This is a genomic window from Coprococcus eutactus, assembly GCF_001404675.1.
In the GTDB taxonomy this organism is placed as follows: domain Bacteria; phylum Bacillota; class Clostridia; order Lachnospirales; family Lachnospiraceae; genus Coprococcus; species Coprococcus aceti.
Window position 1 is genome coordinate 115,344 of the sequence record NZ_CYXU01000003.1, and the last position, 115,343, is coordinate 230,686.

Consider the following 115,343-nt stretch of genomic DNA (forward strand, 5'->3'; position numbering starts at 1 on the left):
GGACATCTCATGTACATCCTCCTTTGAATCAGCGATCTCGTTCATCAGATCGTCCAGGAATCCGGCCGGCATACCGCGCTTTCTTATCTCCCTCTGGAGTGTCGCCGTGTCCACCGTCACCGCCATTACACAGAAGTATTCTATCAATGACTCATTGTTCTTATTCAGCGCAAATGCTCTGATGAAAGCATCCTTTGCCTCCTCAAGCTGAAGATTGCCCGCCAGCGCAACGCCTTTGTTGTGATATATATTTCCAAGGAACTCATCGTACTCACCATGTGACTCCTTGTACTCTATGATGTCATCGTATATGGCGTCAGCCTTGATGTAATGCTTGTACATCATGTAGCTGTCAGCTCTCTTCTTGTCCAGCTCATACGGCTTGAGAGTCCTGATTCTCTTGCACTCGTCCATGAATTCCTTCACTTCATCCTTGCTGTAGAACTCACCAAATGTAAGTATCTCCACCATGATATCCTGGATATACGCATTCTTGGCATTGAGCGCGTCTATCTTGTCTGCAAGATCCTCCATGTCTATGGCCGTTCTCAGCCAGGTGCTGAGTCTGTCCGCAAGGTCGTCTTTACCTATGAGCACCATATTGTTGAATATGTAGTAGCACAGCTCCTCATATGAATATATGGTTATCTTCGTATTGAGGAATGTGTACGGATTGTCCGCTGTCTTTGTCTTACAAATAATAATTCCACTCATATGTGTATCACTCTCCCGGATCAAAATGCTGTCCTCTGAGGTATGACGGGATGCTGAACGCACTCTGCTCATACTCATCGGAATCTTCGTCATCCAGATCCTCTTCATCTATGGTTTCTTCATCGTCCGGCTCTGACTCGTCGATCTCAATCTCGCTGTCATCTGCATCGTCTGTAATGTCATCTGATTCTGATTCGTCATCATCTACCTCATATGCAGCATCCACTGATTCCGTTTCGTCATCATCTACCTCATATGCAGCATCCACTGATTCCGTTTCGTCATCATCAATTTCATCTGAAATGTTCTCAGGATCAGAGACCGCATCATCTTCTAACTCTTCAGCCTCCGTCATATCCCCCGCATCGTCGTCAATCTCTTCCACAACATCCTCTGCTTCCGTTCCGAAATCATCCGGCTCTTCCACAGTCTCCGGCTCCACAGGTGACGCTGTTCCGTAATATACCACAGGCTCTTCATGTACCTCCGGCTCGGCTTCCACCGTCTTTGCATTACCATGCTCCACCGCCGGATCTTCGCCTCTCAGTTCCTCGGTGTCACCCATGCGTATCCTGAGCTCCTCTTCCCTTCGCGCCGCCTCAAGCTTCTCCGCATGCTTTCTCCTGATGGCTCCTATGTCAAATTCTTTTCTGTATATCTTATTTGTGGTAGGATACAAACTTCCAAATCCAAGATCACGGATGACTATCGCGCCCTTATCCGCACCATAATACTCCACGGATATCGACAGCTTTGTCGTCTTCTTTGGTCTCGCCGGAAGTCCGTATATCTCCACAGTCTCCCGCCATTCTTCCTCAGTCAGTATATCCTGGTATACGATCTGTATCCTTCTTGTGTTGTCGAGGAATACCTCTATGCTTCCGCGGGTGTTGAACCACTCAAGCCCGCCGTATGCTATCGGCCAGAACGTCTTCTTCTCATCCATGAGATTTATGCCGATATTTGTCTTGACCGTCTGCTCCGTATCTATAAAATATCTGCTGAGCGCCTCCGTGTACACACCGCCAAGCGATCTGTAACATGCACCCTTTGTATATATATTCTGTCCAACAAATACCCTTCTGCCCTGACACAGGACCGACGCCGACTGCTTCATCCAGTTGTCAGCAAATCCTATTCCCGTGAGGAATACAGAGGATATAAACACCTGTGACATACATTCCTTAACTATATCCGCAAATGCCTCATCCATATCCTCATGGTATTTTCCAAATCTTTTCATGTTCATCCTGTCATGGAAGTTCACATGCTCAACGGTCACTATCAAAGGATATTTCCTTGTCATATCTATCCTGTAAAAATCCAGCCCGCTCCTGCCGAAATCAAACAGTCCCACGCTGTTATTCCTGAGCGGCTCAGGCTGTGCAAATATATAGCACAGGCCACTGTCAAGGTGGCTCACTATATTAAACTGGTCATGGGTCAGACGGAGTGCCGACTTAAGTCCTCTGACTGCAGCTATGATGCGCGGATCTGTGTCAGCCACTGTGACTGTCAGTTTCTTTATCACAAAACTCTCAAACTGCTCGGTAAACTGTCTTATATGCAGTATCATCATCTTCACAAGAAGATCTCCCGCCTTATAATTACGCCCCGCAACTTCTATATTCTCATTTCTCAGGGTACGCTCATACACCTGATCCACAACCGTTCCATTTTCCTCGAACCTGCAGGCTGAAGCCTTCGCCCCTGCACACCAGCCAGCCAGATCTATGAACTTGTAAGCTTCACTCTGTCCGTCATCCGACTTTTTGTTGTACGCGCTGTAGAACATGATGTTAGGGAGCATATATGTATCCCTCGCCTCCTTGTGGTACACCGATTCCGGCTCCCGCGTGTCAACATTATAATAACTAAGCTGTGTATATTCCGGGCCAAGATCCAGACCCAGATATAACTGTGTGTCAGACATAAATTATGCCCCTCCTTGTGAAAAATCAAAAAGTTAAAGCAACATCAAATTGGCGTCGAAGAAATGGCTGTTGTACAGATATGTGTCCATTGCCTGTATGAGCTCATGGTCATTTCTTGTCTCCTGGCTAACCAGCATGCTATTGATAAGTTCAAAGCTGCTGCTTCCATCCTTATGGAATGTCTCATTTTTGAGTATGTCGCTCTCAACCACGACTGAAGTTCCAACCACTCCATCGATGGAGTAGACAAGCGACTCTCCGTGGAATACGACAACTTCCTTAACATACACTCCCGGAATTATCTCATTCATCCTCTCGGATTTGTAGTTTGCCATACTGCTGCTCTCCTGTCCAAAGCTGTAGCTGACCCATACCTGCTTTCCGCTTTCACCCTTGAATATGACATATGTCTTGAATCTCATATCCCCTGGCAGCTTTACGATCGACTCAAATTTTCTGAAGAACGGAAGTATCTTGCTGTATTCTATAAACTGTTTTACATTTGCCTTGATCCATTCCTGCTGCTCCTCAGTGTATCGTCCACTTCGGTTGCTAAAATAATACAGCAGGCTCATTCTGGATATCTCGTCCTTTATATTGCCCTTGGCGATCTCCTTGTACAGATCCTCCATTATATATGAAGGGATCTTCTGATCCTTTATAAAATACTGGTGCGCGCAATATCTGAGGAAAGCTTTCACCACCATGCCTCGGCTGCGGCCGCGATAGTACACCTCAAATATATCGTATATGGACTCTATATATCCGTCCGCGAACATCATCTGTGCGAGTATGTTCTCAGACAGCATATCAATATTTCTGTAATTTGAATTGACCGACTTGAAGAGATTTGCCATCTCCTCGAGTGATCCGTTGTAATTGTTGATGAGATATGACAGTATCTTCTGTCCGGCGTACCCTCTCCTGTATATATACACGCATATGGATATGAGCAGCCTGCTCTCATCGTATCTCTTGTCATCGATTCCAAACTCGGCTATCTTGATCAGCTCATCTATATCCACATCCACATAGCCAAATCTGTACATTCCCTCAAATGCATTCTCATACATATCCAGAGCTATATAATATGTATTTATCCTGGAAGCATATGAAGGATCCACGTAATCCAGATCTATCTTGGACAAATATTTTCCGAGAATGTCCGCATCGAAATTCTCATGATAATACTCAACCATATGGGTAAGCGCTTCCTGTCTCACCCTGTAGCTCACCTCAGGGCAGAGTGCGATATCTCTGGCAAGATTTATCTCCTTTGCATCCCTGTGTGTAAATATATCTATATCGTTGTAGAGGAACAACAGGTATCTGTAATCCCTTGGACTGTACTCGTGACAAATGTCCAGATAGCTCCTCTCGTCTACGATTCTCTCCATTCTGTACTGTACGGTGCTCACATATCTGCCGCCGTTGTCATCCAGAAGTGTGACTATGGCAGACGGCGATATTATCTCTACATATGCCTCACCATTAACCACCGGAACCTTGACCTCTCCGCCAAGCTCACTGTGGGATACCAGTATGTGTGTTATATTCTCATTATCACACACGAACTTTCTCTTGAATATTATGTTGATGAGCTTTGTGGCAAATTCCGGTTTCACCGTATCAGGATCAAGGAATTCATCGTATATGACTGTCAGGTCATCGCTCACATTTCCCTGAAGTATCATCTTCTCCATGAAACGCTCAATGGCAGGGACAAAATCTCTGTACACCGACTTCTGGTTCTCCTTGTTCATGATGACATTTGCATATATATATGCCAGCTCCTCGTCCGTCAAAACGTTCTTGTAACTGAAATATCTGAGTATAGCCTCCGGTATCTCATCGTAGTGGTTTTTGTCCATGCTCCTGATAAAGCATTCATTCAGGCCAACATACTTGAGATCCTTGTCCGATGCGTCACTGTAATATCTGTGATAACACGGATCGTACATCTTATTCTTGATCAGTATTCCACAAATGGCATCCAGAGTCGTCCTGTCATGCCTCATATCGTATATCTGCTCAAGCATCTTAAATGCCTGCTCGTCAAAATCCTTCTGTCTCGAAGCAGTCTTGACAAACTCCACGATGACATCCTCTGAGACAAATTCATTTCTCATGCCCCATCTGAGGGCTGCGATCTCAAGCGGTGCGATCTTCTTCATCATGAGAGGCTGCTTGTTGAACATGTCGCATATCTCAAAGTATATTACCGGACTGTTTACACCTGAGTTAAACAGCTTCTGTATATCCTCGTAGAGAACCCATTTGTCCTCTGTATAATTCACATCCACAAATAACAGTATCCAGAAATAGAACAGCCTGTTCTTGTCATTTGCCTCAAATCTTTCTCTGACCATTGCAGCAGTTCTGTCTATGATGAACTTCTCCCTGCGCAGAAGCGACTTCAGGTAACTGAGATAACACTTCTCCATGTCCTCCATGCTTGTGAAATTGGCATCCGCATCTATTCTCAGAAATTCCTGCTCGACAAATTCCGTGTGTCCCTCCAGGATCTGCATATGGAGCAGTCCCAGCCTGTACATGCCATACTCCGGTCTGTATTTTATAAGGGTGTTCAGGGCATCCCTGGTCTCCGCTATGTACTTCTTCAGATCGATCTTGTCCGTTCTGAAGTCAATATATGCACGGATCAGAGCCTCCTCCGCCCTCTTGATGGTGAATCTCGTCTGCCTGCTCTTTGGAGTCATCTTGATGACCTCAGGCTTTCTGATGCTCACCTGTATTCTCATATTCTGATAAGTGTTCCATATATAAATGTAACCCGATGACTCCCCGTCGTGGATCTTCTGCGGATCTATGAGGAAACTGAGGTCAAATGTGTTGCCATCGAAGCTGTTCCACTTCAGCACGCTGGTCTCCGGTATGAGGAAATCGCAGTCCGATGCTATCTTGGTATTCGTGTAGCCCCAGGTGTTCTTGGTGATTGTAACCGATGCCCTGACCAATTCGGATGGCATCTCAACCAGCAGATCGTTCTGAGCCACGGACAGTGTGAGTGCCCTCTTCTTGTGTGTATACACAAGGAATTCCTCCATGGCCTGTCCTATGGACAGTGACATTCCCAGTGTGTCATACACCCTCTGAAGCTTTTCATCCCTGCCTATAAAAGTGCGCACAAAATCCTCGCTTCCGAATATCCTTATGGCATCCTCCCAGTTCTCCTCTGCATATGCTGCAAACTGGAACAGATCCTCGAGCTTCTTACCCTCGACCTGAATATATGGAGCGACTATAGCTATATGATAAGGGATGATAAACTCTCCCCCATCAGTGATTATATTTATATGACCCTTGAAGGATTTGCCTTGCTCGATTCCTCGGGCGTCAAATGAATAGCTGACTCTGTTCTTCCTGCCCACAAATGTGTGACTCTTGAAATCCAGTATATAGCGGCTGTCGTATACCATCAGTTTCACTGCACAACCGTTTGAAGAATCCACTGTAAACTCTCCATCATACACAGTTCCCGCCTCGATATTCAATTCTATCTTGCTGACTGATATGGCTACCGCTGGTCTGTCAACCTTAAACTCACCACGAGCATACTGTTCAACTATTCCCTTCATCGTCTGGTCTCCTGTATCTATTTCTATTGTCTTTTTGTCAAAAATCACTCATAGTGGTTGTATTTGAAGCTTCCAATCGGTATAATTGACAAAAAGACATATATTCAGATTATAACAAAATATTGTCTCTTTTTAAACAATATATACAGAAAAATAACTTAAAACAACTGAAAAAGGGGTTTTTTTATGAAAAATGGGGTTATCAATCTAAAAACAGAGAATCTCCTCAGTCAGGTCGAAACTGTTCGTGCAGATCTTAACATGAATCCACTGGGAGTTCCCGAATCTGTTACTAAAGCTATTGCGGACAACATGAGTCAGTTATCAGTATACCCTGATCACACCACAAAGAAATTAAAGGAGGCCATATCCGCATACTCCGGAGCAAAGACAGACGACATAATCGTCGGCGGTAGCTCCTATGAATTTGTCAAAATACTGTGCGAATTTACCTCGCCTAAGAAAGCTATTCTGATAACACCTGGAGCACAGAATTACGAAAAGCTGCTCTCTATGAACGGCTGTGAGATAATCTACTACTCCACACCTGAGGAGGAGGATTTCACCCTCGACATCGCAGATTTTATATCGAAGTTGTCAGAGGACATCGATATTATATTTATATCGAATCCTAATGGTACAACATCACAGATAATCGATGCAGAGTCTTTGGAATTTATAGCCAAGATATGCGATGGCAATAACATAACCATGGTCGTTGACGAGGAATACATGGATTTTGTTGATGATCTGGAGAGTAATTCTGCCATTCCTCTCACATCGGAATACGAGAATGTTATCGTGCTGCGAAACACAACGAAATTTTTTGCAGTTCCCGGACTCAGGCTGGCATATATGATCACATCGAATCCTGTTCTCAAGAAAACACTTGAGATCACCGGACTGCCATTTGCGATAGGCAAGCTTGTGGAGGCCGCCGGAGTCGCCATGTTCACCGACGAAAAATACATTGCCGAATCAAGAGAGCTCATCAGAACCGAGCGCAACCTTGTGTACTCGGCACTGTCCACCCACAAGTCGATCAAGCTGTACAAACCGGCCGCCAACTTCATACTGATCCGTATCCTGAGGGATGCTATTTCCGCGGGTGATGTGGTGGATTACTGCATGCCAAAGGGTCTTTATATACGAAGCTGTGCTGATATAGGCGGACTTGACAACAAATACATAAGATTCTGTTTTATGAATCCAAAACAGGATGACCTGCTGGTCAACACCGTGCTGGAAATAGTCTAGGAAATTACTGTTTTATTTACAGACAACATAATAATAGAAAAGGAGAATTTAAACTATGGAAAACATGACAACCAAGATCACATCGTCTTATAATAATGCACTGGACATCAAGGTAGTTGACGGACATTTTGCAACTAACCATTCCCACATCAACAGATACATCGATATGACAACCATCAAAAGCAGAAGAAAGATGGCTCTCGCTGCTGCCAAATCCATGGCTACAGAGTATGTTGCAACAACGATCGTTGACACCATCGTCTGCATGGACGGAACAGAGGTTATCGGTGCTTACCTCGCAAATGCCCTCACAGAGAACGGTATCGTGTCCATGAACCAGCACCAGACCATATACATCATGACACCTGAGGTTCATTCTTCAGGCCAGCTCATATTCCGTGATAACCTTCAGCCAATGATCAAGAACAAGAACGTTCTCCTTCTCCTTGCATCGGCAACCACCGGCAAGACAATCAAGCAGAGCATCGAATGTATTGAATACTACGGTGGAAGCATCTCAGGAATATCAGCTATCTTCTCAGCTACAGACGAGGTTGCAGGCCACGAGGTTCACTCTCTGTTCAGCAAGAAGGATATCGACGACTATGCTTCTTATTCCGTTGACGAGTGCCCTATGTGTAAGGCCGGCAAGAAGATAGAAGCCATTGTCAACAGCTATGGTTATTCGATGCTGTAATACCACAGAAACAACGCAGCCTTTCCCTTGCCACTCACATAAACTAAAACGGCTGCCTCGATGGCATATGGCCTTTCTTACCGAAAACCACATACCATCAAGGCAGCCGTTTATTTTATATTATTCTATTTTCCAAGATAAAATTTCTTTGACCTTTTATGATATACGATCACTCCGGCCAGTGCACCGATCACCGCTGCCACAATAAACCATGCCCATGTCGGCACATCTTTGATATTGTAGCATCTGATGTTGATCCACATCTGGTTGATATCCTTGGTGGCATCCTCATCGAAATACTCCATGACCGCACTTCTCTCTATGGCGTCCTGTGACGGATACTGAGCCCCAAGCTGTCTGTTGACCTGTTCCGCAGGAGCTCTGAGAACGTAGTCAGGATCTGAGTTGTCCCCTGTGAAGAAATATCCAAGTGGATAATCAACAACATCCTCCTCGTCATCCTCTGCACCATAAGTGTAATCCAGATAAGAATATACCGTATCGTCATCCCCACCTGCTATGACTGAGGTATAACCAATGTAATACATGTTGCGGACTGCATTGTCAGGTCTTGACACGAAGTTGATAAACGCCTCGGCCGCCTGCTTTCTGTCAGCGTCACCGTCTATTCCATTTTTCAGCATGACCCATCCGTCAAAGTACAGATTTGTGCACTCCTCAGGGACCGCAAAGTCAAGCTTCACACCATCCTCCTCAGCCTGATCCATGGCATAAACTGCATCTCCTGACCACTGGTAATTCGCAACAACCTTTCCTGTTATCATGTCTGCCTTACCGCTGTCAGTCTCAAATGAATACACATTATCCTTTATGTCCTGAAGAAGATCCTGTGACTTTGCTATAGTCTCAGGACTGACATCGTTCATGATATCCTTGAGCTGCTCTGAGTAATCATCCTGAGCCCTGAATTCAGTGTCCATCAGCTTGTCCCTCTGCAGTGCTCCGACTGCGGCAAAGTAGGAATCTCTGACATTGTCTTTTATGGTGATCTGTTTTGCAAACTTAGGGTTGTTGAGGACTGTCCATGTTCCCGCCTCGTCAGCGGTCATCTTCTCCGGATTGTACAGAATTCCCGTAATTCCAAACATGAAGCCAGCTGCATATTTGCTCCAGGTCTCTCCATTTATCTCATGCGTCTCAAATGTATCTCTGATGTATGGCGACACACCATTTATATAATAATTCTTGTCGTTGTTCTCATCGAAAAAGTCATCGGACAAAGGCTCAAGCTTGTTCTCAGACATAAGCTTCATGATCATGTACTCCGAAGGACATACAAGATCATACACATCGCCGAGAGTCAGCATATTATAGAGATCCTCATTGGTGCCGAAGCACGAATACTGAACATTCACCTTCACACCATAATTCTCGTAATACCAGTTCTCGAAATCCTCCACCATGGAATTCTCACCAAATATAGTTGTTCCATTGTCCAGTTCCAGGGCTTCGTCTTCATCCCAACCACCCTCGTCAATGTACTCTTCCCAGCTGCACACCCTGAGAGTGACCTCTTTTTCAGTAGCAGATGCGCCGTCACTCTTGACAGAAGCAGCATCTCCTGTATCCTCCGCTGCCATTACCGGCAGCATCTGTCCGGCAAGCAAAGAAACAGCCATGACTGCTGCCGCCAGCTTTCTGGAAATCGAACGTCCAAAACATCTATGTCTTATCATCGCTCCACCTCTTTCTTTCTTCCGGCCACATTCATAGCCACAACGATTATGACAACCAGTGCAAAAATGACTGTTGAGAGCGCCCACAGGGCTGTCTTAACTTCCGTCTGTGAACCCTTTGTCGCATTTACAACGTAAGTACTTATGGTGTCAAATGTCGCAGGCTTGGTGTATGTCGCGATGAAGTAATCATCCAGTGACAGTGTAACAGCCAGCGCAAATCCCGAAATAATACCCGGAAGTATCTGAGGTATCACTACCTTTGTGAGTCCCTGGAAAGGTGTAGCTCCCAGATCTAACGCAGCCTCATACAGACTGCTGTCCATCTGCTTGAGCTTTGGCACCACTGACAGATATACGAAAGGTGCCGACAAAACCACATGGCCGATGACAAGTGGAACATAGCTGTCCTTGCTCATGCCAAATGCAACTATGAGCAGTATACATATAGAGAAACCTGTCACAACATCTGCATTTACAACAGGCACCTCATTCATGGCATTTATCGATGCTGAAGCCCATTTTTTTGAATAAAAAGCACCTATGGCACCGAGTGTTCCGAGTATGGTTGCTATCAGTGCTGAACCTGCAGCCAGAAACACAGTTCCAACGATCATTGACCTCAGCTCGTCCTTGGTGAACAAAGTCACATAATTGTGAAGCGACCATCCGTGAATGCTTCCGATATTTGCCGATGTTGTAAAGCTGTAAACAGCCAGTATCAATATAGGCATATATATGAGAAGAAGCATAATGCATATAAATATAATCTTAGACCATTTCTTCATTATAACAACGCACCTCCTCTGCTTCCGCCGTCATCATCCGTGTACTTGTTTGTCACAAGTGTGAATACAAGTATTATCACAAGAAGGACGAGTGCTATCATGGAACCGCCGTTCCAGTTGTATGCTGAGAAGTAGCTTCCTATCAGACTACCCATGATGTATGTGCTGTTGTAAAGCATGTCAAGCACAACATAGTTAGTCATAGATGGCAAAAATACCATAACTATTCCGCTGACGATTCCCGGAACGGTGAGCGGAAGTGTGACCTTGACAAATGTCTGGAAGCTATTTGCCCCAAGATCCACAGCGGCCTCCATAAGGCTGCCGTCAAGCTTCAATATGGTTGTGTATATAGGAAGTATCATAAATGGCAGAAAATCATATGTCATTCCTATAACCGAATTGAGAAACGGGTGGAATGCCAGATTGCCCTCTATAACCGTGAGTACCTCCTTGAGTGCTGTGATCCTCAGTGTGAAGTTGATCCACATCGGGAGCACGAACATCATGACAATTACCGATTTCCTTTTCATCTCACTTCTCGCAAGTATATATGCGATCGGATATGCCAGCAGCAGACACACCAGAGTAGTCACTATGGCAAGCAGAAAGCTGTACGCCAGAGTACCTATGGTGTTCGGGCTGGTAAAGAATCCCGTCAGATTGTCAAATGTAAACCTGCCCTCGCCGTTGGTGAAGGCATAATAAATAATTACAAACAGTGGTGCAACTACAAAGCATATGAGAAATAATGCGTATGGGATGCCCAGCTGTTTTCTTGAAAAACGTAAGCCGTTCATGTTCATCCCTCCATCTATTTCTTAAGTGAAAACTTCATCTTATCCTCTGGAATTATCAGGCTGACTCTGTCCTCCATGTTCCACAGGTACTCGTCATCCACGATAAAGTCCTCCTCATTGTCAGTTCTCACCACATAGCTGTAGTGGTCTCCCTTATATATAAGATTGATGATATGTCCGCAGATTATACCAGCTTCCTCGTCATCACTCATGTCGATATCCTCTGGAAGTATAGATACTATTACCTTGATCTTCTCACGATCTATCGCCTCACCATTTGCATCCACCAGCACGCCATCCTTCATGGCTGAACCCGGAACGATCTCCGTGAGGTCGCATGATACCTTACCGTCAAATACGCCGAGGGCATAATTTCTATTGACTGAGCTCTCAATCTTGTTGATTGCAGTCTCTGATATCATGATGTGGATTCCATCAGGCTCAACATTGAGACCAACCTTATCTCCAACCTTGGCGGACTTTGTGGTCTGAATAACTATCTCATTCCTTCCGGACTCAACGGTGATCTCATAGTGTACACCCTTGAACACAACAGATGTCACAACTCCCTTTACAGCGCCCTGTTCAGGTGTAGTGATCATCACATCCTCCGGTCTTACTACAGCGTCCACCTTTGTTCCGATCTCCACGTCATCCAGACAGACAAATTCTGCACCACAGAATCTTACCTTTAACTTGCCCGTCATAATTCCGTTGAAGATGTTACTCTCGCCTATGAAATCCGCAACAAATGCATTCTTTGGCTCATTATATATATCTTCAGGAGTTCCTATCTGCTGTATCTCACCCTCGCTCATGACAACTATCTTGTCTGACATGGTGAGTGCTTCCTCCTGGTCATGTGTTACATAGATAAAAGTGATTCCCAGCCTGTCATGCATTCCCTTGAGCTCTATCTGCATCTCTTTTCTCATCTTGAGATCCAGTGCGCCAAGAGGCTCATCCAGAAGAAGTATCTCCGGCTCATTGACAAGAGCTCTCGCTATAGCTATTCTCTGCTGCTGTCCACCCGAAAGCGTGGCGACTTTTCTGTCCTCAAAGCCCTCAAGGTCAACCATTTCAAGGACCTTCTTGACCTTCTTCACGATCTCTGCCTTAGGAAGCTTCTTGAGCTTGAGGCCAAATGCTATGTTGTCAAAGATATTCAGATGTGGGAACAGCGCATACCTCTGAAAGACCGTGTTGATAGGTCTCTTATTTGGTGGAAGCTTGCTGATATCCTGTCCATTCAGTAATATCTCTCCTGAAGTAGGAATCTCGAATCCTGCTATCATTCTAAGTGTCGTGGTTTTTCCGCAGCCTGAAGGGCCTAAGAACGTGACGAACTCGCCTCTCTTCACTTCGAGGTTAAAGCCGTCAACTGCTGTGAATCCATTGTCATAGGTCTTGACAATGTTTTTCAATTCAATGATATTGTTGGAATTATTGTTGTTTTTTTCCATTTATTTCCTCCTTAAGTATCGTGACATACTCCGTCACTTACTTACAGTGCCCCAACAAAGCGCATTTGTCATCTGCCATTCCAAATGGACGACAAGAGCGACCGCCCCGCCGTCAGCGGACAACAAATCCACGCTCCATGTATCACTGCTGTATATCTCACCAGCCCGGGGAGCAAATAACGAAAAGCCTATCTGATAGCTCTCCTCGCATGAGCACAACTTTATCTTGCCCTCATACTGTCGGGGAATCAAAAACATGTTAAGAAAAAACCCCTTTATGATACCGGGTGATGGCATGGATCATGGTTAGTAGCCCTATCCTCCTGCCTCTCCATGTCGAGATACATTTTAAGGCACGGTATCCAGGGTAAAATAGCTAACAGACTTCCTATTTTTCCCAAAATCCATGAAGATCATTCTGCATTTTATGCAGAAAAATCGACCCTGTCTCCAAACATTCCGCATATTCGCGGCTGCATCCCTGCAATTTGAAACAAAGTCGATTTATTCTAACATATAATCATTGGTAATGATATATATTTTCATTTAATTCTTTAACAAAACAGGTCGTTACCTGTTATTTCATTCTGAACAATTCCGGAATGACTCAAGAGGCAGTCACATTTTACTGAATCCGTCAAATCCGAATCGCTATTCAAATAATAGCTAATAAATTCTAGATCAGAAGTACCGCCAACTGCACCAGTGCTGACAGCCATATGAGAACCACCAGATATATCTTTGCCGCTTTTGTCATGTCGAACCTCCACACACAATAATCCATCACTCTTCAGGACATGCTATGCAAAACCTCAGAATATTCTGCAACACATTCTATATTTATTTTGTTCAATAAGAGTATTTTTATGCCTGAGTTCGGAAGTTTCCACAGTATCATCTGATAATCCTTCTTTCCGTTTTCCCATATTTCCATGTATATACATACGTAAGCTTCATCTGCCCGTGCTCTGACTGCCATTCAAGATGTCCGTCTTTCATCCGAAAATCTATGCCCAGCTTGTCCGTGTCTATCTCTCCTGGCTGGTATGTTCCATCTTGACCGTCACTAGATACATCGCTGATACCAGCGACCTCGTATCTCACCTTCTCAACATCCGCCTCCACCTGCGCTTTGGCCATGTAACCAGCCGCAGAAAACATAGCCAGATCAAAAATCACGGATACAAAGCCAGCCAAAAGTACAGTCATTATCTTCTTAAACAGATAGGTTCTTATCTTTCTGTCATCGACTGGTTCAAGCCTTCCTCTATATCTTCTATTGTCAGACTGTCTATAATATACAACTGCCCCAGCCACCCAGAATACAACAACAATACACAGGCATATTCCAGGAAGCGACACTCCGGGGAGCCAGCGCCACCACCCTACATAATACTTTATGACCACCACTGCAAAACAAAGTGCACATGCAGCCGTGATACATGCTGATATCACGCTATCCCTGTCCCTTCCATCAACGATGCAATAATCTTCTCGTTCTCTCGGCAGATTTTCCAGCACACAATTATATTTCCTTCTGTCATCTGGAACCTCATATCCGGCCTTGATCAGTTCTCTCAGGTACAGCCATGCGTCTAGGTAGGCAAGCCACAAACCAACCATAGGGCAAAATGTAATAACGCTGATCACCATCATAACATCGCAAAATGTACTGACAATATCATCAAAAAACACACCACAGATCATTCCTGCAAGTGTAGGAACAGATACCACCACCGCGGTGATCAGAATTATACGCATTACGCGCCTGTCATATTTTATCTTCATACGTCTTTACCCCATTTTTGAACATAAAATAACTTACTATCTCTTACATGCACTACATCAATGCCAGCCCCACAAACATCTTAACTGCTGTCTCTATGATCTCATCCGGGAACTCGAATCCCGCCGTATGGAGCTGGGCATGATCCTCACCATCGCCTACGCCGAAGAATGCTCCCTTTGTCTCCTGCAGATAGTATCCGAAGTCCTCCGACCACCTCATCGGCTCAGCAAGTTCTGTGACCACAATATTCTGGTCAGCAGCACATTTTCTAAGTTTGTCCACATTCACAGCATGATTTTCCGTTGCCGGGAACCGCTCTATCTCCTGTATATCAAGGGTGAAGCCCCCATCGTCCGCAGTATTTTGTGCAATCTGCTTTATCTCATCCACATACACGGCAAATACCTTTTCTCTCTCAGCCCTCACCGTCATGCGCAGCGTTCCTTCTGATGCAGCCACACCGTAATTGGCACTTCCAATATCCATTCCGATGAGCGTCATCCTGACAAATTCCCTGCTGCGGTTGTACTCCTCAGTAAGCTTCTCTATCTCCAGCAGCAGCCTGGCAAGCGCAGGCCCCGGATTCTTTCCCGCCTCAGGATATGCCGCATGGCTGGCTGTCCCTATCATATGTATCTCAAGCCCCGTTGATGCGCATGCAAATGTTCCATCTATCGTCAGCACATGATTTCTCGGATATCCCGGTATGTTATGAAGTCCATAAATCTCACCTATATTCTTTTCAATTATAAGATCTCTGCACAGCCTTGCCCCGGCACCGATCTCCTCTCCGGGCTGAAAGATAAAATAGACATCCCTGTTAATTATCTGATTCTGGCAAATTGCCCCGGAATCGTTATTTCTATCACACACATGCGTATTTTCGCATTTCTCCATTGCACGGGACAGCCAGACCGCAGCCCCACATAATATACTGCTATGTCCATCATGCCCGCAGTAATGTCCCGGCTTTCCATCCTGCCCACACACTGCATCCATGTCTGCCCTGAACGCGATCGGTGTTCTTTCTTCATCCCATATTCTGTCATCAGAAGATTTCAGCACCGCATAAAACCAAGCACCTCTATCCACGATCTCAAGGTCAGTATTCTCCCTGAGAAACGACATGAGCACCGCCTTAGTCTGCATCTCATGCATCGAAGCCTCAGGAATGCTGTGAAGCCTGCGCCTGAGGTCATATATCTTTGTCATCAGCTCTTTGTCAATTTCCATAACGCCTCCGTGCTCCTTCTCATCTATCACAGCCCAAGACACATCCTTATAATACCGAGTATCAGCATATGCACTGGATAGAACAGGTAATTCACCAGCTTATTCTGCCTGCCGCGCTTGCCATTGTATGTCAAAGTCAGTCCAAACCCCAACAGTGCCCACGGTTCCTTGAACATCGCCAGGTAGCAGAACGGTATTGCAATTGCGGACTTTTCATGAAATATATACAGGAAATATCCTATAAGTATGGCATGGTAGTCATAATCAACCGCAAGATTCATCGATATAAGACACACTATGGCAACTATCGGTATCGTTGCTATAAACCATACTGCCTTGGGAAGCTTCTCCATTTTTTTCCTCAGCACATCAATGATCCATATCATTGCCAGCACCATCGCCAATGTAAACATAATATTATTTGCATTCCATTCAAAGAATACGCCACTGGAGAACATGTCATAAGGGATCTCAGATATCACGCCAAATATAAGCAGCATTCCAAGATACTTCCACTTGTTTCTCGTATGAAAATATCCTTCCACCAACATATATATGAATATCGGGAAAGCTATCCGCCCCAGGACATCAAATACATCACTTACAGCCGATATTATTCCACCATCCAGATACGGATACAGCAATGTCTTATTCGTATGATCTATGAGCATTGAAATGAACGCTATATACTTAAGCTGTGCTCCGGAAAGCAGACCTATTCCGTTCAATGTTATTTTTCTGCACGTTTCACAAGTTGCACCCTCTGCCTGCTCAGAGTTATTTTTTATTTTATAATTATGAACTTTCATGCAATTTCTCCTTTGTTTTCCCAACATTTACTGATGTTTTAGTCCTAATAAGTACAGTAGTCGTTTTTAGGCCCCCGCACTGATGCACTACCACACTTTTCAACAGTGTTTTCACTATAAGTATAACATAACTGCATTGAATAACAGAGCTTAACTTTTTCTCAATACGCTTAAATTTATGACATTGCACATTTACATGTAGTCAGCATATTTGCTGGATAAATAAACAAAATACCAGTCTGCAAAATCAGATGTTTTTCTAATCTTTGCAAGCTGGTATTCGATCACCCTCTGTGTCAATCAGAGCATATGACCTATATGTTCAGATCGTATTTCTCCACCTCAAGTTCCACACATCCGTCAGTTTCAAATACAATATCCTGAGCATTGCGCGGTGTATATATAACTGTAGACAGCACCTGTTCTCCATCATTTACAAATATCTCTATGGAATTCCAATCCATCACTATTCTCATTTTTGAAAGTCCATTGCCATTCTTGATTTTGACCTTGCGCACACAGTTTGTATCACGTATCCATCCCGCAAATGTTCTGTCTATCTCAAGCATTTGTGCTCCCGGGGTATAGCTGACATTGGTTTCATGAATCTCATTCTTTGCAAAGTGCATTGTAAAATGTCCGCATTCAGCTTTCTTTATATCAACTGTCATATCGATAACTCTGCCGTTAATGCCTTCATATGTCTTCTCACCACGCAAAGTATCATTAACTACCAGCTTGTTCTGCCTGTATCCACAAAGCTCTCTGACCGGAGTCTGAATCAGCTTGCCGTCAGAGATCATTAGTTCTCTTGGAACTGACATCATACATGCCCACTTCTGTCCACGTGGCAGCGTATTTACGCTGTCCCAAGACTGCATCCAGCCAATCATCACTCTTCGTCCATCAGGTGTTCTTATAGTCTGTGGTGCATAAAAATCAAATCCACTGTCCACAGATACCGCTTTTTCATACTTGAAAATATGTTTCTCTTCATCCACATCGCCTGTGAAGAATACCACGTTATTTCCATTGTGAAACTCTCCATCTGCTGACATGTCCTGTGGGGATACTATAAGCACCTTATGTCCATCCATCTCAAAATAGTCTGGGCACTCCCACACTGCGCCAAATCTGCCTGTTTCATCCTTTGCAAATACTGATTCAAATTTCCAGTTGTACATATCATCTGAAGAGAACAGTACAACCTGAGGGATTCCATCATATGTCCGGTTTCCAGCCAGCATATAGTACCTGCCGTCCGCATCCTTCCAGACCTTCGGATCTCTGAAATCAGCACGGCTGCAGTCCTCCGGCATGATCTTCCCATCAACAACAGGATTGCTGGATATTTTTTCATAACTAATTCCATCGCCTACAGCCATACACTGGTTTTGTATAACATTCTTAGTTCCATCAGCCAGTTTTTCCTCAACTACTCCTGTATAGAACAATACATGCTTCCCGTCATTCTCTATTGCAGTTCCTGAAAAGCAGCCAAATGCATCATAATCCGAGTCAGGTGCCAGTGCTGTTGGAAGCTCCTCCCATCTTATAAAATCATCTGAGGTGGAATGTCCCCAGTGCATAGGTCCCCACTCCGTGCTGTATGGATGGAACTGATAAAACAAATGTGCCTTTCCCCCATATATGGAAAATCCATTAGGGTCGTTTAACCAGCCCACCGGAGTTGTAAGATGGAACTCCGGCTTGTCTGCTCTGTCTACTCTGTTCTTTTCTATATATTCATCTGCCTTCTGGCATGTATACATACTGTGACCTCCTTCTGTTTGATTAGATTGTTTTTTCGGTTGTGCTGTCAAAGAAGTGCAGCTTATGTGGCATGAATACGAACGAAACCTTGTCGCCTATCTGGCTTATCTCATACTTTGATACTCTTGCAACAGTCTTGCTTCCCGCAAACTGGAAATACAGATTATTTTCATTTCCCGTCCACAAGAAGATCAAACCGCCCACACCCTTTTATTTATCTGAGGTGTGGGCGGTTTTTATCAAAACTTTTGTCCTATAAATTTAAATATCATTCTGTCTACTGCACATGCTCAAACTGATGCTCTTTGTAGTGATGAGCCTCCTCCAGCATCATGTCCTTGACCTTCATAAGTCTGACCTGGGTGCTTCGCTCATTCTCATCAAGCTTCATGCTTATATACTTTATTCCCTCCCGGGTCTCCGGGATGATGACATGCTCAAGAGCATTTACACGCCTTCTGGTCTTCTCTATCTCCGCTGCGAGCATCTGGCAGGACTTCTCCACCTCCGCAAGTCTCAGCATATCAGGAAGTATATCCGAGAGGGACTTCACTGCATCGTCCAGCTCTCCGGATGTAAATGCAAATCCATACGAATAGATGTCATTTGAATTTGCGCTTTTCGTCTTATAGTCGTACACAGGAATGTCAACACTCATTACATTCCTGTCGCCAAGGGCGATCCGCACCTCCTGCTTCGGAGCCATGAGCGCCGTACTCAATGTCTGCTCATTCATACCCGCCTTCGCTATTACAAAGCCTGTGTTGGCAGCTTTGATGCCAGCCTCAACCTTCTTTCTCAGTTCCATATTCTCTCTTGCCATGTCAAGGAACTGCCTCATCAGCTCATCTCTTTTATCTTTCAGGAGCTTATGGCCTCTGGATGCCGTGACCAGCTTCTTCTTAAGCCTTGTCAGCTCCATTCTGGTTGGATTAACCACAACATTAGCCATCTGTCTTCTCCTTTCTTCCAAATATATTCTCAAGCTACTTGACATGTATTACAAAGACAACGTGTATATGGCAATTTTGAATGTCGTACATTTAATTGTGTCCCCATTGCGGCATATATTGCCAACCGGGGGTCGCTTCCGCTTATTTCGGTCTGCAGCGGTACTAAGGTGCCGCTTGAGGCGCCACCTAAGAACCGGCGACCTCAAACTCCCCCTATTGGCAATATATGCCGCAATGGGGACGAACACAATCTACATCTTTCAAAATTGCCTACCCACTACTTTCCGTAATACATGTCAAGCCACTTGTCGTCGATACGTTTCAGCTCGGCTCTAGGAAGAATGGAGAGAAGCTTCCAGCCTATGGCAAGTGTCTCCTCAATACTTCTGTCGGTGCCGTACCCCTGGGATACATACTCCTTCTCAAATGCCTCTGCAAACTTTGCATATATGATATCTATATCCGAAAGTGCCGACTCACCCAGGATAGTCATGAGTTCCTTGGCATCCTTTCCTCTTGAATAAGCTGCAAATAACTGGTTCATGGTGCTGGCGTGATCTCCTCTGGTCTTGCCCTCACCGGTTCCCTTATCCTTAAGTCTGGACAGTGACGGAAGTACATCGATAGGCGGTGTGACTCCCTTTCTGTACAGCTCTCTTGAGAGAATGATCTGTCCCTCTGTGATATATCCCGTAAGGTCTGGTATAGGATGAGTCTTGTCATCCTCAGGCATGGTCAGGATCGGTATCATGGTTATACTTCCATTCTTACCCTTCTGTCTTCCGGCTCTCTCATACAGAGTTGCCAGGTCAGTGTACATGTATCCAGGATAACCACGGCGTCCCGGAACCTCTTTTCTTGCGGCTGATACCTCACGAAGTGCATCCGCATAGTTCGTGATATCCGTGAGGATTACCAGAACGTGCATGTTCTTCTCAAATGCAAGATACTCAGCGGCGGTAAGTGCCATTCTAGGTGTGGCGATACGCTCAACCGCAGGATCATTTGCCAGGTTGATGAAGAGGACTGTTCTGTCTATGGCACCAGTCTCCTTGAAGCTCTCTGTGAAGAAGTTTGCCTCCTCAAACGTGATACCCATGGCTGCAAATACAACGGCGAATGGCTCATCTGTTCCGCGCACCTTTGCCTGTCTTGCTATCTGTGCTGCAAGCTGGCTGTGCGGAAGTCCTGAAGCCGAGAATATCGGCAGCTTCTGTCCTCTTACCAGTGTGTTCAGTCCGTCTATGGCTGATATACCTGTCTGAATGAACTCAGACGGATAGTTCCTGGCAGCCGGATTCATCGGCAGACCATTGATATCTCTTCTCTCATCAGGAAGTATCTCAGGGCCGCCATCTATAGGTCTTCCAAGTCCGTCAAATACACGGCCAAGCATATCTTCTGATACGCCGAGCTCCATACTCCTTCCAAGGAATCTTACTTTGCTGTTTGAAAGATTGATACCTGTCGAGTTCTCAAAGAGCTGTACCAGGGCGTCCTCACCATTTATCTCAAGGACCTTGCATCGTCTGATCTCGCCGTCCGCCAGCTCGATCTCACCCAGCTCATCATAAGCTACATTCTCAACTCCGTGCACCAGCATCAGAGGACCCGCAACTTCCTGTATAGTTCTATATTCCTTTGGCATAGTCTTAGTCCTCCTTCTCTATAGCTTCCTGAAGCTCCTTGTCAAGCTCCCTGGATATCTTCTCGTACTCTTCATCCACATTCTCAGGAAGCACATATTTGAATCGTCCGATCTTTTCTCTGATCGGCATGTTCAGAATATTTCTTATGCTTGCTCCACCGGCCAGTGCCTGCGCTGACTCCTCATAAAATGCCATGATGAGCTCCATCATCAGAAACTGCTTATGAAGCGGTGTGTATGTGTCCACATCATGGAATGAGTTCTGGTGAAGAAAATCCTCTCTGATGGATCTCGCCGCCTCCATCTTCAGTCGGTCTCCCGCTGAAAGGGCATCCATACCTACCATCTTAACGATCTCATCGAGCTCTGCCTCCTCCTGAAGCAGGGTCATCATCTTCTGTCTGTCGACCATGAACTTTTCATTTACATTTTCCTCGAACCATTTGCCCATATTGTCCACATACAGAGAGTATGAAGTCAACCAGTTGATGGCAGGAAAATGTCTCTTGTACGCAAGCGATGAATCCAGTCCCCAGAATACCTTGACGATTCGAAGTGTTGCCTGTGAAACCGGCTCGGAAATATCACCACCCGGAGGAGAAACCGCACCGATAACCGACAGTGCACCGGTTCTGCCCTCGCTGCCGAGAGTCTTGACCATTCCGGCTCTCTCGTAGAACTGTGCAAGTCTTGAACCGAGGTAAGCAGGGTAACCCTCCTCACCAGGCATCTCCTGCAGACGTCCTGACATCTCTCTGAGCGCCTCAGCCCAACGCGATGTGGAATCCGCCATGAGTGCCACCGAGTAACCCATATCACGAAAATACTCAGCTATAGTTATACCCGTATATATAGATGCCTCTCTGGCCGCAACCGGCATATCCGATGTGTTGGCTATGAGGACTGTTCTCTGCATGAGTGAATGTCCAGTCTTCGGATCCTTCAGCTCTGGGAACTCGTTCAGAACATCTGTCATCTCATTTCCACGCTCTCCGCATCCGATGTAGACAACGATATCCGCCTCAGCCCACTTTGCAAGCTGATGCTGGATAACTGTCTTGCCGCTTCCGAAAGGTCCGGGAACCGCAGCCACTCCTCCCTTTGCTATAGGGAAGAATGTATCTACAACTCTCTGTCCTGTGATAAGTGGCATGATCGGTGGTATCTTTTCCTGATATGGACGGCCCTTACGAACCGGCCACTTCTGCATGAGTGTCAGCTCCCTGTCACCCTTGTCTGTCTCAACCACACACACAGTCTCCTCAACTGTGAATTCTCCTGCCTTTATCTCTTTGATGGTTCCTGTCACACCATAAGGCACCATGATCTTCTGTGTGACGACCACAGTCTCCTGAACTGTTCCTATCACATCGCCTGCCGACACCTTATCACCCACCTTGGCAGTCGGCACAAATGTCCACTTGATATCTCTCTTCAGCGATGGGACTTCAACTCCTCGCTTCAGATTGTTACCACATATCTTCATGATATCATCCAGCGGTCTCTGGATTCCATCGTATATACTGCTTATAAGTCCCGGTCCCAGCTCAACCGACAGAGGCATTCCCGTTGACTCCACCGGTGCTCCCGGTGCAAGTCCTGATGTCTCCTCGTATACCTGAACTGATGCCTGATCTCCATGCATCTCTATGATCTCGCCGATAAGTCTGCTCTCACTTACACGCACCACGTCGTACATATTTGCATCACGCATGCCCTCAGCGATGACCAGTGGTCCGGCGACCTTCTTAATCTTTCCTGTAGCCACTTAACAGCTCACGCTCCCTTCTATACTCACTCGCTCCATAGATAATTGCGAATCCTCTTTCCGATATGATTGAGGCAGTTTAGTATATCAATCAGTGGTCGCTTCCGCTTAACTCAGCCTGCAGCGGTACTAGGATGCCGCTGACGCGCCATCTAAGGACCGGCGGCTTCGTATTCCCCTGATTTGATAATACTAAACGCCTCTATCAAAATCGAATTATACCGATTTCGCAATTACCTATATCCGCTCGTTTCACCATTATTTTCTAATCATTCTTCATTAAATAAAATATCCGAGCCTACAGCCTGCTCAACGGATTTCTTTACTCCCGCTATTCCGGCCCCTGTATTGCCAGATATCCCCGGTATGAGAATGATCGCAGGCTTCATAACCTCTCTGTATCTGTCTATCTCTTTATTGAAATCCGAAGCCAGTGCCTCGGTCATATATATGACTGCATAATTGTCCTCCGCCAGCCTTTTCAGCAACGTGACCCCATAATCCAGATTATCTACAGGGAATGTATCCAGGCCCAGAGTTGCAAATCCGTATATACTGTCATAATCGCCCATAACAGCTATCTTATACATACATCTCCCTTACCCTTTCCCTGATAGCCTCCTCCGGAAGCTGGTTCAGCTTGCATGTCAATATGATCCTGACTGTCTTTATCTCGTTGAGCCTCGCCAGAATGTACGCCACTATCGGTCCCACCGTAAATGGGTTGTACTTCTGAGGCTTTATCGTTTCTATGATACGGTTGTCACACCATCTCTCAAATGCCGATGCCGACTTAGAAAGTGCCTCTGCCCCACCGGCGTATGCTGTGTCCGCAAGGTATCTCTCTATCTCTTCCATGCCGGCCACCGCAGCCGTCGCCAGCCTGTCAATATCCAGAGTGTTGCACTCCGCCATGGCTCTCTTCATGAAATCCTTGTTTTTGCCTGTCTTCATGGATCTCACCGCTATCTTGATATCTGCAACAGCCACCGTCGTCTCTGCATAATCCCTGAGCAGGCTGTCATCTGCCTTCTTTGCAGCCTGCATGATCGCCAGCAGTGTTCCTCGGTCTATCACAGCATCGCACATCTGTCCATCTCCAGCCTGTGCCATACAGTCCCAAGCCTCCCTCGCGCAGTCTCTCATGTGTTCTGGAAGTCTGTCCCACGCCTTGTCACTTACGATGGACAGCATCTTCTGACCGTCTATCTCGGCATTGTCGAAGAACACATGGGCAGGAGTCTCCCCGGCAACCACAGTCTTGATCGCCGCCTTGAGGTTGTGATACAGATCTGGAAGTCTTATGACATCGAACACGGACATATCATCCACCATCTCAGCCACAGCAGCCCACGTCTTGTCAGTCTCCGCCCTAAGTATGTCATTTTCATCCATACTGGCTTTATCACTATCGCCCCAGCCCTTCTCTATGATGAACTGAACCGCCTTCTTGTAGGAATCCGTGGCCACGAGCTGTTCTATGACTGCCTGACTCATAAGCGTCATCTCAAGTGCCCTGATCCTGGCAACTGCATATATATATTTGTCTGCCATCTGCCTACCTCCAGCTATCTGTTATCAACAAATAATAATTCATTTACCTTGTCTGCCAAATGTTCTCTGTTCGCGTCCAGCATTGCTCTGAATGAACAGTTTTCCTCGATTCCTCCGTAGATCAGGATAAATCCTCCATCTATATCACAGTTCCCATTGGACACCTTAAGGCTTCCTCCATGAGCTGCAGCTATCTGCTCTATCTGCTTCTCAGTCTGTGGTGTAAGTCGTTTTCTGTCTTTCCCGGAGAAACATATCTCTCCGCTTTTCGGCTGTACCGACTTCTCCAGACATTTGACGATCACCTGGAAATACTCCTCATCCGGGAGCGCCACCATTGCGTCATATGCCTTATCCAGCATATTTCCAATTATTGACTGCTTTGCCGCAAGTATCGCCTGTCTCTTCTTAAGTTCTGATGAGGACTTTGCCCTGAATGATCCGGACTTTTCTGCCTGGGCAACCTTCTCTCTGGTCTCCTCATTCATCTTATCCACAGTCTTTTTGGCATTTGCAATGATGGAATCCGCGTTTCTGGCAGCCTGAGCTTTGATCTCTTCAGCTTCCTTCTGCGCTTCCTGAAGGATCTGTTCTACGATTGTTTCCAATCCCGTCATAAAGTACATCCTCCTTACAAAAAGTTATAATTTGATTCCATTTACCGCAAGAATTGATACCAGAAGTGCAAGGATCGCATATGTCTCAACCATGGCTGGGAAAAGCATCGCCTTACCAAACTGATCAGGCTTCTTTACAACTATTCCAACTGCTGCAACTGCTGTCTTGCCCTGGTGCATTGCTGATACAAGACCAACTACCGCTATTGGAAGACATGCTGCAAGCATCATAAGTCCCTGTGCTACTGTGAGCTCCTTCGGTGTTCCTGAAAGGATTCCTATGTTGGACAATGCTATGAATCCAACAAGAAGTCCGTAGATACCCTGTGTACCCGGAAGAAGCTGGATGATAAGAACTTTTGCAAATTTGCTTGGATCCTCACTTACTACACCTGCTGCCGCCTGACCAGCAACTCCTACTCCATATGCAGATCCCATGCCTGCAAGAATTACTGCAAGCGCAGCTCCCACTAATGCCAAAACCGTTCCCATTGTCATAATATTTTCTCCTCCTAAAATTGGTTTCTTATTTCTGTGTTTCTGTACCACTTACTATATCAACGTACTTCGTATTCTCTCTGAACGGCCTGAATGGATTGCCGCCGCCCTCGTAGAATTTGCCGAAGAACTCTACATACTGGAGACGGCATGTGTGCACGTATGCTCCCAGCATGTTGATCGCAAGGTTGAACAGATGTCCTACTATAAATACGATGATGAACACTATGGCTCCGAATATTCCATCGCCAGCCATGCTTCCCATCTGGTTTATTACCTGTGCTATAACTCCCGTCGCAAGTCCCAGTGCAAGAAGTCTGGAGTACGACAGCAGATCTGACAGCCAGCCTGTCAGGTTGTATATGTCATACAGTCCAAGTGCAAGTCTGAGCACCGGATTCTTGTGGTCTCTTCCCGACATGAGCACGATGATCGCAGCTCCCACAATCGCCAGTCCGTAGCTTGTATTCTTAAGCCAGCCAGGGAAATTGAACTGCATTTGTGCTATGGATGCGAACAGTTCCGTCGGCATGAGCATCAGCACAAGTCCTGTGATGAGCATGAACCACGACAGCACGTCGCATATGAATGATTTCGCATCTCCATTCTTCAGACACATATATCCCTTGAGTGCCAGTCCGCCGAACAAATGTATAAGTCCGAACAGCAAAGAGAATAACAAAAGCTTCATCGGGTCATCCAGCGGTGCAAACCATACCGGCTTGAACGTCACCTCGTGGTGGAAAAACGTCCTCGATACCACCGTTATCAGGTCTCCGAAAAAACCACCAAATAATATTCCCCATATCAGTGTGGATATACCACAGTACATGAACAGACGCAGGGACTTTTGAAGTCCGTTCTCCATCTTCGGGAATTTCCTGATCAAAATAAAACATGCCAGAAATATGATGAGTCCATACGCCGCATCGGACAACATGAGTCCGAACAGGAATATATAGAATATCGCCATCGGTGTGGTTGGATCCATCTCACCTTTTCCCGGAAGTCCAAATGACTCCAGTACGCCCTCCGCCGATGCGAACATCTTCGGATTCTGAAGCTGTATAGGTGCCGCTTCATCCTCCGGAACATCATATACATCAGCCATCAGGCTGAAATTCTCATTGAGTACAGCCACTACCCTGTCTGCATCTCTCTCCAGCACATATCCCGATATGACAAATGTGCTCTTTGACTGGAGAAGGCCTCCAAGGACCTTATATTTATCCGCCCTTATGCGGTAATAGTCAGCCAGAAGTCTCAGCTTGTCTCTGTCATCAGCCATGGATACTAGTTCATTCTTCTTGTCCTCTATCCACTGTTCGAACTCCCTTATATCCGCCCTGTACTTATCCGTCTTCTGTTCAGGTGTTCTTTTGGAGAAATACGAAATTCTTGTAAATCCATGGGATCTCAATATCTCCTCCACCCTCTGTGATACAGTTTTAATGGCTATTGCCACCATACAAGTCTGGTCCTTATCAGATCCTACAACAGTGACTGTGTATCCCGCTATCTCCGGTTCCGCAGAGCTTATATACCCCTGAATATCCGTCTCCGTGAGCCCCGGTGGCATAGTTCCGATCATCACATCCGTCTTCTCGGTCCCTGTGGTATTGATCGGTATGTCCATATTCAGCCACGGCGCCAATCCGTCTATAGCCACCTGACATTTGACTATTCCCGCCTCACAGCCGGCTATGTCCTTGCTGATCTCCTGGATCTTTTTAACCTTACGGTTATAATCCCATCTTCCAGCTATGATCTCCTGAATGTCAGCCTCTGACGCCTCCTGCCGTCCTTCCAGGCTGGCAAATATGGATTTCTCCTCCGGAGCATATTTATCAATTATCTGTAAGGCTTCATCTGTATTCTGTACTCTCTTCTCGTACTTTGCTCTCTGGCTTGTGGTACTCATCTTCCTGAAGTCATCAGTCTCTTCGTTATCAGTCTGTATCTCAACCATTCCCAGCGACTGGAGCTTCTCAAGAATTGCTTTTCTGTCCCTCTTCATGGCACAGATCTCAATCTTCTTCATAGGAAGTACCGCCATACATTTACCCCCTTTCTTAAAATGCCTGCAGGACTTTTCATCCCACCAGCTCTGCGATGATCATGGAAGTAACCTCGCCTTCCATGGACGCTGCACGTTCCCTGAGATGTGCGATCTCAGCGGTGGCAATATCCATCGCCTTCACCGTGAGCTTCTCCTCCTCAGATCTGCCGGCTCCCTCGGCACTCTTCATGCTTTCTCTCGAAGCTGATCCTGCGGCCGCGATCATATCCGCAGCCTCCTTCTTTGCAGCAGCTACTGTATAGTCGGCTTCTTCCTTGGCCTTGCGAATGATCTCGTCAGCTTCAGACTCTGCATCGGTTATCTTCTTCATAGTCTCCTGCAGCATAACATTCCTCCCTTATAAAAATTTATGAGCAGACTCAATTCCATAAACACTTCATCAAAGCATCACTTTAGATTATTATGTCAAAACTCAAGTAATATTATTTTATAATGAGTTGGCTATATTGTAAATAAACATTTTGTAAAGTTTGTACAACCCCCTTGATATTTTTTTATTGTTAATGTACAATGTGACTATGTTGATAATACTTATGTTTATCCATTAATCATTTTTCTTCCTTTTAACGCGGTTATATGTCGAACAAATGATGCAGTTTGACGAAAACCGTATAAAAAAAGATCCCATGACAGTCTTGACCATACTGTCATGGGATTCTTTTTTGAGTATGAACGGGGTCCCCCTTACGGCATAACTTATGATACTACTCAATCATTCCGATTCTTCTTACGTGACGCTCATCATTTGAGAATGGTGTGTCGAGGAATATGTCGACTATCTTAAGTGCAAGTCCAGGTCCTATGACTCTGGCACCCATAGCCAGCATATTTGCATCGTTGTGCTCTCTTGTCGCCTGTGCCGAGAAGCAGTCGTGGCAGAGTGCAGCTCTGATTCCCTTTATCTTATTCGCTGAAATCGATATTCCTATTCCTGTTCCGCAGATGATGATTCCCTTATCACACTCACCTGAGGCTACTGCCTTTGCTGCTGCCTGTCCATATACCGGGTAGTCAACTGACTCTGTGCTGTAACAGCCAAAGTTCTTGTACTCAAGGCCTCTCTCCTCAAGATGCTTTATAACCTCCTGCATAAGCTCATATCCGCCGTGGTCACATCCAAGTGCTATCATGTTCTGATTCTCCTTTTTATATAATATTTTTTTCGAAATTAACTAACAGCTTATTATCCTGTGTCCTGCAGCCTTGATGAGACGGTTCATGATGGCGTAGCCCATGTCCCCCTCCTCAAATGACTCGCTGTATATATACTGTGCACCTATGTCATCACAGGTTCTGAGCAGACTGTACAGTCCGGCAGACACAGTTATCTCGTTCTTCTTGCTTCCGGCATCGTATACGTTCTCGCATACTCCGTCATCATAAAGACTGACATTGTCAGTGTCACACAGTATCGCAGTCTTGTATCCCTGTGCCTTTTTCTCCGCAACAAGACTTCTTATCTTCTCAGCAGCAGCCAGTCTATCGCCCTCTACTATGCTGAGTTCTCCCTTTGGAGCATAGTGTGTGTACTTCATCCCCGGAGCCTTAGGTCTCAGAGCATTGTTCATACCTGTTATCGCCGGATCTATAGTCACATCGCCAACGATATCCCTTATCATCTCCGGAGTGATATATCCAGGCCGTAATATAGTCGGTCTGTCCCCGGTCATGTCCACTATCGTCGACTCTATACCGATTCCGACTGCCCCACCGTCGATGATCATATCTATCCTGCCGTCCATATCCTGCTGCACATGCTGCGCAGTGGTCGGGGATGGTCGTCCGGACAGATTGGCACTTGGAGCTGCGATATACACTCCCGAATCCTTTATGAGCCTCATGGCAACCGGATGTGATGGCATCCTGATGGCAACCGTATCAAGTCCGCCAGTGGTCGTGTGCGGAACGACCTCTTTCTTGTTGAGTATGATGGTGAGTGGTCCCGGCCAGAATGCTTCCATGAGCTTCTTCGTGTCGTCACTCACTGTCTCCGCCAGTTCATACACGCTTGATGTCTCTGCTATATGGACTATGAGCGGATTGTCCGATGGCCGGCCCTTTGCCGCATATATCCGATGTGACGCATCCGGATTCAGCGCGTCTCCTCCAAGGCCATACACTGTCTCTGTCGGAAATGCTACAAGACCACCTCTCTTAAGTATCTCCGCCGCCTGTTCATACATGCGGTCGTCATCCACTCCTGCTTTTGCAATTATAGTGTTCATCACTTTACCTTCTTCTATAATAAATTGTTATCGCTTCTATATTATTGCATATACGCCCATATTTTAGCCCAGCACCGCATGTGTGTCAAATGTTTAGGCTATATTTGGGTAACATATATCATATAACGTCCGCCGCCGTCATATAAAATAGTAATTACACTTCCCGGGTATCACCGATGCGTACTTCCACCAAATTATACATACTTGTATTTGCCATAATATTTGCAGTAATACTTCCTCCAATCCTCTGCTACATATTTATAGTCCGTCCCGCAGACCATACAGCCGGGCAGGATACTTCCACCAATACAGGAAATGGGCGCGCATCCACCGAAGGTTTGGGCACCACAGACGCGGCAAAATCATTTACGATCCTCATCGATCCGGGACACGGCGGATTTGACCCGGGTAAGGTCAGCCCGGATGGGATCATGGAAAAGGACATAAATCTGGCCATCGCCTCAAAGCTGGCATCGGCACTTACGGATCAGGGATTTTCCGTGTATCTGACCAGAGACTCCGACAAGTCCCTGAACAGTGAAAATGCATCCAGCAAGAAGACTTCAGATCTGAAAGCCCGCACCAACCTCGCCACAAATGTAAACGCTGATCTCTACATCAGCATCCACCAGAACAGCTATTCAGCCGAGTATGTCCACGGAGCGCAGGTATTTTATTACTCCACTTCCTCCGGTGGTAAAGCCTTGGCGGAGTGCATCCAGGAGCATCTCATCTCCGAAGCCGATCCATCCAACACACGGGCAGCAAAGGGCAATTCCGAATACCTTGTTTTGCGGGAAAGTCCATGCACCGCCGTCATCGTTGAGTGCGGCTTTCTGAGCAACACAAAGGAATGTTCCGATCTGTGCAATGATGAATACCAGACCGCCCTAGCAAACGCCATCTGCAATGCAGTCTGTACATGGCATGAACAGCACGCCAAATAAAACCAGGAGCTCTGCTGTGACAGCGGCAGAGCCCCCAAATAGATGTTAAGTGTAATTCTGTGCATATAATTATGTTCTATATGCTACTGCTGCCTTTTAACCCCCTATAGGCATCACCCCCAAATAGTTTATTTTTCCAGCCCTGCCATGCAATGTAAAGACAGATGTGTTGTGATGTATTATTCTCCTTTTATGTGCCATGTGTCAGTTATGGAAATGTGTGAGCACTGTCATATCACTATCTCTGGGAATTGTATCTGAGACGATAAGAATCAGACAGAATTTGTAGAAAAATAAAGAAATGAGCTCATCTAAATATCCTGAGCACGTCCCGCTCACAACTCCACAATAACGCATAAAAAGCCATTTTCCAACCCCATTTGAGCATATTTTATGAAATTTTCATAAAAGTATACATAACGTAGAATTAGGGATATTTTTTCACGGAAAATTCCAATATTTTCTCCATATATCCTATTTACTTGCTTGACAAATGTGGTAAACTATAATACACATTTTAATACCATTAAATTATTGAAGGGGGTCGATTCTATGAAGATTGAACGTCTAAGTGAAAATCAGATAAGATGCACACTCAACAAAGCCGATCTCACCGAAAAGCAGCTCAAGATCTCCGAGCTTGCCTATGGCACACCGAAGGCAAAAGAGCTCTTCAAGGATATGATGCAGCAGGCATCTGTAGAATTAGGCTTTGAGGCTGACGACACTCCACTTATGATCGAAGCCATACCGGTATCACCAGATTGTCTCATACTCATTGTGACAAAGGTTGAAGATCCGGAAGAACTGGATACCCGCTTTTCCAGATTCTCAAAGACCAGCGAATATGATATTGATGACGATGACGAATACATGGATGATGATGACATAGATGACGATCTTGACGACAACGATGAGTCCAGGGATAACAACGGAACCATCGCAAGACTTGAGATCAGTGGATCCGGTTCCGTTCCACAGGGCGTAAGAGAGGCACTTGAGGGCATTTTCAACACCATATCCGGACTTGCCGGAACCGCAGGAGATTTTGCCGCTGCGGCAAATGGCAGCAATACATCATCTGATGACAGCACCACAGGCACTGCCGCCAGTACAACAGGCAGCACAAAGGAATCAGGTTCAGCAAGGGAGAGCATGTGCTCACTGTACATCTTTGACTCACTTGCAACCATCATAAGTGCAGCAAAACAGGTTGCTTCTTTCTACTTCAGCGAGAACTGCCTGTACAAGAATCCTTCCAACGGAAGATATTATCTGGTTCTCACGAACAGCAATAACACAAGCCAGGAATTTGTGAGAGTCTGCAATATCCTTGCAGAATACGGAACAGCACAGAAGCTCACATATGCCATGCCGGCACATTTCAAGGAGCACTTCACCGCTATTATGCCGGAGGAAGCACTTCAGACACTGTCAGCATTATAAGTAATAGCCAGAGATTCCGGCGCAGCAAAAAAGACGTACCGCACAAGCGATACGTCTTTTTGTTTTATATGTCAATATCATCATTCTCGATAACTGCTTTTGGATTGGTGTAGAAGAGCTCCGTCATGTAATCCTCTCCATACTTTCGCTCTATGTACTCAGCACACTCCCTGAGGTATGGTGCTTTATCCTCTGAATCCAATGCATCACTTGCCACAAAGTGAACAAGCTCTCCCTTGAGAAGCTTTCTCGAAAAATTCTTGATGTCATGTCCAAGATCTCCAACCACAGCCGATGCACTTATCTGTACATATGCACCAAACTGAATGAGCTCCTCGACCTTGTCCTCGTCTTCCTCAAGACATTCATACTGTTCTACATTGGCAACTATCGGTATATATCCGTCCATATTGATGTCTCTTATAGCTTCAGATATCGTCTCAAAATCCACATCGTAAGGGAATCTGATCATAACATACTTGCTGTCTGCCATGGAATCCAACTGACCAGATATGATCTTCTGGTGGTTCTCATCGTTATACTCTATCTCTCTTCCAAGATAGACTCTGTAATCCGGATCTATCTTCCCAGCTTCAACGTTGAGCTGTTCCACAAGTCTGTCCAGTTTGTCTCCATCCATTATCGGATTCTTCTTGTTGTATGGCGGGGTGGCAACTATCGTCCTTATTCCCTCATCATACGCTATTCTGAGCATCTCTGCCGCTTCCCGGAAATTATCCGGTCCATCCTCTGTTCCCGGTAAAATATGACAATTAATATCTATCAGTCCAAATATTCCCTGCCCGGGAGGATTTGTTCCGTCTGTCTTCATATATCTCTCCATCCTTTATAGTACACCTGGTTACTTTGGCAAGTATACTACTCAGCCTCCTTTTTTGCAAGATAATCATTGATCTCCTGCTCAAGCTCCTCTGCATCAAGTCCGTGAACGGCTGCTGCCTCCTCAAGACTCTCTCCTGCTGCTGCAAGGCATCCTATGCAATGCATACCTGCTGCCATCAGTATTGCTGCATTTCCTGCATCAACTGCAAGAATGTCATTTATAAGCATGTCTTTACTTATCTTTACCATTATTTATATCCTCCTTAGATTGCGCTCTTACTCAGCATTCACATTATATTATACCCAATTTTAAATGTCTATCCCTTTTATTGTTACTTATTGATAAAACCCGTTGTTGATAAATATTATTATCACTTGCTAATTAATGAGTTTTGTTTTACAATAAGCGTGTGATTATTTTTACTTTATAAGGAGGAAACAATTATGGCATTCGTTATTGGCGATTCATGTATCGGTTGTGGTTCATGTGCTGGTGCTTGTCCAGTAGGTGCTATCAGCGATAATGGCGGCGTATTTGTTATCGATGGTTCACAGTGTATCTCATGTGGTGCTTGTGCTGGTTCTTGTCCAGTAGGAACAATCGCAGAGGAGTAATCTACATGATCCGTAACATTCGGATCCATGCTAAGTAACTTATACTACAACTATTATAAAGAAAACGGAGCGGTAACTCGCTCCGTTTTCTTTTTATCTTTATTCCTCAACATAAGTGTAGGATTCATTGTGCCACTGGAGCATCATATCCGTATACTCATCTCTTGACACAACTATCTCCTTGTCCTCGACAGGATCATAATATCTTATATCTGCCTCATTATAGCTCACTATGAGAACATATCTGCCATCGCTTATCCTCGATATTACCGGTATTCCCGAACTCACATAACCGAGGAGCATATCCAGCGAAAGACCTGTAACATCTATGCCCTGTCTCTTTCCAAGAGAGTTAAGAGCCTCGACAGGATCTGTATACTGTGCTATATCATCCTCTGTCACCTGTACTCCCTGATACGTCAGAACCATGTACAGACAGTCGCCGAGTGACGCATCCACACTTCGTGTACTGCGATGGAATATTCCAGAGGCAATGGTGTTGTATTCCTGGCTCTCAGCCTGCCTGTATATTACCTCGCCTTCGCTTGACACCACTATACCTGATACAGACACTGCATAATTTATCGCATCACCCGCCACGTCATATATCTTTGAAAGTCCAAGATTGTCGTACACATGATAGGTCACCTTATCACGCACTACTGTCATTATCATACTTGCAGCATCAGGATCTATCTTTTCCTTTGTTATGTTCAGCGCCGGTATATAGCTCAGATACATATTTGACGGGACCGTAAAATACAGCCTGTCATATCCGGTTATGGATGACAGATGGGTAGTTCCTATCGTCTCCTTTGTATCGTCCTCCTTGAAGGTTATGAAATCATCGTCCACAGACTTGAATCCACTGTCGGATTTCTCTCCTCTTGTCAGATACAGCAGATTCGTATCCACATCAACCTGCATCAGATAATACCCGCTCTTTGCGTATTCCTTTATCTGCTCGCCATCGCTGTTTACTATATACAATCTGGATGCAGGTATGTTATCTCTGGACTCCTCGCTGTACCTCGTACCAACAAACGACTCGGCATCCACATCAACCTGCGCATCAGATATGCTTGACACTCCGTATACCATATCTGAGTCCTTAAAGCCATAGCATATCAGACATTCCCCTGCTCCGGCGGTTATCTCATAACTCTTTCCGGTATGCATATTCATCAGAGTCAGCTTTGTATTGCTGCTCTGGTCCTCGCTCTCTCCATACGCCATAACTTCCATGTTCACCGACACCTTGACATCGCTGGCTGACAGTCCCTCCGCAATATAAGACTGCTGTCTCGTCTTCATGTCCACGGCGTTCACCTTTCCGCCGAGCATGTAATAAAACTTATCTCCGTCGTAATATGTCAGTCTGGAGGTCTCGCTCTTCATAGCCTCATAAGGCACATTGCACTCGACGAACAGAAGCTCGTCCACCTCCAGAGTCGTATAATCAAATGTATACAGCGCAACTCCGAGCTTTCCCTCATGATCTCCGCTGTTCATATATCCATACACCGCAAATGTCATATTTCCATCTTTGTCAAAGCTTATGATGTTCATGTCATGGTCGGCGTAAGTGTTTGAATCATTTGCATGGTCATCCATTCCTGATCCGTACACCAGAGTTATCTGTCCATCGCCGTAGTCATACATCCAGAGCTGTCCATTTCTCACAAATGCGATCTTCTTGTTATCCTCTGTGTAGCGGTATTCCAGATCATCCGATGACACGATACCTATCTCATACACATTGTTTATGGCATCTATGCCGTCTTTGTCAAAATACTCGTCCACATATCTGTCATAGCTGAGCATGGTGATCTTCGGCTCAGTCTCCGTAACAGTATCTGCATCCTGTTCATCCGAATAGGCCTCATCATACGAAGCTGTTTCGTCAAAATATATTCCATCAGTGCCGGCTCCGTCCGCCTCATCAGTCTGGCTGGCAACAGGCACATCCTTGTAGCTGATCTTATAGAACTCCTTAACTGTATAATAGCTCATGACATCCTGCGATGTGATGGACATGGCTTTATATTCCATCTCGATCACCGCATAGTTGACATCTATCTCCTTTATATATGTGTTTACATCGCTTATAACCGTAGGCTTAAGTCCATCCCAGAGGAGATCCGAGTATGCATTTGCAAGATTCACATGTCCCAGTCCGTAGGAATCTCCCGTTCCGCCGCCCGTGTATTCCTGCTTGTAGGTTCCTATGACAGATTCCGACTCCAGCTTGTCAAATGCAAATGTCGCATCGTGGAAATCCTTTGCGGCATTCAGCAGTTGAGACTCATGATAATTGTCATTTACGACCACTCTGGTATAGTATGAAGCACTCCTGCCATCACCGCTCTTAAGCTTGACAACCAGCATATACTCCATATCCTGCTTGAGATCCATTCTCGCACTTATATCAAGCACATCGTAGCCATCAGTTCCCGAGGCCGCCTCCAGATCACCCTTCTCTATAAGGGAATCTCCGGATATCGACCTGATCTCATACGAATACGACGCATCCTTAAATGCATCATTCTCCACCATTATCTCAAGATTCTTATTCTCATCTATCGGCGTCACAGAGTCCCTGAGAAGTGTGAGGTCGACCTCCCCTGTATAACCATGCATACAATTGAGAAGCGAATCGCCATAGCACACATAAGCTAATGGCAACTCTGCATCCTTCATCTCCGCAGCCAGATTCTTGTAACTTCTATTCTGAAATATATTGACCAAATATATTGTGACCACAAATATTGCTACCATCACAAGTATTCTTACAAGTACATTTATTTTCTTCTTCACTTAATAAAACCTTCTTCTACGTCTTCTATGCCTGTCGCGTCTCATACAGAATTCATTGCACACAAGCAGTTCGATTATATTTCTCATAACACAATTGGCGCATCCGGGTCCCTCTGGAACATATGGCGGTTCCTCGTACGAAGCTTCACCTGCCGAAGCCATTCCTGCATAACAATCCTCCGATATCTGCCCACTTTCGCTCAGATCATCGTACACCCTTCGCGCAACACGGCGCATCTCTTCTCTGTCAGGATATTGAACAAGCATCGGACTGCCCTCATACTCGAGCTTGTCACACTCCTCCTCCACGGCCATACTGACCTTTCGGAGTTCTTCCGGGTACATCTCCTTCATGTACTCAATATCCCTCATCATTTCATCTGTCCCATCATCACAGTCAGGAAGCATGATTCCTGTCGAACTCATACTGTATCCACCAGTCTCACCCATACCGGGTATCACAGGTGTCTTGATATTATAGACATTTCCATCCCTTATAAGCCCCCTGAGGTTTTCATCGTCCGGGCTGTAAGGAATATACTTAAATTCTTCACTCATACAAATCTCCCTATCTGCATTGTTGTGTGTCTATTACATAGATATGCAGATGGGGAGAATGTGTGAATATCTCTGTTACTTTTTTCAGAGCTTACTTTATCTGTCTCCGAATGAGATTCCAAGTGTTCTTGCCTCGCTGATGATGTCGTCATCAGGAGATACGTATTTGAGCTTTCCTGCACTCTCTGAGAGTGGGATAGCTGTAACCTTGTTGTCAAGGAATACAACAAGCTTTCCAAAATCCTTTGCCTTTATGAGCTCTGCTGCCTTTGCTCCAAATCTTGATGATATGACTCTGTCATATGCATCCGGACTTCCACCTCTCTGGGTATGTCCAGGTATTGCTATTCTTATATCCTGTGTTGTGTACGCCTTGAGCTTATCAGCCAGCTCATACGCAACTGATGGATATGGATTGTTGGCTATCGCTTCTTTTCTCTTCTTCTTTGGAAGCTCTGCGATCTCCTTCGGAATAGCACCTTCGGCAACTGCAACTATCGTGAAGCCCTTGTTGTCCTTTGTTCTCTTGTCTATAGCCTTATATACCTTATCGATATCGTATGGGATCTCCGGGAGCAGGATCACATCTGCGCCACCGGCGATTCCGGCGTGGAGAGTTATCCAGCCAACCTTGTGGCCCATAATCTCAACGATAAAGATTCTGTTATGCGATGCAGCGGTTGTGTGGATACAGTCTATTGTCTGGGTCGCTATATCAACAGCACTCTGGAAACCAAATGTCATGTCAGTTCCCCACAGATCATTGTCTATGGTCTTTGGCAGACCGATGACATTGAGTCCCTCCTCACTGAGGAGATTTGCGGTCTTCTGTGAACCATTTCCACCTAAAACGCACAGGCAATCCAGCTTCAGCTTCTTATAGGTATCCTTCATGGACTTTACCTTGTCCAGACCATCCTCAGTTGGCTCTCCCATGAGCTTGAATGGCTGTCTTGAACTGCCGAGGATCGTTCCACCCTTGTTGATAATACCTGAGAAATCAGCCGGCTTCATCTTGATATAGTTGCCTCTAATGAGTCCCTTGTAACCCTCAAGGAATCCATAGATCTCAACCTCGTCAAACAATTCATACAAACCCTTTGCGATTCCGCGCATAGTTGCATTTAATGCCTGACAGTCACCACCACTAGTCAAAAAGCCTACTCTTAACATACTCTGCACCTCTTTCTTTTATTTTTCTTATGTACACAGACTGTCTGTATACATTATAAGTATACTCTTCCCTCAAGAGCCCTCAGAAGCGTAACCTCATCTATACACTCCAGATCTCCGCCTACAGGCACACCGCTTGCTATACGGCTGACCTTGATACCGGCCGGCTTCACAAGCTTTGATATATACATCGCAGTCGCCTCACCCTCCGGGCCTGAACCTGTAGCGATTATGAGCTCATCCACATCTTCATTCTGAAGCCTTCTCATGAGCTCGGATATCCTGATATCCGCCGGGCCGATACCCAGGGCAGGATTTATAACTCCGTGGAGCACATGGTAAACGCCATCAAACTGTCCTGTTCTCTCATATGCCGCCAGATCCCTCGGGGTCTCCACCACCATTATCACCTTGTGATTCCTGTTTGGTGAACTGCATATAGGACATACCTCCCTGTCAGTTATCGTGTAGCAACAACTGCAGTATTTTATGTTCTTCTTTGCATTCACAATGGCATCGGATAACGCCAGCGCCCTCTCCTCAGGCATACTGATTATGTGAAACGCCAGTCTCTGAGCCGTCTTGGAGCCTATTCCTGGGAGTCTTCCCAGCTCTTCTATAAGTCTGTTTACTTCTCCTCCATAAACTTCCATTAGAACGGCAATCCTCCAAGTCCCATTCCACCTGAGATCTTGCCCATACTGCTATTGTAGTCATCCTCCTGTGCTCTCAGTGCCTCGTTCACAGCCGATATGATAAGATCCTCAAGTGTCTCTATATCATCAGGATCAACAACCTCAGGATCAAGCTTGATCTCCATGAGTTCCTTCTTACCTGACACCTTTGCAGTGACAACTCCTCCACCTACAGATGACTCATACACCTTATCCTCAAGTGTCTTAGTTGTCTCCTCCATCTGCTTCTGCATCTTCTGTGCCTGCTTCATAAGATTGTTCATATTACCAGGCATCATACCTCCTGGGAAACCGCCTCTCTTAGCCATTACAATAGTCCTCCTTATTCTGATTAAATAATTTATAATATGATATCATCATTTCTTATCTATTGGAAAGTTGATCTTGTTCAGGTTCAGTATATTCTCCGTCTCAAGCCTTCCATTATCACTGTGGGAATTCCTTGTACAAAGTATCTCAAATTCAATCTCTCTTCCAAGATATTCCTCGATCACACTCTTCACATGCTCCACATTCTCAGGCTTGTCAAAGTATAACTTCGGCATATCGTCATCCGTCAGCGGGATCATGAGCAGAAGTCTTCTGTGATCATCAGACAGTATGAGCTTCGTCCTTATGGCCGGATCAGCATCATTTCTCTTGAGATATCTTCTCGCAGGAACCGACAGCTTCTCCAGTATATCATTCCAGTTCTCCGCAGCTCTCTGCAGATCCTCGAACTCTGCCTTTGGAAGCTCATTTGCCAGCTTGTCCTGATATTCCTTCATGCCCTTCTGATCTATCACATCGTCAGCCGGGCTTACGGGGGCAGCACTTTGAACCGGCGCAGCCTGTATGCCATTTGCCTCAAGGTCATCAAGCTTCTTCTCAAGCATCCTTACCCTCTCAATCAGACTTGTGGTATCAACCTCCATCTGTGGTCTGCACAGCTTTATGACAGCCATCTCAAGCACTATCCTCTTCTGTGAGGAATACTTGATGCTGGCGGCTGTATCCGAGAACACGTTTATATATCTTACTATTGTGCTCTCCTCCATATGACCGGATATCTCTCTTATGCGTTCCAGATTCTCCTTGGTCATATCCAATCTGTCGCCCTCCGCCGAGGACAGCTTGACAACGAGTATATTCCTGAGAAACCATGTAAATTCATTTACGAAACGGCCAAGCTCACGTCCCTGCCACACAACTTCGTCAACCACATCTATGGCATGTTCAACATCAGATTCCAGCACGCACTCCAGAAGTCTTGCAAATGTATCTATGTCCACAGCTCCTATGGTCTCAAGCACATTATCATATGTAAGCTTCTGTCCGAGATTGAATGCAACGCACTGATCCAGAATAGACAAGGCATCTCTCATGGAACCATCACCGGACTTTGCGATATAATCTATCGCCTTCTTATCCGCATCAAGTCCCTCCCTGTTCATAAGCTCCTCCAGTCGATCCGAGATGACATCCACCGGGATACGTCTGAAGTCGTACTTCTGACACCTTGACGATATGGTTATAGGTATCTTGTGGGACTCCGTGGTAGCCAGTATGAATATTACATATGATGGCGGCTCCTCGAGAGTCTTTAACAGAGCGTTGAACGCTCCCGGGGACAACATATGAACCTCATCTATGATGTATACCTTATACTTGCCCTCAGTAGGAGGATATGCTACCTCCTCCCTTATCTGCCTTATATTGTCAACACCATTGTTGGAGGCTGCATCTATCTCAATGACATTAAGCGATGATCCATCCGATATGGCTCTGCAGCTTGCACATTCATTACATGGGCTTCCGTCCACCGGATGCTCACAGTTACATGCCTTGGCAAATATCTTGGCGATCGAAGTCTTACCTGTTCCTCTCGTACCGCAAAATAAAAAGGCATGACCAAGTCTATCATTCTTAATCTGGTTTCTAAGAGTGGTAACTATATGATCCTGCCCCTTTACCTCGTCAAAAGTATCAGGTCTCCATTTTCTATATAAAGCTACATACGACATCACCAATACCTACCTTTGTATCATAAAACTCACACAGACTATTATATCTGAATTTACATTTTATATCAATCAGATAAGCAATATTTGAATATGGTATTGCCTGGTGCCTATACACAGAACATCTCTGTCCGCAAGCTGCCAGCTCCTGCCCGCCGGAAGCCTGATCCCATTTATGACAGTTCCATTTGTGGAATCAAGATCTTCGACATAGATCTTCTCTGCATCCTCGTATATCCTTATGTGCCTTCTACTGACGCTGATATCCTCTATAACCTGATCCGCCTGTCGTCTGTCCCGCCCCAATACAACTCCCTCCGGCGTCACCGGAAATTCAGTAGCCACAATGCCTCCGTCTTCGATCAGTCTCACAGACAGTCTCTGCTCCTGTGCGGACTCTCTGCCATCGAGATTATGCTGTGTAAGCAGGGTTGTACAGTCATCCTCCGAGCCAAGCACCGTGGTATCGCCAGGTATTTCGTCAGCCAGACTTACATGTTCCAATGCATCAACATTCTGTTTTTTAGGTCTTCTGTTTTCATCTTCCTCCGCATATCGCAGCTCTGAGCACTCCACGCCCTCCTGTCCCCGCCGTTCATCCTCAGCAGCAGACAGCTTCCTCTTCATCTCCACATAGACAAATAACTCCACGGACAGCACGATGAGTGCCAGCATTATAAATCTCACATCCGCCGCATGCCCCTGTATATAAAATTGAACAGCCGCTATTCCCGTAAATGCCGCCACAGTAAATCCTATGAGTATGAAAAATATCCTATCATATTTGTTTTTCTCCGTTGTCGGTATCGTCAACGCCGCCGCACTGCTTTGATCCGTTCCGAACACCTCATCCATCAAAAGCTCCTGCTCACGGGCCGCAGCCAAAGATTCCACATTTCTTTTTCTATTGCCGGAGCAGCATTTTTCCTGCTCACGGGCAGAGACCTCATCCACATATTTCTGCATCCGCTCCATGTCATAATTTGCCGACACCACCATGTCATATATCTCATACATAAAATCCACAAGCTCAGTGTCCCTGTGATCTACCCTCTTTATGATCTTCTCCACAAGATTCTTTATTCCCATTCTGACATCCGTTCCCTGTCCCGGCACATACACGTATCTGAAACTCTTCTCTGCATCCGAGTAAAATATCTTGTCGGATTCTATCAGAAGATTGTCCGGCTCAAGCATGTATTCTCCCGTCTCCATGACCACACTGCACAACGATCTTATGAGAGCAACAGCCTGCTCCATGGACATTATCCCCCTGTCAGATATATCGTCCAGGCTCTTCATGCCATTTATTTTGCAGTATATGAACATATCTCCGTTGATGGCCCTGAATTCCGGCTGTATTATTCCCTCGACAAAATTATTGTACAGCATGTCCGTCTCATAGGAATTTATGGCTGCTGCACTGACCTCCACCACAAAAAAAGTGTTAATTCCCTCTACCTGGCAATAACTTACCATATTCCTGCCACCTCCTAAGTTCATTTCCTACATCCCTTATCTCCTGTCTGGCCGCAGTCTTTCTGTCACATCTGCCGTCATCTATCAATATCTGTATCCCCGGAAATGACTCTCTGTAAGTTATCTCCGCAACCAGATTCTTCCCATTCATGGCCATTTCCGCATTCACACCATCGGCACATATCACGGTCTCGGATACATTTGTGGACATCGCTTTCTCTGCACTGTCCGTATCCCCCTCACCACTCTCATTGATCCTGTATTCCTCTCGGTTGTACAGTACCAGATATGCCTCCCCCGATGCCGCCGCATGGTTAAACGCTATAAACAACATGTTCATCACCACAAACACGGCACACACAAGTATCGGTGTTATCAGGCACATCTCCAGAACTATAGATCCATTGTCATCCATATATCTGACTCCTCCTGTCTTTTCTTCTCTTCTCCTATCTTTTCCCGCACTCAGAGCACTGAGGAAGTCCCCCGCACTCTGACTTTTTCTTTCTGTATATCGTCCGCTTCAAGCCGGAGCAGCCCAGCGAATAGTGATATTTGTCTCCCTGTTCAGTGACATAGATCACACCATTGCTTTTATATCTTCCACAGATCCTGCACGCCGAAAGCCCGGAATATCTGTCATCCAGAACCTCCCCACTCACGCTTCTCACAGATATCCTGATATGGTAACAGCTCCGCGAGTTGTGGTACACCGAACCATTCTCAGCCACATACACATACTCATCATCATCGTCATCATCCTGCGACCTGTCATATCCCAGGTACGCCCTCTGTCTTATCCTGTCCACGCACCCCACGGTGGATCCTCCGGCAAATGGCAGATTGATCTTCAGCATATATCTGACCTTGAGGCACACAAATCCGTCATCCGACAGCTCTGCATTTATCACCTTAACCCCGGACATTCCGCCGTCGACATATGTGTTCACCGTGCCTTTGTCATCTATGTACTCCCTGATCTTCCTGTTCGCCAACACGAGCGACACACCATCTGCCATACCTTCAGCATACGGCCCCATGTCCGCGCCCTTTTCGGCTAGCTCATACGCATAGCTGTATTCCGCAAGATACGCAGCCGTCTCATGTAAGCCCTCATATATCACAGTCCGTGTCCGTATACATCCGGCCATGGCAAACACAGTCAGCATGGCAAATATAAACACTGGCAGCACCAGCGATGCCTCCACACTGGCACTACCACGGTCACATCCCCAAGGAGCTGTCTTATATATTCTCCTGCCATACCTGATCCGAACAAAATCTATAGTAATATGCGCTTGGAGAGGCGATTTATCTTTCATATATTTACTTTTCAACATACAACAAGAGAACATATAACACCCCCCTTCAGGATATTTTCATATCTCAATAACTCACACACTGCCTGAAGCTGTACCTGTACAGTCCGTCATCTATCTTCGATACGCCCTCGTGATCTTCTATATACGATGCAAATTTCCTGTCCTGACTGACCTCAACATCAAATGTCAGAGAATACATCATATTCTTCATCTCAAACGACTCATCCGTCTGTCTGAAATTAAGCTGTATAAGATCCGCCATCCTGTAATACATGCCTCCTTTATTCTCTATCAGAAGTATCGCCAGATAATCCCTGTAGCTCACAGCATCCACGCCTTCATAGTCCACGGAATCCAGATTCATCAGCTTGTCAAGATTATTGATGTCCGTCACCCAGTATTCGTCTGTCTTCATAAACTGAACGCTTTTGCCGTCAAGCAGCAGCCTTATATCAACAATTGTCTCAGCATAAGCCCAGCATCCGAGCAGCAGATATTTCGCCGCCCCATAGGTGACCCCCGGCACAAGAGCCAGCACCGCAGCTATGGATGACACCTCGGCCATCTTTGCGCTGTCTGAGAGCAGATATGCCAGATTGAGCGGCAGTCTGTGAAGCACTATCCTGTTCACGACCCCCTGCAGATTGTCATGGTCATTATCCTTTCCGGCGATAATGTATTCCACCTCACACTCAAATGGTCTGTCCTGTTTCCTGTCAGTAAATGTATTGAAATTCGCCAGTGCATACCCGACACCATATATGTCATCCACTATTCCGGTCTGTGATCTCTCTCCATCCAACATGAGCTGCCTCTGGAATTTATCCAGATCGTCAAATTCTATGTCCTCCCACTGTCTCGTATCCTCCGCCTGTCCGTCTGACGGAAAGCCATCCAGATCGTATGCCTGATCTGACACCACCCGCCCGGATGGCGTGACAACATTCAGAAGTCCACCTGTCAGGATGCTTTTCAGCGCTTTTCTAGGATCCGTACCGCTCCAACTGCTCTCATCCTGATTCGACTCATTCTTACCATTTTCCACAGCTCCAGAAGCATCCTCCATGGCCTTATCCCCGGATGTTATCATCTCAAGAATGTCTTCTATTCCCTTCTCCTCCATGTACACCTTCATATGGTCGGTTATCTGCAGCTTCATATTCTCGCAGTCATTCTCCAGAAGTCCCCTGCACTCTGCCAGCGCCACATCTTCAACGCTCATATTGTCGCCCTGACCATTTTCCAGAGTATATTCCAGATAATCCTGCGCCATCTGCTCAAGCTTTCCCTCACCGTGTCCGCCAAATGTGCTGTCGACTGCCAGCAGATGATACTCCTCAAACAACTCCTTGTCGTACGCCGCCTTCACATCACAGGCTGCGCCCTCGGCCGCCATTGCGGCCTTGGCACTGCCCATTCTTATCCGCGCCATCTCAAGCACGGAGAGCCCCAGAAGCAGCATGGAGATCAGGATTATACTCAGAAAAACCGTTACATGTCCCTGATTTCTCATACAGCTCCCCCTTAATATATCTTCTTTGCACTCTTGTTGATCGAGTTCCATATGTTGTTCACCAGAGAAGTTATCTGCTGCTTGAATATGACGCACATCGCGATCAAGACCACCATTATAAGGATTATTTCGACCACTCCCATACCTGACTCATCTTCCATAAAATCTTCCCATCTCTTCATACATTTTTCCTCCTTAAAACTTATTATCTTAAAAATTTATTATTGCGGGCAGCATGACTATTACCATGACCACTCCCAGCAGAACCACCATCGGAAGAAGCAGCTTTGTCCCGGCTTCCTCCCCCTTTCTCTTCGCCATCTCCTTTCTGGTCTGCATTGCGTTCTGCTCCTCGCCCGCCATCATGATCAATATATCTCTCGTGCCTTTCTTCACATTCTGTGACAAAAGCGACATGAGCTTTATATACATCGGCAGATTTATCCTGTGCCCCATGTTGTAGTAAGCCTCACTCTCGGATACTCCTGCCTGGATCTCATTTAGCGTATAAATCAGTTCCCTGGTCAGGACACTCCCGCCCTGATCCGTACCGGCACAATCTTCCCTGCCACTCTTCACTATCCTTGCAAATGCACCTCTGACCGTGACTCCTGCTCCAAGATAGAGCGTCAGCTTATCCACAAGCTCCGGGTACTCCGACATGAGCTCATCGGATCTCTTTTTTTCCATTTCCCGGATCTTCGACCTGTTTCCACCCCATATACAAATGGCTGCGAAACCACCGAGAAACAGTATCATAAGACCGCTTCCGCCTCCCGAGGTGGGCCTGACCGCATATCCGTTTATCTGCTCCGGCAGCGCCACCTCGCTCGAATCTCCACTTCCCGCCTGTATCTCCCTGATGCCTTCCCTTATATCCTTCAGAGCCTTTTCCCTGCCTGTCTCTTCCCTTCCGCACACGCGTATCTGATATGTTCTCTCCGCGCTCAGCTCCCTGTATGTAAGAACAGCCGTGATGGACACTATTCTGTCTTCTCCCTCCGCTATATCGCCGATACGTCCATCGGACGACACCAGCTCGTTGTCCTCGCTTATCCACTGCACATCGAGTCCGAGCGCATCCAGGTGATCCACAAGCTCCAGATCATATATCACTTCGTCGGGGGATTCATTTTCCCCAAGATACAGGTCTTCAATCTCACCAAATCCCTGCTCAAACACAGCTTCCATATCGTCAGGATCATATTTCAGCGGCATGACATCCACATCAAAATCAGTCTTTTCTCCATCTATGTCAGTCTCCAGAGTGACGGTGGACACATCCCCTCCGTACCCATCTCTGGTGAGCACCACCTGATGAGGCGCAAATGCTTCCTTTGCCACAAGGATCACCGCCAGAATACATGTCACCAAAAGCGCCAGCAGGATCTTCGCAATAATGTCTGTGTACATCTCCGCACATTTATCCCTCGCCGCGGCATCCGTACATATGTATACCCTCTTTATCTTCGTGAGCATCTTGTCATTGTCCATATGCGGTTCTATCCAACCGTATATTTTTCCCGCAGCCCTTTTCAGCATATCCATCCTCCTTTCACATATGTATATCTGTGATCTTTCTGCCCCATATCACCGTCGCCGCCGTGATCACCAGACACGCACTCATGGCAGCTATCCCCAGAGCATTGCCATACAGCGCATCCATATATCCGGGATTACACACCCTCAGATACAGAATGATGACAAATGGCATGGCAGACATGATATTCTGCTCCAGCCGTTTTGACGTTATCATCGTGTCTATCTCTTCCTCCACTTCCAGACGCCTGTCAATATTTTCAACCATCTTCTTCATCATCCTGATGAGATTTCCCCCGGAGCCCTTTGCAACTGCGACCACATGAGCAAATTCCTTCACATCCTGAAGTCCTGACCTGTCCGCCATATCCCTCAAAAGACTTTCAACATCAGAGCTCATCTCAAGGCCGTTTATTATGAGCAGCATTTCCTGTCTGATATAAGATTTCCCCTGATACATTCCGTCCAGCTCGTGACAAGCTGGAACAAACGCTTTTTCCAATGAATATCCCGCCGCCATATTTGCGGACAGGGACAGCAGCATTTCCTTAAATTCATTATTAAGTTTATTCTTTCTCTGCCGGCATTTACCATCGGCAATTTTCCTGAGAAATACCAGAATCCCCGGCGTGAACACCAGGCACGGTATAAGACTGTCAAAGAAGAGCACCGACACCATCACCGCTATGACTGAATACACAGCGATACCGGTTACGATTTCCCTGACACTTAGTTTATAAGAATCATAATCTATACCCTGTCTCAGCACACATCCCTCCTTGAATCACTGCTCTCATTAACGCTTATAAATCCAGCCGCCACGAGCTTTGATGTGTTGTGAAGATCATTTATCTTTCTAAGCATTCCTTCCACTCGCCCCCTGTCCTTTCCCATATTGCTCTCATGAAATTCATACAATTTATTCATGACAAATTCACCTCCTTCCAGTCCTGTGACCTCGCTTATCTCTATACATCTTCGGGATCTGTCCCTCAGTCTTCCAAGCTGGACAACTATGTCCACCGCCGACGCTATCTGCTGCCTTATCGCCAGAACAGGCATATCCGCACCCATCAGAACCATGGTCTCAAGCCTCGTCAGCATGTCCCGGGCAGAGTTTGCATGTCCTGTTGACAGGCTTCCATCGTGTCCTGTGTTCATGGCAGTAAGCATATCTATCGCCGCCGCATCCCTGACCTCACCCACTATTATCCGTGAAGGTCTCATTCTGAGGCTCGTCTTGATAAGATCCCTTATGCTCACCGCATTTTCGCCCTCGACATTTGCACTTCTCGCCTCAAGGCTCACCAGATTGTCGATGCCCGCAAGCTGAAGCTCCGCCGAATCCTCTATCGTGACAATTCTCTCATCCGCCGGTATATACCCTGACAGGGCATTCAGAAATGTCGTCTTGCCCGCGCCGGTTCCTCCCGAGATGATTATGTTGTAGCCCGCCACGACCAGATTCTTCAGGAAATCGGCAACCTCCATGGTGACTGATCCGATCTCCACCAGCTTGTCCATGGTCATCTTGTCCTTCGGAAACTTTCTTATGGTCATCACGCTGCCGCTCAGGCTCACCGGCGGCAGCACCACATTCACTCTCGAACCATCCTTAAGCCTTGCATCCACTATCGGCGACGCCTCATTTACTATCCTGTTGCACTCCGCTACGATGCCCTGGATTATGGTTTTGAGCCGTTCCTCGCTCTCAAATGCCTTGTCATACCTGTACATCCTTCCTGCCCGCTCGACAAATATATTGCTGTAGCCATTTATCATTATCTCAGTCACCGCTTCATCGTCGAGAAGCTCTGACAATATATCAAGCCTCCTCAGACTGTTGAACAGTTCCTTCTTCAGCGCAAGCTTATCCCTCACGCTCAGCACATTCCCGGACTCAGATTCGAGAATACACCTGTCGATCATATCGCTGACCTGCTCATCTCCTATGTCACCCGACATATCTATACTCTGCATGACCTTGCTTCGTATCAACTGTCTGTCATCCTGTTTCATCTTCTGCTTCCTATTTCACTTTCTATAAATCTCAGCATCTCCGCACTTCCCGGAACCGCCAGCGGCACGTTCAACCTGTGCAGCCTCCGAGCAATCTTGCCGAGCTCCCTTCTCTCCAGAACCCTCTCGAACATCCCAAGCTTGTCCTGGGACAATTCATCCTTAAGCTCCGGAACCATTATCTCGTCAAATGCCCCAAGTATCGCCAGATCCTTGAGAACCGCCTGTCCCATATCAAACACAACCGTTGTATATCTGCCCCATCTGCGGAACTCGTCTATGAGCCACACCATATCCTCCGTGTCCAGCTCCAGTGCATCTATGTACGATCCCAGATATCCAAGCACGCTGTATTCCTCAAGCTCCACGATTTTTTGCTCCATATATCCGGTCAGATCCGGTGACCTCTGTTTCACCAGATATATCACATTCGCCAGAACGTCCTCATGGTCGTGAAATGCACTGTACTCCTCCATGCCCACATACAGGCCGCCCCGCACCTCATCATTCATGCACAGGCTTACCGCAAGGTTTGTCTTACCACACCTCCCTATGGGTGATATAACTGCATACGACCTGAACAGCTTTCTTCTGCGGTCCGTATCGTCTATATTCATATATCTGAGGATCTCTGAAGAAATGTTTCGTACCCTGGAATATTTGAATATCCTGTTATGGCTGATCTCTTCTGATCCATCGACTCTATCCCTCGTCATAAATATCATCCGGCAGGCCACCGGCACTTTGCTCTCATCCAGAGGAATATTCTCATCCATCAGCAGAACATCCAGAGTCTTAGTCTCAAGATACCCATACAGTTCTCCCTCCGATGAAAATGCAAGCGCAAACAGCGGATTGTCCCTGTCCGAATTGATATGGTTCATAAGACTTATCATGTAAGCCCTGTCACCATCCAGTATTCCAATCTTGTACTGCTGAATTTTGTCACCTCCACTCTGTAGTGCACACGTAATACATGACTCCGCCCATTATGGCAGCAGAGAAATGTACCCTGGACTTCATCAGATTCCTATAAAATTGTTTTGTTGAAATTTCTTTACGATTCGTAACTGACATTAAAACTTCTTTTAAAAGAAAAAATAAAGATATAACTCCTCCGGCCAAAAAGGAGTAAACAATCACCCGGATCACATCGGTTCCTACAAATGTGCCAGCCGTCGCCAGCAGCTTGATATCACCTGCCCCCAAGGCTTTTTTATGAAATAATACAAACAAGATCACCACAGGAATAACACAGCCTGCCACACTGCTCAGAAGTCCATCACACGGTCCTCTGACAACTGCCGACATCAGGAATCCCTGTATCATGCCAACTGCGATAAGCCTGTTCGGAATCCTCCAGTCTCTGAAGTCCGATACCACCGCCATGCTCACAGTTGCGATCAATGGTATTACATAATATATGATCTCTGTCCTCCCTTCTCTCTGAGTTGTAAGCACACCTTACACCCTCTCTCAGCCTTTGTAAAGGGGGGATTTCATAAAGAAAATTTTATAAATTGCGGCAATATACAGGCTGTATATTGCCCAATTTCAATATACAAAAAGCCCGTCCTGTTACGAACGGGCTTCTGATTTTACAGCATGTATATATAATTTTTTTACTAAAATTGTCCATTTCCCATGTTCTGATTGTTATTTGGGTTCCGGTTATAGTTCTGGTTAGGACTCTGATTAGGATTCATATCAGCCTGCTTCCTTGCCGCCATGGCATTATCAATGTTCTGTATCTCGCTCCTGCTTATGGCTATACTGTCCTGAAGAACCTTTACATTGTTGAAATACTGGAGCAGCTCCTGAGGTGGATTCTCCTTGTTCTGCTCGTAGAAATACTTGCCAATCTCGACCATGTTCCTGTCGATCATCTGCACCTCATTTGATATCTTGTTGTTGAGCTTTGCCTTCTGCGCTGCGTCCTTCGTCTCATCCACCGCATTATTTGCAAACTTCTTGGTCTTGTTGAACACATCCTGGAAAAAATCTGACATATCATATACCTCCATGTAATATAGATCTTTCTTTATCTGCCTTAATATATCCATGTAAAACTAAAAAAACCGGGAATATGGGTGTTGATTCCATAATCCCCGATTTTTTATTTGACTTTGTTTCTCACTATGTCATGTATACTTATGGCCTTTCACATCAGTCGTCTATGTACTTATTCAGTGTATCAACCACATCATTGAGATTATAAGGCTTTGCGATATAATCATCAAGCTGGTTCTCAAGGATCCTCTCCTTGTCACCGAACATGGCTCTCGCCGTAACCGCAATGATCGGAAGTCTCTTTCTCTTCTCCTTGCGCTCTATCTCCCTGATCTCCTGTGTAGCTGCTATACCGTCCATAACTGGCATCTGTACGTCAAACAGTGCCGCATCATATATCTTGGTCTTGAACAGTTCAACAGCCTTCTGGCCATTCTCAGCTATATCGTATGAGAATCCTGCCATACCGAGAAGCTTACCGATAACCTGCTGGTTGACCGGCTCATCCTCTGCAACAAGTATCCTTGCCTTGCTGTGTGCATTGATGGAGAATACTGCAGGCTCCTCCTTCTCTTTGAGGAACTCATCTGCTGCATCTGCCGCTTTGATAACCTTGAGTGGTATCTCGACGATGAATGTTGAACCTATATCTTCCTTACTCTGAACTGTTATGTTACCACCCATCAGCTCAACGATCTGCTTGGTGATGACAAGTCCCAGACCTGAACCACCGTACTTTCTTGTATCTGATGCATCTACCTGGCTGAATCTTATGAACAGCTTGCTCATATTAGCCTCTGAGATACCTATACCGGTATCTGCAACTGCCATTCTGATCTTAATCTTGTTGTCCCCATCATCCATGGATGCTATCTTGACTCTTACGCTTCCCTCGGATGTAAACTTGATAGCATTTGAAAGCAGGCAGTTGAGAACCTGCTGGATTCTCTGTCCATCACCGCGGACAAGCTTTGGAATATTGCTTCCAAATGAACAGTCGAGCTGCAGTCCCTTGTTGGTTGCGATCGGAACCTGTGCAGCAACTGTGTCCTCAATGGCAGTCCTGATGTCAAATGTCTCTTCCTTGATCTTGTACTTACCAGCCTCAAGCTTGCTTATATCAAGAATATCATTGATAAGTCTGAGCAGTGTGTCTGCACAGTTCTTAGCTGTGATAAGGTTATCTCTGTAATCAGCCTGAAGATCCTCAGCCATAAGTGTGAGCTGGAGCATACCGAGAATACCGTTTATAGGTGTTCTTATCTCGTGGCTCATGTTTGCAAGGAACTCGGCCTGTGTCTTGTATGCTGCATTCGCATCCACGATGGCCTTGCTGAGCTTCTCCTCAGTCTCCTTCTGCTTGGTCACATCTATGACTACCATGTTGATGTAATCAGCCTCAGACTTATACATAACCGTGTTGAACACCTTCTGAAGTGACTCCATGGTGATCTCAACATCCATCAGATCTCCCTCTTTGGTGCCGGAGTTGTTATAAGCTGTGAACCATGCATTGATATCCTGAAGTACCTCTATCTTGCTCTCCTTCAGTATCTTGTCCTTGTAGTCAGACACATCGAGCTTGAAATACTCCCCAAATATCTCATTGGCGTCTACTATCTCGTAGTTTGTTCCGTTGACAGGATCATTAACGATCCTCGCCTGTGCAAATCCTATAGGAAGGTTCATGAAAAGCTTCTTATACTTATCAGACTTTCCTGCTGATCCCATGTTGCCATCTCCGAATACCAGTAATACCAGAACAGCAACGACCGCTGCCAGGACGCCACATATAATAGCTCCCACACCTATACCGGCGACTCCCAGCACTCCCGCCAGCAAAGCCAGAACAGCCATGGCCAGTGCAAGCGGCTTAATCCCAATTTCCTTAATTTTGTCCATTAATGCACCTCTGTTTCTATAAATATTGCGTTTGCCACATAGACACTCCTATGCATATCCACATGGATACATTATATTATAAATAATTATTAAGGTCAACGCTCATATAGTTTTTTATGCTGAATAATGTACAAATTTTCTCTGTTATTTTGTACATATTGGACTACTTTTTATGACTTTTCAGCCATTTCACCTCGTTATTATGTATATTTTATCTTTCTACAGATCTGCATTACTCTATCGCTGCTTCATCATCTGTCCGATCCTCATCCTCTGGCTTACCCTTTTTACTTCCGCGCTTCTCCTTGATGGTCTTCGCATTCATAAGCAGTGCAAACACAAGCCATCCGGCAAATGTGAATATCAGGCCGCTCTTGAGTCCTCTAGGGAAATACTTGAACTCTATCACATGGTCTCCCTTCTCGAGATCCAGTGCGATAAATGCTCCCGCAACAGTCTGTATATCGGTCTTTCTGCCATCAACATAGGCAGTCCAGCCCGAATCATATGGTATGGATGTGAACATCAGGCCAGCCTCATCGACTGATATATGTCCCTTCACATATCCATCCTCAAATTTGTTGATATTTAACTGATTGTCAGCCCATCTCTCATACGCCTGGTCAAATGCAGCACCGTTGAGAGTGGCTATCGTAAGTCTTGCAGATGTATTGTCAGGTACACCCGCAGAGAAATAATACTCGACCTCCACGTTGGTTCCCTTTATCAGATGTCCCACATGGTATGTCTGGTACTGTAGTCTCTCGTAATTCTGCTCCTCACCGTTCACATATATCCTTATCTTGGTGATTCCATTGCAGTTCGCTATGATGTACAGATCATTCTGTTCCTCTGTTATGTCAAAGCTGAGTCCAAAGCTCACGATACCCGGTGTGATATCGGAAAGTCCAAAGTATTCACTGTACGGATTGTCATGTGTTATCGTGATGTCATTTGAAGAGCCAGTTACCTCCGGATATATCTGGCTAAACGTACCAGCCACCCCAGTCGACTTTTCCACGAAATTATTTATACTGTCAAACATATTCGATGCGTCAGAAGTCCAGTCTTTCAGCTCGTTATTCACCATGAAGCCCAGCTTGAGCGCCCGGCTGTTCTGGTATACATCAACGCCATCCACTGTATCCACATAGTCCATATCGTAGGACATATGCTCATCCTGTCTCCTGAACAAATATCTTATGCCCAGAACCGAACTTGACACCGGATTTGCTCCGTCAAACAGAAACTCATTGGCACCTGTGTAGAAACCAAGTCCGTGCATGGCATTCACAAGGTCATTTGAAACCGTCGAACCAAACAGGCTGACTCCCTGCATATTGTAATAGATAGATTCATCCACCACCTTGGTGTTGTTGAGCTCCGTTCTATATGGAAAATGGCCTGTCTTAACAGAATCTATAGCGGCCTGCACACTAGCAGCATCGCCATAGTAATCCGGTATGTTCACCGTTCCGTTGCTCTCGTATCCCTTTGCCGCGCTGAACACGATCTCAGTCAGACACAACACTGAAAGTATAGCTGCCACTGCGAATCTGCCTTTGCCGCGGACAAGTCCCAGCACCAGGATTCCCGCCGAGTACACAGCAAACAGCACCCATGTGAGAATAATTACCGTCCTGTCCATATCAATATTCTTGTCTGCATAAACCAGTAAACCGAACGCCACGATGATTCCCAGGGCTATTCCCGGTATCTGCTTCTTGTCTGTATTTGCAATGGCCTCGTATCCCATGCTCAGCAGAATGAAGATGAACAGGAATGAAAATCTGTTCGGGATTCCGTACTGATCATGGAAGCCGTGCCATATATAGTTGAGCAGCGTATTGTTGAAGCTCATCATGAGAAATACGATCAGTATCACATTCTTAAGCTTCTCGTACCATTTGATCTTTGTATTGAAAATATATATTCCTATCAGCAGTATGGCAAATGTACCGCAGTACAGGTTCACACCGCCGTCAAACTGCTGGCTCTTTATCGGCTCAGTCAAGACAAACATCTGCTTTATCATATCCCATATGCTTCCGTACCACTCCCATTTAGGGAAATGTCTGGTGGCAGACGCCGTGGTGTTAATCCCGATATAAGCCGGGATCAGCAGAAACGCAGACATAGCCGCAGCCATGACAGATGTTCCCGCAAATCTCAAAGTGTCCTCTGCGCCCTTGTATATGTTCTTGTGATTGGTGAGTATAAACTGGAGAACCAGGAACACACATATCATGAAACATATATAGTAGTTACACAGAAGTCCATAGAACAGACTGAGTGTGTACAGTCTGTAGTTGCTGCCGTCCTCCATCATCTGCTCGAAGCCCTGCATGATAAGCGGAAGTATCAGTATACAGTCCATCCACATGAGATTCCATGAATATCCTATGACATAGTTGCTGAGTGCATATGCCACAGCAAATGGAATGATGAGCAGGTTGTTCTTGTTCCTGCACTTGTATCCAAGATAGCTCGCCATGGTCATACCGGACAGAGCTATCTTGATACTTATGAGCAGGCACATCGCTATGTACAGATGCTCCCTGCTGAACAGCACGATTATAAAGTTCAGAGGGCAAGCCATATAGTAGGCGATTATGTCAAGCAGATTGCTTCCCATGCCTATGTCCCACGTATAGAACAGGCTTCCCTCGTTCACCAGTTTGTCATGATAATCAGAGAAGAATGGCAGATACTGGTGAAGACTGTCCACCATGGTAAGGCTGTGTCCGCCAAATGGTCCTATCTCCGCCACCACCCACAGCACGAACATAAATATCGCCGGGATGATAAAAGCGATTATCATGATATAGTTGTCAGCAAATATATCCTTTACAGGCTTTTTATCCTTCTTAAATACGAAGCATTTGCTGAATATATAGTTTATTACAAGTACAACTACCTGAATTATTATCTTTGATATAAACTCATTGTATCTGAAGGAGTCGCACAGCAGGTTGGTTCCAACGACCTCCACCACCATGGCAAACAGACGCATGCCCACAAATGATATGAACTCCCTTATGATCCGGCCTACGCTCTTCCTCTGCTCCGACCTGAACACGTAAAATCCATTTGCAAAGTAAGCAAATAATATGGCAAGCATTATCGCTATGATATTCGCCGCACTTCGCGACAGATCCGTCACAAGTCTCAACACAAAGAATGATACAAGATTCACAGCCGTGGTCATTCCTCCGGCTATAACATATCTGACCATCTCTTTCTCCATAAGCTTTTTTATTTTGTCTACATATTCATTCATATTTCCATACCGATTCCTTACATGATATTCAATAGTTATATCAAATATGATGTACTAATTATAGTTACATATTCTTAAATATTTGCTACTTGAAGTTCGCAAGAAGATATACAAGAGGTGAATTCCAGTAGATCGTTACCTCATTACATGAATAACTCTGTGCGTTGTCGACATAGCATCTCTCCTTTGGAATCTTTGCAAGAACAGCCTTCGCATATGGATCCTCAAGGTTTCCATCGGCACCGCCCACAAGCATTCCAGGCATTGCCTTGCCCAGTGCCTCTGAAGGTCTGTGGTGTGGATTCTCAGGAGTCTGTGAACCATATCCTGTCACATAACAGTAGCTGACTGCATTTCTTCCAAGTATATAGTTGAGCTGGTCTGCCGCATAGTCCACATATGAATCGTCGCCCAGAACCTTTGATGCCATGAGCAGAAGGATTCCGTTATCCGCAACGACCATGTTGCTTCCCCATACATAAGAGCCGCCTGTTGTTGAACCGAAGCCGCTGCCGGCATAGTTATCTACAAGCTTGTCAGCACCCTTCTTAAGTATCTCCTTCTCTGCTGCGCAGTCCTTTACATTTACACAGTAGTCATATATTCCATAATATCCGACATCCGCCCATCCAAGGCCGTACTTAACGCTTCCCTCGATGGCTGTCTTCACATAATCATTGTAGCTCTCATCACCTGTTGCGATATACAGCTCCGCTGCTGCCCACAGGTACTCATCGCTGTCATTGCTGTCAGGATACTCACCTGTAACTATGCTTCCAACGTTCTTAAAGCCTGCATCTCCCTGATGCTGCTCAAGATACTTCCATGCCTTCTGAGCTGCAGCAAGACATGAATCTGCAAATGCTGCATCGTACTTTCTGTATACAACTGAAGCCTTTGCCATAACAGCCGCAAAATCGCCTGTTGCTGTGTTGGATATAGGTGAGAGTATCATCTGTGCAGTCTCCTCAACAGCAGCCACCATCTCAGGGAACACCTCTCCGGTAACCTTGTGATAAACTCCGCCGCTGGTCTCATCCTGCATCTTGAGCATCCAGTCAAGCTCGTATCTGACCTCATCCAGAACGTCAGGAACACCGTTGCCGCTCTCAGGTATTCCGATAGCGTCGTCCTTTGCCGCATACTCTGAATCCTCATATGTAAGGAGCAGATCCTGTACCGCCTTTGCGCCCGGAACAACATATCTTCCGTAGTCTCCGGCATCATGCCATCCGCCGGTCACATCCTTTGCAACATCTGAGCCGTACACTATGGCAGTTCCCGTGTGACATGCAGCGTGTGCAAAATCACCGGCTATGGCTGAATCAAGCTCTGTTCCACATCTCTGGTCATAGAACATGAGCACTGACGCCTTGTATATATCGTCATACACGCCATCCCCAACAGGGAACTCGTATGATTCTGCTCCGGTGTCGAGAACTATCTTGTATGTACCCTGATCCTTGACATCAGAGAAATCTATAACCGCACATTTGTCGCCCACAGCAGGATCGTAATCCCAGCCAGATACGTCACCCTTGCTGACTACCTTGTCATCAGCGACGCTCTTTACCTCGTAGCTCTTGGCGTCTCTGTCAGTCACTGTGGCAAGCTTCTTCGCATCCTTGCCGTAACCCATCTGGTTGATGCCAACCAGCTTTGGATCAGGAATACCCTCAACGCTCTGTGCGCTTGAGGCGTCAACTACAGTGAGCTTGATATTGTCAAAGTATACCTTGTGAGGCACGCTGTCATCACCAACGCCCTCGAAATGTCCCAGATTCATACACATTCTAGGTGCCGGATCCGATGCCTCGCTCATGGTGAACTGGTTGGATATGTGCTGTGTCTCAGTGCCTATCGTTATGTCATCCATCACATAAGCGTGGTAATCACCGCCATTTATCTGAAGTCTGTACTGAATTCCTCTCTCAATGGTGCTGTGCACGTCAAATGACAGCTCATACACACAGTCCTGGTTGAGCTCAAATCCGTCATAGTATATCTGGTTCGCATAATCTAGGCTTCCTGTTCCGGTTATATCCAGACACAGTTCTCCGTTCTCTGCTCCGAGTACGGCCTGTCCGCCATTTGAATATGTATGGCACTCGTCCGTGTCATTGTCATCAAAGTTCAGGTCTATCAGGACATCCCCTGCCTTGACCTCTGTCTTCTCCTGTTCAGCCTCCTCCGAAGCAGCCTCCTCTGTCTTCTCCTCCGAGGTCGCAGCCTCGCTGGTCTCCGCCTGGCTTGTCGCCTCTGTCACATCGTCCTTGCCCTGACCTCCGCAGCCAGCCAGCATGGACATACCCATAGCCGCAGCCATCGCAATGGCCAGTACCTTCTTCATCTTTGCCATGTTAACCCTCCATAAACCTTATAATCTTCTGAAACGCCATATGTCCCCCAAAGATATCCAGTGCACTCCCTATGGTCACGTCTATCCTGTTCCTTCCGAGACTTCTGAGCTGTTCCAGATCGTCAAATGATGCCACACCTCCGGCATATGTCATCGGCAGCTTTCCCCATCTTCCAAGCATGTCCGCAACATGGGTCTCTATGCCTGACGCCTTGCCCTCCACATCCACCGCATGAACGAGATACTCGTCGCAGTATTCTGAGAGCCGGTCAAGCGTTGCCTCCTCCACCTTTACATTTGTAAATTTCTGCCATCTGTCAGTGACAATATAATACTCTCCGTCCCTCTTCCGGCAGGACAGATCCAACACTAGATGCTCTCTGCCCACAGCCTTCTCAAGTGCCTTCAGGTTGTCGTAGTTGATCTCTCCATCCCTGAACACAAATGATGTGGCTATGACATGTGACGCACCCATATCTATGAACCGCTGTGCATTGTCAGCATTTATTCCCCCGCCTATCTGCAGTCCTCCCGGATATGCAGCCAGAGCGAGCTGTGCCTGTCTTACATCGGCGTCATAGTATTCGCTGGACGCAGGATTGAGAAGTATGATATGACCACCCTTAAGTCCATAGCTTTTGTACAGTTCAGCAAAGAAGTCTCCGTCCTTCTGTGATACAAAGTTTTCATCTGCTCTGTCACCCTCATCACAGAGACTGCCTCCAACTATCTGCTTTACCTGTCCATTGTGTATGTCTATGCATGGTCTGAATCTCATATCGTCTGTCTCCTGTCGCTTTTGTCACCTTTTGGTGTAAATTTTGCTCATATAACTGCTATTTTATCATACAAAATACAAATATGACACAATAAATGGATTAACCAGGCAAAACTTTATTTGATTACATGGGCCAAAGGCTTTACAATAGATACAATTATGTGCTTTATGGAAAGGATGGGGAACAACTTATGAATTACTCACTAAAAGCCGAACTGGACAACTGCTATTCCTATGCCGATTCGCTGGACAACGACGGCTACGGTGCGCGCCAGAAGACAGGACTCAAGACAAGAGAGATGCTTCAGTTTGACCTGCTTCAGTTTCTTGCATATCTGTCCAGCTCCGACCAGGCAGAACTTACCCTGGAGATAAAATTTGTCCGCGAATACCTGAACCAGCACTTTACAACAGACAAATTCCGCACATTCAAATATGAGAGAACAACCGGGGATTTTGCCGTGACACCACCTAGATCCCTTACATATTTTGTACAGGGCGATCTGGCCCGGGCAAAGGTAAATCCCAGATCAGTATACCGTTCCAGAGATTACGTCAGAATGTTCAAGCTCATGGGTCAGGAATTCATCGCCTGCAACAACATGACTGACGACAACGAGATAGCAAGGCTCACAGGCTACTGCCTCATGCTCGACAAATATCTCAAGTCCATGAACCTGTACGCCATAGATCCAAGCCCACTGCTCGACAAGTACAACGCACTCCCAAAGAGTGCTTCCCCAGTCTCACAGACTCCGGCTAAGTCGACAGCTTCCGAAAGGGCTGAACCCGTCAAGGATGTGGACACTCTTCTCGAGGAACTGAATTCCATGACCGGACTCGAGAGCGTGAAGAAGGACATCACCAACCTCGTAAACCTTCTGAAGATCAAGAAGCTCCGCGAGGAAAACGGCATGAAACAACCGTCCGTATCTCTCCACCTTGTATTCTCCGGCAATCCGGGAACAGGAAAGACCACGGTGGCAAGACTTCTTGCAAATATCTATAAGGGTCTGGGCATACTGTCAAGAGGACAGCTTGTCGAGGTCGACAGAGGCGGACTTGTTGTGGGATATATTGGTCAGACAGCCGTCAAGACAACCGAGGTCATAGAATCAGCCCTCGGCGGGATCTTATTTATAGATGAGGCTTATACTCTCACCGCAGGCAAAGGTGAGAATGATTTCGGCCAGGAGGCAGTGGACACGCTGCTCAAAGCTATGGAGGATCACAGAGATGATCTCATAGTCATAGTTGCCGGCTACCCGGATCTCATGGAACGGTTCCTGAGCTCCAACCCGGGACTTCGTTCCAGATTCAACAAATTCATCACATTTGAGGATTACACCGGGGACGAGCTTATGTCCATCTTCGAGAGCATGTGTTCCAAGCAGGAATACAAGCTGGACGATGATGCCCGCGCATACGCCTCAGAATACTGGCACGACAAAGCCGCACATCACGACGATACATTTGCCAACGCCCGTGAAGTCCGTAACTTTATGGAATCCGCCATATCCAGGCAGGCCACCAGAATAGTTTCCATGGACAACATTGACGTAGCCACACTTGAGACCCTTACAAAGGAAGATCTGATGGCTTAGGCTTGTAATATTTTTTGGATAAAGAAAGAGAGGTATTTTATTTTGAACAGATCATTATCGACAGATAATCCTATCATGAATTTTCTAACCATAGTGTGCGATATAGTAATATTGCATTTTCTGTGGCTGCTGACTTCCTTGCCAATCCTCACGATAGGTGCATCGACCACAGCGCTCTACTACACCACCATGAAATGCATCAGAAACGGTCAGGGCGGCGTGGTCAAGCTGTTCTTCAAGAGCTTCAGGGAGAATTTCAAACAGGCCACAGGGATAGGAGTTCTGGCTCTGCTTGCCGGTGTCCTGTGTGCATTTGACATGTGGTTCGCCGTGAGCAGGAACATCAAGAGTATGCTGGTCATATTCACCATCATGTCACTTATCTACCTGTTCACTGTACTGTATGTATTCCCACTTCAGGCGCAGTTTGAGAACACAGTCAAAGCGACCATCAAGAACGCATTCCTCATGTCCATCAAGAATCTTCCATGGACACTTCTCATGGTTGCGATAACGGCAGCGATCGCAGCGGGATGCTATTTCAGCTCCACCGTGCTCGGTCTTATGCTCATATGTGTCGCAGGACTTCACGCTTATCTGTGCTCACTGGTATTTGTACACATCTTCAACGAGTACATGCCGGAGGAGGAAGAGAAGAGCGACGAGGACTTCCATATAGTTGACGATACAGACGAGGACTAACACCCCTTGCCAACACATACAGATGAATAATATACATGGCGTGCGCCGGCTTTCTTCAGAAGGCCGGCGCACACGTCTATGGTGACACCGGTTGTATATATGTCATCCACAAGCAGGATATTTCTGTACTCCGGGTACACTCTGCCTATGTCCATGGATGTCTTTATGTTGTTTGCCCTCTCCAGGTTGTCCAATTTCTTCTGCGGTGTGGTGTACTTTCTTCTCACCAGCATATCCTCACAGAATGGAAGCCCCAGTTCATCAGCGACAACCTTCGCCAGTACAGCCGCCTGATTGTAGCCGCGCTGTCTCTGCTTTCTCCTGTGCAAAGGTACACAGGTGACCGCATCTATTCCATACCTTCTGACATACGGGCGCACCTTCTCCGCCATCTGAGCTCCGTAGAAATCACAATATTCTTTTTTGTTATGGTATTTTATCGCCAGAACACTGGCTTTGACGGGTTCCATGTAATTAAATACGGGGAAACCTCTTTCGAAATTTCTTGAATGTTTTTCACAGTCCAGACAGAGCTCCCGCTCTTCACTGTCGACCTCCTTGCCGCACACCATACATGACGGAGGCTTCACATAGGGAAGGCTGTTATGCCCTCTGCATATCAGCCCTTCTCCCATCGGAAGCACCTCGTCACATATCGCACACCGGCGGGGATACAGGAGATCCGTGAGCAGTCGTCCGAACCCGAACTTATCTGCGCATCGTTTCATCTTCTCTCCATCTCCCTGAGTCTCAGTGCAAATGAGGTGTATCTCTTCTGTTCATCCTCATTGTCTATCATCGTATTTACCAGTCCTATATTGCCCACTATGACCACGCTTCTTCTGGCTCTCGTCACCGCCGTATACAGCAGGTTTCTGTTCAAAAGCTTAGGTGGGCATCTGAGAAGCGGGATCACAACCACGGGATACTCACTTCCCTGCGACTTATGTATGGTTATCGCAAATGCATGCTCAAGCTCCTCAAGCTGGTTGTATGGATACTCAGTCTGTCTTCCATCGTCAAATTCCACCACGATCCTCTGCTCGTAGTCGTCAACAGCCTTTACAAATCCAATATCGCCGTTGAACACTCCGACTCCTTCCTCCTTGGCAAATCTGCCCGACGGATCCAGTATCTTCCACTCCTGCTTGTAATTGTTCTTGACCTGCATGACCTTATCGCCCTGTCTGAACACCACATCGCCCCGGTCATGCTCGGGTTTTCCATGTCCCTCCGGATTGAGGACATCCTGAAGCTGCTTGTTGAGGTTCTCAACACCCATATCATACTTACGCATAGGTGTCAGCACCTGTATATCCGATTTATCCACACCAAAATATGATGGAAGCTGCTTTGTCAGAAGCACCTTGAGCTCTGCCACGATCTCATTGTAGCCATTCCTTGGAACAAAGAAGAAATCCCTGCTCTTGTTCTTGATCTCCACATGCTCTCCATCCTTTATCCTGTGGGCATTGCCTATGATATCGCTGTCCTCGCCCTGTCTGTATATCCTGTCCAGCACCGACACGCTGAACACACCGGACGCTATGATATCCTTGAGCACATTTCCCGGGCCAACTGACGGAAGCTGATCCGAATCACCCACAAGCACAAGCCTTGTGCCCGGAGCCACAGCCTTGAGCAGACTGTAGAAAATGCTGCTGTCAACCATGGACATCTCATCTATTATGATAACATCGGCCTCAAGTGGATTGCTCTCATTCCGCATAAATGTATACGCAGAAGTCTCTTCTCCTTCCACTCCGCCCGTAAGCTCGAGCATTCTGTGTATGGTCTGTGCTCCGTATCCTGTGGCCTCTGTTATCCTCTTGGCTGCACGTCCTGTAGGCGCAGCGAGAACTATCTTCATCCTGAAGCTCTCGTATATCTTGATAAGTACATTTATGATCGTTGTCTTTCCGGTTCCAGGGCCTCCGGTTATGACCGCAACGCCGTGATCCACGGCATTTCTTATGGCAAGTCTCTGGGCATCAGCCAGCTTCATATTCTCTGACTTTTCTACCGTCTCAACAACCTTGTCTATCTTGAGCTTTGCCTTTGAGAAATCTATGTTGAGCTCACACAGAAGTCTTGCCGAATTGAGCTCCATATAATAATTAGGTGCTGCATACACGGCATTTGTCACGTTTGACTCTGACTCCGTATCCAGCAAATCCATGTCTATGTCAGCCACCGGATCATCAAGGCTCACATCTGGGAGCTCCCCTGAATCTGGATCGTCCTTCAACTCCTTTATGATTATCTTGCCGGCAACGCTGAGCTCAAGTATCTGATTGCATATAGACATCTCAAGCTCCGGATCATATGGCATGTACTCATTCATCAGCAATGAATATGTCTTGTCTACCAGCATCTTCTGGGGAATATACATATGGCCAAGTCCATTTGCACCGGATAGGGCATACATAATAGCGGCTCTTACCCTGAAATCCGAATCTCTTCCGATACCAAGTCTGTCCGCAATCTCGTCCGCTGTCCTGAATCCAACGCCCGTTATATCCTCTGCTATCTTATAGGGATTTGTCCTCACTATGTCGTACACTTCGTCACCGTATTCATTGTAGATCTTTACAGCGAGGTTCACCGGGATATTGAGACCGGTCAGGAACATGAGCGCATCCTGCATCTCTTTCTTCTCGTTGTATGACACGGCAATGTCTCTGGCCTTCCTCTCTGATATTCCACGTATCTCCGCAAGGCGCTCCGGCTCTTCCTCGATTATCCTGAGTGAGTCCATGCGAAACTTCTTCACTATACGTTTTGCCAGAGCCTCTCCGACACCCTTTATGATGCCCGAACCGAGGTACTTCTCAATACTGAGCACATCATCCGGCATCTTGATCTCACATGAGGTGAATTTGAACTGCAAATCATAAGTTGGATGCTCTACATAATCCCCCTCCGCCGATACATAGATTCCCTCTGCAACGCCGTGAAGATTCCCCACAAAAATATCTTCGCCGTCCTCGCCCTCAACGGCGAAGACGGCGTACCCATTGTCTTCATTCTTATATATAACTTTCTCTACGTAACCTTCTCTTACCAAGTTTTCTCTCCTCTGAAGACTGAGTCCTCAGCTCCTGTCTTAATTGTTCTTCTCGCTGAGAAGCTCGATGTACTTTCCTGTACCAATGGCCACCGCTCTGAGTGGATCCTCCGCTGTCATGGTGGTTATTCCTGTCTTCTCCTCAAGCAGCTCCTCAAGTCCGTGGAGCAGCGCACCACCACCAGTCAGAACTATACCACGATCTGCAATATCAGCAGCAAGCTCAGGAGGAGTTCTCTCCAGAACTGAATGAACAGCTTCACATATCTGGGACGCAGGCTCACGAAGTGCCTCCTCCGTCTCATCCGATGTGACCGTAACAGTCTTCGGAAGACCGGTTACAAGGTTTCTGCCTCGTATATCCAACGTTATATTCTCAGGTCTTCTGTAACATGTACCTATCTTGATCTTGATCTCCTCGGCGGTTCTCTCTCCTATGAGAAGGTTATGCTTCTTTCTCATGAATCTGACAACTGCCTCATCAAAATCATCTCCGGCCACCTTAATGGATGCACTGACAACAGGACCTCCGAGAGAGATGACTGCTATATCGGCAGTTCCACCACCTATATCAACTATCATGTTACCACATGGTCTGTATATATCTATTCCTGCGCCAATGGCTGCTGCCACAGGCTCCTCAATTATGGACACATCCCTGGCACCGGCCGCATAAGTTGCATCCTCAACTGCCTTCTTCTCAACCTCTGTAACCTGAGAAGGTACACATACGCTGATCCTAGGTCGTCTTCCAAAATAACTCCTTCCGACAGCCTTCTGTATGAAATACTTGAGCATCTTCTCTGTTATCGTATAATCAGAGATTACGCCCTGCCTGAGAGGTCTGATGGCCACTATATTACCCGGAGTTCTTCCAAGCATAAGTCTCGCCTCTTCACCAATAGCCACTATCTTATTAGTATCCCTGTCGTATGCAACTACTGAAGGCTCCTTGAGTACGACTCCTTTGCCTTTCACATACACCAGTATACTGGCTGTACCTAAATCTATACCAATATCTGCGCTTGCCATCACAAGTCTCCCTTCTATTCGTTCACGTCCCTTAATATTACAAGAGATGCATTGCTGCCGTCAAGCCATTTCATGCTAACTTCAGTCAAATCCATGATCTTGTCGAGACTTCTTATATAGCTTCTCCAGTTGACCTCCTTGCTGTCCGTAACCAGATGCTGATCCGGACCTCCCATGAGCTTGTACTTATCTCTGAGATTCTCTATAAGGAGCTTACTGTCCTTGTCTGTAAAATCATATCCAAGCATATCGTTCAGAGTCCTGTTCGAGAACAGCACTCTTCCAGTATCAACTTCTCTAATAAATATACCCTCATCAATATAGTTATATGTATCGAGGAGAACACTGTTTATGCGTTTAACGCTGTCATCGCTCTCTATCTTCTCAAGGGCACTTCTGAGTACATCACCTGTCTGTTTTACAAATTCAATCTCCTCTGTGGTCCACAATTTGTTGATAGAGGTATTCGCCAGCACAAATACCGCTCCATAATTGCCATTGACATACACAGGAACTGCGGTAAAACTCTTAACAGGACCCCCTGTCATGATCTTCTTAGCTGCTTCATCCATATGCTTTGCATCTATCACAAGGTATCCCTTGTCCACCAGCTTGCCCGAGCCCTGACCATTCTGCCATGATCTGAACTTCATGTTGGCGCGCTGCCACTCTGTCACATACTCCTCTGCAGACATGCTCTGATTCTTGGACCAGATATACTGGCAATCCAGATCTCCCTGCTTGTCCTTCACATACAGGGCTGCCACGTCAGCATTTAAGACCTCGCCCACCTGTGCTATCACGTCATTGATAACCTGCTGGGAGCTCTTATCTGAAGTGTTCAGGGCATCAAGCAGAATCTTCTGCCACTGCAGCTTGTTCTCCATTATGACCTCCTCTGACTTGGCACGGATCGCCTCCTTTGCCAGGATCTGAGAGCTGAATGCGTATTCGGAGAAAATGCGTCCAAGCTGCCACTGCACCTTGTATACGCTCTCCATTTTCTTCGCATCCTCGTCATCATATGAGCAGCATATCCATGTTGCCACATGCTTGCCATCTATCATGATTGGTGCACCACAGATCATACTTCCCGTGATGTCATCGTCCATTTCCATCATAACCGGAACATTGTTCCTGAGAACTACCTCATTTAGCTTCATATATATCTGCTTATACTGAGGCTTCTCAAACATATCATAGAAATAACCCATATGCTTCTGAGGGCCGGCCGGCTCAACCATCTTCTTGCCCACAGGATCTATGATAGTTGTATAAAGTCCTGTGAGTGCAGAGAACGCCTTCGTTATCAGAGTCCACTTCTCGGTATCTATCTGATTCCTTTCCTCATCCGACTGGGTATTTGTCTTCATAATGTATGAGAGCTTGTCATCGAACTCCTTCTTAGCGCGCTCAACACTGTTCTCAAGAGCCTTCTTGTCCGTAATATCAGATATAAAATACTCAACCGTGTATGTGTTATCAGCCGCCTGTGTCACAGAGCTCTGGGACTTCACCCAGATAACCTCGCCTCTGTCGTTGACTATCCTGAACTCTTCCTCGTAGTCCTTGTCCTCGCGCTTCGTGGCGTTTCTGACATTCGCCATAACCCTGCTTCTGTCCTTCGGATGGATATAATCCTCTATGAGTCTGTCACCAAGCTTGATGGCATCCACATTTATTCCCATCTGCTTGGCGTTCGGGGTTATATACTTGAAGATCGGTCTGCCATTCTCGTACTGCTGTACCATGACAAAGCTCTTGATCTTAGACATGGCAGATAATATATACGCCGCCTGATCCTCATTGTATCCTGTCTCCTTGTCCTTTATGAACAGGAGCTCTATTCCATCCATGTCGCCATCTGTGGTTCTCACGATGTGACACTTAAGTCTCATCTTATTTATATCTCTGTGAGCTGATACGATCCTAGTCTCCATCTCAAAATCATCCACTCCGGTATTCTGAACCTTGTAGAGCTGTCCGATCAGAAGGTCATAATCACTCTTAGGGAGCAGGTCGCTGAGTCCCACCAGCCCACTGTAGAAATTGCCATCTGTATATCCATACTCAGATATGTTCTTAGATACGTATCTCGTTCTCCATACACCCTCCGGCTTATACAGATACAGAGCTATAACGCCTATATGGTTTATAATCCTCTCAAGACTCACGCTTCCTATCGTAACGTCTGATCGAAGCTCAAACAATACCATATACGCCTTCTTGTCACCATATTCAAACTGGTTGACAAATCCACTGACTACATATCTGTCCTTGTCGTTAACTATAAGTCCAAGTCTGTGCCATATGATAGCCTTCTTGTCGTCAAGTGTCGGCCAGAACTCATCGCTGACCATAAACTTATCCGGCTCCATGGCAATGGATTCAACATCCGAACCCACGATCTTAACTGCGGCATTGTTTATGCTGAGGACTTCACCATCCTCGCAGAACACAACCGCAGGATATTCAACTATTCCCAGAAAATCTGAATAACCACTAAGTCTGTTTATCTCCATAAATATCTCTCCATATATCCACTGCACAAGTGCAGTTTTATCCCATTATTATACACCCCGTATATTATTTACCCCTTAATGCACATAAAACTTTCCTATGTCCCATCACATAGAAAAGTTTCATGTTACCATATATCATATATTACTACTGTGCATCCTCAGCATCACTAACCATAGCAGTTGCCTCGCTCTTCAGTCCGGTAAATGCCTTGTCGGCAACATCCTTTGTTGAAGCACATGCAGAAATAACATTGTCCAGTGATGACAGAAGATCTGACATATATCTGCTTACGCTCTCGCACTCCTTCTTCACATTGTTGCGAAGTCTGGTTGCATCATCTGTGGCTGCATTTCTTGTATTGGCAGCATCCTTCTGAGCTTCCTCTCTCATAACCTTGCACTCGTAATCTGTCTTTGCCGACAGAGCCTCTGCATCTGCGTGAGATTTATTTCTTGTCTTCTCTGCCTCTGAGTATGCCTCATCCTTCATGCTGTTGCACTTTGCCTCGGTCTGATCATACATCTGCTGGCACTGTATCTCTGTATCTGTCTGGAGCTTTGTGCATCTCTCCTTGACATCTGTCTCGTATGCCTCGAGCTCTGCAGTTATAGTATTCTTCTTGTCTGTGCACTCCTTCTCAGTCTGTGCGATCAGTGCGTCTGCGCTCTCACGGGCCTCAAGAAGTGTTCTTGATATTGACTCGTATCTTCCTGCATTCTCAAGCTCTCTCTGCTTGTATGCATTGATCTGCTCCTTGAGTGACTCTATCTCGCTCTCCTGCTCTGAATTGGTCTTCTTGAGAGTCTCTATGGTCTTGGAAGACTCTGTCATATTGACCTCTCTCATGGTCTTGAGACTCAGAACAGCCTCGCTGAGCTTGTTGACGTTCGCCTTAAGCTCCTCTACTTCTTTATTGTGCTTTTCCTTAAGTTCATCAATATAGTAATCAACGGATGCCTTATCATATCCACCAAACTTCACTGTCTTCAGTGATTCTACTCTATCGTCAGTTACAACATCTTCTACCTGTTTTGCCATGACCTTACCTCCGAAAAACTAATCCTATTGTAGATACTCCGTAATTATAGCACACATAATTCTGTAAGCAAAGTATTTTTACCTTTTATGATTACAAACCACTTTTTTTATGCTATATTGTAACTGCTCATTGAATTTAAATTTTACGGAGGATCATATAGATGAAACACCATTCAAAACTTGTCATATTAGGTCTCGCGGCAACCCTCGTGATGACATCACTCACAGGCTGTCTTCACCGCAAGAAGACCACCTATCAGACATACATGCAGAACATTCTCGACGTCAACTACAAAGGAAGCTTTGACGGATACGTGAAGGACAACGACGGCTCCGAGGAGGACGCCTCAGCCATGTACAGCGACAGCATAGATTATCTGGCCGGCCAGCTCATCAATCATTACTCACTGAACAACGCAGAGACAGACGAGGTGGATGCTATATTTGACGAGACCGCAAAGGTCATCTACTCCAAGGCCAAATACGAGGTGTCAAGAGCCTATAAGAGCGGAAGCGACTACTATGTGGACGTGACCGTGTATCCTATGGACATTCTCAATCAGGCATTTGACGATGTGTTCGCATATATCGACGACTATAACAAGAAGATCAGCGCCGGCGATTTCAACAACACCACAAAGGAAGATTACGAGAAAGAATTTGCCCAGGGCGTGTCGGATATCCTTCAGAATAAAGCCGCAGACATGGATTACCGCAGTCCTGTTGTGGTCTCTGTGAAGATAACCGATGACGGCGACTATTACTGTGCTGACCCGGCGGGGCTGTCCCAGGTTGATGCATCCATGCTTGCAATAGAGGGTTCCCAGCAGAGCTCAGGCTCTGACAGCTCTGACAGCTCAAGCGAGGACAGTTCAGACGAAGGCGATATCTCCTCGGGTGGCGAGACCGCCGAGTAACTATATGCATTAAGAATGTGTCTTAAGAATATACATTAAGAAAAGCTCAGCCTGTGTGATTTCTACTGAATCCATCACACAGGCTGAGCTTTATATATATGTTATCTCCGGCTACTTTCTCACCCTGACTGACTTTGTCTTGCTCCATGCTGAGTAGCATCTTGTGCCAAACTTGTTCGAAAAGCTTCTAACCCTTACATAATATGTTTTTCCGCCTTTAATCCGCTGCTTTGCTCCAAGACTCGCAGTCGTCTTGCTTCCACCGCTTAACACCGTGAATGCATATGTACCCTTTTTAAAGTTTGATGTTGTTGAATACTGGATCTGATAGCCATCTGCGCAGCTTATCTTTCCCCACTTTAATCTTACAGACGCAGCCGATGGGCTCTTTATCTGGCTTATACCTGGTATCTTCGGGCTGACAGTAACAGGTATTATCTTCTTCACCTTCACATGATTCGAATCTCCAGCATATACGGTGATGTTTGCCTTGCCTATATACCGGGCTGCGATCGTTATTGTTCCAGCAGAGTCTACCTTTACAGCTTTGTTATCCGAGCTGTAGCTGAGCTTTCCGGCACGTGCGCTCACGCTCTGTGAAATAGATATTCTCTTCGAGCCGGTTGACATCTCTATTCTGTAGCTGCGCTTTTTCAGCGTTATGCTGTTCGGCGCCTTTTTGATCGTAAAATTGATCGTCTTCTGTCCCTGATATGTGCCAGCGCCTATAATTACAGCCTCTGCTGTTCCGGCTGCTTTGTTCTTATTGTATGAAACCGTATAATCTGTATCCTTCTCCAGCGTTTTGTCGCCAAGCTTTACTGTTACAGCCGGCTTCTTCGAATTACCATCATATGTATATTCTGTCTTGTTAAGTGTAACCTTTGCTGACGATATGCTCTTACGCGTGAGCTTTGAGCCATACGCATAGCTAGTCTCACCCTTTTCTCCACAGTATACACATGCATAGTAATACTCTGCCGGAGAATCATAATCTGCTGCCTTCTTCAGATATCGTGCAGTTGTTTTCTTTGCTGTGTAGCTGTGATCGACTGGGTCTGTTGCTGTACCGGTTTCAAAAATCTCACCACACATGCTGCAGACAACATCTCCTGTATATCCGCCGCCCATACAGGTAGCTTTCTTCTCTCCTACAAGCGTTCTATCATGGTCTGTCTTTGGAAGAATCTCAGTAGTCCTGCTGAGTTCTGCCTTGCACATGGTGCAGTATATAACCTTGTCTCGGCTGCCTTCAGCCTGACATGTAGCCAGATTTACATTCTCATACACAGCCTTTCCCTGGGTATGTCCGAGTGGCTCTGTCTTCTCATCCTTTGTCTTTTGGCATCGCTCACATGTGTATCTGATCAGACCTTCTGCTGCACACAAAGCTTTTTTCTTAACCACGCCTGAATCCCATCTATGTCCCAATGCACCAATGGCTATCTTCTTGGTACTCTGATAACTCTTGCCATTCAGCGTGCATTTTGCTGTACACACCTTTGCACCATCGTTCTCGCAGGATGCCTGCGTTATCTTGCTTGTTACAGTCATCGGTTCACTGATCACATGACTCGAATCTCTGGTACAGGTGAGAACCAGCTTGCAAGTGTTGCCATTTGCTGACCACTCATACTTTGGGGCGTAATCATGTCCCAGGCTATCCCCGTGTGTAAATGTCTTTTTGCGATTCACTCTTCCACAGTTATCACAGGAATAATAATATTTCGCAGCAGTTGTACAGGTCGCAGCCTGTGCAAGAGTTTCATCATTTACTATTTCCGCAGTGTATGAATGTCCGCCTATCTCTGTTATATCAAGTTCATACTCAGCCTTCACCCACGGATTATATTTACTGGCAACCGTAATCGTTACAACGCCGTTGCCGATTGCCGAAAGTGATGCCGCAGTCCTAGACACTTCATTCACCTTTACAACAGTCTCATCCGACGATGTAACCGCATACTCATGTATGTCCGCTCTCGTTGGCCAATCCATTATATTTATACTCAGTTCCGCTCCAATTTCATACTCACTTGGTGAAGTAGTCCTGTTATCGCTGTCCTTCTCCTGCCAATACACATATCTGATACTGGTAGGAAGTGACACGATCTTCTCATATCCGCACTTTGAACACGTCTCTACTGTCTGGCTTTCACCCTCATCTGCCTCTGATATGACATACTCATGTCCCCCCTGATCTGCCACATTGAACGTGTATTCCTGACAAATTGAGCTGTCATATTTATGAACTATTCTTATGGTTACATCACCTGTTCCGACCGCCGTAAGCTTAGCATCATATCTTCTATAAGAAGATTCCGGATCACTCACTTTTACAATACCTTCATCCGATGATGTAACTATAAACTCAGAGTTGTCGACCTTCGTTGGTGCATAATCTACTTCCAGATTGATCTCATCACCTACTTCCACATCAGCAGGCTTGTAATATCCATTACTATCACTCCACCATACAGTACGTGTTATTGCCGTCGGGATTGTCACCGTTTTTGTCGTCCCGCACTTTGAACAAATTTTTTCTGTCTCTCCAGATCCCGGTTCTGCCTGACTTATTACATAGTCATGACCACCCACATCTGTTACCGACACAGTGATTACCCTCTTCATATCCGGATTCACGACCGGATATACAGTAACCGTCGTCTCACCTATCTTATTCATATGGAATGTTCCAGCATAGTTAGACGAAGGGGTATACGAAATAATAGACGGGTCTGCTATATCAAACACGAATTTGTCATCGGATTTGCTATCTGATGCCGTCGAGAAAGATATGTATGTCTCTATATCCTTTCCTACTTCGAACTCCTGATCATATGTGGCTGATGAAGCAGTTTCCGATAATTTCCAGTACACGTACATCGTCTTTGGTCCTGTTACTTTACATCTCGTACATACGCCATCTGTAAAGCTATGCCCAAGAGCCGGAACCTCATCCTCTATCTTTTTGTAGCCACATTTAGCGCATGTGTATACTGTTCCACCTGTCTCTGTACATGTGGCCTCTTTTTTCACACCTTCACCATACACATGCTCCGTGCATGCATCATACCGCTGTCCAAGCAGCTTATCCAGCTTGGCCTGCGCTGCATCCACCTTTTTCTGCCACTTCTCCGGATCTACAGTCTCATAATATTCATCAAACAGCTTCTCAAATTCAGCTATTGTGTACACCTCATATTTGCTAGTATAGTTTGAAAGCTTGCTTGCATTGAAGCATGAAGTATTGCCATACCTGCCATAGAGTGTGAATCCGACTCCCATCACCTGATCTGCTGCCCAGAACATATTGGTATAATGTCCAACCGTGACTCCCTCCGAATCCGCCTTTTGTTCAACAGCTGTAAGCTGACTCTGCGAAGTTATGGATGAATATCCCAGCTCATCCCTTATCTTGTTAAAAGATGCCTTCTCACTGTTCCATCCTGCCGCCGGATCAGTATATCCAAACGCCAGATTCTCACATGACACCTGAAGAAGTGAATGATTTGTGAGTCCTGCACCTCTGTCCGCGCCTGACTGTGCCACCGCCATGAAATAGAAATTAGTCTTAGCCGCATTCCTCTTCATTGCCCCGACATAGTTTTCGTCTGTGTCCCTTAACGAATTAATTTTATTCAATACCGCAAATGTCGCCTTTGTGTTTTCAAGCGATATGGCGTCTTTCTTATCTCCGGTAACAACAACCTTGTTATTTCTCGATTCCGGAAGACCTGTATTATTTCCACCAGCCCACTTGGAGAAATCTTCCTCACATGCATTCTGCAGGACATTCTTAGCCCAATCCAGATCATTTTTCTGTTTTGTTGTCAAGTCGTTCTTCGCAAGCATCCAGTCTACAAAGCCTATAGAGCCCTGATCATATACAGCCTGCACTTCACTCTGATCTTTCTTCACCTGTTCCAGCTCACTCTGAGCCTCTTCTATCTGCTGGTCAAGGGTACTGGCCTTAACAGTCTGAATACCTGTCGTCTGAATACCTGCCGTCAGCATCAGCACTGCACACATTACCACTGTTGCTGCTTTTTTACACAGTGTCCTTCCCGATAAGCTTCCTTTTCTTTTCATAATCTTTGATACTCCCCCTTTTTTCACATTCTATTTATATTACCCCTTTACCCACATGTACTCCGGCGCGCCCATGCAGGGGATTTATTATAAAATAAGGAGACTCATTATAATAATAAACAAGTCTCCTTATCCAGTATAATATACTATTTTATTTCTCCTTGAAGGTGAACTCCTCGTTCGCAAGCTTGAATCTGATACCATCTATGAGCATCATATCCGTTCCGCTGCTTATGATCTTGCCACCAAGGTAAGTGTGGTTGGTCGACTTGTTATCTCTCAGATAGTACACGCCGTTGACATTGATAATGTAAGCATGGCGGCGACTGACTGAATTGTTGTCAGTTACCTGATAGTCAACTCCCTGTGTAGACTTACCGATACAGAATATCGGCTTGTCGATCCTTATCCTCTCACCTGTTCTGGTTCTTATGATGACAGGGCCGCTCTTGCCACGGTTGTTGGCTGTGAGAACTGTTGTCGAACCGTCATCGTTGTCATCAAATCCAATATCATTTGATGAGAAATCCTTAACTTCCTTTGCAAGCTTGAATGAAGAAGTTGTAACATGAGGAGTCTCAGGAACCTCTACCTTAGCCACATTGACCGGGCTGACTCCCGCTGACTTCATAAGCTCCTGCTCATCCTCAGGATGTGCTATATTGTCATTCTTCAGGTCTGTTATAAACTTATAAAATTCTGACAGATAAAATGTAGGATTGTGATCAAAGTATTTGATAAGCTCATATCCGGCATCGGATGCCTTCTTATTCGCAAACTTCATATTGCCCATAAGATCCCTTATAAACTTCTCCATATTACATCTGTCCATAGGCTTATCTATAGGCAGGAATATGAGCTGAACAGCCATATTCTGGAAGTCTATATACATATATCCCTTATTCAGTATAACCTTTCCAATGGACAGATCATTCGCCTTGAGATACATGAGCTGATCTGCAATACTGAATATCAGATCAACCAGCTCATCCTTGTGTATCTTCTTCTCAAGGAACTGATTCATGGTAGTCATGGCTGGAATAGAATATGTCAGAGCTCTCTGACCATCTATATATTCCTCATGGCAGAACGCATTATTGCCCACAAACTGAGCATTGTACAGCTCTACCTCATTGTGAAGAACCTCTACATCGTCTTCAATCTTAAAGTACAATTTGTACTCATCACACAAATACATCTTATCACTCATATAAAACCCTCCGATATTTATCGCACGATATCCATGTAAATCCCGGAGTCAATTATTCTACTGTAACTGACTTTGCCAGATTACGTGGCTTATCTACGTCCAACCCCTTTGCATCGGACGTGTAATACGCTATAAGCTGCAGGATGACAGCAGCCGAAAATACCGTGAACAATCCATCCTGCTTTGGTATGGATATGTGTTTGTCACATACATCTTTATCATTGTACTCTTCATCCATGCTGACAAGAATGACGTATGCGCCTCTTGCCTTAACCTCGCGTATATTGGAAATCATCTTTCCGTATACAGATTCCTGTGTAGCCAAAGCTATGACCGGAACGTTCTCAGTTATGAGTGCTATCGTTCCATGTTTTAACTCCCCTGCCGCATAAGCCTCAGCGTGAACATAAGAAATCTCTTTCAGCTTCAGTGCACCTTCCAGTGACAGTGTATAATCCAGTCCTCTTCCTATGAAGAATGCATCCGGAGCCATCTTTATATAGTTTGCAACTGTCTTTACTTCATCTGCCTGCTTGAGTGTCTCCTCTATCACCGGGATAACGCCCTGAAGCTGTCTGATGAATGCCTTTGCCCTGTCCTCAGAGTATATACCCTTGACATAGCCAAGTCTGCATCCAATGAGATACATTGCAGCCATCTGTACCGAATATGCCTTGGTACTTGCAACTGCGATCTCAGGACCGGCATGTGTATAAAGGACGTAATCGCTCTCTCTGGCGATGGTCGATCCCTTTACATTGACTATGGACAGAACCTTTGATCCACATCTCTTGGCAAGTCTGAGTGCCTCGAGTGTGTCAATAGTCTCTCCTGACTGTGATGTAACTATTACGAGAGTCTTTTCATTTATGAGTGGTTCCTTGTATCTGAATTCTGATGCTATCTCAACATTAACAGGAATCTTTAACTCCTTCTCAATCATGGCCTTGCCGACTATTCCGGCGTGCATAGCTGTTCCGCATGCAACCACTGTGATGTTCTCAAGATTCTTAAACACCTCATCATCGATGCCGTCCTCAGTGAAATCAGGAAGCTCATTCACTATACGAGGTGTTATCGTGTTTCTCAGTGCCTCTGGCTGCTCATAGATCTCCTTCAGCATAAAGTGCGGATATCCACCCTTCTGAGCTGCCGTTATGTCCCATGTTATCTTGAGCATCTCCGGCTCTACCATGTTCCCCTTCATGTCTTCTACTTTGATGCCTGTGCTTGAGAGTGTCAGTATATGATACTCCGGCACAACAAAGTATTCCTTTGAAAATGATATTATCGCTGTGAGGTCTGATGCAATGATCGATCCCTCATCTGTGTATGAAGCGATCATCGGACTTACATTTCTCACTGCGTATATCTTGCCCGGTCTGTCTGCAAACATAATGCAGAGTGCAAATGAACCGGCTATAGCCTTAACAGCCTTTCTGATAGTCTCGATGGGATTGCCATCGTACAGTGTGTCCAGAAGTGCTGCTACTACCTCTGTGTCCGTCTCGGATACCAACCTGTCGGCCAGTCCGTATTCTCTCACAATGTCGTTATAGTTCTCTATAATTCCATTATGTATAAGTGCCACATCTCCGCACCTATGTGGGTGTGCATTCACATCCGTAACTCCGCCGTGAGTAGCCCATCTCGTATGGCCTATTCCACAGGTTGATCTGTACACAGGACTGTCGTCGCTGCACATCTCCCTGAGGTCTTCCACTCTGCCGGCTTTCTTCTTGATCGTCAGTGTATCATCATCATTAAGCAGTGCTATTCCCGCACTGTCATATCCCCTGTACTCGAGCTTTGCCAGTCCGTCAATAAGAATGTCCTTGGCTGGTTTCTTTCCTACATATCCTATGATTCCACACATATTAAATTAATCTCCTTTCGGCTTATAACCACGCTGTATACTGATAATATTATAATATGGCGCACTTAAAAAAGGTGAAACCACCATACATAACAGCTATGGGTGTCTGGTCATGATTCTTTGTTTTGGAGTTACCCCCATATTTGGATATCATGTGCGCATCCAGACTCTGCGTGAAGGCATCCGCCGAATATTCGATAACCTTCAACCTCGTTATCCCTGAAAGCCAAAGCCCAGGGGTCATGGCGCTAAGATTTCTAAATCTTTCCAAAGGCACACTCCTCCTGTCCGTGCACCTAACAAAATTCTATCATGAAACATCTAATAAATCAATGCAGAAAGGCCTCTGCGTATAATCTTTGTAACATAAAATTTACTTCAGCTTTATAAATAAAAACAGGGAAACACCACGGATCCCGGCCGTGTGCCCGGCCTGTGATGCTTCCCTCATTATATCCACTATTTTATATCTTAGCTTATAAAGCATCCACCTGGGAAGTCCTTCTCGGTGGTCAGGAGTGACAGATTGCCCTCAGGATCCTCTGCGCACAGAAGCATACCCTCTGATACGACTCCGGCAAGCTTACATGGCTTAAGATTTACTATAGCCACAACCTTCTTACCTACCATATCCTCTGCTGAGTATGTACCCTTGATTCCTGATACTATCTGCTTTACATTGTTCTTGCCAAAGCTTACCTGTGAGCAGAGAAGCTTTCTTGAATTAGGAACCTCCTCACATGCAACAATCTCGCCGATCATGAGCTGCATCTTCTGGAACTCCTCAATGCTTATCTCCTGCTTGTCAACTACATCAGGATTGGCCTTGAGTGCCTGAACCTTCGCCTCAGCTATCTTGATCTTCTTGGTCTCAGCAGAATTCTCCTTCTCTTCCTTCTGCTTCTTGGCCTGCTCGTACATGGACTCCTTCTCCACTGGAGCGAACTCGGCAACCTTAGCCATAACTTCCTTCACGTCAAGACGTGCGAATAGGATCTCAGGCTGCTCTGTTACCTTTGTTCCTGACTTGTACAGACCAAACTTTCCAAGCTCTGTGACCTTTCTCTTCTCGGTATTGAGCTGTGCCATGATCTTCTCAGTTGTCTCAGGCATATATGGCTCAAGGAGTGTTGCACCTATAACGATGCTCTCGACAAGGTTGTACAGAACTGTGTTCAGTCTGTCCTTCTTGTCCTCCTCCTTTGCGAGTGCCCAAGGCATTGTCTCATCTATGTACTTGTTGCACCTCTTGAACAGTGCAAATATCTCTGTGATCGCATCTGCAACCTTGAGCTTATCCATGCACTCTGCAACCTTGTATCTGCAGTCCATAACGACCTTCTTAAGATCCTCATCGACAGGCTCTGTGACGTTGGTATTTGTCACAATGCCACCGAAATACTTGTTTGACATCGATATGGTTCTATTGACCAGATTTCCAAGTGTATTTGCAAGCTCTGAGTTGAGTCTCTCAACCATGAGCTCCCATGAGATAACTCCATCATTCTCAAATGGCATCTCGTGAAGAACAAAGAATCTGACAGCATCCACGCCAAATATATTGACCATATCGTCAGCGTACATTACGTTGCCCTTCGACTTACTCATCTTGCCATCACTCTGGAGGAGCCAAGGATGACCGAATACCTGCTTTGGAAGCGGAAGTCCGAGTGCCATCAGCATGATAGGCCAGTAAATGGTATGGAATCTCAGGATATCCTTGCCGATCAAGTGAAGATCTGCCGGCCAGTATTTATAAAACTTCTCATCGCTCTTTCCATCTACGTCATATCCAAGTCCAGTTATGTAGTTTGAAAGCGCATCAACCCATACATATACAACATGTTTTGGATCAAAGTCTACCGGAATTCCCCACTTGAATGATGTTCTTGAAACACACAGGTCCTGAAGTCCCGGCTTAAGGAAGTTGTTAACCATCTCGTTACGTCTTGACTCAGGCTGTATAAACTCAGGATGCTGCTCTATATGCTTCATGAGCTTGTCCTGATACTTGCTCATCTTGAAGAAGTATGCCTCCTCCTTGGCCTCCTGAACAGGTCTTCCACAGTCCGGGCACTTGCCATCTATGAGCTGTCCGTCTGTGAAGAACGACTCACATGGTGTACAGTATTTTCCTACATAATGTCCCTTATATATATCACCCTGATCGTACAGCTTCTTAAATATCTTCTGTACCTGCTTCTCATGGTAATCATCTGTTGTACGGATAAACTTGTCATATGAAGTATTCATGAGATCCCATATTCTCTTGATCTCACCTGATGTCTCATCAACGAATTCCTTTGGGGTCTGCATGTTCTCAAAAGCCTTGTTCTCGATCTTCTGTCCATGCTCATCTGTTCCTGTCATGAATCTTACATCATAACCTGCGAATCTCTTGTACCTTGCAATGCTGTCAGCCAACACGATCTCGTAGGTGTTGCCTATATGAGGTTTACCTGATGCATATGCAATGGCGGTTGTAATATAATACGGTTTTTTTGCCATTTCAAAAACCCTCCCTGAAAAAATACTACAAGCACAAATGAAATGCTTGTGCAACTTTACCGAAAAACTCCTCGGTAATTGTAAATTATATGCCTTTTTATTATTTATTGTCAAGAAGATGGGATATTAAATAAGTCTGTTACGATGGTCATTCTATAACGCTGCCAATAAACTTGTCATCGTCTCTCTCTCAAAAGCGCATCACATTCCTGAGAACGGCAAACATCACCGCCCCGGCAATACATATAAATATAAGTATATTGTCAAATCGCGATAATTTTCTGTTTCCATATCTTACGAATACATAATCGTTTTTTACAATTATGTATGCCAACGCCGGAAGAGCTATAAACATAAATTGATTATAAGCAAATGCCTTTGCAAGATCCAGCTTTACGGCCGCAAGGATAGCCCGTGTTATCCCGCATCCTGGGCATAAAAATCCGGTTATCTTTCTGAATATACATGGTATGGCAAGTCCTGTCACTCTTATGAATATATAATAGAGGATGCCTATCCCCACGAGGATGGCATCCCTTTTAATTATCGCATTTCTTCTTGATTTCTGTATCTGATCCATGCTCTGTATTTCTTTGTCTCCGCCGACTACTGCTGGCTGTTATCACTGCCTGAAGCATCTGCTGATGTGTTAATATTCTGATCTGACTGCTGGCCAAATGTATTCTGGTCTAAACCGGCCTGCTGACCATATCCCTGCTGATTGTATGCATTCTGATCATATCCCTGCTGGCTGTATGGCTGCTGTCCGTATGCCTGCTGGTTATATGCATTCTGGTCATATCCCTGCTGACCATATGGCTGCTGTCCGTATGCATTCTGATTATACTGCTGCTGACCATACGCATTCTGGTTGTATGCGTTCTGATCATATCCCTGCTGACCATACGCATTCTGGTTATACTGCTGCTGGCCGTATGCATTCTGATCATATCCCTGCTGCTGACCATACGCATTCTGGTTGTATGTGTTCTGATTATAACCCTGCTGACCATATCCTGTATTCATCTGAGGTATAGCCTCTGCATATTTGTTTGCAGTGTCCTGCATAAGCGCATATGCAATAATTCCAAGTCCAAATACCTGAAGAAGGACGTATAATATGCCTGAGTTGCTTGATGGTACACCGTTCTTATTCTTTATGATATCAACTTTCTCGCCCATCTTATATGCCCAGAACCATCCATAGATGTTACATGTAACGATAGTGAGCAAAAGCGACATTCCACCACTTGTTGCATCTGTCTCTCCTGACTCCTGATTGATATCGTCTGTCAGCACAACAAACCAATACAATCCATATATTCCGCATGTCACAATTGAAAGCAGAATACATATTCCAATATTCCTCTGTTTGATCATAATTGATAATCCTCCTTAAACTTAAATCCTTAATTGAATTATGTAGGACTTGTGTATGACTGCAATTATTCCACTCATATGTAAACCACTGCATAACTGCAATAAAAATAACAGAATAGCCCCGCAGACACAACTCAGTCTACGGGACTATTTTCTCATACATTTTGTCTGTACGCAACTGCATCTATACATTTTTCAATGTATATTTGTATGCAATTTGATTCATTACGCATTTTTATTGATGGTATCCTGCATAATAGCATATGATACAATTCCAAGTCCGCATAACTGGAGCAGAAGGAAAAGTATGCTTGAATTTCCTGCTGACTGACCATTCTTTGTCTTTATTGCGTCAATCTTCTCGCCCATCTTGTATGCCCAGAACCATCCATAGATATTACATGTAACGATAGTAAGCAACAATGCTACCCCACCACTTGTTGCATCTGTCTGTCCAGATTCCTGATTAGCATCGTTTGTAAGGCAAACGAACCAATACAGTGCATAAATTCCAAATGTAATGATTGAAAATACTATGCACAAAGCAATGTTCCTCTGTTTGATCATAAAATGTCCTCCCTTGATTAATTATAAATTTTTTATAAAAATTTTATAAAATATATAAAACCATATCTATACATCTTTGTCAATAAAAATCAAAAAATTAAGCTGTTTTTTGCTTTATTATCTATATTTTATTATCTATATTTTTTTATAATCAGGCATAAATCTTCAAATATTTACATTCATAATTTATGTGATGTCGTAAACTGTTTTACTTTTGAAACCATGTGCTATATAATAAAATTTCAGGCAGACATATCTCAACACCCGTATCCTAAATATATTGCCAGGATCCACAGATTATGTTTGTCCGTATTGCAAACAATTTATAATTATAGAGAAAAGAGGACATTTGTTATGAAAAACATGCTTAACTTCAAGAATTTCACAGCTGATGAGCTGATGGATATTCTCAATCTGGCACTTGACATGAAGAAGAACCCTGATAAGTACGCTCACGCTCTTGAGGGCAAGAAACTCTACACTCTTTTTGAGAAGACTTCCACAAGAACATTTCTTTCATTTACAACAGGTATAACTGAGCTCGGCGGTACATATTACAACCAGCTCTGGAAGGATTCCAACTTTACACTCGGTGAGCCTGTATCAGAGATTAAGTATGTATGCAGGAATGTAGATATCATCATGGCACGTCTTGTAAAGAATGAGACAGTCGAGCTGTTCGGCAACAATGTTACTGTTCCATTTATCAACGGATGTGACAGTTCTTATCATCCATGCCAGATCCTGGCAGATGCCCTCACTATTATAGAAAAGTTTGGCAGTCTCGATGTAAAACTTATGTACATCGGTGCCAAGAATAATGTATTCAACTCTCTTGTTGAGTTCTTCGCAAAGATGAAGAAAGGAACCATCTATGGACTCACACCACTTGTAAACAACACTGTATGTGGTGATGACTTCTTTGAAGCAGCAAAGGCTACAGGCCACTATGTTGAACTCGATCCTACCATGAGCATGGAGGAGGCAAAGAAGTACGCAAAGGATATGGATATCCTCTACACAGATACATGGGTAGACATGGAGTTTTTCAACAACCCTGCATACAAGCAGCAGAAGGAAGAGACTCTCGCCAAGATGATGCCTTACCAGCTCAACGAGGAATTTACAGAGGGCAGCAAAGCTATAGTATTCCACGACATGCCTATGCACCAGGGATTTGAGATCTCACAGGGCGTTATCGACAAGAACCTCAACCACATTTTGGATGAGGCTGAGAACAGACGTCACGCTGAGAAGGCTGTTATGTATACACTTCTTAATTCTTAAAATATTCATTCTGATAACCTAAGGAGGATCATGTCAAATGAGACATTTAATAGACCCGATGGATCTGTCAGTTGAGGAGATCGATCATCTGCTCACTCTGGCGCAGGACATCATCGATAACAAAGAAAAATACAGTGAGGTGTGCAAGGGCAAGAAGCTGGCTACCCTGTTCTTCGAGCCAAGTACACGTACAAGGCTGAGCTTTGAGGCTGCCATGATGGAACTGGGCGGCAACGTGCTCGGTTTCTCATCAGCAAGCTCATCATCATCTACCAAGGGTGAGAGTGTGGGCGATACCGTCAAGATCGTCAGCTGTTATGCCGATATTATAGCTATGAGACATTATAAAGAGGGTGCCCCGATGCTGGCTTCCATGAAATCAGATGTTCCTATTATTAATGCTGGTGACGGCGGTCACAATCACCCTACGCAGACATTGGCCGATCTTCTCACAATAAAGAGAGAGAAGGGCAGACTAAACAATATGACCATAGGTTTCTGCGGAGATCTTATGTTTGGTCGTACGGTTCATTCACTTATAAAGGCCATGTCACGATACAAAGGCATAAAATTTATTCTCATATCACCGGATGAATTAAAATTACCTGATTATATAAGAACAGAAGTCATCGAAAAGAATAATATACCATATGAGGAGATTTCCTCTCTTGAGGATGCTATCGGATCTCTGGACGTTCTCTATATGACAAGAGTCCAGAAAGAACGTTTCTTCAACGAGGCGGACTACATAAGACTGAAAGATACCTATATTCTTGACAAGTCAAAGCTGGCTCTCGCTAGGCCTGACCTGTCGATCCTTCACCCGCTTCCTCGTGTAAATGAGATATCTGTTGAGGTGGATGACGATCCGAGAGCATGTTATTTCCGACAAGCACTCAACGGCAAATATGTCCGAATGGCACTCATCATGGACCTTCTCGGACTCGACAAGGATTTTAAGGCATAGGAGGAATGATCATGAATATTGACAGTATTCAGAATGGTATTGTACTTGACCATATAACAGCAGGCAAAGCCCTGCAGATATACAACGATCTTCATCTTGATAAGCTGGATTGCTCCGTTGCTATAATCAAGAATGTTAAAAGCGAGAAGATGGGAAGAAAGGACATTCTTAAGATAGATCAGGATATCGACATAAACCTTGATGTTCTGGGGTATATCGACCCGGATATATCCGTCAACATCATCAAGGACGGCAAGCTCGTTGAAAAACGTAAGATCGAACTGCCTGAGAGACTGGTTGGAATAAAGAAATGTACCAATCCAAGATGCATTACGACCACAGAGCAAGGAATAACCCATATATTCAAACTCACAGACAGAGAAAAGCGAATTTACAGATGTATATACTGTGAAGCAGACAAGTAACTGTTTACTTTTCAGTTTTATGTGCTATAATCTATAAAGTTGCGATAATCCGAGAATTATCTAAGAGGTGAAATATGGAACAGTATGTTATCAAGGGAGGTCGTCCTCTGGAGGGCGAAGTTACCATTGCGGGTGCTAAGAATGCCGCACTTGGAATACTTGCCGCTGCAGTCATGACCGACCAGGAAGTCACAATAGAAAACGTACCGAACGTCAGAGATACAAGAGTCCTTCTTCAGGCCATTCAGGGTATCGGCGCAAGGGTCCGTTACATAGACGAGCACACGGTTGCTATATGTGGTGGAACCATCAATCCGAATACCGATCTCTGTGTCGACGACGAATATATCAGAAAGATCAGAGCATCCTACTATCTGCTCGGCGCACTGCTTGGCAAATATAACCATTCACAGGTCGCTCTTCCAGGCGGATGCGACATCGGAGCCCGTCCGATAGATCTGCACATAAAAGGTTTTGAAGCACTTGGAGCCCACGTTGATATAGCAAACGGTATGATATCCGTTGAGGCTGATGAGCTGATCGGAAGCCACATTTACATGGATGTGATCTCAGTAGGTGCCACCATCAATGTCATGATGGCCGCCGTAATGGCAAACGGCAAGACTACCATAGAGAACGCAGCCAAGGAGCCACATATCGTTGATGTTGCCAATTTCCTCAACAGTATGGGTGCTAACATCAAGGGTGCCGGAACTGATGTCATCCGTATCCGTGGCGTAAAGTCACTTCACGGAACTACATATTCCATCATTCCGGATCAGATCGAGGCAGGAACCTTCATGGTTGCAGCAGCAGCCACCAGAGGCAACGTCCTCATCAAGAACGTAATTCCTAAGCATCTTGAGGCTATAACCTCAAAGCTTACAGATATAGGTGCCACTGTCATCGAGTACGATGATTCAGTGAGAGTAATGTGCAACAAGAGACTCAAGGCTACCAACATCAAGACTCTGCCATATCCGGGATTCCCGACAGATATGCAGCCACAGATGGCGGTTACACTTGCACTGTCCAACGGAACAAGCATCGTCACCGAGAGCATATTTGAGAACAGATTCAAGTATGTCGCAGAGCTTTCAAGAATGGGCGCACACATCAGAGTCGAGGGCAACACCGCTATTCTCGATGGTGTGGAGACATTCACCGGTGCAAATGTTGCAGCACCTGACCTGAGAGCAGGCGCAGCACTTGTAATTGCGGCACTTGTGGCCAACGACTTCTCTACTGTATGTGATATCAAGTATATCCAGAGAGGCTACGAGAAGTTCGACGAAAAGCTTCGCGGACTTGGTGCTCTCATCGAGAAGGTAGAGACGGACAAAGAGATCCAGAAATTCAAGCTCAAAGTAGGTTAATATATACGACATAAGGCGAAAAGCTTTTGCCGGTCAGCACTTGTCTGACCAGCAAAAGCTTTTTTATTGCAATTTTATTACTTTTTTATAACTTTTTTCACAAAAATGGTGCTCATTTGCAATAATTATGGTAAACTTAGACTGATGTAATTTTGTCATAAATACTATTTTATATATAGATTTGTTTTATGAAAAATGGAGGTTACTATGGATATCAATACTAAACGAACCCGGACTACTATTTCTATCGTAATGCTTATTTGGGCGGTCGTCTGCATCGCGGTGACCGGACTGTATGTGGGAAACAATCACGCAGAAGCCGCGACCACGGGAACTCTCACGTCTGACTACGTGTATTTCCGCAAATCACCAAACGGCACGCCTATAAAATATAACGGCTCGGCCATACTCCTCAGGAAGGGTCAGAAGATGACCGTACTGAGCACTTCCAACAAGACATGGTACAAGGTCAAGCTTACATACAAGAAGAAGCGCTACACCGGTTATGTGTACTCCGCATTTATCAAGGTAACAAGGACAACCGCCAAGAAGGCTCACCTTCGAAAAAATGAAAACTATGTATATTTCCGAAAAACGCCAAACGGCACGCCGCTGAAGTATAACGGATCGCCGATCATGCTCATGGGCGGTCAGAGCATGACCGTACTGAGCACTTCCAACAAGACATGGTACAAAGTCAAGCTTACATATAAGAAGAAGCGCTACACCGGTTATGTATATTCCAAGTTCATCGTGATCGACTCCACTTCAGCCACAACAAAGGCCACGACCAAGGCTACTACACAGCAGCCTACCACAGCGGCTCAGGCAGCCAAGAGCGGTTACGTGAATGAAGACTATGTATACTTCCGCCAGACGGCAGCGGGTACACCTATAACCTACAACGGAAGCGCGATCATGCTCATGAAGGGACAGGCACTCTCCGTGACTGATACATCCAACAAGTCATGGTACAAGGTCAACCTCACATACAGCAGCAAGAAGTATACAGGATTTATCTCCTCATCGCTCATCACAATGGGAACATACAAGGAACCTGACGGTAACCAGACATCGGATGCAGCATTTGAAAAGCAATTATCCGCCCAGAACTTCCCTGAGAGCTACAAGGTGCTTCTCAGAAAGCTCCATGCGGAGCACCCAAACTGGATATTCAAGGCGGTACACACCAACCTTAACTGGAACGACGTGGTCAAGAACGAGGTCAACGTACAGGGACGTGTCAACAACCTTGTAAACTGTACATCTTACAGTCCTAACTACGGCTGGAGATCACAGACCGTTGGATACAACTACAAGACAGACTCCTACTCATCATATGATGGTTCAACATGGTTTGCAGCCTCGGACGATCTTGTAAAGTATTACCTCGATCCGAGAACATATATGTCATCCGCAAGCTCCATGTTCGCATTTGAAAAGCTGTCATACGACTCATCACAGACAAAGTCAGGAGTTGAGGCTATATTATCTGGTTCGTTTATGCACAATGCGCACCCAACCGGTTCGACCACCACATATTCGTCCATGATAATCACCGCAGCACAGAAATCCGGCGTCAGCCCTTACCACATTGCTTCACGTATCAAGCAGGAGGTCGGAGGCTCGATAACCTCGGGAACAAACGGTAAGAATGCCACATATCCCGGCATATATAACTTCTACAATATCGGTGCATTTGAGAGTGCATCGGGTAACGCTATAACAAACGGTCTGAGATGGGCTTCATCGGGCACATCGTACAACAGGCCATGGACAACACCTGCCAAATCAATAATCGGCGGTGCGATGTATATCGGAGAGTCCTACATCAACAAGGGTCAGAACACTCTGTATACTCAGAAGTTCAACGTAACCTACACAGACTGCCTGTACTGGCATCAGTACATGGGAAATGTACAGGCCCCTACAACAGAGGCATGGAAGGTATATGATGCCTACAAGTCTTCAGGAGCACTCAACAAGGCCATAACATTTGCCATACCTGTTTACAAGAATATGCCAAGCACAGCAATGAAGATGCCTGCGGCTAATCCGGGCAACCAGAACAACTACCTGAAAACACTCTCTGTAAGCGGCAAGAAGCTGTCACCTACATTTGCAATAAACAGCACTACACAGTACACGGTAAATGTGCGCTCATCTGTATCAAGTGTGAAAATAAACGCTTCACCTGTAAGCAGCTACTCCACAGTGAGCGGAAAGGGAACAAAAACCCTGAAATCAGGAAAGAATACATTTAAGATAGTATGTAAATCCCAGAGTAAAGCTACACGTACTTACACCATAATAATTAACAGAGGATAAGGAGGACTCGGTGGATAACCGTATATGAATATTATGAGGACTACAAGATTTAGCTTTAGAACGTTTATGACAGAAGTTGCATGTGTGTTGACTATGATGCTTTTCATGCTTCATACCACTTATGCCGCTACAGTCGCATTTAGTGTTGAGGTTCCATCCACCACGGTCGTTGTTGGCGATACCGTGAAGATCAAGGTAAGTATAAACGCAGCCGATCAGGCTTTATCAAGCTACAGCTACAATATCACATATGATTCCACATTGCTCAAGGCTGTGAGCGGCGGCACCGTGGAATCTGAGGGCACCGTAAGCTACTCCCAGGCAAATGTAAAGCCTGGAGATGCAATGACAGCAACATTTACATTTACCGCCATTGCAAGCGGAACTGCCAGCATAGAGACATCAGCAGTTGAGGTCATCTCCGACACAGAAGAGTCGATAGACATGACACCGTCATACAACTCGGTAACCATCAGCGACAAGTCAGCCGCCGCTTCCACCGAAGCAGCTTCATCTACTGTCAGCGATACCGGTTCAGAAGCCAAGCCTGCAACACCTCTTGCATTGATCGACAGCGAGACCAAGCCTGTTGTTACTGAGGATGAGGTAGGAACACTCACAGAGGCAGATCAGAACGCATCCGCACCTGCAGATACCCTTGTAAGCGTTCACTCAAACAACAACACTTATAACATCATTCCAAAGCCTAATTCAGTCTCAGTGCCAACCGGATATCTTCCAGTGAAGATCAACCTGAACGACACGGACATCAGAGCTTATATGAAGGGAAGCAGTTCCAACACCGTTCTCCTCTACGCAGCAACAAACGACGGACACCAGGGCTGGTATTTCTTCAATCCAAATGAAGGAACTTTCCTTGACGCAACGGATCTCATCGAGGAGACGGATTCGCTGTCCAGCTTCATAGACAAGCACAAGTTCGTAATAATGCTCATAGCCATCATAGTTCTTGTGATACTGGTCGTTGTCATCATCATCCTTGCTGTCTCACTCAAGGGTCTCATCGCTGATTACGAGGCTCAGATAGACAAGCTGAAGAAGGACAACGAGGAGAAGGAAAGCACAGCAAATGAAACATCAGAAGCTGCCGAGCCTTCCGCAAAAGCCGCTGAACACGTCAGAATGCCTCACCACGACAATAGCGAGGTGCCCACCATCAACAACAAGGCGCTCTTCCCTGGGGACGACGAGGTTATCCACGAGAGTTACGCAGACTCCGATTACGACAATCAGGTATCTCCTGATGAGGACGATGTCATCCACACTGACGACTATGACGACACTGCATTTGAGGATGTCGCCGATGACAGCGAGCCTATAGATTCAGCATTTGACGTCAAAGAGGATACGGAGAGTACGGAGAGCAAGATCCAGGCATCCCTCGACGAGATAGATGCGGCACTTGAATCCGCAAAGAAATACAAAGATTAATACTCACGGAATAACGTGATATACAAAAAGCACATGTATCAGTTTCAATCTGATACATGTGCTTTTATATTTGTCTGAATTTTTTTAATCTGCTTATAAGTATGCTTTCAGCACATCCACCTTGTCCAGCTTCTCCCATGGGAGATCAAGATCTGTTCTTCCGAAGTGTCCGTAAGCTGCTGTCTGCTTGTAGATAGGTCTTCTGAGGTCAAGCATCTTGATGATACCTGCTGGTCTTAAGTCAAAGTGCTCTCTAATGATCTCGACAAGCTTCTCATCTGAAAGCTTTCCTGTGCCAAATGTGTCTACCATGATGGATGTAGGTCTTGCAACACCGATAGCGTATGAGAGCTGTATCTCACACTTGTCAGCCAGACCTGCTGCAACTATGTTTTTAGCCACGTAGCGGGCCGCATAAGCCGCTGAACGGTCTACCTTGGTACAATCCTTGCCTGAGAAGGCTCCGCCGCCGTGACGGGCATATCCGCCGTATGTGTCAACGATGATCTTACGTCCTGTGAGACCACTGTCTCCATTTGGTCCACCTATTACGAATCTTCCTGTTGGATTGATGAAGAACTTGGTATTCTCATCGATGAGCTCCTGTGGAAGAACCTCGTCGAATATATACTTCTTAACGTCAGCGTGGATCTGCTCCTGGCTGACTTCCTCTCCATGCTGTGTTGAGAGAACGACTGCATCAAGTCTTACAGGCTTGTCATTCTCATCGTACTCAACTGTTACCTGTGTCTTACCGTCCGGTCTTAAGTATGGGAGTGTTCCGTTCTTTCTTACCTCTGTGAGCTTTCTTGCAAGCTTGTGGGCAAGTGCTATTGGATATGGCATGTACTCAGGTGTCTCATTTGTTGCAAATCCGAACATCATACCCTGATCTCCGGCACCGATCGCCTCGATATCATCCTCGCTCATGAGATGCTCCTTTGCCTCGAGTGCCTTGTCAACTCCCATGGCAATATCTGATGACTGCTCGTCTATGGCTGTGATAACGCCGCATGTATCGCAGTCAAATCCGTACTTTGCTCTGTCGTATCCGATCTCTCTGATCGTCTCACGAACGATCTTCTGAATATCCACATAAGCGTTGGTTGTGATCTCTCCCATGACAAGCACAAGACCTGTCGTGATGGATGTCTCACATGCCACACGGCTCATTGGATCCTGCTCCATCAGCGCGTCAAGCACTGCATCTGATATCTGGTCACAGATTTTGTCAGGATGTCCTTCTGTTACTGATTCCGATGTAAATAATCTTCTTTCCATACTACTTCCTTTCCTTTTTGTACATAAGAAAAACCGCTTCGTATGAGCGGTTTGATCGTGTCTGTCAAGCCTCTCATTGTTCGAGCACAGATCTTGTATCACCTACATATCTGCGTCGCTCAGGTCGGCACCTTCCGAATCTGACATCGGGGTTGCCATGGCTTCTTCGTCCCTTCTGACTCCACCATTCTGAATAAGAGCGTTTTTCTAATATCTATAAATGCAATCATTACTCTATAGCATTGAGAGTTATTAGTCAACATATTTTTTGGGGAAATGATGCTTAATGAATATTTTTATATACAAATGGCAATGGGCTGTATACAACATACCATTGCCACTGTAACTGTCAACTTTATTTTGCCGCAATAAAATCTGATACTGCGTTTGTACCAAATACATCCTCCAATTTTCCATAAGTTGCTGGCACATAACTTATACTCACATCATGAATATTAGCTTTCAATGTTCCTGAGCTTGAATTGCTTGTCTCTGAAACATATATTACGATTCCATAATCAGCAAACTGCCATCCTATATAAGTGCTATACGCTGTTACTGAATCACTTCCATAATTCTCAGGATTTCTCATATTATCAATGAATTCTTTTGCATCATATGTTTCTCCAGGTCTTGTCTGATTGTCTGCATCGCAAAACCAGCCAATATAGTTAGGAGTTCCAAGCATATCATACAGCTTATCCATCAGCAGATATTTACCATCTTCATCTGGATTTTCATTACACATATTGTCATACTCATCCTCCGTGAGTCCAAGGGCATCATAATACATAGCCGTAGGTCCTAACATCCAATTGCCATCAGAAATAGCCTGCTTAATATTAGTCTCCTGACTATCATCTTCTTTGCCCAATATAAGATCCGGCATATATGCATATACTGTACCTGTTTTATCTAATATCATAAAATCCAGGCTGGTAAAACTGTCAGTATAACTATCAACTATAGATGATAGAGTCCCCTGATCTACTCCGGCAGCCAATACCTGATAATCCATAAGACTATCTATATTAATTGGCAATGTCAATTTGTCTGGAAACAGTGCAGCACCAGATGGTTCGTCCAACACAGCTTTATCGGTAACCTCATTCCTCAGCACCCAGGCTCCCATACTATCATCTGAAACAACACTTCCGCCATCACTTGTAGTCTCTTCTGAAGATTCTGATTCCTGAACAGTGCTCTGTTCCTTTGTGCTCTGTTCCTTTGTACTCTGGACATCTCCATTATCGCCCGTATCTTTTCCGCACCCTACAAGCATTGCTGAGAGTGCAATACACATCGCTCCATACACTAACTTTTTGCGCATAATAATCCTCCTAGTAACTAGTTATTTTTCTAAGTTTTAGCTTATCTAATACTTCCTTGTAACTTTTATAGTATAACCGTTCAGCCTATATGCTGCAAGTCAATCTTTATTGGGATTTATAAATCGCTATCCATAACCAGCGTCAACCCAAACGCCACCGCCATACCCACGGCACTTGCCACCATGAGCATGCCGAAGCCTACTCCGAGAAATACCGGCATGGAAGCTGCTCCCGGGAGTACGAAACTCACCGCAGAAGCGGGATCCCAAGGAAATGAACCGTCTGCCCCGACTCCAGGACTGTGTTGAGCACAGGATACATGCTCACACCAGCCACGACCACAGCCACATATTTGTTCGCTCCGAATTTCTTTGCTGAGGAGTAGGCAAGCACCAGTATGCCCTTGAGTGTTCCCGCCGCACTGAGTACGTTCACAACAGGAAGAAATATTCCTGATATTCCATCTATTATTCTGTTCAAAAGACCTTTCTTTTCCATATAAACCATATAAGCAGCAAATGCAGGGGATAAAACAGGTAGAAAAAATACTTGAGCTTCATCCTTCCTCTCTCTCCGCTGTACATATTCACAGGTATCATCGCCAGCAGAGCGTATAGCTGATTCATGCCCAGGCAGAGAATGTATACCAGCGAACTGAGCACTACGATCTCAATGTTCTGCTTCTTATTGAAATATGCCAGAGTATAAGCATCCGCTCCACTCCGCTCCTTCTCGATCAGATAGAACATGACTATGATTCCCACTCCCGCCATGCCGTAGTCGAATCTCAGGAACTCCGCCAGAAGTGCTGCGGCCAGTACGATCTCGACCTTCCATCTTCCGATTGGCCCCCGGCTATCCATGGCGTATATGGCAAACAGTCCGGCTGTCAGGGTGAAGAATATGTTCTGAGCCCCCGGATACCAGATCGTATCGTGCATTGCCAGATCAAATGGTATCTCTGACACCACCGCAAATATTCCAAGTCTCAGAAGATACCTCCTCACGTCGGATGTACGCAGAAGCCCCTGTACAAGCAGGAATGCAAATACAGGAAATGCCAGACGCCCCACAGCGCGCATTATGTAGTTGTTATCCATGAATACTATGCCTATGTGATCTACGGCCATACACACACAGGCTGTCAGCTTGAGCGCATTTGACGACAGCCGCCTCAGCCCTCTTTCCTCAGTTTCTTCATTATACTCCATATACAGTCCTTTCCTACCGCCTGCTCTTTCTATCAGTAACACCGTAACAGAAAAAACAGCACATGACTTATGTTCATCATGTGCTGCTCTTCTCACAAAACCTTATATATCTATCTTCAATCGTCTAGATTCTCTTTCTGAGAGCCTTAGACAATGCTGACAGCTCCTCTGTATCAGCCTTACCCGGTATCCAGGTCATAGTCACGTTGTCCTTGATGTATCTTGGAACAAGGTGCATATGGAAGTGGAATACAGTCTGACCTGCTGCCTCGCCGTTGTTCTGAAGGATATTCAGTCCGTCCGGATTCAGCTCAGCCTTCTGTGCCTTTGCCACCTCTGTAGCTATAGTAAATATCTTGGCTGCTGTCTCAGCATCCATGCTGTATATATTGTCAAAATGTTCTTTCGGGATAATAAGCGCATGGCCCTTGTTAGCAGGATTCACATCAAGTATTACTCTGCAGATACTATCCTCATAAACTGTCGCTGATGGAATCTCACCGTTGGCTATCTTACAAAAAATGCAATCGTCCTTATTCATATAAGTTTTACCTCCTCATTGCCTCTATCCATTGTAAACCATCTGACAAAATATTACAAGCACCAAAGAGAACACCAGTTTTATACACTAGTCAAATAATTCTATAATATTGACATGTAAAATTCATTTTTCCTGTCCCTGCCCTGCGGAAATGTCTTTCTGGCACCGGCTATGACCGCAGGATCCAGCTCCGCAACGAGCAGTCTGTCGCTCACCCTCTCCGCCATCTCATTGCCGTAGACATCATATATATGTGAGCTCGGGACATATCTCTCCCTTTTACCCATGCCCACTCTGTTCACGCCTATCACGTATGCCTGATTCTCAATGGCCCTCGCCCTGAGCAGCGCTTCCCACTGGGCAACTCTCTCCTCAGGCCAGTTGGCTATCACAAGTATGGCATCGTAAGAATCCCTCGCCGCCGAAAATATCTCCGGGAATCTGAGATCATAGCATATGTATCCGCCCAGCCTCAGATCCTTGACATTCGCCTGACAAATACGGCTGCCTGCCCGGTACACCCTGTCCTCACCGCTGAACGAAAAAGGATGTATCTTTGCGTAATCCATGATCACCTCATCACCGCTGACGATCGCCAGCTTATTTTCAAATACCTTCCTTCTGCTCTCATCAAACTCACCGCTTCCATCTGCCATGAAAGCTTCTATATAACCAAATACCATGGCCATATCGTATTTCCTGCTGTTCTCCATGAAAAACGAAACGCTCTCCGGTATCTCACCATCCCTGTACGCCTCCCACATGCGCGCGGGCATCATGGTAAATCCCGTCAGCGTCATCTCAGGAAACACCAAGAGCTCAACGCCATTCTCATATGCCTCCTGCATGACCTCAAGACAGTGCTCCCTGGCATACTCCTTATCCTCGTATCCAATATCGATCTCCGTGATTCCGACCTTTATCATATCCCGCCTCCTGTGTATACACTCTATATATCGTTCGAATTCTATATTAAGTATTTTACACAATAACGTGTGTTTTGCAAATGTTAACCTGCGTTCAAAATTTATGGTTGACATTCCTCTCATGTGTATATATAATGTCAACCATAGCCCTTGTGTATAGGTTAACAAATCCAGGCAGTATTCGTCATCAGCCCGTCGAAACTACCTGGATTTGTTGTGAATAAGCTGTACACAGGCATTACAATCATTGGAGGATTATTACAAATGAAAAAAGCATTTACCACTGTAGAGCTGGTCATGATGGCCATGTTCACTGCAATTCTGTGTGCATCCGCTTACCTGAGCATTCCAACACCGCTCCCTAACGCAGCACACATCACATTACTCAACTTTATGATAATTCTGATAGCTCTCGTATTTGAGCTCAGAGACTCAACGATCATAATAGCACTTTGGATGATCATGGGTGCCATCGGCGTTCCTGTATTCATCGGCGGAGGCGCAGGCCTTGGATATCTGTTCGGAGTATTCGGTGGATACACCTTCTCATTCATCATTGCATCAATCGTAGTCGGTCTCATCAAAGGCAAAAAGTACAAGAGACTTAAGTATACCATCGTTGCGATCATAGGTGTCGTGATCATTGATATCGTGGGAATGATCTGGTGGAAGTTCAACGGTAACCTCACATGGAAGGTTGCATTCTTATCAGGTTTCGTGGCATTCATTCCACTCGACCTCGTTAAGGCTGTCATCGCCGCACAGCTCGTTCCACTGTTCAAGAGACTTCTCCCTGAGAAGGACGACAAAGAGGCCAATGAACAGGCAAAAGAAGCCTGATTAATGGAAATACACAAACTTAAGTGCAATTATAGCTGTCGGCTATGATTGCACTTTTTTGTTACCATCTCGTTTAGTAAACATATTTACTAAAATTAAAAGGGTCACAAACCCGTATGTTATCATTTTTGCGGGTGATCGAATGCAGTATATGGAATTTAGCAAGGATAAAAAGTATATAGAAAGAATCCGGGGACTGCGGGAAGATCATGACTTTACACAACAATATGTTGCCCGCTATCTGAACACCTCACAGACCATGTACGCACGTTATGAAAGGGGCGCAAGCGCGCTGCCAATCCATCACCTTATATATCTCACCGAGTTATATAACGTGTCATCCGATTACATTCTTGGAATCACCAACAACCCTGTTCCATACGAAGAATATTACAGAGAAGCCGCTGTCACCGACCAGGATCCCAGATCACCGGGAAAATACGATATACACTGGAAGGGCAACAGCTAATTCTTTCCCGCACATTTGACCACTATCAACCTGTCACCGGCTTTCACGTCATCCCCCTCAAGGCTGTTGAGCTTTCTTATGGAATCAAGACTGGAATAATACTGTTTTGCGATCGACCATATGCTGTCACCGTCACGCACAACATAGCCCACTATACCTGGCGCCACCGCTTTCTTCTTCATATCGACCGGAGCCACCGTCATGTCATCGATAAGCTCTATCTCTTTCCGGGTAAATATGGTCATTCCCATATCCACTATGGCTTTTATCTCCACCTCGTCATTGCCCGGCAGCGCCGCCGTGATCTGATTGAGTGCAGGGGTAATCCTGATGGAATCCTGAGTTCTGAGCGGAACAGTCTCCACCCTGTATGAAAATGGAGCTACCACCTCCATCTGACACAGAGGTCTGCTGTCATCCGATGACACATAAAGAACTGCCGCCTTCACAGCACCCTCGACGACCACGGCGTCATCCGCCGGCCTGACATCGTCTATATCCACACTGCCCGTCACATTTACGATCTGGAGAATGGACGGCAGGCTGCTCTTGAGCCTCTCCTTCTTCACGACCCTCGTCTTTGCATTGTTTCTCATGAGAAGGTTCTCATAGCTGAATCTGCTCCTGACGGGATCGACCTGCGCAGAATATGAGAACATATCCTTGAGAAGGTCTGCCTCCACGTCCTCGTACACCTTGATGTCCACATTGAGGCTGCTCTCCACCTGGAGTATCCTGTCCTCACCGCCGTCATTTGCACGCACGGACACCGAACCGCGGGATGCGGTTATCATATCGTCCAGTATCATATCCTCGTCTATTCCATCGCAGTTCACAGTGTCCTGGAACTCCCTCGTGGCGCTGACATACTGCACCGGAGCCACCTCGTCATCCGGCTTGTATATGACAAATATGTCCATCTTGCCGCTTATATGTACCCCCACGTCCGTGGCACGGCTCTCTATCTCCGAGAAGTTCACCTGATCCCACAGCACACGTCCGATATTCGGCTTATTTGCCGGGATCTCTATGTCCTCCTTTATCTTCATTATGTCTCTGGAAGACGCCGCAAGATTTGTAAAGCTTACCTTCTCCGTCATGCACTCTATACCAGAGCCGTTTGCTATGCCCACGGCGCCCTCTGCGGTGATCTGCTGGCACGCCCAGAGCTTCACGCCCACAAGCCCTCTCACCTCGTATTTTCTGGAATTTATCACGGTCACGTACAGATCCTCCAACACACCCTGTACGGAAACCTTATCTCCCAGCGACAGTTCATCCGCATTTATCGTCTCCTCAAATGGCAGCTCTCCGTCATGGCTCTCAAATGAATACCCCTCCCGGTCCGTCTGGTATAGGATGGCGTAGCTCACAGTTCCTGTGATGCGCGCCTTGCCCTCCATGACGTCTATGTTTTCTATCGTCACCTGTCCTTTGCTGGCTATCTGTCTGTCTATATCCCCCTTCACATCAGGGACATTGAAATCGTCATCCACGGTAAACTCAACGTATTTTGCCGCCTTAAGATTCGTCGTTGTGATCCTGTTCTTAGTAAGCTCCATATTTTCCCCACCTTATTTTTTATGATATACCGTTCTACTTGAATACAACCGGAAGATCCATCTTCACTATCCTGACCACCATATAAGGAAATGATACATTGTCTCCCTTCACGCCATCCGTCGGAGTCGCCACCTGCCTTAAAACTCCCTTGATGTAAATGGCATTGTCGTCCTTGTACATCTCCTCCAGAGTCACCCCAACGTCATCCCTATCCTGCATGCCCGCAGCGATGACTATATATGTATATGTGCTGTTTGAATATACGAGATTAAATGGGCTTTCCTTCTTTTTGTCTATGATGGTAACCAGTTCATCCGGCAGCATGGTCTCATCGCACACGTCATAGAGCAGCGGCTCACCACTGTCCGACACCTCAAACCTTGCACATCCAACGCAGAATATCATGAGCTCCAGTGCAACCACCAGCAGGAAGGTAAGTCTGCCCCACATTCTCCCTCTTAGAAACTCTTTTTCATTTTCCACATGTATCACCTCCGCCATTTGCTTTTTAAGGTGTCTGGCTGTCATTTTAAGCCACTTAACACACTTTGGTATAGTATATGTACCCCATTTGCTCTTTATGTCTGTAAACGCAAAAAAGAGGCGGGATATCCTGTTTGATATCCCGCCTCCGTATCAGAAGCTCGTCCTTCTGTATATTATTCTGTCATTCTACTCTGCGTCTGCAGGTGCGCTCTTCTCAGCCTCGATCTCGGCCTCAGCCTCTGGTGTGACCTCGATTCCAAGCTCAGCGAGCTGCTTGTCGTCTACATAGTCAGGCGCATTTGTCATGAGACATGATGCATCCTTTACCTTAGGGAATGCGATTACGTCACGGATAGAATCCTGCTTTGCCATGAGCATGACCAGACGGTCAAGACCATAGGCAAGTCCTGCGTGAGGTGGTACTCCGTACTTGAACGCATCCAGAAGGAATCCGAATCTCTCGTGAGCCTCGGCCTTTGTAAAGCCAAGGCACTCGAACATCTTCTCCTGAATGTCATCCTGATGGATTCTGACTGAACCTCCACCGATCTCATTTCCGTTTAATACTATATCATAAGCCTTTGCACGAACCCTGCCCGGATCAGAATCGATGTACTGAAGATCCTCCTCCATAGGCATGGTAAATGGATGGTGCATAGCTGTGAATCTGTTCTCCTCGTCTGACCACTCAAGAAGTGGGAACTCTGTGATCCACACGAATCTGTATACATTCTTGTCCACAAGTCCCATGAGCTCTGCCAGATGGCATCTCAGTGCGCCGAGGACTGTCCATACGATCTTTGTCTTGTCCGCTGCGAACAGAAGCAGGTCGCCAGGCTTTCCATCCATGGCTGCCACAAGGGCGTTCATCTGCTCCTCTGTCATGAACTTGGCAAATGATGACTTGTAGCTTCCATCCTCGTTGATAACTATATATGCAAGTCCCTTTGCGCCGTATGTCTTTGCATACTCGATAAGGGCATCTATCTTCTTTCTAGGCATGCTTCCCTGTCCCTCGGCATTGATACCGCGGACTGTTCCGCCATTTGCAAGGGCACCTGTGAATACTCCGAACTCACAGTCCTTGACAACATCGCTGACATCCTTGAGCTCGAGTCCAAATCTGAGGTCAGGCTTATCTGAACCAAATCTGTCCATTGCCTCCTGCCATGTCATTCTCTGAATTGGAAGCTGGATGTCGAGATCAAGTATCTCCTTGAAGAGCTTTGCAAGAAGACGCTCATTTACATCGATTACATCGTCAACGTCAACAAATGAGAGCTCCATATCCATCTGGGTGAACTCCGGCTGTCTGTCTGCACGGAGATCCTCGTCACGGAAGCATCTTGCGATCTGGAAATATCTGTCGTAACCAGAGCACATAAGAAGCTGCTTGAAGAGCTGTGGTGACTGTGGCAGAGCGTAGAATGTACCAGGGTGTACACGGCTTGGCACAAGGTAATCTCTTGCTCCCTCTGGTGTTGACTTGGTCAGCATAGGTGTCTCTATCTCAAGGAATCCCTCATCTGCCATGAACTGTCTGGCGATGGTGGCTACCTTACTCTTCATGATAAGATTTCTCTGGAGGTCAGGACGTCTGAGGTCGAGATATCTGTACTTGAGCCTTATCTCCTCCTTGGTCTTGCTGTTCTCCTCTATAGGGAATGGAGGTGTCTCTGCCTCTGACAGTATACGGAGGCTGCTTGCAACGACCTCGATGTCTCCTGTTGCAAGGTTCTCATTCACTGCACCCGCACGCTTGCACACTGTTCCCTCGATGGCTGCAACGAACTCTGAACGGAGCTTTCCTGCCTTCTCGAAGCACTCTGCGCCACACTGTGACTCCTCAAATATAACCTGTAATATTCCACTTCTATCTCGAAGATCTACAAAGATTATTCCACCTTTATTTCTGCTCTTCTGAACCCAGCCCATCACGGTGACTTTCTCACCTATGTTGGCACTGCTAACCTCTGTACATCTGTGGCTTCTCTTAAGCCCCTGCATAGATTCTGCCATCTTACGCTATCCTCCTAAAATTAAAAACTTTCCTTATGTCACTATACACTTTTTTCATTTTTCGTCAAGACCTGGAATATCGCCGTGAAGCACCTGATCCACCCTGCTCATGATGTCTGTGGTGTTGATCAGCCGCTGGAACGCCAGGAACGCCCTCATGTCGAAGTGTCTCACCTCATCTATCACCATTCCAAATGCCGTATCCGCGTCAAATGCCTTCCTGTATGGTCTGTCGCTAACCAGTGCACTGAACACATCGCACACTCTGATAAGTCTTGCGCCGAGTGGTATCTCCTCGCCCCGCATCCTGTACGGATATCCCGAGCCGTCATAGTTCTCATGGTGATAGTGCACCATATCCACTATGTCCTGATCGTAGCCCTCACGCTTAAGTATCTCCGCGCCAAGCTTGGCATGCAGCCTGACGTATCTCATCTCCTCGATCTTCATCGCACCCTGCCGCCGTCCATATATGTAAGGACTCACCTGCAGCTTGCCCACATCGTGCAGCATTCCCGCCACGGCAACCTTGTGTATGAATTCCTCATCACAGCCCAGCTCCCTCGCCAGCTCAGATGCCAGTACACTCACACACATTCCATGGCGCACCGCATCATTCATATCAACTGAATAGCATTCTTCTGCATCCTTCTCCAATGCTAATCCCATATAAATCCCGCTTTCTTACGCTCGATCATCTCATCTATTCGAGCTATATAATCGTCTACACTCTTACAATTCTCTATTCTGTCTATACGTGTCCCCTCTGTCACTCCGTCATGTCCTGGTCTCACCACAAGCTTCGATGAACTTCCGGCACCGAGACCGATGATGTCAGTCCTCTCCTCCATGATGAGTATATTGTACAGGCACTCAAGCCCCGGTTTCGAGTAACCCACGTTCTCCAGATTGCCGGTCATGTTCTTCTGTCTGTACAGATAGTATGGATCAAGCCCCATCTCAGCCGCCGCCCTCGTAACAGCACCGAGCTGGCTGTCTATATCCGACTTCAGGGTGTCACGGTATTTGTCCATCTCTATGTTCAGATTCGCCGCCCTCTTGATGGCAAGGGTGTGAACCGTCAGACTTTCAGGGGAAAGCTCCTTCACCTGTCTCAGCGTGTTCTCCACACTGTCCGTGTCCTCTCCCGGAAGTCCCACTATCAGATCCATGTTGATGTTGTCAAAGCCCGCTCTCCGGGCATTCTCCATGGCTATGACCGTCTGCTCCGGCGTATGTGCCCTGCCTATGGTCCTTAATGTCTCCTCGTTCATGGTCTGTGGATTTATGCTTATACGCGTCACTCCGTGGCGCTTCATGACCTCAAGCTTGTCAAATGTGGTACTGTCCGGTCTGCCCGCTTCTATGGTGAACTCCCTCACCTGTGACAGGTCAAATGACTTCTCTATCATGCTGCAGAGTCTGTCCATATGCTCCGCAGATATGGATGACGGCGTTCCGCCTCCCACATATATTGATATGAGCCGTTTTCCGGAATATGCCTCCGCAACGTATGCCATCTCTTTCTCGACTGCGTCCAGATATGCATCCACCTTATTCTTATATACCGCAATCGGATATGAGGTAAATGAACAGTACAAACATCTTGTCGGACAGAACGGTATGCCTATATACAGACAGTATTCGTCCTCCTCCGCCACAGAGTCTATGATTTTCTTCTCCCTGTCAGCCACCGCCACTGCCAGCTCGGCTTTCTCACGGGAGGTTCCATATATCTCCTGGTAGTTTCCTATTATATCCTCTGAGGTCATCCCGGCTTCCATATAAGACACAGCTATCTTCGTAGGTCTGATACCCGTCAGGGAGCCCCACGGAAGTCTGCGGTCTGTATACTCCGAAAGCATATTGTATATCGCCAGCTTTAACGGATTCCTCACGGCACTCTTATCCCGGCAGTCGCCATCCACAGGGATCTGTGTGCTGCACGCCAAAGTCCGCTCTCCTCCGTCTGCTACAGAATACAGCTCTATATTTATTCTATTGTCATCTATATCCGCCACAAGCTCCTTGTCTATCTCCGCCTTAAGCTCCGGCTTTTTGTCAAATATCTCCGGGACCACTATTCTTTCACCGCCATAGAAGGCCTGGAGACTCACCCGGAGATCATTGTTGTAATCTTCTATATTCTGTATCAGTAATATCATATTTCCACCATGATCCGCCCATCAGAAGAACGGATTCATCTTCTTCTCTTTTCTTATAAGTGTTGTCTCCCCGTGTCCAGGGTACACCATGGTATCATCAGGAAGCACAAACAGCTTCTCTCTTATGTTCTCGAGCAGCGCATGCTCATCACCTGTAGGGAAATCCGATCTTCCCACACTGTATTTGAACAGCGTATCCCCTGAGAACAGTATATTCTCTGACTCGAAGTAATAGCACATTCCGCCTCTGGTATGTCCCGACACACTGATGCATCTCATCTCAGTGCCAAGCAGTTTCTTCACACTGCCGTCGCTCAGATAGTGATCCGTCTCAGTCTCTATCACCTTTTCAAATACACTGGTCATCATCGCCGACAGGTTCACCCTGCTGTTGCCGAGAACTTCCTTCTCGTCCTCCGAAGCATATGTATCCGCGCCTGTGAGCTTCTTCAGATCTCCCATCGCCGCCATGTGATCCACATGACCGTGGGTGAGATAAATGCCAACGCAGGTATACTCATTCTTCTTCAGTGTGTTGTATATATAATTCGCATTCCATGAAGGATCAATGACTATCGCCTCCCCGGTCTGCTCATTTGCCACTATATAACAATTCGTCTGGAATCCTCCCAGCTCACTTCTGATAACTTTTAATTCCGCCATATAAACCTTTCCGGCCATCAGCCCGTAGTTCTCTCTATATCAATTATATTATCAACATTCCTTATCTTGGCAATTATCGTATTCAACTGTTCCTTCGACTTGATCGCAAATGAGATCGTGATCGTAGCCTTGCCCTGCTTGCTTGTACGGCTGTTGATACTGTTTACGTTTATATTTGCCTCGCTGAGGATCTTGGTTATGTCAAATAATATGCCGTTTCTGTCATCTGCATATATATTTATCTCGGTCATGTATGTGTTCGATGCAACAGCGTCATCCTTCCACTCAGCCTCGATGACTCTGGCTCTGTCCGCCTCGCTCATGCACAACACATTTACACAGTCGGTACGGTGTATGGACACACCTCGTCCTCTGGTGATAAATCCTATGATCTCATCCCCCGGAACAGGTGAACAGCACTTGGAGAATCTCACGGCAACGTCATCTATGCCGTTTACGATTATTCCACCCTTGCCGGTATGGTTGCCATGGTTCTTCTTCACCGAATACTCGTCCAGAACCTCAGCGTTCGTGGCAGTCTGTGGCTTGTGCTCCTTGTTGTACTCATCAATCAGACGGTTTACTATCTGACCTTCCTTGATTCCGCCATGTCCAACGGCGGCAACTATGGAATCCCAATCCTGGAAATTGTACTTCTTGTATATCTTCTCCTGATACTCAGGCTTTGAGTACATGGAGTAGTCTATTCCCTTTGATTTGCAGTAGTTCAGTATGAGCTCTCTTCCGCGGCTGATATTCTCATCCTTGAGCTGATGCTTAAACCACTGGTTGATCTTTGTCCTCGCCTGTGTACTCTTGACTATATTCAGCCAGTCACGGCTTGGTCCTGTGGAGTTCTGTGAGGTTATGATCTCCACACGATCTCCGTTGTTAAGCTTGGTATCTATAGGAACCTGTCGTCCGTTGATCCTTGCACCGACCATCTTGTTGCCCACCGCCGTGTGAATGGCATAGGCAAAATCTATAGGTGTGGATCCGCTAGGAAGGTTCTTAACATCTCCGGCAGGAGTAAAGCAGTATACCTGTTCAGCAAAGAGATCAAGGTCAGTCTTGACAAAGCTCATGAACTCCTTGTTGTCATCGGTATCCCTCTGCCACTCAAGGATCTGACGGAGCCAGGAGAGCTTTTCCTCCTCCTTCTGCATGACCGTACCGGTTATGTTCTCCTTGTACTTCCAGTGCGCAGCGATACCATACTCAGCCGTTCTGTGCATCTCGTAGGTTCTTATCTGTATCTCAAATGGCTGTCCCTCAGGTCCGATCAGTGTGGTGTGAAGGGACTGGTACATGTTGGACTTAGGCATGGCTATGTAGTCCTTGAATCTTCCCGGAATAGGCTTGTACATCTCATGAATGATACCCAGTGCTGAGTAACAGTCCCTGACCGTATTCACCTTGATACGTACCGCAAATATATCGTATATCTGATCCAGAGTCTTGTTCTGGTTCTTCATCTTCTTATATATACTGAAGAAATGCTTTACTCTTCCGTCTATCTCAGCCTCAAGTCCGGCATTATCGATATGCTTCTTGACATCGGCAACGACCCTCTTGATATAAGCATCCCTCTCGGTAAGCTTCTCATCTATCTGCGCCTTGAGATCCTTGTACACATCCGGCATGAGGTACATCATGGACAGGTCATCCAGCTCGACCTTGATCTTGCTGATACCAAGTCTGTGTGCGATAGGCGCATATATATCCATGGTCTCTCTGGCCTTCTCTATCTGCTTCTCCGGTGACTGATACTGGAGGGTTCTCAGATTGTGGAGTCTGTCCGCCAGCTTTATCAGTATGACTCTGATATCCTTCGCCATGGAGAGGAACATCTTACGCAGATTCTCCGCCTGAACCTCTATCTTGTCCGTGGTCATCTTGAGCTGTGTCAGCTTCGTAACTCCATCCACAAGGAAAGCAACCTCCTCGGAGAACTCCGCTGCTATCTCCTCAGATGTCATGACTGTATCCTCAACGACATCGTGAAGTATTCCAGCCACTATCGTCTCCTTGTCAAGCTCGAGCTCTGCCAGGATTATGGCCACATTCAGAGGGTGCATGATATAAGGCTCCCCGGACTTTCTGAGCTGTCCCTTGTGGGCAGCGTCCGCCACCTTATATGCCTTCTCTATCATAGTGATGTCGGCAGATGGGTGATATGTGAGTATCCTTGAGATAAGCTCCTTATACAATTCCTCCGGCGGTGTAAAATCTGCCGGTGTGGACAGATCTATCTCTCTCTTCGCCTTCATCTGCTTATTCGCCTGCTCCTCCAGCTTTATAAGTTCATTCTGAGGAACATTCTTGCCAGACGCAAGAGCCTTCTCGATGGCTGCTATTCCATCCTTCGTGGCCTGCTCCGAGGTGATAACACCTGCTTCCGCAGCTCTCTTCGTCTCCTGAGCTATTATATTGTCCTGTGTCTTATCCAATGTCTCTCCCATATGCTCACCACACTTCCTGTTTTATTCTGCCCTGATCATTCTCCCTCAAACTGTACTACTGAAGCCACGTCATATTTGGAAAGTCTCTCTCTTCCCTTCAGGTCTGTCAGCTCTATGAGGAATACCATCTTGACTACTATTCCGCCAAGGCTCTCTATAAGCTTAGCCGCAGCCTCTATGGTTCCACCTGTTGCAATAAGATCATCCACCAGCACAACCTTCTCACCCGGCTTGATGGAATCCTTATGTATCTCTATAGTAGCCTGTCCATACTCAAGATCGTAAGACATCTCCACGGTCTCTCTCGGAAGCTTGCCCTTCTTTCTCACGAGAACAAGTCCCTTGCCGTTCTTGTATGCCAGCGGTGCTCCAAATATAAATCCTCTGGACTCTGCTCCGGCGATGACATCGTAATCTACTCCCTCCAGCAGCTTGTCCATCTCATCGATGGCCAGCTTCATGCCCTCAGGATCCTCTGTTACACTTGTCACATCCCTGAATATGATTCCCGGCTGTGGAAAATCAGGAATACTCTTGATATACTTTTCTACCTCACTCATCTTACGTCCTCCTGTATGATATATATTACAAATGTACTTAATAGTATTCTCATCAAAGTCAGCTTATATTCCCTTGTTATAGGCCTCCATCTTCATCTGGAGTGAACGTCTTCCCATATATTCATTGATGGTCGGATAGTATGCGACATCTATCACTACGGCGTTCGGCTGACCATTTAACATTTTAACACATTCATCCTCTCCAAACCACTGTTTTATGTTATTCACAAATGTATCCGGATCAAAATCTATGGCATCCACGCACCTTCCGTACCCGGTATCAAACTGAAGCTTCAGAAGATTTTTGTTTCTTCCAAGTATCTGCGCCCTTCGCACCGGTACTGCCGCCTGTGCAAACAGCGGTTTCCTGTTACCCTTTCCGTATGGTTCAAGCCTCTCGATCTGTTCCGTCAGCTCTATGCTGTTGTACGCCAGCGGCATGGCCACATCTATCATCAGCTTAGGTGTTATATCTTCATCCGTCAGCACCGCCGCTTCATTGAGCTTCCGCCTCAGCTCGTCAAGCCTCTCCTTCTCTATGGAAAATCCCGCCGCCATGGCATGTCCGCCAAATGCAGTGAACATCTCCCGGAACCGGTTCAGCTCCTCGAACATGTTGTAGCTGTCTATGGATCTTCCCGATCCTTTCAGTATCCCCGGCGTCTCTGCGTCCGTGAACACCATCGCAGGTCTTGTGTATGCCTCCTTGAGCCTGCTGGCGATTATTCCCACAACGCTCTCATGTACAGCCGGTATATACACCACAAGCACCTTGTCAGCAAGGGTAGCCGCCTGTCCGAACTCTCCGTTCACAGTGGCTGTCTCAAGCATATCTGTGATATGCCGGGCTCCGGCCTCCGTCATGCTCTTTCTCTCATTGTTGACAGCCAGCAGTTCCCTAGCCCTTGCCTCGGCGACATTTGGATCTCTCTCAAGCAAGAACTCAAGGCTCTGTTTCGCATCCCCCAGTCTTCCCGCCGCATTGATGCACGGCCCTATCAGAAATCCCAGATCATACGTTGATATCTTCTTCTCATTTCTGCCGCTGAGCCTCATGAGGGCATTCAGACCCGGATTGCGGCTGTCCTTCAGACTTTCAAGGGCATATTTTACATAGATTCTGTTCTCATCCACCAGATCCATCATGTCACAGTTGGTAGCCAGCCCCAGGATCTCCATGAATTCATTTACCTCGCTCTCGGCTATCCCGCATATCCTGTACATGTACTGGATGAGCTTGAACGCAACGCCGGCCCCGCACAGCCCCTTGAATGGATATTCACAGTCCTGCCTCTGATTGTCTATGACCGCATCCGCCCGGGGCAGCATATATACCCGCTCGCCGCCATCACTCTCCTCAAATGGGATCTGATGGTGATCCGTGACGATGACCGTAAGCCCGCGCTCCTTCGCATATCTCACCTGTTCTATCGCCGCTATTCCATTGTCGCAGGTTATGATAGTATCAACACCATCCGCTATGGCGGCATCTATAAGTCTTTTATTTATTCCGTATCCATCATGCACTCGATGTGGAATGTCGTAATCCACCACGGTGCAGTCATCAGCGCAGCTTCCGTGCAGCGCCGCCCATGTTCTCCGAAGACCGAGAAGCAATATATAATTGGAGGTAACTCCGTCCACGTCGTAGTCCGAGATTATCCTTATCCTCCTGTTATCGCTGAGCTTTTCCTTTATTATCTCACCGGCTTCCACCATATCCTTCATCAGTGCCGGATCGTGCATGGAATCCCAGTCGCCATCAAGGTACATAGTTATGGCTTTCTCCCCGGTGACTCCTCTGTTCGTGATAACCCTCGCCACAACAGGACTCACACCGAACCTCTCGCCTATGGCATTAAAGTCCGCTCTTTTGCCCGCCACTCTCCACTCTGGCTTCTTAACATATTTATCTATTATATCCTTCTGCTCCGGTGTCAATGTCATCTTCTGTTCTCCGTATCATTTTATCCCTGGGACATATCCGCATCCCTGCTGTATCCATCCACATATTTTAGCAGACGCATTATGGTATTACCAGTGTAAATGCCACCATTTTGCCTGTAAATGTTGACATTTCACCTGTTATGTCTATTTGCTTTTTATTGTACAAATGTTATAATAAATATACATTTTTAATATATCTTTTGTGCATTTTGATGGCAGTATCTGGAAGTTCTATCACAAATGCGCAGTGCAAAGGAGGAGATATTTTTATGGCAAACAGATTCGTACTCAATGAAACCTCTTACCACGGAGCGGGTGCCATCGCTGAGATCGCCACAGAGGCAGTCGGCAGAGGCTTCGCCAAGGCTCTTGTGTGCTCAGATCCTGATCTGATCAAGTTCGGTGTGACCAAGAAGGTCACCGATGTTCTGGACGGTGCAGGACTTGCATACGAGATCTATTCCAACATCAAGCCAAACCCTACTATAGAGAACGTGCAGCAGGGTGTGGCCGCATTTAAGGCTGCTGAGGCAGATTACATCATCGCCATAGGCGGCGGATCATCCATGGACACTGCCAAGGGTATCGGCATAGTTATTGCCAACCCTGATTTTGCAGACATCAGAAGTCTGGAGGGTGTTGCACCTACAAAGAATAAATCAGTTCCTATATTTGCAGTTCCAACTACAGCCGGAACCGCAGCAGAGGTAACTATCAACTACGTCATCACAGATGTTGAGAAGAACCGCAAGATGGTATGTGTTGATCCTAAGGACATTCCTGTTGTGGCATTTGTCGATCCTGAGATGATGAGCTCCATGCCAAAGGGACTCACAGCAGCCACAGGTATGGATGCACTGACACACGCAATCGAGGGTTACATCACCGCAGCCGCATGGGAGCTGTCAGACATGTTCCACCTCAAGGCAATCGAGATCATCAGCCGTTCGCTCAGAGGGGCTGTTGCCAATACACCTGAGGGCCGTGCAGATATGGCTCTTGGCCAGTATGTTGCAGGCATGGGCTTCTCAAATGTAGGTCTTGGAATCGTTCATTCCATGGCTCATCCACTGGGAGCTCTGTATGACACACCTCACGGTGTTGCCAACGCGATTATCCTGCCTACTGTAATGGAATACAATGCAGAAGCAACAGGAGAAAAGTATCGTGAGATAGCAAGAGCCATGGGCGTCAAGGGCGTAGACGACATGACCCAGGAAGAATACAGAAAAGCTGCAGTTGACGCAGTACGCCAGTTGTCCATCGATGTAGGCATTCCTACAGACCTTAAAGACATTGTAAAGCCAGAGGATATTCCATTCCTGGCACAGTCAGCCTACGATGACGCATGTCGTCCGGGCAATCCAAAGGAGACTAGCGTGGAGGATATCACCAAGCTCTACGAGTCATTGATCTAACTGACCCATTAGATCAAAATATGTCAGTCCTTTGCCGGGACTTACATATTATATATGGGACCTCACCAGTCCCCTTAAACCCCTAAAAACTAACTAAAAGAACTCCTGTTACAGAGATTTTGCTCTCTCTGCATCAGGAGTTCTTTTTTTGTTCGTCGGATCCATCTGTCATGCTCTGATGGACTCAAGAATATACTCTTGAAACTCATTCATATTCTTAAATATAAAATCTGCCTTATCCCTCATCTCATCATCCGGCTGCACGAGGTCCGGGATCATGGCAATCTTCATCCCTGCCGCATATGCTGCTCTGACTCCGTTGTATGAGTCCTCCACCGCCCATGCACTCTCCGACTCAACTCCAAGCTCTTCACAGGCCTTCAGGAATATATCCGGTGCGGGTTTGCTCCGATCTACCATGTCTCCACATACAAGCTTGTCGAAGTAATCTATCACCCCGAGGTTGATGAGCTCCATGGTGACTACCTCTTTTCTGGTGGATGTGGCAAGGGCACATGGTATGCAATTATCCCTGAGCATCTTCAGCATGTCCGTAACTCCCGGCTTCAGCACAAGCTCTCCCTCTGCCGCTGCCCGGTGGAATTCCGCCGCCATCTCACCCTTGAGGCTCTCATATCTCTCCTCATCCAATGTATCCTGTCCTTCACCACATCTTCCTTTGTACATCTGCACGAACAGCTTCTTCGCCGCCTCACGGTTGAGTCCAAGGGCAGCCATACAGAAGCTCTCTATGTCCTCTATGCCATATTTGTCCGCTGTCTTCTGCCAGCTCTTGACAACCAATTGTTCTGAATCGAGGATGACTCCATCCATATCAAACACCACTGCTTTACAATTCATATCTCTTCCATCTCCCAATAATACAACAGGCTTCCACAGCATCTCTGCCATGGAAGCCTGTTATCATCTGTCATCTGACATCCGTCCGATAACTTTATTCTATTAAGCATCTTTTTCTGTCTTGCCAAGCTTTGTCTTCATAGTGTACCAGAGTGGACCTGTGATACATACCGAAGAGTAAGCACCGATGATTATACCAGCCATAAGTGTAAGAGCGAACTCCTTGATGGATGCCACTCCCATGATATACAGAACGAATATTGTAACAAATGTTGTGAGTGATGTATAAATAGTTCTGCTGAAGGTCTGGTTGATACTCAGGTTGACTATATCCTTGTATGTGACCTTCTTAGGCTTCATAACACCTATATTCTCTCTTACACGGTCGAATATGATGATAGTCGCATTGATCGAGTAACCCACTATGGTAAGCAGACATGCGATACATGTGTTACCAACTGTAAGTCTCAGTATAATATACAGACAGAATACCATCGCAACATCGTGGAGAAGTGCGATAACTGCACTTGCACCAAACTTCACATCATGGAATCTGATAGCAATGTATATAAGCATCAGGATAGCTGCAAGGATGACTGAGAATATAGCGTTCTTGGACATCTCGCTGCTGACTGATCCACTTATTACGTTTGCCTCCTTGACATCTGCGCCAAGCTTGTCTGTGAGTGCGCTGCGCACCTTGGACATCTGTGAGTCATCTGTTCCGTCATCTGAAAGCTCAGGCATCTTGAACACGATCTCATTTGTACCTGATACTGTCTGTACTGATATTCCCGCCTCACCGATACCGGCTGCCTCTGCAATGACAGGAACTATATCTTTCTCAGCCTCGCTAAGTGAGTACTCTTTGTCAAAACCTACTGTAAGGCTTGTACCGCCTGCAAACTCAACACTGAAGTTAAGTGGTGAACCCTTTGACTTATTATTAACAGGCATCATACAGAAGCATGCGATGATCACAATGAGTGATCCGAGCATACAGAACTTACCTGCCTTCACGAAGTTTGTCTTCTTTGGCTCTCTTGCAACGCCGAAATACTTGGCATCTGTAACGCCGAGATTTACAAGCGCTGTGAGCAGTGACTGGCTGACTGCCAGAGCTGTAAATACTGAGAGAACAACACCGATAGCCAGTGTGATCGCAAATCCCTTGATAGTACCTGTTCCAAATATTCCAAGTACAAGAGCTGCGATAAGCGTTGTAACGTTACCATCTATGATTGCTGACAGGGCATTGTGGAAACCACCCTTTACCGCCTGTTTTACGGACTTGCCATCCGCCAGCTCCTCTTTGATACGTGTGAATATGATTACATTGGCATCAACCGCCATACCTACTGACAGGATAACACCGGCTATACCAGGAAGTGTCAATGTTACGTTGAACAGGTTGATAACCAGCAGATCAAGTATTGTATAGAATGCCAGGGCAAATGATGCCACAAGACCTGGGATCCTGAATACTATGATCATGATAAGAAATACAAGTGCAATACCGATCGCACCTGCCTTAAGGCTTGTGCTGATGGCATCTGATCCAAGTGTAGCACCTACTATATTGGAACGAACCTGCTTAAGTGTAAGAGGAAGTGCACCGATACGGATAGTAGTAGCAAGCTGCTCGGCCTCCTCGTAGCTTCCGATCTTGTTGATTTCTGCGCTTCCGCCTGTTATGGCTGACTGTACTGTTGGTGCACTTACGACCTTGTTGTCATATATAATGTATACTATTTTCCCAACATTTGCCGCGGTAACATCAGCGAACTTCTGAGCTCCCTCATCGGTGAATGCAAGCTGTACCACATTGTCATTGCCGTTATCTGAGTCAATTCCGGCTGTGGCATTCTTGATGTCATCTCCTGTAAGAGCAGCCTCATACTCCTGTCCCTGTGACCACTTTGTGTAGTTGTCAGGATCAAGGAACTCAAGCTTTCCCTCAATATTCAGAGCATTAAGTATCTCATCTGCATTTGTTACACCCGGGATCTCTGCTGTGATCTTCTTGTCTCCATCTTCATAGACTGAGTACTCATTGGTGTAGGCCTCTACACGCTGCTCAATCTTATACTTGGTATCCTCGAGATCCTTGTCGCTGTAATCATCCTCCTGAATCTCGTAAGTTACACTCAGACCACCCTTAAGGTCAAGTCCAAGCTTGATGTACTCGACTTTACCTCTGTCTGCAACACCGAATATTGCTGTATATATAGCAACACCCAGTATAAGCAGAAAGGCAATGATGACGAGCACAGCGTTTCTCTTTGTCTTCTTCATCGTCTTCTCCTTTTACCCTTTTTATTCCTCTTCTGCCTCATCGGCCATAGCCGCCTTCAGCATGATTGCACATTCTATACGCTTCTTCTGAAGCTCACAACCTATGTCATATGCATCAAGTATATTGCCGTGGAACTTGTATGAGTTGGCCGCACAGCCACCGCTGCAATAGAATCTTGCAAAGCAGTCCTTACACTTATCCTTGGCATATACATTGCACAGCTTGAATTCATTGACTATATCCTGATTCTTGATTCCATCGAATACATTTCCTATACAGAAATCATCCTCACCAACAAACTGATGGCAAGGATAAAGGTCTCCCCAAGGAGTGACCGCCATGTACTCTGTACCTGAACCACAACCGGAAAGTCTCTTGGCTACGCAAGGTCCACCCTCAAGATCTATCATGAAGTGGAAGAAATTGAAGCCTCTTCCCTCCTTATGTCTCTTGATCATCTCCTTAGCCAGGATATCGTACTGCTCAAGCAGTACCGGTATATCCTCTTCCTTTATAGCATATGGCTCGTCCGGAAGTGATACAACAGGCTCAACGGATATCTGGTCAAATCCCAGATCCGCCATATGAAGCACGTCCTGTGAGAAATCAAGATTGTTATGAGTGTAAGTTCCTCTTACGTAGTAGCTCTTGCCTGCTCTCTTCTTGGCAAATTCCTGGAACTTGGATAGTATCACATCATAACTTCCCTTGCCATTCCTGGTAGGTCTCATGTAGTCGTGGACTTCCTTCCTTCCATCTATGCTGAGCACCACGTTCGCCATCTCTCTGTTGGCAAATTCCATGATCTCGTCATTCAGAAGCACTCCGTTGGTAGTAAGTGTGAATCTGAACTTCTTGTCATACTTCTCCTCAAGGCTTCTTCCGTATTCCACGGTCTTCTTGACTACATCCCAGTTCATAAGCGGCTCACCGCCGAAGAAATCCACCTCGAGATTTCTTCTTAAACCGGAATTCGCAACCAGAAAATCCAGGGATTTCTTTGCCACCTCAAGTGACATAAGCGCCCTGTCTCCCTTATATTCTCCCTCACCGGCAAAGCAGTATCTGCAGGCAAGGTTACAGTCATGGGCGATATGCAGACACAACGCCTTGACAACTGTCTTTCTCTTCTTGAAATCTATAATATAATCTTTGTATACGTCATCTGTAAATAATGTTCCGTCCTCTACCAGTTGGGCTACCTCGTCATAAGCCTCGGAAACATCTGCGCTGTCATACTGTGACAGTGCCTTTATAATCTGCTCTTTATCATTCTCCTCATATAAAGAAATAATATCATAGACAAGATCGTCTACGACATGTACAGAACCACTACAGACATCAAGCACTATATTATAACCATTGTTCTTGTACTGATGAACCATAATTCTCCTTCAATATATTCCATCGGATCTATCCGTGAAATTCTAATTCAAGGCGCCACACACGGCACCCTTATACACGCACTAAAGAGGACTGTCATCATAAACGACGGTCCCCTTTAGCTGATCAAATACAAACCTGTTACAAATTACTTGTTGTTAACATTCTCACAGCTCTGATTACCAACTGTGCATGATGTCTTACAAGCTGACTGGCATGATGTCTGGCACTCGCCACATCCACCCTTGACCATTGTATTCTTCATAGTCCTGTTTGTGAGTGTTTTAATTCTCTTCATTCTGGATACACCTCTCTTTTTATGTCATATATCGGGATTATAACACAAAGATATATAAAGTAAAAGTTTTTTTTAACTGAGCATAGCCCCCAGCATCCCGCCTGCAACGCACATAATACACTTGGTTATAACTGCTATTCCCTCTCTGTCGCCTGAACCTGTAAACAGCACCGACACGGTCAATGCGACCGATATGTAAGTCAGGCCATACACCATCCCCCACAGGAAACGCTTCTCCCTGACTTTTCTACCCGTAACAAAGCCCCCGGCAAATGTGGCCACTATGTATATCACAACAACCAGTATACCAAGCACCTTATCGCTTATCCCCACTTTGTATACGACCACCGCCGTTATAAACAGCATGATTATCGTGAGCAGATAGGACAGGATCAGTCCCTTTACAACTCCCATAAATTTCTGACTTGCAGACATACTACCACCATATTCTTTACTCTTTACATTATTATGATGTTCCTCCTCATTTTATTAATAAAAATACAGCCTGTTTACTCAAACAGGCTGCATATATCTTCTATATCACAAAAGGTTTTGTATGCACGCTCGCGCGTGATATCATTTGGTTTTATCAGATCCACCACCATGACCGTACATAGCCCTGCCCGGCTGGCAGATATGATACCATTCACAGAGTCCTCAACGGCCACCGCTTCGTCTGGGTTTACGCCCAGCTTCCCGCAGGCCTTCAGATATATATCAGGCTCCGGCTTTCCGTGGGTGATCTCGTCTCCGCATACCTTTTCATCGAAGTATCCGGCTATTCCAACGCTATCAAGTCTCTGCTGCGCCCTCGTCCTCGCAGTGGAGGTTGCAAGTGCTATCTTCACGCCGTGTTCTTTTAAGAATCTCAGCGTGTCCTCGACATGTGGCTTTATGTCTATTCCATACTTTTCCACATGTTCATCGAACAGATCCATTGTTCTCTGTCTGAACGCAAGATAATCAAAATCTTCGCCCATTATTTCCTTAAATACCCGGGCGTTGGAGGTCTTGTTGCCTCCAGCCACCCGGTCACATACATTTTCCATCTGTGCCTCAGGAATCCCTATGCTCATGCCGT

General features: G+C 45.9%; 99 protein-coding genes and 1 riboswitch (2 of these 100 cut by a window edge). Of the genes, 17 read left to right on the forward strand and 82 right to left on the reverse strand.

Going from position 1 to position 115,343, the window contains the following annotated elements:
• The 3 genes in view from ARA78_RS07640 to ARA78_RS07650 are tightly spaced (at most 33 nt apart) and all read right to left on the reverse strand, a layout consistent with a single transcriptional unit that may run on beyond the window.
• On the reverse strand, positions 1-714 hold the 5' portion of the coding sequence (locus tag ARA78_RS07640; protein WP_015534255.1) for a hypothetical protein. It extends 123 nt beyond the left edge of the window; the window shows 714 of its 837 coding nt (coding positions 1-714); the start codon lies at positions 712-714; the stop codon falls past the left edge of the window.
• 7 nt (positions 715-721) lie between these two features.
• Positions 722-2,647 (reverse strand): DUF5716 family protein, encoded by a 1,926-nt coding sequence (locus ARA78_RS07645; RefSeq protein ID WP_055271935.1) that lies wholly within the window; start codon positions 2,645-2,647, stop codon positions 722-724.
• A 33-nt stretch (positions 2,648-2,680) separates the two neighbouring features.
• Entirely contained in the window at positions 2,681-6,247 is a 3,567-nt protein-coding gene (locus tag ARA78_RS07650; RefSeq protein ID WP_055271936.1) for a DUF5717 family protein, read from the reverse strand.
• A gap of 186 nt (positions 6,248-6,433) precedes the next feature.
• On the opposite strand from ARA78_RS07650, the gene ARA78_RS07655 reads away from it, so the two are divergent.
• Together ARA78_RS07655 and ARA78_RS07660 are read left to right on the forward strand one after the other, a co-directional pair.
• Positions 6,434-7,504 carry a pyridoxal phosphate-dependent aminotransferase gene (locus tag ARA78_RS07655; RefSeq protein ID WP_055222464.1) on the forward strand — a complete coding sequence of 357 codons (1,071 nt, stop codon included), beginning with the start codon at positions 6,434-6,436 and terminating at the stop codon, positions 7,502-7,504.
• Between the two features lie 55 nt (positions 7,505-7,559).
• Positions 7,560-8,201, forward strand: a complete 642-nt coding sequence (locus tag ARA78_RS07660; protein ID WP_022217543.1) for a phosphoribosyltransferase — start codon at positions 7,560-7,562, stop codon at positions 8,199-8,201.
• Positions 8,202-8,326: 125 nt separating this feature from the next.
• On the opposite strand, the gene ARA78_RS07665 is transcribed toward ARA78_RS07660, so the two are convergent.
• The 21 genes from ARA78_RS07665 to ARA78_RS07760 form a co-directional block, all read right to left on the reverse strand.
• Complete coding sequence (locus tag ARA78_RS07665) at positions 8,327-9,898, reverse strand: extracellular solute-binding protein (protein ID WP_055271937.1); 1,572 nt, start codon at positions 9,896-9,898, stop codon at positions 8,327-8,329.
• Positions 9,895-10,686: an ABC transporter permease gene (locus tag ARA78_RS07670; RefSeq protein ID WP_015534261.1), complete on the reverse strand. Its 792-nt coding sequence runs from the start codon at positions 10,684-10,686 to the stop codon at positions 9,895-9,897. Before ARA78_RS07670 ends, ARA78_RS07665 begins: the two co-directional genes overlap by 4 nt.
• Positions 10,686-11,486, reverse strand: coding sequence for an ABC transporter permease (locus tag ARA78_RS07675; RefSeq protein WP_015534262.1), 801 nt, complete (start codon positions 11,484-11,486; stop codon positions 10,686-10,688). Before ARA78_RS07675 ends, ARA78_RS07670 begins: the two co-directional genes overlap by 1 nt.
• 14 nt (positions 11,487-11,500) lie before the next feature.
• Positions 11,501-12,949 (reverse strand): polyamine ABC transporter ATP-binding protein, encoded by a 1,449-nt coding sequence (gene potA, locus ARA78_RS07680; RefSeq protein ID WP_015534263.1) that lies wholly within the window; start codon positions 12,947-12,949, stop codon positions 11,501-11,503.
• Between the two features lie 33 nt (positions 12,950-12,982).
• A complete protein-coding gene (locus ARA78_RS07685) occupies positions 12,983-13,207 on the reverse strand; it encodes a hypothetical protein (RefSeq protein ID WP_015534264.1) in 225 nt (74 codons plus the stop codon).
• Positions 13,208-13,843: 636 nt separating this feature from the next.
• Positions 13,844-14,737: a hypothetical protein gene (locus tag ARA78_RS07690; RefSeq protein ID WP_055271938.1), complete on the reverse strand. Its 894-nt coding sequence runs from the start codon at positions 14,735-14,737 to the stop codon at positions 13,844-13,846.
• Positions 14,738-14,789: 52 nt separating this feature from the next.
• On the reverse strand, positions 14,790-16,001 hold the full coding sequence (locus ARA78_RS07695) for a M20 metallopeptidase family protein (RefSeq protein WP_055271939.1): 1,212 nt from the start codon (positions 15,999-16,001) through the stop codon (positions 14,790-14,792).
• Positions 15,998-16,780, reverse strand: a complete 783-nt coding sequence (locus ARA78_RS07700; protein ID WP_022217537.1) for a TraX family protein — start codon at positions 16,778-16,780, stop codon at positions 15,998-16,000. Before ARA78_RS07700 ends, ARA78_RS07695 begins: the two co-directional genes overlap by 4 nt.
• A gap of 314 nt (positions 16,781-17,094) precedes the next feature.
• Entirely contained in the window at positions 17,095-18,552 is a 1,458-nt protein-coding gene (locus ARA78_RS07705) for a glycoside hydrolase family 32 protein (RefSeq protein ID WP_055271940.1), read from the reverse strand.
• Positions 18,553-18,574: 22 nt separating this feature from the next.
• The gene (locus ARA78_RS13890; RefSeq protein WP_227135321.1) at positions 18,575-18,748 is read right to left on the reverse strand and encodes a hypothetical protein; all 174 of its coding nucleotides are present in this window, start codon (positions 18,746-18,748) and stop codon (positions 18,575-18,577) included.
• A gap of 82 nt (positions 18,749-18,830) precedes the next feature.
• Positions 18,831-19,505: a V-type ATP synthase subunit D gene (locus ARA78_RS07710; RefSeq protein ID WP_055146237.1), complete on the reverse strand. Its 675-nt coding sequence runs from the start codon at positions 19,503-19,505 to the stop codon at positions 18,831-18,833.
• Between the two features lie 278 nt (positions 19,506-19,783).
• Complete coding sequence (locus tag ARA78_RS07715; protein WP_004850771.1) at positions 19,784-21,154, reverse strand: V-type ATP synthase subunit B; 1,371 nt, start codon at positions 21,152-21,154, stop codon at positions 19,784-19,786.
• Between the two features lie 4 nt (positions 21,155-21,158).
• Entirely contained in the window at positions 21,159-22,922 is a 1,764-nt protein-coding gene (locus ARA78_RS07720; RefSeq protein WP_022217533.1) for a V-type ATP synthase subunit A, read from the reverse strand.
• 269 nt (positions 22,923-23,191) lie between these two features.
• Positions 23,192-23,512: a V-type ATP synthase subunit F gene (locus ARA78_RS07725; protein ID WP_055271941.1), complete on the reverse strand. Its 321-nt coding sequence runs from the start codon at positions 23,510-23,512 to the stop codon at positions 23,192-23,194.
• Positions 23,505-24,476 carry a V0D/AC39 family V-type ATPase subunit gene (locus ARA78_RS07730; protein ID WP_015534272.1) on the reverse strand — a complete coding sequence of 324 codons (972 nt, stop codon included), beginning with the start codon at positions 24,474-24,476 and terminating at the stop codon, positions 23,505-23,507. The genes ARA78_RS07725 and ARA78_RS07730 overlap by 8 nt, the downstream gene beginning before the upstream one ends.
• A 14-nt stretch (positions 24,477-24,490) precedes the next feature.
• Positions 24,491-25,093 carry a V-type ATP synthase subunit E gene (locus ARA78_RS07735; RefSeq protein WP_022217530.1) on the reverse strand — a complete coding sequence of 201 codons (603 nt, stop codon included), beginning with the start codon at positions 25,091-25,093 and terminating at the stop codon, positions 24,491-24,493.
• Between the two features lie 24 nt (positions 25,094-25,117).
• Positions 25,118-25,591, reverse strand: coding sequence for a V-type ATP synthase subunit K (locus ARA78_RS07740; RefSeq protein WP_004850778.1), 474 nt, complete (start codon positions 25,589-25,591; stop codon positions 25,118-25,120).
• 28 nt (positions 25,592-25,619) lie between these two features.
• A complete protein-coding gene (locus ARA78_RS07745) occupies positions 25,620-27,647 on the reverse strand; it encodes a V-type ATP synthase subunit I (protein WP_055271942.1) in 2,028 nt (675 codons plus the stop codon).
• A gap of 37 nt (positions 27,648-27,684) precedes the next feature.
• A complete protein-coding gene (locus tag ARA78_RS07750) occupies positions 27,685-27,996 on the reverse strand; it encodes a vacuolar (H+)-ATPase G subunit (RefSeq protein WP_015534275.1) in 312 nt (103 codons plus the stop codon).
• 379 nt (positions 27,997-28,375) lie between these two features.
• Complete coding sequence (gene rpiB / locus ARA78_RS07755) at positions 28,376-28,801, reverse strand: ribose 5-phosphate isomerase B (RefSeq protein WP_015534276.1); 426 nt, start codon at positions 28,799-28,801, stop codon at positions 28,376-28,378.
• A 42-nt stretch (positions 28,802-28,843) separates the two neighbouring features.
• On the reverse strand, positions 28,844-29,896 hold the full coding sequence (locus ARA78_RS07760) for an L-threonylcarbamoyladenylate synthase (protein ID WP_015534277.1): 1,053 nt from the start codon (positions 29,894-29,896) through the stop codon (positions 28,844-28,846).
• Positions 29,897-30,072: 176 nt separating this feature from the next.
• Here ARA78_RS07760 and ARA78_RS07765 point away from each other — a divergent pair, with 176 nt between their 5' ends.
• Both ARA78_RS07765 and ARA78_RS07770 read left to right on the forward strand, forming a co-directional pair.
• Positions 30,073-30,843, forward strand: coding sequence for an N-acetylmuramoyl-L-alanine amidase (locus ARA78_RS07765; protein ID WP_055271943.1), 771 nt, complete (start codon positions 30,073-30,075; stop codon positions 30,841-30,843).
• Positions 30,844-31,395: 552 nt separating this feature from the next.
• Positions 31,396-32,289 (forward strand): adaptor protein MecA, encoded by an 894-nt coding sequence (locus ARA78_RS07770; RefSeq protein ID WP_015534279.1) that lies wholly within the window; start codon positions 31,396-31,398, stop codon positions 32,287-32,289.
• Positions 32,290-32,353: 64 nt separating this feature from the next.
• On the opposite strand, the gene ARA78_RS07775 is transcribed toward ARA78_RS07770, so the two are convergent.
• Positions 32,354-33,133, reverse strand: a complete 780-nt coding sequence (locus ARA78_RS07775) for a CpsB/CapC family capsule biosynthesis tyrosine phosphatase (protein ID WP_015534280.1) — start codon at positions 33,131-33,133, stop codon at positions 32,354-32,356.
• Between the two features lie 35 nt (positions 33,134-33,168).
• Complete coding sequence (locus ARA78_RS07780) at positions 33,169-33,381, reverse strand: DUF1858 domain-containing protein (RefSeq protein WP_015534281.1); 213 nt, start codon at positions 33,379-33,381, stop codon at positions 33,169-33,171.
• A gap of 195 nt (positions 33,382-33,576) precedes the next feature.
• On the opposite strand from ARA78_RS07780, the gene ARA78_RS07785 reads away from it, so the two are divergent.
• Positions 33,577-33,747 (forward strand): DUF362 domain-containing protein, encoded by a 171-nt coding sequence (locus ARA78_RS07785; RefSeq protein WP_015534282.1) that lies wholly within the window; start codon positions 33,577-33,579, stop codon positions 33,745-33,747.
• 99 nt (positions 33,748-33,846) lie between these two features.
• Here the strand turns inward: ARA78_RS07785 and ARA78_RS07790 are convergent, their stop codons facing one another.
• From ARA78_RS07790 to hisA, 21 genes are all read right to left on the reverse strand, one after another.
• The gene (locus ARA78_RS07790; protein WP_055280321.1) at positions 33,847-36,564 is read right to left on the reverse strand and encodes a hypothetical protein; all 2,718 of its coding nucleotides are present in this window, start codon (positions 36,562-36,564) and stop codon (positions 33,847-33,849) included.
• Entirely contained in the window at positions 36,565-37,122 is a 558-nt protein-coding gene (locus tag ARA78_RS07795) for a hypothetical protein (RefSeq protein ID WP_015534283.1), read from the reverse strand.
• Between the two features lie 96 nt (positions 37,123-37,218).
• Positions 37,219-38,295: a 6-phosphofructokinase gene (locus ARA78_RS07800; protein ID WP_015534284.1), complete on the reverse strand. Its 1,077-nt coding sequence runs from the start codon at positions 38,293-38,295 to the stop codon at positions 37,219-37,221.
• 53 nt (positions 38,296-38,348) lie between these two features.
• Positions 38,349-38,948, reverse strand: coding sequence for a recombination mediator RecR (gene recR / locus ARA78_RS07805; protein ID WP_022217523.1), 600 nt, complete (start codon positions 38,946-38,948; stop codon positions 38,349-38,351).
• Entirely contained in the window at positions 38,948-39,298 is a 351-nt protein-coding gene (locus ARA78_RS07810; protein ID WP_015534286.1) for a YbaB/EbfC family nucleoid-associated protein, read from the reverse strand. Before ARA78_RS07810 ends, recR begins: the two co-directional genes overlap by 1 nt.
• A 48-nt stretch (positions 39,299-39,346) precedes the next feature.
• Complete coding sequence (gene dnaX, locus ARA78_RS07815) at positions 39,347-40,993, reverse strand: DNA polymerase III subunit gamma/tau (RefSeq protein ID WP_055280322.1); 1,647 nt, start codon at positions 40,991-40,993, stop codon at positions 39,347-39,349.
• Positions 40,994-41,062: 69 nt separating this feature from the next.
• Positions 41,063-42,469: a DUF6382 domain-containing protein gene (locus ARA78_RS07820; RefSeq protein WP_022217522.1), complete on the reverse strand. Its 1,407-nt coding sequence runs from the start codon at positions 42,467-42,469 to the stop codon at positions 41,063-41,065.
• Positions 42,438-42,884 (reverse strand): hypothetical protein, encoded by a 447-nt coding sequence (locus ARA78_RS07825; RefSeq protein ID WP_015534289.1) that lies wholly within the window; start codon positions 42,882-42,884, stop codon positions 42,438-42,440. Before ARA78_RS07825 ends, ARA78_RS07820 begins: the two co-directional genes overlap by 32 nt.
• A 34-nt stretch (positions 42,885-42,918) precedes the next feature.
• Positions 42,919-43,791, reverse strand: a complete 873-nt coding sequence (locus tag ARA78_RS07830) for a TadE/TadG family type IV pilus assembly protein (protein ID WP_156329431.1) — start codon at positions 43,789-43,791, stop codon at positions 42,919-42,921.
• 64 nt (positions 43,792-43,855) lie between these two features.
• Positions 43,856-45,304: a DUF5702 domain-containing protein gene (locus ARA78_RS07835; protein ID WP_055280323.1), complete on the reverse strand. Its 1,449-nt coding sequence runs from the start codon at positions 45,302-45,304 to the stop codon at positions 43,856-43,858.
• A gap of 11 nt (positions 45,305-45,315) precedes the next feature.
• Positions 45,316-45,486, reverse strand: a complete 171-nt coding sequence (locus ARA78_RS13655; RefSeq protein ID WP_015534291.1) for a Flp1 family type IVb pilin — start codon at positions 45,484-45,486, stop codon at positions 45,316-45,318.
• Between the two features lie 28 nt (positions 45,487-45,514).
• Positions 45,515-46,846, reverse strand: a complete 1,332-nt coding sequence (locus ARA78_RS07840) for an immunoglobulin-like domain-containing protein (RefSeq protein WP_055280324.1) — start codon at positions 46,844-46,846, stop codon at positions 45,515-45,517.
• A 13-nt stretch (positions 46,847-46,859) separates the two neighbouring features.
• Entirely contained in the window at positions 46,860-47,612 is a 753-nt protein-coding gene (locus tag ARA78_RS07845) for a type II secretion system F family protein (protein ID WP_055271948.1), read from the reverse strand.
• Entirely contained in the window at positions 47,606-48,862 is a 1,257-nt protein-coding gene (locus tag ARA78_RS07850) for a CpaF family protein (protein ID WP_055280325.1), read from the reverse strand. Before ARA78_RS07850 ends, ARA78_RS07845 begins: the two co-directional genes overlap by 7 nt.
• Complete coding sequence (locus tag ARA78_RS07855) at positions 48,859-49,836, reverse strand: hypothetical protein (RefSeq protein WP_330375995.1); 978 nt, start codon at positions 49,834-49,836, stop codon at positions 48,859-48,861. The genes ARA78_RS07850 and ARA78_RS07855 overlap by 4 nt, the downstream gene beginning before the upstream one ends.
• A complete protein-coding gene (locus ARA78_RS07860; RefSeq protein WP_022217516.1) occupies positions 49,808-50,323 on the reverse strand; it encodes an A24 family peptidase in 516 nt (171 codons plus the stop codon). Before ARA78_RS07860 ends, ARA78_RS07855 begins: the two co-directional genes overlap by 29 nt.
• 164 nt (positions 50,324-50,487) lie before the next feature.
• Entirely contained in the window at positions 50,488-50,871 is a 384-nt protein-coding gene (locus ARA78_RS07865) for a hypothetical protein (RefSeq protein ID WP_055271950.1), read from the reverse strand.
• 157 nt (positions 50,872-51,028) lie between these two features.
• Positions 51,029-52,774 carry an ATP-binding protein gene (locus ARA78_RS07870; RefSeq protein ID WP_015534296.1) on the reverse strand — a complete coding sequence of 582 codons (1,746 nt, stop codon included), beginning with the start codon at positions 52,772-52,774 and terminating at the stop codon, positions 51,029-51,031.
• A 232-nt stretch (positions 52,775-53,006) separates the two neighbouring features.
• Complete coding sequence (locus ARA78_RS07875; protein ID WP_055280327.1) at positions 53,007-56,054, reverse strand: GtrA family protein; 3,048 nt, start codon at positions 56,052-56,054, stop codon at positions 53,007-53,009.
• An 85-nt stretch (positions 56,055-56,139) separates the two neighbouring features.
• Complete coding sequence (locus tag ARA78_RS07880) at positions 56,140-58,413, reverse strand: glycoside hydrolase family 9 protein (protein WP_015534298.1); 2,274 nt, start codon at positions 58,411-58,413, stop codon at positions 56,140-56,142.
• A gap of 1 nt (position 58,414) precedes the next feature.
• Positions 58,415-59,191: a phosphoribosylformimino-5-aminoimidazole carboxamide ribotide isomerase gene (hisA, locus tag ARA78_RS07885; protein WP_015534299.1), complete on the reverse strand. Its 777-nt coding sequence runs from the start codon at positions 59,189-59,191 to the stop codon at positions 58,415-58,417.
• A gap of 191 nt (positions 59,192-59,382) precedes the next feature.
• On the opposite strand from hisA, the gene ARA78_RS07890 reads away from it, so the two are divergent.
• A complete protein-coding gene (locus tag ARA78_RS07890; protein ID WP_015534300.1) occupies positions 59,383-60,795 on the forward strand; it encodes an AAA family ATPase in 1,413 nt (470 codons plus the stop codon).
• 42 nt (positions 60,796-60,837) lie between these two features.
• Positions 60,838-61,497: a YesL family protein gene (locus tag ARA78_RS07895; RefSeq protein ID WP_022217511.1), complete on the forward strand. Its 660-nt coding sequence runs from the start codon at positions 60,838-60,840 to the stop codon at positions 61,495-61,497.
• Here ARA78_RS07895 and ARA78_RS07900 read toward each other — a convergent pair.
• The 5 genes from ARA78_RS07900 to ARA78_RS07920 form a co-directional block, all read right to left on the reverse strand.
• Positions 61,494-62,225 (reverse strand): ComF family protein, encoded by a 732-nt coding sequence (locus tag ARA78_RS07900; protein ID WP_055222446.1) that lies wholly within the window; start codon positions 62,223-62,225, stop codon positions 61,494-61,496. The genes ARA78_RS07895 and ARA78_RS07900 overlap by 4 nt on opposite strands.
• On the reverse strand, positions 62,222-64,564 hold the full coding sequence (locus ARA78_RS07905) for an ATP-dependent RecD-like DNA helicase (protein ID WP_055146199.1): 2,343 nt from the start codon (positions 64,562-64,564) through the stop codon (positions 62,222-62,224). The genes ARA78_RS07900 and ARA78_RS07905 overlap by 4 nt, the downstream gene beginning before the upstream one ends.
• A gap of 39 nt (positions 64,565-64,603) precedes the next feature.
• On the reverse strand, positions 64,604-65,596 hold the full coding sequence (locus ARA78_RS07910) for a rod shape-determining protein (protein ID WP_015534302.1): 993 nt from the start codon (positions 65,594-65,596) through the stop codon (positions 64,604-64,606).
• A gap of 14 nt (positions 65,597-65,610) precedes the next feature.
• Positions 65,611-68,118 (reverse strand): PAS domain-containing protein, encoded by a 2,508-nt coding sequence (locus ARA78_RS07915; RefSeq protein ID WP_055280328.1) that lies wholly within the window; start codon positions 68,116-68,118, stop codon positions 65,611-65,613.
• A gap of 145 nt (positions 68,119-68,263) precedes the next feature.
• The gene (locus ARA78_RS07920) at positions 68,264-69,157 is read right to left on the reverse strand and encodes a hypothetical protein (RefSeq protein ID WP_015534304.1); all 894 of its coding nucleotides are present in this window, start codon (positions 69,155-69,157) and stop codon (positions 68,264-68,266) included.
• A 161-nt stretch (positions 69,158-69,318) separates the two neighbouring features.
• On the opposite strand from ARA78_RS07920, the gene ARA78_RS07925 reads away from it, so the two are divergent.
• Complete coding sequence (locus ARA78_RS07925) at positions 69,319-70,074, forward strand: hypothetical protein (protein ID WP_015534305.1); 756 nt, start codon at positions 69,319-69,321, stop codon at positions 70,072-70,074.
• 111 nt (positions 70,075-70,185) lie between these two features.
• Here the strand turns inward: ARA78_RS07925 and ARA78_RS07930 are convergent, their stop codons facing one another.
• The 8 genes from ARA78_RS07930 to ARA78_RS07965 form a co-directional block, all read right to left on the reverse strand.
• Positions 70,186-74,166 (reverse strand): hypothetical protein, encoded by a 3,981-nt coding sequence (locus ARA78_RS07930; protein ID WP_055280329.1) that lies wholly within the window; start codon positions 74,164-74,166, stop codon positions 70,186-70,188.
• A 151-nt stretch (positions 74,167-74,317) separates the two neighbouring features.
• The gene (locus tag ARA78_RS07935) at positions 74,318-75,376 is read right to left on the reverse strand and encodes a DUF6382 domain-containing protein (RefSeq protein ID WP_015534306.1); all 1,059 of its coding nucleotides are present in this window, start codon (positions 75,374-75,376) and stop codon (positions 74,318-74,320) included.
• A 52-nt stretch (positions 75,377-75,428) separates the two neighbouring features.
• A complete protein-coding gene (gene glmS, locus ARA78_RS07940; RefSeq protein WP_022217506.1) occupies positions 75,429-77,252 on the reverse strand; it encodes a glutamine--fructose-6-phosphate transaminase (isomerizing) in 1,824 nt (607 codons plus the stop codon).
• Positions 77,253-77,301: 49 nt separating this feature from the next.
• Positions 77,302-77,523, reverse strand: a complete 222-nt coding sequence (locus ARA78_RS07945) for a hypothetical protein (protein ID WP_055146187.1) — start codon at positions 77,521-77,523, stop codon at positions 77,302-77,304.
• A 200-nt stretch (positions 77,524-77,723) separates the two neighbouring features.
• Positions 77,724-79,760 carry a methionine--tRNA ligase gene (gene metG / locus ARA78_RS07950; RefSeq protein WP_022217505.1) on the reverse strand — a complete coding sequence of 679 codons (2,037 nt, stop codon included), beginning with the start codon at positions 79,758-79,760 and terminating at the stop codon, positions 77,724-77,726.
• Between the two features lie 190 nt (positions 79,761-79,950).
• A complete protein-coding gene (locus tag ARA78_RS07955; protein ID WP_055280330.1) occupies positions 79,951-80,340 on the reverse strand; it encodes a DUF2752 domain-containing protein in 390 nt (129 codons plus the stop codon).
• 26 nt (positions 80,341-80,366) lie between these two features.
• Entirely contained in the window at positions 80,367-81,140 is a 774-nt protein-coding gene (locus ARA78_RS07960; RefSeq protein ID WP_015534310.1) for a DUF4234 domain-containing protein, read from the reverse strand.
• 225 nt (positions 81,141-81,365) lie between these two features.
• Positions 81,366-81,707: a DUF4234 domain-containing protein gene (locus ARA78_RS07965; RefSeq protein WP_004852487.1), complete on the reverse strand. Its 342-nt coding sequence runs from the start codon at positions 81,705-81,707 to the stop codon at positions 81,366-81,368.
• A 354-nt stretch (positions 81,708-82,061) separates the two neighbouring features.
• Here ARA78_RS07965 and ARA78_RS07970 point away from each other — a divergent pair, with 354 nt between their 5' ends.
• The 6 genes from ARA78_RS07970 to ARA78_RS07995 all read left to right on the forward strand — a co-directional run bounded on the left by ARA78_RS07970 (position 82,062) and on the right by ARA78_RS07995 (position 89,542).
• Positions 82,062-82,994 carry an ornithine carbamoyltransferase gene (locus ARA78_RS07970; protein ID WP_022217503.1) on the forward strand — a complete coding sequence of 311 codons (933 nt, stop codon included), beginning with the start codon at positions 82,062-82,064 and terminating at the stop codon, positions 82,992-82,994.
• Between the two features lie 37 nt (positions 82,995-83,031).
• Entirely contained in the window at positions 83,032-83,961 is a 930-nt protein-coding gene (gene pyrB / locus ARA78_RS07975; protein ID WP_055280331.1) for an aspartate carbamoyltransferase, read from the forward strand.
• 11 nt (positions 83,962-83,972) lie between these two features.
• Positions 83,973-84,386, forward strand: coding sequence for an aspartate carbamoyltransferase regulatory subunit (locus tag ARA78_RS07980; protein ID WP_015534312.1), 414 nt, complete (start codon positions 83,973-83,975; stop codon positions 84,384-84,386).
• A 74-nt stretch (positions 84,387-84,460) separates the two neighbouring features.
• Positions 84,461-85,762, forward strand: a complete 1,302-nt coding sequence (locus ARA78_RS07985) for a UDP-N-acetylglucosamine 1-carboxyvinyltransferase (protein WP_015534313.1) — start codon at positions 84,461-84,463, stop codon at positions 85,760-85,762.
• Positions 85,763-85,969: 207 nt separating this feature from the next.
• A complete protein-coding gene (locus ARA78_RS07990; protein ID WP_242849689.1) occupies positions 85,970-88,090 on the forward strand; it encodes a cadherin-like beta sandwich domain-containing protein in 2,121 nt (706 codons plus the stop codon).
• Positions 88,091-88,195: 105 nt separating this feature from the next.
• The gene (locus ARA78_RS07995; RefSeq protein ID WP_242849690.1) at positions 88,196-89,542 is read left to right on the forward strand and encodes a cohesin domain-containing protein; all 1,347 of its coding nucleotides are present in this window, start codon (positions 88,196-88,198) and stop codon (positions 89,540-89,542) included.
• 93 nt (positions 89,543-89,635) lie between these two features.
• Here the strand turns inward: ARA78_RS07995 and metK are convergent, their stop codons facing one another.
• The 7 genes from metK to ARA78_RS08025 all read right to left on the reverse strand — a co-directional run bounded on the left by metK (position 89,636) and on the right by ARA78_RS08025 (position 94,832).
• Complete coding sequence (gene metK, locus ARA78_RS08000; protein ID WP_022217499.1) at positions 89,636-90,823, reverse strand: methionine adenosyltransferase; 1,188 nt, start codon at positions 90,821-90,823, stop codon at positions 89,636-89,638.
• Between the two features lie 70 nt (positions 90,824-90,893).
• A riboswitch (SAM riboswitch) is annotated at positions 90,894-91,023 on the reverse strand.
• A 155-nt stretch (positions 91,024-91,178) separates the two neighbouring features.
• The gene (locus tag ARA78_RS08005) at positions 91,179-92,153 is read right to left on the reverse strand and encodes a hypothetical protein (RefSeq protein WP_055271959.1); all 975 of its coding nucleotides are present in this window, start codon (positions 92,151-92,153) and stop codon (positions 91,179-91,181) included.
• Positions 92,154-92,269: 116 nt separating this feature from the next.
• Positions 92,270-92,404 carry a hypothetical protein gene (locus ARA78_RS14380; protein WP_278315525.1) on the reverse strand — a complete coding sequence of 45 codons (135 nt, stop codon included), beginning with the start codon at positions 92,402-92,404 and terminating at the stop codon, positions 92,270-92,272.
• Positions 92,401-92,634: a hypothetical protein gene (locus ARA78_RS08010; RefSeq protein ID WP_055271960.1), complete on the reverse strand. Its 234-nt coding sequence runs from the start codon at positions 92,632-92,634 to the stop codon at positions 92,401-92,403. The genes ARA78_RS14380 and ARA78_RS08010 overlap by 4 nt, the downstream gene beginning before the upstream one ends.
• Positions 92,631-93,365, reverse strand: coding sequence for a TraX family protein (locus ARA78_RS08015; protein WP_055280412.1), 735 nt, complete (start codon positions 93,363-93,365; stop codon positions 92,631-92,633). Before ARA78_RS08015 ends, ARA78_RS08010 begins: the two co-directional genes overlap by 4 nt.
• A 124-nt stretch (positions 93,366-93,489) precedes the next feature.
• Positions 93,490-93,906: an HIT family protein gene (locus ARA78_RS08020; protein ID WP_015534318.1), complete on the reverse strand. Its 417-nt coding sequence runs from the start codon at positions 93,904-93,906 to the stop codon at positions 93,490-93,492.
• 101 nt (positions 93,907-94,007) lie between these two features.
• Complete coding sequence (locus ARA78_RS08025; protein WP_022217478.1) at positions 94,008-94,832, reverse strand: nitrilase-related carbon-nitrogen hydrolase; 825 nt, start codon at positions 94,830-94,832, stop codon at positions 94,008-94,010.
• Positions 94,833-95,096: 264 nt separating this feature from the next.
• Between ARA78_RS08025 and ARA78_RS08030 the strand changes: the two genes are divergently transcribed.
• Positions 95,097-95,672 (forward strand): biotin transporter BioY, encoded by a 576-nt coding sequence (locus ARA78_RS08030; RefSeq protein WP_015534320.1) that lies wholly within the window; start codon positions 95,097-95,099, stop codon positions 95,670-95,672.
• A 151-nt stretch (positions 95,673-95,823) separates the two neighbouring features.
• Positions 95,824-96,141, forward strand: a complete 318-nt coding sequence (locus ARA78_RS14265) for a helix-turn-helix transcriptional regulator (RefSeq protein WP_308936787.1) — start codon at positions 95,824-95,826, stop codon at positions 96,139-96,141.
• On the opposite strand, the gene ARA78_RS08040 is transcribed toward ARA78_RS14265, so the two are convergent.
• The 9 genes from ARA78_RS08040 to recJ all read right to left on the reverse strand — a co-directional run bounded on the left by ARA78_RS08040 (position 96,138) and on the right by recJ (position 108,006).
• Complete coding sequence (locus ARA78_RS08040) at positions 96,138-97,703, reverse strand: DUF3794 and LysM peptidoglycan-binding domain-containing protein (protein ID WP_055280333.1); 1,566 nt, start codon at positions 97,701-97,703, stop codon at positions 96,138-96,140. The genes ARA78_RS14265 and ARA78_RS08040 overlap by 4 nt on opposite strands.
• Positions 97,704-97,737: 34 nt before the next feature.
• Positions 97,738-98,187 (reverse strand): protease complex subunit PrcB family protein, encoded by a 450-nt coding sequence (locus ARA78_RS08045; protein WP_242849691.1) that lies wholly within the window; start codon positions 98,185-98,187, stop codon positions 97,738-97,740.
• Between the two features lie 189 nt (positions 98,188-98,376).
• Positions 98,377-100,209, reverse strand: coding sequence for an aspartate--tRNA ligase (aspS, locus tag ARA78_RS08050; RefSeq protein WP_055146156.1), 1,833 nt, complete (start codon positions 100,207-100,209; stop codon positions 98,377-98,379).
• 54 nt (positions 100,210-100,263) lie between these two features.
• Positions 100,264-100,878 (reverse strand): HD-GYP domain-containing protein, encoded by a 615-nt coding sequence (locus tag ARA78_RS08055; protein WP_055146154.1) that lies wholly within the window; start codon positions 100,876-100,878, stop codon positions 100,264-100,266.
• Entirely contained in the window at positions 100,869-102,374 is a 1,506-nt protein-coding gene (hemZ, locus tag ARA78_RS08060; protein ID WP_055146151.1) for a coproporphyrinogen dehydrogenase HemZ, read from the reverse strand. Before hemZ ends, ARA78_RS08055 begins: the two co-directional genes overlap by 10 nt.
• Positions 102,375-102,395: 21 nt before the next feature.
• Positions 102,396-103,037: an MBL fold metallo-hydrolase gene (locus ARA78_RS08065; protein WP_055146399.1), complete on the reverse strand. Its 642-nt coding sequence runs from the start codon at positions 103,035-103,037 to the stop codon at positions 102,396-102,398.
• A gap of 17 nt (positions 103,038-103,054) precedes the next feature.
• Positions 103,055-105,499, reverse strand: coding sequence for a RelA/SpoT family protein (locus ARA78_RS08070; RefSeq protein WP_015534327.1), 2,445 nt, complete (start codon positions 105,497-105,499; stop codon positions 103,055-103,057).
• Positions 105,500-105,534: 35 nt separating this feature from the next.
• Positions 105,535-106,059, reverse strand: a complete 525-nt coding sequence (locus tag ARA78_RS08075; protein WP_015534328.1) for an adenine phosphoribosyltransferase — start codon at positions 106,057-106,059, stop codon at positions 105,535-105,537.
• Between the two features lie 63 nt (positions 106,060-106,122).
• Complete coding sequence (gene recJ, locus ARA78_RS08080) at positions 106,123-108,006, reverse strand: single-stranded-DNA-specific exonuclease RecJ (protein ID WP_055280334.1); 1,884 nt, start codon at positions 108,004-108,006, stop codon at positions 106,123-106,125.
• A gap of 269 nt (positions 108,007-108,275) precedes the next feature.
• On the opposite strand from recJ, the gene fucO reads away from it, so the two are divergent.
• The gene (gene fucO, locus ARA78_RS08085) at positions 108,276-109,424 is read left to right on the forward strand and encodes a lactaldehyde reductase (protein WP_015534330.1); all 1,149 of its coding nucleotides are present in this window, start codon (positions 108,276-108,278) and stop codon (positions 109,422-109,424) included.
• A 168-nt stretch (positions 109,425-109,592) separates the two neighbouring features.
• On the opposite strand, the gene ARA78_RS08090 is transcribed toward fucO, so the two are convergent.
• The 6 genes from ARA78_RS08090 to ARA78_RS08115 all read right to left on the reverse strand — a co-directional run.
• Positions 109,593-110,285, reverse strand: coding sequence for an HAD family hydrolase (locus ARA78_RS08090; protein WP_070097483.1), 693 nt, complete (start codon positions 110,283-110,285; stop codon positions 109,593-109,595).
• 102 nt (positions 110,286-110,387) lie between these two features.
• The gene (gene secD, locus ARA78_RS08095; protein WP_055280335.1) at positions 110,388-112,580 is read right to left on the reverse strand and encodes a protein translocase subunit SecD; all 2,193 of its coding nucleotides are present in this window, start codon (positions 112,578-112,580) and stop codon (positions 110,388-110,390) included.
• 21 nt (positions 112,581-112,601) lie between these two features.
• On the reverse strand, positions 112,602-113,966 hold the full coding sequence (scfB, locus tag ARA78_RS08100; protein WP_015534333.1) for a thioether cross-link-forming SCIFF peptide maturase: 1,365 nt from the start codon (positions 113,964-113,966) through the stop codon (positions 112,602-112,604).
• Positions 113,967-114,112: 146 nt separating this feature from the next.
• On the reverse strand, positions 114,113-114,262 hold the full coding sequence (scfA, locus tag ARA78_RS08105; protein WP_015534334.1) for a six-cysteine ranthipeptide SCIFF: 150 nt from the start codon (positions 114,260-114,262) through the stop codon (positions 114,113-114,115).
• 72 nt (positions 114,263-114,334) lie between these two features.
• A complete protein-coding gene (locus tag ARA78_RS08110) occupies positions 114,335-114,676 on the reverse strand; it encodes a TIGR04086 family membrane protein (RefSeq protein ID WP_242849692.1) in 342 nt (113 codons plus the stop codon).
• A 95-nt stretch (positions 114,677-114,771) separates the two neighbouring features.
• Positions 114,772-115,343: the 3' portion of an HAD family hydrolase gene (locus ARA78_RS08115; RefSeq protein ID WP_055271969.1), read on the reverse strand. Its footprint extends 79 nt past the window's final position; only the last 572 of its 651 coding nucleotides appear in the window; its start codon lies beyond the right edge, outside the window; the stop codon is at positions 114,772-114,774.

What these genes read in the sequence shown, in the direction of transcription:
- ARA78_RS07645 (WP_055271935.1), bottom strand. Translation starts at nt 2,647, where the DNA reads ATGTCTGACACACAGTTATATCTGGGTCTGGATCTTGGCCCGGAATAT.
- ARA78_RS07650 (WP_055271936.1), bottom strand. Translation starts at nt 6,247, where the DNA reads ATGAAGGGAATAGTTGAACAGTATGCTCGTGGTGAGTTTAAGGTTGAC.
- ARA78_RS07655 (WP_055222464.1), top strand. Translation starts at nt 6,434, where the DNA reads ATGAAAAATGGGGTTATCAATCTAAAAACAGAGAATCTCCTCAGTCAG.
- ARA78_RS07660 (WP_022217543.1), top strand. Translation starts at nt 7,560, where the DNA reads ATGGAAAACATGACAACCAAGATCACATCGTCTTATAATAATGCACTG.
- ARA78_RS07665 (WP_055271937.1), bottom strand. Translation starts at nt 9,898, where the DNA reads ATGATAAGACATAGATGTTTTGGACGTTCGATTTCCAGAAAGCTGGCG.
- ARA78_RS07670 (WP_015534261.1), bottom strand. Translation starts at nt 10,686, where the DNA reads ATGAAGAAATGGTCTAAGATTATATTTATATGCATTATGCTTCTTCTC.
- ARA78_RS07675 (WP_015534262.1), bottom strand. Translation starts at nt 11,486, where the DNA reads ATGAACGGCTTACGTTTTTCAAGAAAACAGCTGGGCATCCCATACGCA.
- potA (WP_015534263.1), bottom strand. Translation starts at nt 12,949, where the DNA reads ATGGAAAAAAACAACAATAATTCCAACAATATCATTGAATTGAAAAAC.
- ARA78_RS07685 (WP_015534264.1), bottom strand. Translation starts at nt 13,207, where the DNA reads ATGTTTTTGATTCCCCGACAGTATGAGGGCAAGATAAAGTTGTGCTCA.
- ARA78_RS07690 (WP_055271938.1), bottom strand. Translation starts at nt 14,737, where the DNA reads ATGAAGATAAAATATGACAGGCGCGTAATGCGTATAATTCTGATCACC.
- ARA78_RS07700 (WP_022217537.1), bottom strand. Translation starts at nt 16,780, where the DNA reads ATGAAAGTTCATAATTATAAAATAAAAAATAACTCTGAGCAGGCAGAG.
- ARA78_RS07705 (WP_055271940.1), bottom strand. Translation starts at nt 18,552, where the DNA reads ATGTATACATGCCAGAAGGCAGATGAATATATAGAAAAGAACAGAGTA.
- ARA78_RS07710 (WP_055146237.1), bottom strand. Translation starts at nt 19,505, where the DNA reads ATGGCTAATGTTGTGGTTAATCCAACCAGAATGGAGCTGACAAGGCTT.
- ARA78_RS07715 (WP_004850771.1), bottom strand. Translation starts at nt 21,154, where the DNA reads ATGCCAAAGGAATATAGAACTATACAGGAAGTTGCGGGTCCTCTGATG.
- ARA78_RS07725 (WP_055271941.1), bottom strand. Translation starts at nt 23,512, where the DNA reads ATGTATAAGATAGCTGTTATGGGCGATTATGACAGTATATACGGATTT.
- ARA78_RS07730 (WP_015534272.1), bottom strand. Translation starts at nt 24,476, where the DNA reads ATGGCAGACAAATATATATATGCAGTTGCCAGGATCAGGGCACTTGAG.
- ARA78_RS07735 (WP_022217530.1), bottom strand. Translation starts at nt 25,093, where the DNA reads ATGACGGGATTGGAAACAATCGTAGAACAGATCCTTCAGGAAGCGCAG.
- ARA78_RS07740 (WP_004850778.1), bottom strand. Translation starts at nt 25,591, where the DNA reads ATGACAATGGGAACGGTTTTGGCATTAGTGGGAGCTGCGCTTGCAGTA.
- ARA78_RS07745 (WP_055271942.1), bottom strand. Translation starts at nt 27,647, where the DNA reads ATGGCGGTACTTCCTATGAAGAAGATTGAGATCTGTGCCATGAAGAGG.
- ARA78_RS07750 (WP_015534275.1), bottom strand. Translation starts at nt 27,996, where the DNA reads ATGCTGCAGGAGACTATGAAGAAGATAACCGATGCAGAGTCTGAAGCT.
- rpiB (WP_015534276.1), bottom strand. Translation starts at nt 28,801, where the DNA reads ATGATAGCACTTGGATGTGACCACGGCGGATATGAGCTTATGCAGGAG.
- ARA78_RS07760 (WP_015534277.1), bottom strand. Translation starts at nt 29,896, where the DNA reads ATGAACACTATAATTGCAAAAGCAGGAGTGGATGACGACCGCATGTAT.
- ARA78_RS07765 (WP_055271943.1), top strand. Translation starts at nt 30,073, where the DNA reads ATGCGTACTTCCACCAAATTATACATACTTGTATTTGCCATAATATTT.
- ARA78_RS07770 (WP_015534279.1), top strand. Translation starts at nt 31,396, where the DNA reads ATGAAGATTGAACGTCTAAGTGAAAATCAGATAAGATGCACACTCAAC.
- ARA78_RS07775 (WP_015534280.1), bottom strand. Translation starts at nt 33,133, where the DNA reads ATGGAGAGATATATGAAGACAGACGGAACAAATCCTCCCGGGCAGGGA.
- ARA78_RS07780 (WP_015534281.1), bottom strand. Translation starts at nt 33,381, where the DNA reads ATGGTAAAGATAAGTAAAGACATGCTTATAAATGACATTCTTGCAGTT.
- ARA78_RS07785 (WP_015534282.1), top strand. Translation starts at nt 33,577, where the DNA reads ATGGCATTCGTTATTGGCGATTCATGTATCGGTTGTGGTTCATGTGCT.
- ARA78_RS07795 (WP_015534283.1), bottom strand. Translation starts at nt 37,122, where the DNA reads ATGAGTGAAGAATTTAAGTATATTCCTTACAGCCCGGACGATGAAAAC.
- ARA78_RS07800 (WP_015534284.1), bottom strand. Translation starts at nt 38,295, where the DNA reads ATGTTAAGAGTAGGCTTTTTGACTAGTGGTGGTGACTGTCAGGCATTA.
- recR (WP_022217523.1), bottom strand. Translation starts at nt 38,948, where the DNA reads ATGGAAGTTTATGGAGGAGAAGTAAACAGACTTATAGAAGAGCTGGGA.
- ARA78_RS07810 (WP_015534286.1), bottom strand. Translation starts at nt 39,298, where the DNA reads ATGGCTAAGAGAGGCGGTTTCCCAGGAGGTATGATGCCTGGTAATATG.
- dnaX (WP_055280322.1), bottom strand. Translation starts at nt 40,993, where the DNA reads ATGTCGTATGTAGCTTTATATAGAAAATGGAGACCTGATACTTTTGAC.
- ARA78_RS07820 (WP_022217522.1), bottom strand. Translation starts at nt 42,469, where the DNA reads ATGGTAAGTTATTGCCAGGTAGAGGGAATTAACACTTTTTTTGTGGTG.
- ARA78_RS07825 (WP_015534289.1), bottom strand. Translation starts at nt 42,884, where the DNA reads ATGGATGACAATGGATCTATAGTTCTGGAGATGTGCCTGATAACACCG.
- ARA78_RS07830 (WP_156329431.1), bottom strand. Translation starts at nt 43,791, where the DNA reads ATGAAAGATAAATCGCCTCTCCAAGCGCATATTACTATAGATTTTGTT.
- ARA78_RS07835 (WP_055280323.1), bottom strand. Translation starts at nt 45,304, where the DNA reads ATGAGAAATCAGGGACATGTAACGGTTTTTCTGAGTATAATCCTGATC.
- ARA78_RS13655 (WP_015534291.1), bottom strand. Translation starts at nt 45,486, where the DNA reads ATGAAGAGATGGGAAGATTTTATGGAAGATGAGTCAGGTATGGGAGTG.
- ARA78_RS07840 (WP_055280324.1), bottom strand. Translation starts at nt 46,846, where the DNA reads ATGCTGAAAAGGGCTGCGGGAAAAATATACGGTTGGATAGAACCGCAT.
- ARA78_RS07850 (WP_055280325.1), bottom strand. Translation starts at nt 48,862, where the DNA reads ATGAAACAGGATGACAGACAGTTGATACGAAGCAAGGTCATGCAGAGT.
- ARA78_RS07865 (WP_055271950.1), bottom strand. Translation starts at nt 50,871, where the DNA reads ATGTCAGATTTTTTCCAGGATGTGTTCAACAAGACCAAGAAGTTTGCA.
- ARA78_RS07870 (WP_015534296.1), bottom strand. Translation starts at nt 52,774, where the DNA reads ATGGACAAAATTAAGGAAATTGGGATTAAGCCGCTTGCACTGGCCATG.
- ARA78_RS07875 (WP_055280327.1), bottom strand. Translation starts at nt 56,054, where the DNA reads ATGAATGAATATGTAGACAAAATAAAAAAGCTTATGGAGAAAGAGATG.
- ARA78_RS07880 (WP_015534298.1), bottom strand. Translation starts at nt 58,413, where the DNA reads ATGGCAAAGATGAAGAAGGTACTGGCCATTGCGATGGCTGCGGCTATG.
- hisA (WP_015534299.1), bottom strand. Translation starts at nt 59,191, where the DNA reads ATGAGATTCAGACCATGCATAGACATACACAATGGACAGGTAAAGCAG.
- ARA78_RS07890 (WP_015534300.1), top strand. Translation starts at nt 59,383, where the DNA reads ATGAATTACTCACTAAAAGCCGAACTGGACAACTGCTATTCCTATGCC.
- ARA78_RS07900 (WP_055222446.1), bottom strand. Translation starts at nt 62,225, where the DNA reads ATGAAACGATGCGCAGATAAGTTCGGGTTCGGACGACTGCTCACGGAT.
- ARA78_RS07910 (WP_015534302.1), bottom strand. Translation starts at nt 65,596, where the DNA reads ATGGCAAGCGCAGATATTGGTATAGATTTAGGTACAGCCAGTATACTG.
- ARA78_RS07915 (WP_055280328.1), bottom strand. Translation starts at nt 68,118, where the DNA reads ATGGAGATAAACAGACTTAGTGGTTATTCAGATTTTCTGGGAATAGTT.
- ARA78_RS07920 (WP_015534304.1), bottom strand. Translation starts at nt 69,157, where the DNA reads ATGGCAAAACAGGTAGAAGATGTTGTAACTGACGATAGAGTAGAATCA.
- ARA78_RS07925 (WP_015534305.1), top strand. Translation starts at nt 69,319, where the DNA reads ATGAAACACCATTCAAAACTTGTCATATTAGGTCTCGCGGCAACCCTC.
- ARA78_RS07930 (WP_055280329.1), bottom strand. Translation starts at nt 74,166, where the DNA reads ATGAAAAGAAAAGGAAGCTTATCGGGAAGGACACTGTGTAAAAAAGCA.
- ARA78_RS07935 (WP_015534306.1), bottom strand. Translation starts at nt 75,376, where the DNA reads ATGAGTGATAAGATGTATTTGTGTGATGAGTACAAATTGTACTTTAAG.
- glmS (WP_022217506.1), bottom strand. Translation starts at nt 77,252, where the DNA reads ATGTGTGGAATCATAGGATATGTAGGAAAGAAACCAGCCAAGGACATT.
- metG (WP_022217505.1), bottom strand. Translation starts at nt 79,760, where the DNA reads ATGGCAAAAAAACCGTATTATATTACAACCGCCATTGCATATGCATCA.
- ARA78_RS07955 (WP_055280330.1), bottom strand. Translation starts at nt 80,340, where the DNA reads ATGGATCAGATACAGAAATCAAGAAGAAATGCGATAATTAAAAGGGAT.
- ARA78_RS07960 (WP_015534310.1), bottom strand. Translation starts at nt 81,140, where the DNA reads ATGATCAAACAGAGGAATATTGGAATATGTATTCTGCTTTCAATTGTG.
- ARA78_RS07965 (WP_004852487.1), bottom strand. Translation starts at nt 81,707, where the DNA reads ATGATCAAACAGAGGAACATTGCTTTGTGCATAGTATTTTCAATCATT.
- ARA78_RS07970 (WP_022217503.1), top strand. Translation starts at nt 82,062, where the DNA reads ATGAAAAACATGCTTAACTTCAAGAATTTCACAGCTGATGAGCTGATG.
- pyrB (WP_055280331.1), top strand. Translation starts at nt 83,032, where the DNA reads ATGAGACATTTAATAGACCCGATGGATCTGTCAGTTGAGGAGATCGAT.
- ARA78_RS07980 (WP_015534312.1), top strand. Translation starts at nt 83,973, where the DNA reads ATGAATATTGACAGTATTCAGAATGGTATTGTACTTGACCATATAACA.
- ARA78_RS07985 (WP_015534313.1), top strand. Translation starts at nt 84,461, where the DNA reads ATGGAACAGTATGTTATCAAGGGAGGTCGTCCTCTGGAGGGCGAAGTT.
- ARA78_RS07990 (WP_242849689.1), top strand. Translation starts at nt 85,970, where the DNA reads ATGGATATCAATACTAAACGAACCCGGACTACTATTTCTATCGTAATG.
- ARA78_RS07995 (WP_242849690.1), top strand. Translation starts at nt 88,196, where the DNA reads ATGCTTCATACCACTTATGCCGCTACAGTCGCATTTAGTGTTGAGGTT.
- metK (WP_022217499.1), bottom strand. Translation starts at nt 90,823, where the DNA reads ATGGAAAGAAGATTATTTACATCGGAATCAGTAACAGAAGGACATCCT.
- ARA78_RS08005 (WP_055271959.1), bottom strand. Translation starts at nt 92,153, where the DNA reads ATGCGCAAAAAGTTAGTGTATGGAGCGATGTGTATTGCACTCTCAGCA.
- ARA78_RS08015 (WP_055280412.1), bottom strand. Translation starts at nt 93,365, where the DNA reads ATGGAGTATAATGAAGAAACTGAGGAAAGAGGGCTGAGGCGGCTGTCG.
- ARA78_RS08020 (WP_015534318.1), bottom strand. Translation starts at nt 93,906, where the DNA reads ATGAATAAGGACGATTGCATTTTTTGTAAGATAGCCAACGGTGAGATT.
- ARA78_RS08025 (WP_022217478.1), bottom strand. Translation starts at nt 94,832, where the DNA reads ATGATAAAGGTCGGAATCACGGAGATCGATATTGGATACGAGGATAAG.
- ARA78_RS08030 (WP_015534320.1), top strand. Translation starts at nt 95,097, where the DNA reads ATGAAAAAAGCATTTACCACTGTAGAGCTGGTCATGATGGCCATGTTC.
- ARA78_RS14265 (WP_308936787.1), top strand. Translation starts at nt 95,824, where the DNA reads ATGGAATTTAGCAAGGATAAAAAGTATATAGAAAGAATCCGGGGACTG.
- ARA78_RS08040 (WP_055280333.1), bottom strand. Translation starts at nt 97,703, where the DNA reads ATGGAGCTTACTAAGAACAGGATCACAACGACGAATCTTAAGGCGGCA.
- aspS (WP_055146156.1), bottom strand. Translation starts at nt 100,209, where the DNA reads ATGGCAGAATCTATGCAGGGGCTTAAGAGAAGCCACAGATGTACAGAG.
- ARA78_RS08055 (WP_055146154.1), bottom strand. Translation starts at nt 100,878, where the DNA reads ATGGGATTAGCATTGGAGAAGGATGCAGAAGAATGCTATTCAGTTGAT.
- hemZ (WP_055146151.1), bottom strand. Translation starts at nt 102,374, where the DNA reads ATGATATTACTGATACAGAATATAGAAGATTACAACAATGATCTCCGG.
- ARA78_RS08065 (WP_055146399.1), bottom strand. Translation starts at nt 103,037, where the DNA reads ATGGCGGAATTAAAAGTTATCAGAAGTGAGCTGGGAGGATTCCAGACG.
- ARA78_RS08070 (WP_015534327.1), bottom strand. Translation starts at nt 105,499, where the DNA reads ATGGGAGAGACATTGGATAAGACACAGGACAATATAATAGCTCAGGAG.
- ARA78_RS08075 (WP_015534328.1), bottom strand. Translation starts at nt 106,059, where the DNA reads ATGAGTGAGGTAGAAAAGTATATCAAGAGTATTCCTGATTTTCCACAG.
- recJ (WP_055280334.1), bottom strand. Translation starts at nt 108,006, where the DNA reads ATGACATTGACACCGGAGCAGAAGGATATAATAGATAAATATGTTAAG.
- fucO (WP_015534330.1), top strand. Translation starts at nt 108,276, where the DNA reads ATGGCAAACAGATTCGTACTCAATGAAACCTCTTACCACGGAGCGGGT.
- ARA78_RS08090 (WP_070097483.1), bottom strand. Translation starts at nt 110,285, where the DNA reads ATGAATTGTAAAGCAGTGGTGTTTGATATGGATGGAGTCATCCTCGAT.
- secD (WP_055280335.1), bottom strand. Translation starts at nt 112,580, where the DNA reads ATGAAGAAGACAAAGAGAAACGCTGTGCTCGTCATCATTGCCTTTCTG.
- scfB (WP_015534333.1), bottom strand. Translation starts at nt 113,966, where the DNA reads ATGGTTCATCAGTACAAGAACAATGGTTATAATATAGTGCTTGATGTC.
- scfA (WP_015534334.1), bottom strand. Translation starts at nt 114,262, where the DNA reads ATGAAGAGAATTAAAACACTCACAAACAGGACTATGAAGAATACAATG.
- ARA78_RS08110 (WP_242849692.1), bottom strand. Translation starts at nt 114,676, where the DNA reads ATGGGAGTTGTAAAGGGACTGATCCTGTCCTATCTGCTCACGATAATC.